Origin of the sequence: Methylobacterium sp. NEAU K (assembly GCF_030700285.1) — a bacterium.
Lineage (GTDB): Bacteria > Pseudomonadota > Alphaproteobacteria > Rhizobiales > Beijerinckiaceae > Methylobacterium.
The window spans coordinates 435-95,364 of sequence record NZ_JAUYZJ010000022.1 but is presented as its reverse complement, the minus strand read 5'-3'; the positions used below and the strand labels follow the sequence as shown (position 1 = coordinate 95,364).

The window sequence follows — 94,930 nt, the reverse complement described above, 5'->3', positions numbered from 1 at the left end:
TCACGCCGCAGACGAGCGATCTCGGCTGCTTGGTCGGAGGGGGAAGCCACCGGGCTCGCAGGCACGGCTCCCGGGGACCCTGCTGTCCGCGGTGGTGGGGAGCCTCCCATCAGTGCCGAGCGCCACTACCTCAGCATCGAGGGTTGGATCCCAAGTTCGGCCGCGATCTGCATCTGCGGCCGGCCGCTGCTTTCCAGCAGGGCCACCGCCTCGCGTTTGAACTCGGGCGTGAACTCGCGTCTCGTCTTGGCCATCAAACACCTTCCCCGCCCGTAACGAGCGTATCAGAGGCGTCCGTCAAACCGGGGGAGGATCAGCGGCTGCGGCCTGCTGAGACGGTCGAGGATAACTCGCCGTGGGAGAGTGGGTATTGCGAGAGCTTAAAAGGAAAGCTTCGTGACGAGTGCCTGAGGCAGGAGTTCTTCTACTCCCTTAAGGAAGCCCAAACCGTGATCGGCCTCTGGCAGAACACCTACACCCGCGTGCGGCCGCACTCATCGCTCGGCTACCGGCCACCCGCGCCTGTCACCTTCCCAGACCTGGCCTTCCGGCTACCGCTGGCCGCCGCCATGTAGTAACCCCTCAATCGGCCCGGTCCAAAATACTGGTCCGGTCAGACCCAGCACAACAGCTTCAAGGTGGACATCACCGGCAGCCAAGCGCCGCGAGAGCACGCAGAGGCCTTCACTAGGTCGGCGGAAGGCCTGTACGCGCTGGCGCTCCGGAACGCGCAGACGGCGGTGGTTTCGGCGCTCCTGTCCGGCGGCGGCGAACTACGGGCAGGCGTCAGGTCCTATCAGGGCATCATCGAAGCGGCTGTCAAAGCGGGGCGCACTTCTCTGGTGGTTTGCCGCGCTGATCGTCTGGAAGAGCCCGCCACACCTCACAGGTCGCATCCTCTTCTGGCTGAGCGGTCCTGTAGGGTGGGGAGGCCGGTTCCTGAGAGAGTACGACGAGGCCGTAGATCAGACCCGCTCCAGCGACGAGGAGCATGAGAGCCAGCGCCATGGCAAGCCAGCGGGACATCTCCTGATCTTAGCACGCCGCCGACATGGCGCCATCTGCTTTTAGGCAGGATAGCCGCCGGAGCGCGGCTGTCGAGATCCTGAAGCCTGCCGGGCCTACGCGATGGCAGCCAACAGCGGGCAGGCTTGAATCAGTGTGCGGGGCTGAACTTGGCCCCGTTCCAGTACAGGGTAGCGCCGCACGCCTCGGACCCGGCTTTGCCGCACGAACTGCCATGCAGGCCGAGCAGCATCGCCGGACGGCGCTTAATGGTGCGGAAGCGGACTTCCTGAACGTTTTCGTCAAGCACCTTGGTGTATCCGGCGCCGGTTGAGGCAAACACCTGGGTAAGGCACCCCGCCGAGCCGCAGTTCAGGTGTCCGGTATCCGGGCAGGATACCGCCTCATAGCTCAGCACGTAGTCGGGAATGCCATCGCCATTCACGTCCTGGCGACGGATGAAGCCGCTTCCGATCCTCGTGGGCTCAGGCTGGCACGAAGCTCTCGCCTCCGCGACGGCAGCCTGCACCGGAGCGGGCAAGGCCTCGGAATGCGCACCGGTAGCGGCAGCGAGAATCACGGCGGCGAGGGCGTAGCGCATGACTTCAGGATAGCCGCCGGGGCGCCGCTGTCGAGGCACGAGCTGGCCCTGAAGTACGCATAGATGGCGACGGTGTACCAGCCCCTTCGCGGTGGCGGCGAATTACGGGCAGACAGGAAGAGGTCACGTTCGGCGGATGCGGGAATGTGGCAGAAGCTTGACCATTGCAGGCGAATCAGATTTAAACTTGACTGTTGCCGATCGGATACAGCTTCCGATTGCCGCGAGGGCCTCTCAATGTGCGCTCGTAAAGTCTACTACATATTTTCGAATGTCGATGATCCGACGGCGTTTTGCGCGGTGCGGCAGGATCAGCCGATCCCGAGCTTCCTAGATGGACTGCGCTGGCAATTCGCAAGGACTATCCAAGTGCCGCTGGATAAGCCGCTAGGCTTTGATCTCGATGATGCTGAAAGCGCTACGCGCCGCGGCAGTATCTATTTCTTCCACCGCGAGTTCACCTTCGTCGCGGGCTGGCGAGAACTGGAGGCAGCGTAGATCGCGTCGTATGGCCCCTCGCATCCCGGAAAGTTGGCCGCCGGGATGGGGGGCGAGGCGGCGGGAAAGATCAGTGTAGCGTTTTGCCCGCAGCGACACAGAATGGCGCGAGACCATGCTCTTCGACCGCCGCGCAGAAGGCCTTGTAGGCGTCCTCCTCTATCGCGAAGCGATCCGGCCATTCGGTGCAGCCGCCTGACAAGTGTACAACCTCCAACCGCCACGAACCCCGCGTCCCCACGAACCGATAGATCTCCACCTCAACCGTCTCGCCTTCGCGTGTGATCGGGCCGGAGAACGGGGAGTGCTCGAAGTCAGGATCCTCGTCGTTCACGAATAGCTCCGTCAGGATCGCTTCTCAGTGTTGAGAGTGTGCGTCGGTTTCCCCACGGTCTCGTCGGCCTCGGATCCGGTCTCGCCGTCCGCCGTGGCCGCCTCAGCTTGCTCGACCCGCTTGGCGACCGCCAGCACGACGTGCTCCACGGACGGCGGCCACGGCACGCCGTTGTCCTGCAATATCCGGGCGGCGCTGACGAGCATCCTAAATTGCTCGGGCGGAATCATGGTGCCTGAGACCTGATGATCGATGATGCTGTCGGCGATCGCTGCCGCCAGTCCGGCGACCTCGGCCAGCTTATTGGGCTGTTCGCCGGCCGCTGTCATTTCAGATAGCCCTTCGCCTTCAGGTGCTCGGTGAGGAGTTTCTCGACGTAGGCGGCCATCGTCCGCGCATCCTCGGCGGCAGCCTGCTCTAGTGCCTTCTTCACGGATGGCAGGATCCGGAGGCCCAACGGGGCGGTTCGCGTCTCGCGGGCTTCGGGCATTGTTAGCAGATGCTAGTTTATGGCTCGGATGCCAGCAACTATAAGCAATCTGCTAGCAATCTGCTAGCAATAGCAAACGGCTCAGCGAAGGACTGGTACTCCCGCGCCGGGCCTGACCCTGCAACGCCTTGAGACCCGTCACATGGCTATCCACCATCCTACACCGCCCGTCGGCGGAGGTGAACGCCCGCGCTTGCCTACAGCACAGGTAGGACCGGTCACACAGGCCATCCGCGCGATGCGGGCGGCCGAGCAAACTATTCCATCCGGGAATAGTTACAGCGCTCTGCCTCATGGCGTCCGCGCCCTGTCCCGCACCGAGGTTGAGACCCTGGTCGAGAGCCTGATCGACATCCTTGACGCCATGGACGGCGACACGGACCACGAACCAGATTTGGATCGTGAGCCGGAGGCTCTGGACGCCCCCGCTGCCGAATGGACCGGGCGCGGCGCTCACCGCTTCAACGTCGGGAGGGCAGCATGAAAGAGCATCTCGCTTTCTCGACCCTCCTTGAGATCGAAGACGACGTGGCGAATATCGCTCGCTGGGCCGAGCTGATCAGCCTGTTGGGGTCGTCGCCCCATATGATCGAGCCGGGTGTGCTGCACGCTATCAGCCATCCGCTGACAGAACTCGGCCGGCGCGTGGATCAGCGCTGGAAGGAAGCCGTCAAGGCAACCTGGGGGCAGGCAGACGGCCCGTACAACCGCCGCGCCGCCCTCGGCGCCATCTCGCAGCCCCGATGACAGGCGGGGCCGTCACGGCCCATCCTTCCAGTTCGCCCCGGTCTGTGGCGCCTACCGTCTCTCCGAAGCTTGTTCGCCTTGTGGAGGCGAGTGAACGAGCGGAACGTGCCCTCTACGCCTATACCGATGAGGAGGAACGCGACGAAGGCTTCGGCTCGATAGAGGAGTGGAAGGCCGTCGTCGGGGCCGCCGGGCAGGCACACGCTGCCGTAGCCCTGTACCCCGCTTGGACCGGGGACGAGGTGCTGGTGAAGCTCCGGGCGATCCAGGCCAACACCACGGCTGACTCCGAGGCCGAGGATCTGCGCGACGACATCAGACGGAATGGCGGCCACGGCTACACTGTCGATCTGCTGCGCGGGCTGGCCATCGACCTGCTGCGCCTGACGGAGGGCACGCCATGCGCCTGATCTACGGCTTCCTCGCCATCCGCATGATCCGGCTCGCCCGGTACGACCTAGCCCGATCCGACATGCTGTACCGGAACGGTGATGAGGCCTTCGAGAGGTCGCGGGATCGGGTGCGGCAGGCCAAAGCTCCGGCCGATCGTGCCGACCTGCCGTCGCTGGCCTCAATGCGCTGAGGCCGACGAACGCAGCTTTGCGTCGGTTCAAGCGGCGAAGTCTGCCACTTGGTCGGCCGAGGGTTATTCGGGGGAACCAACTTTTGCTCATCCGTGAGCGAAAGCAGGCGCAGCGTCCACGCCCGTCCCTCAGCTAGCTGGGGGGCATTAAGCTTCGGGGCGAGCGTGGAGGTCGAGAGGAGACCTCGACCCGGCACTGGACGCAAGAATTATGCATCCACGCCCGCCCTCGTCGCTGAGGGGCGAGGCGGGGGCGGACTTGGATGACCAGCTAATTGCCGGCGGCGCCGCGTGAATGCGTGAAGGTGGACGTTTCAACGCAGAAAGAGGTGCCCGCACGAACGCCGCTCGCGCATCCCGTGCGAGCCTACCCCTTGGCCACGCACACCGTGATCGCGGAAGCGCCGGCAAAGGGACGGCCGGAGTCAGCGATCGCCTTCGCCGCCGCTTCGCACGCCTGCTTACTATTGAACTCGACGGATCCGACCGACGCGCCTGATCCGGCCAGCATGATGATGAGCACGTAAACCAAGGCATCCTCCCCGCTTCGAGGATGTCACCTACGCCAACGAACGTCGCTCGCGCATCCGGTGCGGGCGTCAGCTGTCACCGAGTGGGTTCGCTGTTACCCGCAGCGTTACCCCGGTCGGTTCGGCAGATTTTGAAAAGCTAGCTAAGTGATGGCGCGCCCGAAAGGATTCGAACCTCTGACCCCCAGATTCGTAGTCTGGTGCTCTATCCAGCTGAGCTACGGGCGCCTGGCACGTCGGCGGCGTCTTGGACCGCCGGTGCGAAGGGGCTTCTAGAGGCTCGGATCGGGCTTGGCAAGACGCGATCGGCAAGACGCGATCGACATGTCGGGATCGGCCCGAACCGGCCCGGCGCTACGGGGCCCGGGCGCTAGCCCGCACGCGCTCCTCGGCGGCGCGGATCGCGTCCGGGGTGCCGACATGGAGCCATTGACCGTCGAGGCGCATGCCGAACAGACGCCCGGCTCCGATCGCCCGGTCGAACAGCAGGTTGAGCGAGAAAGCCCCGTCCGGCGTCGCGGCGAAGAGGTCCGGCGTCAGGATCGCCACGCCCGCGTAGATGAAGGGCGCCAACTCACGCTCGCCGCGGCGCTCCAGGCGGCCGTCCGTGTCCATCACGAAATCCCCCGCGCCCTCGTAGCCGAGGCTGGTGGCGGTGGGCGCCACCAGCAGCAGGGCGTCCATGCGGCGCGCGTCCCAGGCGGCGATCAGCCGACGGAGATTGGGGGACGACCCCTCAAGCCAGAATGAATCCGAGTTGAGAACCACGAAGGGGCGCTCGCCGAGCAGCGGCAGCGCCTTGCGGATGCCGCCTCCGGTCTCCAGCAGCGCCGCACGCTCGTCGGAGACCAGGGTGGCGGGCCCCTCGGTCCGGCGGGCGAGGTGGCCCTCGATCAGGTCGGCGAGGTAGTGGACGTTGACGACGGCAGTGTCGATCCCGGCCTCCGCGGCCCGGTCGAGGGCGTGGTCGAGGAGCGCCTTGCCGGCCACCTCGACCAGGGGCTTGGGCACCGTGGCGGTCACCGGGCGCATGCGCTTGCCCAGGCCCGCGGCCAACACGAAGGCGTGGGTGACGGCGGGGGCGGGCTCGCTCATGCGGGAATCCGGTGGTTAGAGCACGATGCGGACACGGGGGGTCCGACTTTCCGAGATCATCCTGCGATCACACACGGTCGGAGATGCCGTCCTCGTGACGAGGCAGCCTCTCTAGGCCTCGGAAGCGGGGGCGACGAGGCCCGGCAGGTGCGCAGCATGCCAGGCCCGCAGGCCGGCGAGCGCCGGATGGGCGAGGTTGCGGGCGAGGTAGCCCTCGATCCGTGGCAGGTGGGCGAGGTAGCCGGGCTTGCCGTCGCGCCGGTCGAGCCGGGCGAAGATGCCGAGGATCTTGGTGGCGCGCTGGGCGGCCAGCAGGGCGTAGGCGGTGGCGAAGGCGCCGACATCGAAGGCCGGGTCCCGGCCGCGGCGCTCGCGGGCGTAGAGGCCGAGCAGCCGCAGCTCGAACTCTGCGCTGGCGTCGACCCGGGCATCCTGCAGCAGCGAGGCGACGTCGTAGGCCGGATGACCCATTACGGCGTCCTGGAAGTCGATCAGACCGACCCGCTCCAGCCCGTCGCGCTCGGGCAGCCAGATCAGGTTCGGCGAGTGGTAGTCGCGCAGGGTCCAGGTGGCCCGGTCCGGGACCGCGCCCTGCAGGGCAGCCCGCCACAGCTCCACGAACTCCGCCCGCGCGGCCTCGGACAGGGTGACGTTCCGGATCGCCGGGGCGTACCACTCGGGCATCAGCTCCGCCTCGAACAGCAGGGCCGCCGCGTCGTAGGGAGGCAGGACGTGCTCGATCCCGTCCGCCACCGGCAGCACCGCGGGCAGCGGGGTCGCGTGGAGCTTGGCGAGCAGGCGCACCGCCTCGGCATAGCGCTCGGGCCGGGGGCCGCCCGCGTCGACCACGGGCTCGCTGCCGAGATCCTCCAGGATCAGCAGGCCTTCGGCGAGGTCCTCGCCGTAGATCCGCGGCGCCGAGAAGCCCAGCGCCCGCAGGCCGCGGTCGAGCGCCACGAAGGCGTGGACGCTCTCGGCGAGATGCACGATCGCGCTGTAGGGCTTGCCGTCGCGGACCGCCGGTCCATCGGGGCGGGGCGGGGCGATCATCAGCACCGCGGTGGTGCCGTCGGGCTTCGTCAGGCGCTCGTAGGCGCGGGACGAGGCATCCCCCTGCATCAGGGTGCGCTCGGCGATATCCCAGCCGCTGCGGTCGAGGAGCCGGCGCACCGCGCGGGCCCTGTCCAGGCGGGGGCGCATGCCGCCGGAGCCGTCGATCCGGGCGAAGCGCGCCCCGTCGCCGAACTCGGCCCGCAGCGATAGGTCCACGGTGAGCACGGGGCCGTCGCGGGGCGGCATCCGGTCGGGCCACTCGACCAGGGTGATCGCCTCCTCGGCCATCTCCTCGAAGCCGAGTTCCACCAATTCGTCGGGGTCGCGCAGCCGGTAGAGGTCGGCGTGGATGATCGCGCGGCCGTCGCGGGCCGTGTAGGGCTGGATCAGCGTGAAGGTCGGGCTCGGCACCTCCAGCAGCGGGTCACCGGCGAGTTCGCGGATCACCGCGCGCGCCAGCGTCGTCTTGCCGCCGCCCAGGCCGCCCGAGAGCGCCACGACGTCGCCCGGGAGAAGGAACTCGGAGAGGAACAGGCCGAGATCCTCGGTGGCCGTCTCCTCCGGAAGCACGAATTCCCAGGGGATCGGCGGCGCGGATGTGCCCGCCTCCTCGACCGCCGTCTGTCCGTCCCGATCGTCCCCGTCCAAAGCCCGCCTCCGAGACCCGAAGGTGCATGGTCCGAAAACACGCCGCGGATGCAAGCGTTTCCGGCCGTGGATACGCGCTTCCCGCCTGCCCGGTGCATCGAAACCACGCTTCGCGACCCGGATCCCGGTCAACCGCGCGGGATGCCGTGGGCCCGGATCCGCGAGGCGAGGGTCGTCGGGCGAAGGCCGAGGAGTTCGGCCGCTCCGCCGGGGCCGGAGACCCGCCCCCCCGCCAACGCCAGGGCCGCGACGATCTCGGCGCGGTCGCGGGCGCGGCGCTCGGCCTCCGTGGGCGGGCGTCCGCCCGGTTCGGCGGTGGTCCGCGCGGAAGGGTCGGCCCGGCGGCCCGGCTCCGCGTCGGGCAGGTCGAGGCGCAGCCGCCCGCCCGCGCTGAGGATCGCCGCCCGCTCGATCACGTTCTCCAGCTCGCGCACGTTGCCGGGCCAGGCGTAGCGGCAGAGGCGGCGGACATCCCCCTCCGTGAGCCGCGGCTCCGGGATGTTGAGGCGGCGGGCGGCCGCCGTGAGGACGTGCTGGGCGATCGGCGGGATGTCCTCGGGCCGCTCGCGCAGGGGCCGCGCCTGGATCGGGAACACGTTGAGCCGGAAGTAGAGATCCTCCCGGAAGCGTCCGTTCCGGACCTCCGCGCGCAGGTCCCGGTTGGTGGCCGCCACCAGCCGCACGTCGACCGCGCGGGTGCGCGACTCGCCGACCCGCTCGAACGCGCGCTCCTGCAGCACGCGCAGCAGCTTGCCCTGCAGGTCGAGGGGGATCTCGCCGACCTCGTCGAGGAACAGCGTGCCGCCATCGGCGAGTTCGAACCGCCCGACCCGGTCGCGCAGGGCGCCGGTGAAGCTGCCCTTGGCGTGGCCGAAGAACTCGCTCTCGAACAGCTCCCGCGGGATCGCGGCGCAGTTCACCCGGATCAGCGGGCGCGCGCTGCGCCGGCTCGCCTCGTGGATCGCCCGGGCGATCAGCTCCTTGCCGGTGCCGGATTCGCCGGTGATCAGCACCGTCGCGTCGGTCCCGGCCACGAGGTCGACCTGCCGCAGGGTCGCCTCGATGGCTGCCGAGCGGCCGATGATCCCCTGGTGGTGGCTCTCGGCCCGGATTTCCTCCTTGAGATAGGCGTTCTCCAGCTCCAGGCGCTCGCGCAGGCTGTCGACCTCCGCGAGGGCGCTCCGGAGGCGTTCCTCGGAGTCCCGACGCTGGCTGATGTCGCGGAACACGATCACGGCGCCGAGCAGGCGCCCCCGGTCGCGGATCGGCGTCGAGGTGTATTCCACCGGGAAGGACGTCCCGTCGGCCCGCCAGAACACCTCGTCGTCGACCTGGTGCACCGCTCCGTCCCGGAAGGCCGCGTAGATCGGGCAATCCCTGTGGCGATAATGGCTGCCGTCGGGGCGGGTGTGGTGGACGGCCGCGTGCATGTCCTTGCCGACGAGGTCGGCGGCCTCCCAGCCGAGCATGCGCGCGGCGGCCGGGTTGACGAAGGTTGTCACCCCCTCCGCGTTGACGCCGTAGATCCCCTCGCCCGCCGCCCGCAGGATCAGCTGGTTGCCCCGCTCGATGTCGCGGAAGATGCGCTCCATCCGCTGCCACTCGGAGAGGCCGGCGCGCATGTAGGCGTCGGCCTCGCCGTCGACCTGCCGGCGGCGGAGCGCGTCGGGATCGGCGAGGGTCACGAGGAGGCGCGTCGGCGCGCCCGCGAGCGGGAAGGCGGCGACCTCCACCCGCAGGTTCCGGCCGGAGGCGTGGCGCGGGGTCAGGGCCTGCGTCCACCAGTGCCCCTTCGCCAGGGCGGCCTGCGTGAATACGGTCAGCGCCGGGAGCTGGCCGGGATGCAGGGCGCTGGCCCGTGCTCCGCGCAATGCGGTGCGGGGGTAGCCGAGCATCCGCGCCGCCGCCGGGTTTGCGTCTACGATCCGATCCGCCTTCGGCTCGACAACCAGCATCGCGTCCGGATTGGCCTCGAAGACCGGACCGAACTCGCCGGGCGCGGACCCGGCCGCTTCGAGGCTACGAGATTTCGTCATATGCTGACGATATCTCGTTTCCGACGAGATGTCGTGACTGGCAGTCCTTCGCGTAAAGTCCTTCGAAGACAGGGGTTTCTTCGGACAAACCGGCTGGCATACGGTTTGCCACTTCGAAGACGACCGCATGGACGGTCTTCCGCACCCGGCTCCGACCGATTCCCCCCTCCCGGTCGCCAGCGGGGTGCGCGCCCCGCGACGGGGCGGGGTGGGGCTGCAGCGCGTCCGCGGCCCCACCCGAACCATCCGGACGATCGAGCACGGGAGCCGACCATGAAACGCGAGGATCTGACCGAGAAGCTTCTCGACATCAAGCGCGAGAACGGCTGGACCTGGAAGCACATCCAGGAGCAGATCGGCGGCCTCTCGCCGATCCTGATCACCGCCGCCTGCATGGGACAGATGAAGCTGCCCAAGGCCCAGGCCAAGAAGGCCGCCGCGCTGTTCGGGCTCACGGCGGCCGAGGAGCGCATGCTCAACGAGCCGCCCTATCGCGGCTCGATCCCGGCGCTGCCGCCCACCGACCCGCTGATCTACCGGTTCTACGAGCTGGTTATGGTCTACGGCACGACCTTCAAAGAGCTGATCCAGGAGGAGTTCGGCGACGGCATCATGTCGGCGATCGACTTCAACATGGACATGGCCCGCGAGGCCAACAACAAGGGCGACCGCGTGAAGCTGACCATGTCGGGCAAGTTCCTGCCCTACAAGTACTACGGCAACGACGACGACACGCCCGAGTACGGCTTCAAGGAGGGCTGAGGGGCGGCGTCTTGGAAGCCAGCCGGTTTCGGCAGCAAGCTTCTGAGAAACAATGTTTTCCCTCCCCCGTACGGGGCGGCCCATCGCATGTGGAGATCGTGTTCCCCAGGGATCCGGGGTCGGCACGAGCGCCCGAACACCCGCCTAGTGATCCCGGGGCCGCGGAGCGGAGCCCGGGATCCAGAAACGCAGGTGGATCAAGGTTCCGCACTGTCGGCGGCCCCTCCGGAGCCGGGCTCGCCTGCGGCGCTCCGGAACGACACGGTGGTTGACCCCTGCCACCGGTACATCGCCGATCAAGGAGCGAGGGGTGGAGAAGCGGCCGCGCCTCGCCTCAGGCCGCCGCCTCACCGCCATCCGCCACCAGATAATCCTCCACCGGCTGGGCCGGGCCGCCGCGCATCAGCACGTAGAGGAACGGCACCAGCAGCAGGGTCGCCGGAGTGGCGAAGGCGATGCCGCCCATCACGGCGCGAGCCAGCGCGGCGTTCTGCTCGCCGCCTTCGCCGGTGCCCAGCGCCATCGGGATCAGCCCGAGGAACATCGCCAAGGCGGTCATCAGCACCGGCCGCAGGCGGGTCTCGCCCGCGGTGATCGCCGCCTCCAGGGCGCTGCAGCCCGTGGCCTCCCGGTGCTCCTTGGCGAAGGTGACGAGCAGGATCGAGTTCGCCGAAGCGATGCCCACCGACATGATCGCCCCGAAGATCGACGGGATCGAGAAACTGGTCCCGGTGATGAACAGCGCGAAGGTGATGCCGCAGAACGCCATCGGCAGGGCCGCGATCACCACGAACGGGTCGCCCCAGCTCTGGTAGTTGACCGCCATCAGCAGGTAGACGGCGATCAGCGCGATCCCGAGCCCGACCTCCAGCCGGAAGAAGGCGGCGCGCATGCTCTCGATCTGGCCGCGCACCGCGATCTTGTCGGGCGCCTCCAGGTTCTGCTGCTCGTCCTGGACGATGGCGTCGATGTCGCGGGCCACCGAATCGAGGTCCCTGTCCTGGACCGAGGCGAAGATGTCGAAGGTCGGCTGGATGTTGACGTGGTTGATCACCGTCTGGGTCGGCACCCGGCGCAGGTCGGCCAGGCTCGAGAGCAGCGTCAGCACGCCGGGGCCCGAGCCCGAGGTCGCAGCCGCACGCACGAACATCGGCGTGTTGCGCAGGTCGGTGAGCGAGCTGTTGCGGTATTCGGGCGTCTGCACCCAGAGCTGATAGGGGATGCCGGTCTTCGGGTCGGGCCAGAAGTTCGGCGTCACCTGGTAGCTGCCCGACAGCGAGATGTTCATGTTCTGCGCCACCTGCTGCTCCGTGAGTCCCTGTTCGGAGGCGAGGCGCCGGTCGACGTCGACGTAGAATTGCGGTTCGTTGACGATCTGCTGCAGGTGCACGTCGACCAGGCCCTTGGTCAGCTTCAGCCGCTGGACGATGCGCTGGGCGACCTCCAGGTCCTTCTCCTTGTGCCGGCCGGAGACCTGCACGTCGATCGGGGTGATGACACCGAAGTTCAGGATCTGGGTGATCATGTCGGCGGGCTGAAAGTAGACGATCAGGTCGGGGAAGCGCTTCATCAGCACCGCGCGCAGGCGCTTCATGTAGCCCGCCACCGAGCCGTGGCCTTCCTTGAGGCTGATGAGCATCTGGCCGTCGTTGTAAGAGACGAACGAGCCGTCCGAGAACGCGAAATTGTAGTTGGTCGACGGCAGGCCGATATTATCGAGGATCTGCTCGATCTCGCCCGGCGGGATCACCTCGCGGACCGTGTCCTCGACCTCGGCGAAGACCTGCTCGGCGGTCTCGATGCGCATGCCCGGCCGCGTGCGCAGGTGCATGGTCATCTGGCTCGCCTCGATCTGCGGGAAGTAATCCGCGCCGACGAAGACGAACAGCACGCCGGTCATCCCGAGCACGAGGCCGACCACCGCCAGGGTGGCGATCCGGTGCCCGAGCACCGCGTGGAGCAGCCCGACATAGGCCCGGTGGAACCGCGCGAACCCGCGCTCGAACGCGCCATGGGCGCGCCCGGCGAGCCTTAACAGGGGCGCGCCGACGAGGCCGAGCGCCCGGGCGATGCGGCCCCGGCGCGGCGGCGCGGGCTCAGACCGATCCTTGGCGTGCTTCTGCCGGTATTCCGGCGCCACGATCACGTCGATCAGGAGCGGCACCAGGGTGCGGGAGAGGAGGTAGGAGGTCAGCATCGCGAACACGACCGCGAGCGCCTGCGGGGTGAACAGGAATTTCGGCGTGTCGGTGAGCGCGAACACGGCCGTGAAGGCCGCGCAGATCGAGAGCGTCGAGATCAGCGCGGGCTTGGCGATGCCGGCCGCGCCGTGGACCACGCTCTCGCGGAACTCCTCGCCCTCCTCGAACAGCCGGTAGGTGTTCTCGATCGCCACCGTCGCGTCGTCGACGAGAATGCCCACCGCCAGGGCGAGGCCGCCCAGCGTCATCACGTTGATGGTCTCGCCCAGCGCCGCCAGCACCGCCAGCGAGGTCATCACACAGAGCGGAATCGAGATCAGCACGATCAGCGTCGACCGCCACGAGCCGAGGAACAGCAGGATCGCGAGACCGGTCAGGGCGGCCGCGATGGCGGCCTCGTGCAGGACGCCCTCGATGGCGTTCGAGACGAACACCGACTGGTCGAACAGCGGCCGGATCGTGAGACCCTCGGGGGCGGCGGCGCGGATCGTCGGCATCGCCGCCTTGACGTTGTTGACGACGTTGAGGGTCGAGGCGTTGCCGTTCTTGATCACCTGCATCAGCACGGCCTGACCGCCCTCGGCGCGGACCACGTTGATCTGCGGCGGGCCGCCGTCGCGGACATAGGCCACGTCGCGCATCAGCACGGGCTGGCCGGCCACCACCTTGATCGGCGCGAGGTTGAGGGTCTCGATCGAGGGCGGCGTGGCGTTGAGCTGGATCGGGTATTGCTGCTCGCCGATCTTCGAGAGGCCCGATGGCACCGTGAGGTTCTGGGCCGTCATGGCATTGGTGACGTCGAGCGGCGTCAGCCCGAGCGCCTGGAGCGCGTTGAGATCGAGGTCGACCATGATCTGCCGGGGCGCACCGCCGAACGGGGCCGGCAGGGTCGAGCCGGGCACCTGCGCCAGCGTCTGCCGGATGCGGTACTGAGCGTAGTCGTAGACCTGGTTCAGGCTGTCCTTGGCGGAGGTCAGCGCCAGCTGAATGACCGGGACCGAGGAGGCGGAGTAACGCACGATGATCGGCGGCTGCGTGCCGGCCGGCATCGCCGCGCGGATCGAGTTGGTGGAGGACACCACCTGGGCGATGGCCAGATCGATGCTGACCGTCGGAGCGAAGTAGATCCGCTGCACCGCCGTGCCCTGGAGCGTGGTCGACTCCATGCGGCGGATGTTGTTGACGTTGTTGGAGATGCCGTACTCGGCATAGGTCGTGATGCGCTGCTCCATCTCCGGCGTGGACAGGCCCGTATAGGTCCAGACCACGACGACGACGGGGATATCGACGACCGGCAGCACGTCCTTCGGCATGACGATGATCGCGCCGATGCCGCCGAGCATCATCAGCACGGCGAGCACGTAGGTCGTGATCCGGAACTTGAGGGCGTAAAGGACGAGGCCCATGCGGTCTCCGCCGGCCAGCACCGGGCCGGCTTCTTCGCGTCAGGTGCCGGCGCATTGGACGCCCGGATTGATTCGCTATCATGTCCGGACAGGCAAGGGACGGGCCGCGAGGCCGCAGGGCTGCGGCGGAGGTCTCGCTTCCGAGCCGGGCATCATCCGACCCGCCCCCTCGTCCCGAGGTGCGGCGGAGCCGCCTCGAAGGCGGGCTCCCGATAGCGGTGTGATCCCGGGAAATCTCCTTCGAGGCCTCCGCTGCGCTCCGGCATCTCGGGATAAGGGCGGGGATTGGAGAAGCCGACGCGGGGTTGTCACGCCTGTCTGGAGAGGGGCGCCCCTCCGCGGATCAGCGCAGCAGCGCGGACTTGTCGACCTGCAGCGCCGCGGCGATTTCATCGAGCGCCTTGTGCTCGACCTCGCTGATGCCGTCGAAATCGGCCACGTCGGCACCGATCAGGAACACGTCCTGGCGCTGGTCGATCGGGCGCTCCGCGATGGCCCCCACGAGGCGCAGGTTCTCCAGGCGCCCCGCGCGGGTCTTGGCCCGGGCGATGGCCTCGTACAGTTCCTGCTCGACGCGCAGCGTGTCGTACGACTTCTCGAGGATCGGGTTGGCGCGGATGCCGGTGATCGCAGATTCGATCTCCTCCTCGGCCACGTCCCCGTCCGCCACGATGACGTTCGCCGCGGCCGAGACCGCGGCCTGGAGGAAGACCGCGTCGCCCGCATACGACATGATCGTGCGGCCGAACCGAAGGATCGCGTCCTGGAAAATGCTCATGCCGACCTCCCCTGGGGTCGGAGATGGCGGATATTGTGGCCGCCGAGTCAAGATGCGGTCGAGCTCGCGCCGGGGACCGCGGGTCCGGCGCTCAGGTTATGGTTTCGTGGCCCGGCCAGTCCCGCCCGAGATGGGCCGCCACGCGGGCCGGCTGGTCGCCGACCGCCGCCACTGCGGCCTCGACCTGCTCCACCGGCACCATGAAGCGGCGCGCCCAGTAGGCCCGTTCCCAGGCATGGGCGACGTTCACGGCCTTCGGCTCGGTCCGGTCCTGCGCGCGCTCGTCGGTCATCGGCTCTCGGCGTCTGGCGAGGGCCGGGAGAACGCCCGCCGGCCGGATCGGGTCCCGATCGGCCGTTTCAGATCAACGCGCCGTCATCCCGGGGGTCGCCGCAGGCGAGAGCCCGGAATCCGGATGCGCAGGTGGAGCCACGTGAAACGGGCCGCATGAAACAGGCCGTCTTGCGAGATCGGTTGGCGCGGCGGCTCTGGAGTCCGGGCTCCGCGGCGCGGCCTCGTCAGCAGCAGCGAAACCCCGACGTGTTGCCGACCCCGAAGCGGGCGTTCTCCCGGTTGCGGAAGAACTCCACCTCGGTCATCGGCACCTGGTCGGGATGGGTCCGGCGGACATGCGCGGCATAGGCCGCGTAGTCCCCCTGCCCCACCATCAACCGGGCACCGTCGCAGACGCATTTGGACAGCGTCCGGAGGCGATGGCGCAGGCTCTGCGGCTGCATGGCGCGCTCCCTACTCGGCCGCGGCCAGGCGCGGCTCGGTCTCCAGGGCGGTCCAGCGGTCGGCCCGCAGGGCCTTCAGGCAGGCGGCGATGCCGAAGCCCGCGATGGCCACGACGAGGCCGATGAACAGGGCCGCCAGCACGGCATCGATCCGGTCGTTGAGGATGATCTGCGCCATCTGCTCGGCGTTCTTGGCCGGGGCCAGGATCTTGCCCTCGGCGGCCGCGGACGCGTAGCGCTCGGCATGGGCCAGGAACCCGATCTTCGGGTCCGCGGAGAAGATCTTCTGCCAGCCGGCCGTGAGGGTGCAGAGGCACAGCCACGCGGTCGGGATGATGGTCACGAACGCGTAGCGCTCGCGCTTCATCTTGAAGATCACCACGGTGCAGAGCGTCAGCGCCACCGCGGCCAACATCTGGTTGGAGATGCCGAACAGCGGCCACAGGGTGTTGATGCCGCCGAGCGGGTCGGTCACGCCCTGGTACAGGAAGTAGCCCCAGGCCCCCACCGCGATCGCGGTGGCGGCGATGCTCGGGCCCCAGGACGTGGTTCTCTTGAACGACGGCACCGCCAGCCCGACGAGGTCCTGGACCATGAACCGGCAGGCGCGGGTGCCGGCATCCACCGCGGTGAGGATGAACAGGGCCTCGAACAGGATCGCGAAATGGTACCAGAAGGCCATCATCGCCTTGCCGCCCACGGCGGAGGAGATGATGTGGGCCATGCCGACCGCCAGCGTCGGCGCGCCGCCGGCGCGGGAGATGATCGTGCGCTCGCCGACATCCGCGGCGGTCTGGGTGATCACCTCCGGGGTGGTGGCGAAGCCGAGCTTGGTCACCGCGGCGGCGGCGGTCTCGGGCGTCGTGCCGAGCAGGGCGGCGGGCGAGTTCATGGTGAAGTACACGCCCGGGTCGATCACGCAGGCCGAGACCAGCGCCATGATCGCCACGAACGATTCCATCAGCATGCCGCCGTAGCCGATGAAGCGGGCATCCGCCTCGCTGGCGATCAGCTTCGGGGTCGTGCCCGACGAGATCAGGGCGTGGAAGCCCGAGACCGAGCCGCACGCGATGGTGATGAACAGGAACGGGAACAGGCTGCCCGCCCAGACCGGGCCGGTGCCGTCCACGAACTTCGTCACCGCGGGCATCTGCACGTGCGGCGCGACGACGGCGATGCCGAGCGCCAGCCCGACGATGGTGCCGATCTTGAGGAAGGTCGAGAGGTAGTCCCGCGGCGCCAGCAGCAGCCAGACCGGCAGGATCGACGCCACGAAGCCGTAGCCGATCAGCATCCAGCAGAGCTGCGGACCGGTGAAGGTGAAGGCCGGGCCCCAGACCGGGCTCGCCGCCACGGAGCCGCCGCCGACGATGGCCAGCATGAGCAGGACGAAGCCGAGGACCGAGACCTCGCCGATCCGGCCGGGGCGGATGTAGCGGGCATAGACCCCCATCAGCATGGCGATCGGGATCGTCGCCATCACGGTGAACGTGCCCCAGGGGCTCTCGGCCAGCGCCTTGACCACGATGAGCGCCAGCACGGCCAGCAGGATCACCATGATCAGGAAGGTGCCGAACAGGGCGATGATGCCCGGCACGGTGCCGAGCTCGGCCCGGATCAGCTCGCCCAGCGAGCGCCCGTCCCGGCGCATGGACACGAACAGGACCATGAAGTCCTGCACCGCCCCCGCCAGCACCACGCCGGCCAGGATCCAGAGCATGCCGGGCAGGTAGCCCATCTGCGCGGCGAGCACCGGGCCGACCAGCGGGCCCGCGCCCGCGATCGCCGCGAAATGGTGCCCGAACAGGACACCGCGGTTGGTGGGGACGTAGTCGAGCCCGTCGTTGTGGCGCACCGCCGGCGTCACGCGCTTCGGATCGAGGTGCATCACCTTGTCGGCGATGAACTTGGCATAGTAGCGATAGGCGATCAGGTAGACGCAGACCGCCGCGACCACGATCCAGAGGGCGTTGATGGTCTCGCCCCGCTGGCTCGCCACGATCGCGAGCGCCGCGGCGCCGAGCGCCCCCACGAGGGCCCAGGGCCCATGCCTGCCGATCGCCGTGCCCATCGTCCCGCTCCCTCAGAACCGCCTCGGGCTCGGGCGACCTCGGGGCCCCGGCTGGGACTCGTGGGTCCCGGGCGACAGTTGCGATTTATCCTATCGCCTTGCCGTTGACGCAAGCGATCTGAGCTGTGATGCAGCGCGCCGGGCCACGCGACGACCGATCTGTAACATTGGGCCGTCAGCGAAGACCTGTTCTCCTTCACGGGCCGGATCATGGAAACCCGACGCCGCTCGCCGCTGATGTGGCTCCTGCTTCTGCCCTTCCTGGGTCTCCTGTGGGTGCCGTTCTACAACCAGCACGATCCGGTGCTGTTCGGCTTCCCGTTCTTCTACTGGTACCAGCTCGCGTGGGTGCCGCTGACCTCCCTGATTCTCTACATCGTCTACCGGACCGTGCGCGATGACCGCTGATCTCGACATCCCGGCCCTGTCGGTCTTCGTCTTCTTCTTCCTGCTCGTGACCGTGATGGGCTTCGTCGCCGCCCGCTGGCGACGGCCCGAGACCCTCGCCCACCTCGACGAGTGGGGCCTGGGCGGGCGCAAGTTCGGCACCTGGATCACGTGGTTCCTGATCGGCGGCGACTTCTACACCGCCTACACGGTCATCGCGGTCCCGGCGCTGGTCTACGCGGTGGGCGCCTACGGCTTCTTCGCCCTGCCCTACACGATCATCGTCTACCCGTTCGTGTTCGCGGTGATGCCGGTGCTGTGGCAGGCGGCCAAGGACAAAGGCTACGTCACGGCGGGCGACGTCGTGTACGGCACCTATGGGTCGCGGCCCCTGGAACTCGCGGTCGCCATCACCGGCGTGATCGCCACGATGCCCTACATCGCGCTCCAGCTCATCGGCATGGAGGTGGCGATCAAGGCGCTGGGTCTGCACGGCGAGATCCCGCTGATCCTCGCCTTCCTGGTTCTGGCCTTCTACACCTACTCCTCGGGCCTGCGCGCCCCGGCGCTGATCGCCTTCGTCAAGGACATCATGATCTACGTCGTGGTGCTGGTGGCGGTGGCGATCGTGCCGTCGAAGCTCGGCGGCTACGGCGCGGTGTTCGATGCGGCCGACGCCGCGTTCAAGGCCAAGGGCTCCGGCGGCATCCTGCTGAGCCCGGCGCAGATCCTGCCCTACGCGTCGCTGGCTCTGGGCTCGGCGCTCGCGGCCTTCATGTACCCGCACACGCTCACCGGCATCTTCGCATCGTCGGGGGGCAACACGATCCGCAAGAACGCGGTGCTGCTGCCGGCCTACACGCTGCTGCTCGGGCTGCTGGCGCTGCTGGGCTACATGGGCCACGCCGCCGGCATCAAGGTGGCGAGCAACAACGACGTGGTGCCGGCCCTGTTCAAGACCCTGTTCCCGGGCTGGTTCGCGGGCTTCGCCTTCGCGGCCATCGCCATCGGCGCCCTGGTGCCGGCGGCGGTGATGTCGATCGGCGCGGCCAACCTGTTCTCGCGCAACGTCTGGAAGGCCTACGTCAACCCGAACGTGACCTCCGCCGGCGAGGCGCAGGTCGCCAAGATCACCTCGATGCTGGTCAAGATCGGCGCCCTGGTGGCGATCCTGGTGCTGCCGACGCAGTTCGCCCTCGACCTGCAGCTGCTCGGCGGCCTGTGGATCCTGCAGACCCTGCCGGCCCTGATCTTCGGGCTCTACGTCTCGTGGTTCCGGGCGCCGGCGCTGCTGGCGGGCTGGGCGGCCGGCTTCGTCGCCGGCAGCGCGATCGCCTGGTCGGACGGGCTGAAGCCGCTGCACGCCATCGCGTTCGGTGACGTCAAGTTTTCGCTCTATACCGGGCTCCTGGCGCTCGCCCTGAACATCGTCGTGGCCGTGGTGGTCAACGCGCTGCTCACGCTGACGCGGCCGGTCACCGCCACTGCGGCCGGCCGCTGAGTTGCGCCGGGGGGCCGCCCCCCGGCACGACGGGCGTGATCGAAGGAGCGTCGCCGGCGCGATCCGGCGCTCGTTGAGGAGCAGAGTACCATGGCGAAGGTCGCATTCCTGGGTCTCGGCGTGATGGGCGGCCCGATGGCCGGTCACCTCGCCAAGAAGGGCCACGACGTCACCGTCTACAACCGGACGGCGGCCAAGGCCGAGGCCTGGGTGAAGGCCAACGGCGGCGCCTTCGCGGCCACGCCCCGGCAGGCAGCCGAGGGCGCCGAGATCGTGTTCGCCTGCGTTGGCAACGACGACGACCTGCGCGGCGTCGTGCTGGGCGACGACGGGGCGCTGGCCGGCATGAAGGCCGGCGCGGTCTTCGTCGACCACACCACCGCGTCGGCCGAGGTCGCCCGGGAACTCGCCGCGGCGGCCGAGGCCAAGGGTCTCGGCTTCATCGACGCGCCGGTCTCCGGCGGCCAGGCGGGCGCCGAGAACGGCGTGCTCACCGTGATGTGCGGCGGCGAGGCGGCGACCTACGCCAAGGTCGAGGCGGCGATCGGGTCCTTCGCCCGCGCCTGCCGGCTGATGGGTCCGGTGGGCTCGGGCCAGCTCACCAAGATGGTCAACCAGATCTGCATCGCCGGGCTGGTGCAGGGCCTGTCCGAGGGTGTCCACTTCGCCAAGCGGGCCGGGCTCGACGTGGAGGCGGTGCTCGACGTGATCTCCAAGGGGGCGGCCGGCTCCTGGCAGATGGAGAACCGCGGCAAGACCATGAACCAGGGCAAGTTCGATTTCGGCTTCGCGGTCGACTGGATGCGCAAGGATCTCGGCATCCTGCTCGACGAGGCCCGCCGCAACGGCGCCAAGCTGCCGGTCTCGGCCCTCGTCGACCAGTTCTACGCCGAGGTGCAGTCCATGGGCGGCAATCGCTGGGACACGTCGAGCCTGGTGGCCCGGCTGGAGCGCTGAGGGCGGCGTTCTCGGCCTGCCCTTCAGGCTGAAAAGGGTGCGCCCCTCTCCCCCCTCTGCGGGGGGAGGGAGAATCACGTCCTCCCCGTGACCATCACACCTCCGCCGTGGCCACGTCCGGGTCGAGCCAGCGCCAGTCCGGCCCCATCTGGTGGCGGAACCACGTGAACTGGCGCTTGGCGTAGGCCCGGGTATCCGCCTGGCCGCGCAGGATCGCATCCTCCAGGCCGAGCGCGCCGTCGAGATGGGCGATCAGGCCCGGCACGCCGTGGGCGCGCATCACCGGCAACATCGGATCGAGGTTTCGCGCGCGCAGGCGAGACACCTCGTCCAGGGCACCTTGGGCGATCATGGCGCGGAACCGGGCGTCGATGCGCGCGCGCAGCACCGCGCGGTCGGGGGCGAGGAAGATTTTTTGCAGGTCCCAACCGGCCAGGGGGCCGGGCACGGGATCGCCGTAGAAGCTCGCGATCGGCCGGCCGGTGGCGCAATAGACCTCCAGGGCCCGCATCACCCGCATGCGGTCGCTCGGGCGCAGGCGTGCGGCCCCGTCCGGGTCGTGCCGGGCGAGATCGGCGTGCAGCGCCTCGGTCGGGCGACCCTCGGCCTCGTCCCGCACCCGCGCGCGGACCGCGTCCGGGACCGGCGGCAAGTCCGAAAATCCCTGCTCCAAAGCCCGGAAATACAGGCCGGTGCCGCCGACGAAGATCGGCAGCCGGCCGTCGCGGGTGGCCAGGAGGGCGGTCGCGTCCCGGGAGAACTGTCCCACGGAGTAGTTCACGGCGCCGTCGACATGGCCGTAGAGCCGATGCGGGACACGAGCCTCCTCGTCCGGGTCCGGCCGGGCGGTCAGGCAGCGCAGGTCCGCGTAGACCTGCATCGAATCGGTGTTGATCACCACGCCGCCGCGGCGCAGGGCCAGCCGGGCCGCGAGCGCCGACTTGCCCGACGCGGTGGGCCCTGCGATGAGGATCGCCGCCGGGCGCCCCCCGGCCTCCTCCCGATCTGGCAAGGCGAACCTCCACGATGCTGGTCGCGGTCCTGATAGCAAACCCGGATCGGCCGTCCATCACCGACGCCGTGCTGGCCGAGACGCGCGCCGTGCTGCGGACGGAGCACCAGCCCCGGATCCTGCACGGGGAGGTCGCGGCCGAGGTGCTGGTGGCGGGCGATTCCGGCGCCGCCCAGGCCCTCACCGAGCGGCTGCGGACCGCGCTCTCCGGGGAGCCGATCGACCTCGCCGTGCTGCCTGCCGACGCGCACCGGCGCAAGCGCCTGTTCCTGGCCGACATGGATTCCACCATGATCGAGCAGGAATGCATCGACGAACTCGCCGGGACGCTCGGCCTCAAGGACCACGTCGCGGCGATCACCGAGCGGGCGATGCGCGGCGAGATCGCGTTCGAGCCGGCTTTGCGCGAGCGCGTGGCGCTCCTGAAGGATATCCCGGTCGGCGCGGTCGACACGTTGATCGCCGAGCGCCTCAGCCTCACCCGGGGCGGGCCCGCGCTGGTGCGGACGATGCGCGCGCACGGCGCCCGGACCTGCCTGGTCTCGGGGGGCTTCACCCTGTTCACCGGGCCGATAGCCGGGATGATCGGCTTCCACGAGCACCGGGCCAACGTGCTGGGCATCGCGGGCGAGCGTCTCACCGGCACCGTCGAGGAGCCGATCGTCGGCAAGGCCGAGAAGCGCGCGACGCTCATCGCGCTGCGGGGGACGCTGGGCCTGGGCCACGCGGACACGCTCGCGGTCGGCGACGGCGCCAACGACCTCGACATGCTGGCCGAGGCCGGCCTCGGCGTGGCCTTCCGGGCCAAGCCCGCGGTCGCGGCTGCGGCCCGGGTCCGGATCGAGCACGGGGACCTCACCGCGCTCCTGTACCTGCAGGGTTACGCGGCGGCGGAGTTCGTGAGATGACCGACGGTCTTCAGTGCAGGGTCCGGGTCAGGGCGACGACCGCTCCGAGGACGGCCAGCGTCTGAAAGCCGATCGCGCCGACCAGCCAGCGCACCGTCTCGACCTTCGCGGAAGCGATGGCGCCTTTCACGGCTTCGATGTCGGCCTTGGTCGTGAGCCGCAGCGCCTCGATGTCGGCGCGGGTCTGGACCTTCAGGATCTCCACCGCACCTCGGACGACTTGGATATCCGCCTGCACGTCGCGGATGTCGCCTACGGCCGTCATGGTGTTCGGGATTGTCCGACCCGCACCGACTCGCAGCGCCAGTCTGCTGCACAGAACGGCCACGTCAATAAGGCTCTCGTAAAAGCAAAGGCCGCCGCTCCTCGCGAAGCGACGGCCTTCGATCGTCTCTTACGGGCCGCTCAATCCAGCCCGATCGCCACGAAGCGCACGTCGCCGGTGGCGCTGGCCACCAGCAGAAGCACCGACTTGCGCCCGTCCTTCTTCAAGGCATCGACGCGCTTGGTCACCTCGGCCGGCGTGCTCACCGCCTCCTGGCCGACCTCGACGATCACCTCGCCCGGCTGGATGCGCTTGTCGGCGGCGGTCGAATTCGGGTCGACCCGAGTGACGACCACGCCCTTCACGGTGTCCTTGATGGAGTACTTCCGGCGCAGCTCGTCGGTCATGCCGGAGAGGTTGAGGCCGAGCGCCTGGCGGGTGGCGCTCTCGGGCTCCGGCTGACGCAGGTTGGCGAGCTGCGGCTTGTCGCCGTCCTCCAGGCGGCCGAGGGTGACGGGCTTCGTCACCTCCTCGCCCTTGCGCACGACGATCACGTCGACCTTCTGGCCGACCGGCGTCGAGGCGACGATCCGCGGCAGGTCGCCGGAGGCCTTCACGGGAGCACCGTTGAACTTCACGATCACGTCGCCGACATCGATCCCGGCGGCCTTGGCCGGCCCCTTCTCGTCGACGCCGGCCACCAGGGCGCCCCGCGCCCCACCCTTCAGGTTGAGGGCCTCCGCGGTGGCGTCATCGACGTTCTGGATGCGCACGCCGAGCCAGCCCCGCCGGACCTCGCCGAAGTCGCGCAGCTGGTCGATCACGGGCTTGGCCGTGTCGGAGGGCACCGCGAAGCCGATGCCCACCGAGCCGCCGGTGGGCGACAGGATCGCGGTGTTGATGCCGATCACCTCGCCGTCCATGTTGAACAGCGGCCCGCCCGAATTGCCCTTGTTGATGGCCGCGTCGGTCTGGATGTAGTTGTCGTAGGGACCGGACTCGATGTTCCGGCCACGGGCCGAGACGATGCCAGCCGAGACCGAGCCGCCGAGCCCGAACGGGTTGCCGATGGCGATGACCCAGTCGCCGGGCCGCATCGTGTCGGAATTGCCGAACGGCACCGCCTTGAGCGGATGGTCGGCCTGGGGTTTCACCCGCAGCACCGCGAGGTCGATCTTCGAATCCTTGCCGACGATCTCGGCCTTCAGCTTGGTGCCGTCGTGCAGGATGACCTGGATGTCGTTCGCGTCGCCGATGACGTGGTTGTTGGTGACCACGATCCCGGAGGCGTCGATGATGAAGCCGGAGCCGAGGGAGTTCGACTTGCGCTGCTGGCGCGGCATGTCGTTGTCGCCGCGCTCGCCGCCCCTCTCGCCGCCCTTGCCGCCGCGGCGGTTGAAGAATTCCTCGAACAGGTCCTCGAACGGCGTGCCCGGTGGCAGCTGCGGCATGGTGCGGGTGCCGCGCGCCTCGACCGTGGTGGAGGCGGAAATGTTCACCACCGCGTCGGTGACCTGCTCGGCGAGGTCGGCCAGCGAGGCCGGCCCCTTGGCGAAGGCCGGAGCCGGCAGGGCGGCGGTCACCACGGAGGCGCCGACCAGAAGCGCCGCCGCAAGGGAGCGGGCGCGGGAGCGGGCCTGCGCCTGCGCGCGGCCGAGGGACGCCCGGGGGGCGCTCGCGACGGGGTACATGGTCGACCTCTTCAAGAACGCGTTTCCTGCTCCGCGGGCCGCCGACCGGGATCGGCCGCCCGCGGGTTTTCCAGCAAGGTAATCCCCGGGCGCCGGGGCGCCAACATCGGCGCGATCAGCGGGCCGCTCCGGTGGTCGAACCGGTCGTTGCGCTCGGGTCCGCGGGCCCGCGCGGGCTGCGCGGCGCGGAGGCCGTCGCCCGGCCCTGCGGGTCGCTGAAGTAGCGGAAGAAGTCCGAACTGGGGCTGATCACCAGCCGCGTGTCGGAGCCCTTCAGGCTGGTCTCGTAGGCCTGCATCGAGCGGTAGAAGCTGAAGAAGTCCGGGTCCTTGCTGAACGCCTCGGCGAGGATCCGGTTCTTGTCGGCGTCGCCCTGGCCACGCAGCTGCTCGGATTTCTGCGTCGCCTCGGCGAGGATCACCGTAACCTCGCGGTCGGCCTTGGCGCGGATCGTGGCGGCGATCTGGTCGCCGTTGGCGCGGATATCGGCGGCCTCGCGCTCGCGCTCGGTCTTCATCCGCTTGTAGACGGCGGCCGAGTTCTGCGCGGGCAGGTCGACCCGGGTCATGCGCAGGTCGACGATCTCGATCCCGAGGGCCTTGGCCTGCCGGTTCACGTCCTCCTGGATCTGGTGCATCAGCTGGCCGCGCTCGGTCTTCACGATGGCGTCGCGGGTCGAGCGGGCGAGCACGTTGCGCAGGCCGGAATTGGTGAAGCTGTTCAGCCGCTGGTTGGCCAAGCCGATATTGCCCACCGCCTGGTAGAAGCGCAGCGGGTCGAGGATGCGGTATCGGGCGAAGGCGTCCACCTCCAGGTTCTGCCGGTCGGCGGTGAGCACCGTCTGGACCGGAAGGTCGAGGTCGAGCACGCGCTTGTCGAAGATCACGACGTTCTCGACGAACGGGATCTTGAAGTAGAGGCCGGGCCGGTCCTCGCCGGTGGCGTTGAGCACGGCGCGCACGCGGCCGAACTGCAGCACCAGCGCCTGCTGCATCTGGCCGACGGTGAAGATCGAGGCATAGAGCCCGATCGCGACGATCGCCGCGATGGCGATCAGGCCGGTGCGGAGAGCCTGCTTCATCGGCCGGCTCCCGTCTGGGCCGGGCCCCGGGCGCCGAACTCCGAGAGCGGCAGCACCGGCAGCACCGCACCCGCATTGGCCGTGCCCTGCTGCGCCCCGTTCTGATCGATGATCACCTTGTTCACGGAGCCCAGGACCTTCTCCATCGTCTCCAGGAAGAGCCGCTCGCGGCTGATCGCCGGGGCGGCCTTGTAGGACGCGTAGACTTCACTGAATCGCTCGGCCTGGCCGGTGGCGTCGGCGGTGGCCTTGGTCCGGTAGGCCTCGGCCTGCTGGACGATCTGCGACGCCTTGCCCCGGGCCTGCGGCACTTCGCGGCTGGCGTAGGTCTTGGCCTCGTTCTGCGCCGTGTCGGCGTCCTGCTGGGCGGCGTTCACGTCGATGAAGGCGGGACGCACCTCCGGCGGCGGGTTGACCGAGACGAGCTGCACCACCTCGATGCGCACGCCGGCGCCGTACTCGTCCAGCGCCTTCTGGACCATCTCCTTCACCTCCTGGGCGATGCTCGACTGCTCGTTGGTGAGGATCGCCTGGATGTTGCGGCGGCCGATCACCTCGCGCATCGCGCTTTCGGAGATCGCCTTGATGGTGCCCTCCGGATTCTGGAGGTTGAACACGAAGTCGGAGGCCTTGAGCGGGTTGACCCGCCACTGCACCTCGAAATCGAGGTCGACGATGTTCTCGTCGCCGGTGAGCATCAGGCTCTCATCCGGCACGTCGCGGCTGCGGCCCTGGCCGCCGGGACCGGAACGGAACCCGATCTGGACGGAGTTCTGCGAGCCGACATCCGGCTTGACCACGCCGCCGATCGGATAGGGGAAGTTGTAGCGCAGGCCCTCGCCCTTGGTGCCGACGTAGCGCCCGAAGATGGTCTCGATGCCGACCTGCCGCGGATAGACGGTGTAGAAGCCGGTGGCGAGCCAGACCGCCACCGCCAGGGCCGCGATCACCGCGGCGCTGCGGCCGCCGCCGAGCCCGGTCGAGCCGCCGCCGTAGCCGCCCCCCGTGCCGCCGCCGCCCGGGATCAGGCCGCGCAGGCGGTCCTGCCCGCGCCGGAGCAGATCCTCGAGGTTCGGAGGCGTCTTGCCGCCGCCGCCCCATGGACCGCCGCCGTTGCCGCCGGGCCGGCCCCAGGGGCCTCCACCGCCGCCGCCGCTCTGATTGCTCCAAGGCATCCTAGCCGTCGTCTCCTGCCTGCCCGCGCCCGGTCCGCACGCCGATCGTGCGCCCCGACCCGCGTCTCCCTGCCTGAACGGCCGCGCTCGCCCGCCTAGTCCCGGCCCTCCGGGCCGATCGCGGCGCGATCGGATCCGATTGGCGGCTAAGAGCCTGCGCGGGCGCATCTTCTCGCGAGGCGTAGAGGCCCCGCGAGATCGCGCACCTGACAGGCACCTGCGGGCGTGTGCCCCATGCTGTCAAGGCTGGCAGGTGGGCACGCACCGACCGGAAGGCAACCGCGGCGGCGCGCCTCAGCGGACGCGCTCCCAGTCGACGAACGCGAAGGCGTGCTCGTCGCGCGGGCCGGCCGGGTGCGCTTCCCGGAACGTCTCCCGGAAGTCGCCGCGCGCGAAGCTGGGGAATCGCACGTCGCCCTCCGGCTCGGCCGCGACCTCGGTGAGGTGGAGCCGGTCGGCATGCGGAAGGGCGAGCGCGTAGATCTCCGCGCCGCCCACCACCATCAGCTCCGATCCGGACGCGGCCGCGAGCGCGCCCGCCCAGTCGTGGACGGTCTCGGCGCCCTCCGCGCGGAAGCCGGGATCGCGGGTGAGCACCAGGGTGCGGCGGCCCGGGAGCGGCCGGCCGATCGAATCCCAGGTCCTGCGGCCCATCAGCATCGGCTTGCCCATGGTCAGGGCCTTGAACCGCTTCAGGTCGCTGGACAGGTGCCAGGCCAGCCCGTTGTCGCGGCCGATCACGCCGTTGCGGGCGATTGCGGCGACGAGCGAGACCATCGTGCTCATACCGCCACCGGCGCGGCGATGGCCGGATGCGGATCGTAGCCCTCGACCGTGAAATCCTCGTACCGGAAGGCGAACAGGTCGCGGACCTCCGGGTTGAGACGCAGCCGCGGCAGCGGGCGCGGGGCGCGGGCCAGCAGGGTCCGCGTCTGCTCCAGGTGATTGCGGTAGAGATGCGCGTCGCCGAAGGTGTGGACGAAGTCGCCGACCCCGAGGCCGCTCACCTGCGCGATCATGTGGGTCAGGAGGGCGTAGCTCGCGATGTTGAAGGGCACGCCCAGGAACGCGTCGGCCGAGCGCTGGTAGAGCTGGCAGGAGAGGCGTCCCTCGCTCACGTAGAACTGGAACAGGCAATGGCAGGGCGCCAGCGCCATCCGGTCCAGGTCCGCCGGGTTCCAGGCCGAGACGATCAGGCGGCGGGAATCCGGGTTGCGCCGGATCTCGTCGAGCACCCAGGCGATCTGGTCGACGCTGCCGCCCCCGGGCTTGGCCCAGGAGCGCCACTGCCGGCCGTAGACCGGGCCGAGATCGCCGTGCTCGTCGGCCCATTCGTCCCAGATCGTCACCCCGTTCGCCCGCAGGGCGGCCACGTTGGTGTCGCCGGCGAGGAACCAGAGCAGCTCGTGGATGATCGAGCGCAGGTGCAGCCGCTTCGTGGTGACCAGCGGGAAGCCCGCGGCGAGGTCGAAGCGCATCTGGTGGCCGAACACCGAGAGCGTGCCGGTGCCGGTGCGGTCGTCCTTGGCCGCGCCCTCATCGAGGATGCGCCGCAGCAGGTTCTGATAGGCGTCCATGGGGCATTCCTGCGCGCCGGAGCGGCGTCCGGCAAGTTCGCAGCCGGCATATGTCCACCGCCATCGCCCGAATCGAAGCGGGGCGCCGCTGGCCCGGCGCCCGATCGCATTGGGCGTCGCCGAGCCCTGCCGTTTCCCCGCGCCCCCTTCCCGGGCGCATGGAGCATCCGCGCGCGACGCGCCTTCGCCCCGGGTCCCGGAACGCCTTCCGTTCCAGGCGTCAGGGAGGGAGATGCGTCGCATCCGCCGGGGACGGGACAGACGCCGCCGGCGGCTCAAGGCGGCCAGAGCAGGTAGGTCACGAGGGCGAGGTTCGACCAGCCGTGCAGGGCGATGCCGGGCCAGAGCCGCCCGGTGCGCCAGCGCAGCCAGCCGAGCGCCAGCGCCAGGGGCAGCAGCGAGACCGGCCGCGCGAGCCCCCAGGTCGAGATATGGGCGGCCGCGAAGATCACGGCCGTGACCAGGATCGCGCCGGCCGGTCCCAGCGCCACCCGGGCGCGGGCGAAGGCCTCGCCGCGCAGCAGCAGCTCCTCGGCCATGGGCGCCATCACCGAGAGGTAGACCAGCCAGGCCGCCACCGCGGCCTGACTCATGAACGGCGACAGCCGCACGTGCTGGCCGAAGCTCGCACCGAACAATTCGGCCGTGCCGGTTACCCAGGCGATGTGCAGCAGGGGCCAGACGAGGAGGATCGCCAGCAGCGCCACGGGCCGCATCCCGTTCGGGCGCTCGCGCTCGAGGGCGAGGCGCCGGCGCCACCCGACCCGGTCGCGCCACCACGCTCCGCCGAGTACCAGGGCGGCGAGGAAGAGCTGGCGCAGGGCGTCGACCGCGAAGGCCCGGTGGGCGAGCTCCACGGCACCGAGGAACGGGCGTCGATCGGGCGGCAGGAACGGGTCGATCCCGTCCCACAGATCGAAGCCGACGCGCACGCTCACGAGGGAGAGGAGGCTCGCAGCGCCGAGATAGAGCACCACGAGGCCGACCAGGACGCAGAGATGCCACGTGATTCGCCAGGCTCCGTCCACCCGGCCACGGTCCGGCAGGACCCGGGCGACGGGCGCGTCGGGGCAGGACTGCGCGCTTCCGGCAACAGCGTCGCCAAGACACTCACCCTGAGACAGCGGCGCGACACGATCGGGCTTCAAAACCGGGCCGATCCCCTCTATATCTCGATAGCCGGTCGCAAGGCCGGCTATGGCGATAAACGGTCTTCGAAATAAACCTATCGGACCCGGGGGCGGTACCCGGCGCCTCCACCCGAGCCCAGGACATGCTGCCGCAAGGCGCATGATCACAGCCTGGGCTTTGGCGGGGGCGAAATAGGATCGACGAGGGCGTAAAGGTTGAGCTTTCGCTCGGCATGGTTCCGCCGTTATCGGGCCTTTGCAATAGTTGCCAACGACAACTTTGCTCCGGTGGCGGTGGCCGCGTAAGCGGTCCCCAATACCGACCTGAAGTCCTAGCGGTTAGCATCGTTTAGGCGGGGTTCGGAGGCACCTGGCAACAGAAGCCTCCATTCAATTCCTCGGTCCGGCCATCCGCGGCGGGGCGCCGGGCGCAGACCGGGCTAGAGCGCGACCGCACGATGGCAGACGACCTGATCCGCTACGATCTTCTGGTGCAGGATGCCCTGCGCGGCGTGGTCCGCAAGGTGCTGACCGACGCCGCCCGCGACGGGCTGATGGGCGAGCACCATTTCTACGTCTCGTTCCGCACCGAGGCGCCCGGCGTGCGGATGTCGCAGGCCCTGCGCGAGAAGTACCCGCAGGACATGACCATCGTCCTGCAGCACCAGTTCTGGGACCTCTCCGTCACCGAGCACGCGTTCGAGGTCGGCCTGTCCTTCTCAGGGGTGCCGGAGCGGCTGCTGGTGCCGTTCGACGCCCTGTCGGGCTTCTTCGACCCGTCCGTGCAGTTCGGCCTGAAGTTCGACCTCAGCGAGGCCGGCGAGACGCCCCAGGAGGCGAATGCAGCCCCGGCCAAGGCCGGCCCCCGCGGTGCCGGCTCCGAGCCGGGCGAGGTCCGGCCCCGGAGTCCCGGGCTCGCCACGATCGGCTCGAGCGCCCCGAAGGTGCTGCCGGCTCCCGCCGCGCAAAGCGACAAGCCCGGCGGCAAGCCCGGCGGCAAGCCGGACGAGAAGGCCCCACGCCCCGCCGCCAAGAAGGAGGGCGAGGAGGGCAGCGCCGAGGTCGTGAGCCTGGACGCGTTCCGGAAGAAGAGCTGACGACGGACGGGGCCGTCAGCCCCGCGCCTCGGCCTCCATGCGCAAGCCGTGCTCCGGGCGCAGCGTCACCCGGTGAAGCGGCGTGACCGGCGGGTGATCAGCCGGCAGCCGGAAGCGCACCGCCCGGACCACGTGGGCTAGCACGATCACCGCCTCCTGGATCGAGAAGCTCTGGCCGATGCAGACCCGGGGCCCGGCCCCGAACGGCAGATAGGCGAAGCGCTGAATCCGGTCCCGGTTCTCGGGCAGGAAGCGCTCCGGCACGAAGGCCTCTGGATCTTCCCAGAGCAGGTGGTGACGGTGGAGCACCCAGGGCGCCACCATCACCAGCGAGCCGCGCGGCACCTTGATCCGGCCGAGCCGGTCGTCCCGGACCGCCTGCCGGCTGAGGAACGGCACCGGCGGGAACAGGCGCATCGCCTCCTCGATCACCGCCCGGGTGAAGGGCAGGTCCTCCACGGCGAAATCCCCCTCGCCCGCTTCATCCACCTCGGCCTCGATCCGCGCCTGCGCGGCGGGATCCTGTGACAGGCAGTAAAGCGCCCAGGTCAGGGAATTGGCCGTGGTCTCGTGTCCGGCCGCGATGAAGGTGACGATGTTGGCCTTCACGGCGAGGTCAGAGAGGCCATTGCCGGTCTCGGGGTCCTGGGCCGCGAGCAGCAGCGTGAGCAGGTCCCGCGGCGCCTCGCCGCGCGCCATCACGGCCTTGCGGCGGGCGATCAGCTCGTCGACCACCTCGGCGAAGAAGCGCCCCGCAGGCCGGGCGCGCAGCCGGCCGATCCGCGGCACGAAGTCGGGCACGCCGAACACGTCGAGCGGGTCGATCGGCCCCACCGCCTCCAGGAACCGGGTGATGGCGCGGCCCAGCGCATCCGGGTCGCCCGGCAACCCTTGCGTGAAGATCGTCCGCTCCAGAACGTCGAGGGTGACGCGGGTCATCTCCAGCGCCACGTCGACCGGCTTGCCGCCCCGCCGCCCCAGGCGCCGGCCCAGGCGCGCGCCGGCCGCGTTCATCGCCGCGGTGAAGCCCTGGACGGTGCGCGCGTTGAAGATCGGCGCCAGGGTCCGGCGCTGGAGACGCCACTCGTCGCCCTCGGCGCTGAGCAGGCCGTTGCCCAGCCCCGGCGCCAGCACCCGGCGCTGGAGGTCGTCCTTGCGGTAGCCGTCGACGTTCTCGACCAGCAGGTAGCGGATCAGCGCCGGATCGCTGACCACGGTGATCCGGCCCATCGCCCCCTCGGCCGCCACGACCGGCAGCCGGAAATGCACGTCCATCCAGGTGGTGATCGGGTTCTTCCGCGCGGCGCGGAGGAAGTCGAACAGGCCGAGCGGCTCGCGCAGCGGGCGCGGCACGGGCGGCCGGAAACGCGTGGCGGGCTCGCGTTCGGCACGGTCGATCGTCGCGTTCATCGGCTCCTTGTCCGGCGGGAACAGAGCCCCGCTCTTGTCGGTGCGCCGGGGAAAACCGGCATCGCGCTTCGCCGGCGGCTCATTTAAGTAGGCACCGCACTGCACCAGACGTAGAGGCCACGATGTCGCCCACCGAGACCGGAACCGCCACCCGCACCGAGTCCGACACCTTCGGGCCGATCGAGGTCCCGGCGCACCGGTACTGGGGCGCGCAGACCCAGCGCTCGATCCAGAACTTCAAGATCGGGACGGAGCGGATGCCGGCGCCGCTGGTTCACGCGCTCGGCCTCGTGAAGCAGGCCGCAGCCCTGGTGAACAAGGATCTCGGGGCCCTGGAGCCGAAGCTCGCCGACGCCATCGCGGCCGCCGCCGCCGAGGTCGTGGCCGGCAAGTACGACGACGAATTCCCCCTCGTGGTCTGGCAGACGGGCTCGGGCACCCAGTCGAACATGAACGCCAACGAGGTGATCGCCAGCCTCGCCAACGAGGCGCTGGGCGGGAAGCGCGGCGGCAAGGCGCCGGTCCACCCGAACGACCACGTCAATCGCGGCCAATCCTCGAACGACACCTTCCCGACCGCCATGCACATCGCGGTGGCGCGGGAGATCAGCGGCCGGCTGATGCCGGCGCTCACGCACCTGCACACGGCGCTGGACGCCAAGGCCCGGGCGTTCGGCTCGATCGTCAAGATCGGCCGGACCCACCTGCAGGACGCGACCCCGGTCTCGCTCGGCCAGGAATTCTCCGGCTACGCCGCGCAGGTTGCGCTCGGCGGATCGCGGGTCGCCGCGACGCTGCCCGGCGTGCTGGCGCTGGCCCAGGGCGGCACGGCGGTCGGTACCGGCCTCAACGCGCATCCGGCCTTCGCGGAACAATTCGCCGCCAAGGTCGCCGGCCTGACCGGCCTGCCCTTCACCTCGGCCGACAACAAGTTCGAGGCGCTGGCCAGCCACGACGCGCTGGTGTTCACGCAGGGTGCCCTGTCGGCGCTGGCCGCCGGCCTGTTCAAGATCGCCCAGGACATCCGCCTGCTGGGCTCCGGCCCGCGCTCGGGCCTCGGCGAGCTGTCGCTGCCCGAGAACGAGCCCGGCTCCTCGATCATGCCCGGCAAGGTCAACCCGACCCAGTGCGAGGCGCTGACGATGGTCTGCACCCAGGTGGTCGGCAATGGCACCACGGTGAGCTTCGCCGGCTCGCAGGGCAATTTCGAGCTGAACGTGTTCAAGCCGGTCATCGCCAACGCGGTGCTGCAATCGGTGCGGCTGCTCGCCGACGCCGCGGTGAGCTTCACCGACAATTGCGTGGTTGGCATCAAGGCCAACGAGGACAAGATCGCCGACCTGATGAGCCGCTCGCTGATGCTGGTGACGGCGCTCGCCCCCTCGATCGGCTACGACAAGGCCGCCGAGATCGCCAAGACCGCCCACAAGAACGGCACCACCCTCAAGGAGGAGGCTCTGCGCCTCGGCTACGTCACCGAGGCGGAGTTCGAGCGCGTCGTCCGGCCGGAGACGATGCTGGCCCCCAGCGCCGACTGATTCTCCTGGGGCTTGCCTTTTGACGACTTGGCCGGCGCGGGTGTCCCGCGCCGGCGGCCAAAGCCGGGAGGCGATCCATGGCCGAGATCATCAACCTGCGCCAGGTCCGCAAGGCGAAGGCCCGCGCGGCCGAGGACGCCAGGGCCGAGGAGAACCGGATCGCCTTCGGGCGTCCGAAGAAGGCCAAGACGCTGCAGCAGCGGCGCAAGGCTCTGGAGGCCGAGCGCCACGAGGGCCACCGGCTCGAGCGCGGCGACCCGGATGCCGATCCGCAGGCATGACCCGCGTGTCATGATCCTTCCGCCATGAGCATGGGCGTCACCAAGCGCTCGGTGATGATCGCGGGCCACCGCACCAGCGTGTCCCTGGAGGATCCGTTCTGGGCGGCGCTCCGCGAGGTCGCGGAGGCGCGCGGCCGGTCGATCCAGGCGCTGATCGGCGCGATCGATGCCGGGCGCGGCGGCCAGAACCTGTCCTCGGCGATCCGGGTGTTCGTGCTGGAGGCGGTGCGCGCCGGGCCGATCCGCGAAACGTGACCGCCTCCGGCCAGCGCCGCCCTTCCGGTCCGCGACCCGTTGTGACAAGGGCGTGGCATAAGTGCGCAGGAGATCCGACCCGATGGCCAACCGCGAACCGCTGCTCAAGCCGATCCCGATCGCCGAGTTGCGGCCGACCCAGATGACAGTGGGCTACCGGGAGGTCGCCGAGAAGCGCCGCCGCTGGCGGGAATACGACGGCGAGAAGAAGAAGGCGTTTCTCGGGGCGCACATGATCCCGACCGTGCTCGGGCCGAAGAAGCACCACTACGCCATCGATCACCACCACCTCTCGCGGGCCCTGCAGGAAGAGGGTGTCGAGCACGTGCTGGTCACGGTGGTCGCCGACCTGCATCACCTGGAAAAGGACGCATTCTGGACGGTGTGCGATCACAAGTCCTGGGTCTATCCCTACGATGCCGAAGGCGTACGCCGGGATTTCAAGGACCTCCCGAAGGCGATCGCCGACCTCGCCGACGACCCCTTCCGCAGCCTCGCGGGCGAGCTGCGCCGCGCCGGCGGCTTCGCCAAGGACACGACGCCCTTCAGCGAGTTCCTGTGGGCGGATTTCCTTCGCCGCAACATCAAGGAGAAGCGCGTCGAGAACGATTTCTCGGACGCGCTGGAGAAGGCGATGGCCCTCGCGAAGTCCAAGGATGCCGGCTACCTGCCGGGCTGGTGTGGTCCTTCGGAGGGCTGACCGATGAAGGCCGGGTCGATTTCCAGGGCCTGGGGCGGGGATCGACGCGGTGCGGAATCAGGCTGCCGCGCACGGGCGGCGCGTTAGATCCCCCAGTAGGGCGCCGCGTCGTAATAGCGGTGGATCTGCTCCTCCCAGGCGCCGTCCTCGGCGGGGTCGGTGCCCTCGGGGGTGCGGGCGGGGGCGGCGCGCAGCTGCGCCTCGGTGATGTCGACCACGTAGGCGTCCTGATGCGGCGCGAAGCGCAGCATCGACCAGGGCAGCGTGTAGAAGTCCTCGCCGAGCCCCAGGAAGCCGCCGAAGCTCATCACCGCGTAGGCGACCCGGCCGGAGGCCTTGTCGAGCATGAGCCGCTCGATCCGGCCGACCCGGGTCCCGTCCGGCCGGCGAACGTCCGTGCCGATCACCCGGTCGCTGGCGATCAGGCTGCGGGGCTGTCTGGCCGCGGGTTGGCCGGTCGCCGTCATCGTCGTCTCCCGGATCGTGGTCGCTTCGCGTTTCGGTCGCTGCCTGAAAAACGCCCCGGCGATGGGCGACGTTCCGGAGCGGGCCTGCGCCCGCCCTCTCCAGCAGGACGAACAGCTTCCCGCATGCCGATCCCGCGTACCGCCCCGAGTCGCGCGCCAATCCTCGCGCTCGCCGCCCTGCTCCTATCCGTCGCCGGGGCGCATGCCCAGGACCGCGGCAGCGTCACCCCGAAGCCGTTGCCGCCTCTGGAGCATCCGGACGCGCCCTCGACCCCGGCCAAGGCTCTGTTCGGCCGGATCACGCGCCCGGCCGCGGGGCCGGCCCACATCTACGGCTTCTACGCCAAGGGCTGCTTCGCCGGGGGCGAGGCGCTGCCCCTCGACGGGCCGAACTGGCAGGTCATGCGCCCGTCCCGCAACCGGATGTGGGGCACGCCCTACCTCGTCGATTTCCTCGAGCGCCTGTCGCAGAAGGCCGCCCGCGTGGGCTGGCCGGGGCTGCTCGTCGGTGACATGGCCCAGCCCCGCGGCGGCCCGATGATCACCGGCCACGCCTCGCACCAGATCGGCATCGACGCCGACGTCTGGCTGACGCCGATGCCCGACCATCGCATGAGCCGGGCGGAGCGCGAGGAGACCTCGGCCACCGACATGGTCCGGTCGGACCGCCGCGACATCGACCCGGAGGTTTGGACGCCGACGCATCTGCACCTGATCAAGCTCACGGCCGAGCAGCCGGAGGTGGAGCGGATCTTCGTCAACGCGGCGATCAAGAAGGCCCTCTGCCGGGAGGCCGCGGGCAGCCGCTGGATGTCCAAGGTGCGCCCGATGTACGGGCACAACTACCACTACCATATCCGGCTTTCCTGCCCGGCCGGGCAGGACGATTGCCAGCCCCAGGGTCCGCCCGCCGCGACGGACGGCTGCGACGACCTCGACTACTGGTTCTCGGACGCGGTGCTGCACCCGAAGCCGCCCAAGGTGCCGCCGAAGCCGAAGCCCGCCATGACCATGGCGGCTCTGCCAGCCGCCTGCCGCATGGTGCTGAAGGCGCAATAGCCGGTTCCGGCCCGGGCCGTTCGCCGAACCCGCTTCGACGTGCTAACGCCCCGGGATGCCCCGCTGGCTCTTCCTCATCCTGGTCACCGCCCTCGCCCTCTCGGTGGTGGGCGGCGTGCTCATCGTCCTGCGCAGCCCGAAGAGTACGCCGCCGCCCGAAGCCGCGGGCACCGTGAGCGCCCCCGCGCCCGCCCCTAGGCCGGGGGGAGGCAACCCGTAGGGTCAGGCGGCAACGCCGGTCCCCACGGGGCAGCTGACGCCGGTGCCGCCCAGTCCGCAATAGCCCGCCGGGTTCTTGGCGAGGTATTGCTGGTGGTAGGCCTCCGCGAAGTAGAAGTGCTCCAGCGGCTTGATCTCGGTGGTGATGTCCGGGAAGCCGCGCGCGCGCAACGCCTCAGCATAGGCCGCGCGCACCGCCCGGGCGGTCGCCTCCTGCTCGGGACCGCTCGTGTAGATCCCCGAGCGGTACTGCGTGCCGACGTCGTTGCCCTGGCGCATGCCCTGGGTCGGGTCGTGGCTCTCGAAGAAGGTCCTCAGCAAGGCCTCCAGCGGCAGAACGGCGGGATCGAAGGCCACCAGCACCACCTCGTTGTGGCCGGTCTGGCCGGTGCAGACCTCCTCGTAGGTCGGGTTCGGGGTATGGCCCCCGGCATAGCCCACCGCCGTGACGAACACGCCCTCCGGCAGCTGCCAGAACCGGCGCTCCGCCCCCCAGAAGCAGCCCAGTCCGAGCACCACGGTCTCGGTCCCCGGGGGATAGGGCCCCTTCAGGGGGTTGCCGTTGACGAAGTGCGTCTCGGCGGTCGGGAGCGGCGTCGGGCGCCCCGGCAGGGCTTCGGAGGGAGTCGGCATCTCGGGGCGCTTGCGGAACAGGAACATCGTGTCTCGCCTTCCGGTCTCTGGGCTCGCGACGGATATGGGAACCGGACGGCCGCCGAGAAAGCTTCCGGCAGCGGTCAGACCGTTCAAGCCGCAGTGAAAAGCCCCGTACGCGCGGCGAAAGCTTGATGCGGGGCTGGACCGCACGCGCAGTTTCCGGCTTGTACCTGCACAGGGCCGCGGCCTGGGTGTCGCGGGGTGAAGGGCTGAGCCGGATGGATACGGGCTGGACTGCCACGAGCCATGTGCTGGACAATCTGAAGGCGGAATCGAACCGGGGCGATCCGTTCGCCGCGGCCGTGCGCGCGACGCGGATGCCGATGATCATCACCGACCCGCGCCAGTTCGACAACCCGATCGTCTTCGCGAACGACGCCTTCCTGAAGCTCACAGGCTACACGCGCCTGGAGGTGACCGGCCGCAACTGCCGCTTCCTCCAGGGGCCGGATACGGACTCGGCCGCCGTCGACCGCCTCCGCGAGGCGGTCCGGCAAGAGGTCGACATCAGGATCGATCTCCTCAACTACCGCAAGGACGGCTCGACCTTCCACAACGCCCTCTTCGTCGGGCCGGTGCGGGATGCGGAAGGCAAGATCGTCTACTTCTTCGCGTCGCAGCTCGACGTCAGCGAGCACTACGCGCTGCGGGCCGAGATCGCGCGGCTGAACGGCGCACTGGCCGAAGCCAAGGCCCAGCGCGCGGACCGGTAGCGCCGGACCTTTGGCCGCGGCGGCGAAGCCTGGGATCCCGCGCCTTCAGGGCTTCGTCAGAAAGCCGATCGGCTCCCGGCCCGGCTGGCCGAGCCAGAGCAGCACCGCGCCGAGACCGAGACCGATCAGCGAAGCCGGCGCCAGGGTGAGCGGCAGGCCCAGGATGTGCCAGAGCCAGGGCGCCGCTCCCTCCACGCTGCCCTGCAGGGCGCCGGCCTTGTCCTTGAACAGGGTTGCGATCACGTCCGAGAGCGGCGTCACCCGCAGGCCGTTGTTGGCGATCGAGCGGGCGCCGTCATAGACCAGCGCGACGAAGCCGCCGGCCATCAGCAGGAAGCCCAGGACGCGGGCCAGGAAGCGGAACATCGCGGGGTCTTCTGAGCCATGCCAGAGCGCACCGGAAGGCGCCCGCCCCGGGAGTATGGGTCCGGGCCGCCGGGTGCAAGCGCCGGCACGCATGCGGTTGCCGGTCCCCGGAGCCCGTGCCACAGGAGCGCCCGGCGGCGGCGGGCCGCCGGAGGGACCGGTCGATCTTGGACGCGCGCGCGAAACTCGGCCTCGTGATCTTCGATTGCGACGGCGTCCTGGTCGACAGCGAGCCCCTGAGCCTCGCCTGCCTCACGGCCGGCCTCAACCGCATCGGCGTCGCCATCGACTTCGCGACGGTACGGGCGCGCTTCACCGGCACCTCCATGGTGTCGATCATGGCGCATATCGCGCGCGACTACGGCGTCACGGCGCCCCCGGGCTTCGTGGAGGCGGTCAAGGCGGAGACGCTGGCGCTGTTCGATGCCGAGCTGACGGCGATGCGCGGCGTCACCGAGGCGGTCGCCGCACTGGGCCTGCCGGTCTGCGTGGCGTCGAGCAGCGACCCGGTGCGGCTGCGCCATTCCTTGAGCCTCACCGGGCTCCTGCCACTGTTCGACGACTGCGTCTTCTCATCGGCCCAGGTGGCGCGGGGCAAGCCCTTCCCGGACCTGTTCCTGTTCGCCGCCGACCGCATGGGCGCGGCCCCCGCCGCATGCCTGGTGATCGAGGACAGCGTGCCCGGCGTCACGGCGGCCCGGAGCGCCGGCATGCGGGTCGCCGGCTTCACCGGCGGCGGCCATTGGGACCACGATCCCGCGGGGGCCGACCTCGTGCGCGCCGGCGCCGGCCGGATCTTCTCCGAATTCTCCGACCTCGCCGCGGTGATCGCGGAAGCCTGAACGATCGCGTCTCCCGGGCGGGCGGACGGGACCGACTTTCTGCCAAGCGCGGCCCGAAAATCGGAAGCCCGTTCCGTTGACGGGCCGGCGGCCAACATCCATCTTCGGGACGTCGAAGCGGACGCCCTGGCGCATCGCCTTCGGCCGCGGTGATTTGAGAAGCGTAGCTTGCGCCGCGTCATCAAACGCTAAAGCACTGCGACGGCGCCTGCGCCGCGCGGTCCTTCGGTCTGGAGGACATCCGATGTCGACCCGCCTACGCTCCCTTCGACGGTCGCTCCGTCACGCGCCCTGCCTCCCCGCCGATCGGCGGCGCTGTCGACGCTAGCCGCGCCGACCCTCCGAAGCAGTCACCGCGATCCGGCCCGGCCCTTGCGCCGGCCAAGGGAGTCCTTCGTCCGATGCACAGTCTCCATACAGAGTTAACGCCCGCAGACCACCTCGATCCGGCCCGCTTCGTGCCCGGCGAGCGCCCTTCGGCGGTCCGGACCGAGCCGGCCCGGGTGATCGAGATCGGTGAGGTCACAGCCGGTATCGCCGTGCCCGAGGGACGCGGCGTCCGGTTCTTCTCGTCGTCCCGCGACTTCGACGGCCTCGACGGTACCGTGTTCCGCAACGCCGAGCACGCGGCCCGCGCCGCCCGCGAGCGGGCCAACGTCCGGGCCCGATCGGCCGCCCGGCAGGGTGGGGCCGTCAGGCTCCGCCGCCGCAGCGCCTGAATCGGGCGCGCGGCCGAGGCGCCCGCCGCGGAAGCCGCAGCCGGTTCGGCGGCGGGCGCATCACGACAAGGCGTGAGAGCCGGGCTACCGGCTGCACTCGTCGCGGGTGCGCTTCATCGCCTCCGAGAAGCCGGCGAGCGCGTATTCGTCGCTCGTCGGGTTGCCCCGCAGCGAGGTGGTCTTGATGATCAGCTTCGGATTGCGCGTGCTCATCTCGGAGACCACCCGGGCCTCCTCGGCCGGGTTCTGCAGCCACGCATTCCCGTCCTTCACGACGAGGCCGTATCGGCTGGCGCCGAGGGTCAGGCTCGGGTCGGTGGGCGTGGCGGCGGAGCCCGGCTTGACCTGGGAGGCCGCGGGCTTCGACGGGAAACCCAGCATCACCGCTACCTCGTTCTGCACGTTCTCGCCCTTGCGCACGCTGACGAACAGGTAGGCGGTGTCGCGCTTCAGGGTCTTGGGCGAGCGCGTCTGCGGCTGGGCGATGGCGTAGCAGAGCTTGGCGCGCCCATCGCCGTTCACGAACACGTTCCAGTCGCCGAAGATCGCCACGGGGGTGGCCTGCTGCATCCCCGGAGGCGTCGCCGCCTTCTCGGCCTGCCTCGTCCGCTGCCGGCCGTGCCGGCGGCCGCGCGTCGCCGGCGCGTCACCGGAGGCCGCCTCGGGTGCCGCCTCCTGGGCCAGGGCAACGGTCGCGGACAGGCACGCTCCGCCCACGAGGGCCCCGAAGAGGCCGGTGCCGAGACCGGAGGCGAGCAGGACGAGGGCTCCGACCGGGAGCAGGCGAGGGACGCGGACCATCTTCACTTCCTGACGACGGGCGGCCCCATCTGGGGCCCGACCGGGGATCGGGATTAGTGAAGCCCGCGCAAGAAGTCGGCAAGATGGCGACGCGGATCCGGGACGAAGTCCCGGCGGTTCAGACCGCGCGTGCCTCGGCGGACAGGGCGGCCATCACCGCCGCCGGAACCGAGACGGGATCGGACTCAGCGGCCGTGGAGGCGACCGCGTTCGGCTGGGCCGGCACCGCGCGCGTCCGGGGCGGGTCGTTGTAGGGGGTGTTGTAGCCCTTGCGGACCGCGGACCAGTATGTGTCCCGCGTCAGTCCCGAACCGACCAGAGCAGCATCGATCATGGCCGTGGCCCGTGCCGCGAGGTCGGGTACCTCGTCCGGCTTCAGCCAACTCTCGACAGGCATCATGCGATCTCCGATCCACACGGCCGAGCTTCTAACAGGCCAGACTTAGCCAGATGGTGAACGCGCGGCGCGAAGGAAGGTTGCGATGCACAATTCCGTAGCCTCACGGAGCGAGCCGCACGCGATCCCCAGGACCGGTCCACGGGATCGGGGACGGCTCTCGACCGCTCAGGCGAGCTTCTCGATCCACCCCTGCGCCTGCGCCCGGACGTTCTCCGGCGCGGTGCCGCCGTAGCTGGTACGGCTCGCCACCGAGTTCCCGACCCCCAATACGGCGTAGACCGCGTCGGTGATGCGCGGCTCGGCCTCCTGCATCTCGGCGAGCGACAGCTCTTCGAGCCCGACCCCCTTGGCCGAGGCGGCGCCGACGAGGCGGCCGGTGACATGGTGCGCCTGACGGAACGGCAGGCCGAGCTCGCGCACCAGCCAGTCGGCGAGGTCCGTGGCGGTGGCGTAGCCGGAGCCGGCGGCCCGGGCGAGCACCTCGGCGTTGGGCTCCAGGTCCTTCACCATGCCGGTCATGGCGGCGAGGCACAGGGACAGCGCCTGGAGCGCGTCGAAGGTGCCCTCCTTGTCCTCCTGCATGTCCTTGGAATAGGCGAGCGGCAGGCCCTTCATGACGATGAGCAGGCCGGTGAGCGCACCGATGATCCGGCCGGACTTGGCGCGCACCAGCTCGGCGGCGTCGGGATTGCGCTTCTGAGGCATGATCGACGAGCCGGTGGTGTACCCGTCCGACAGCCTGACGAAGTTGAACTGCGCCGAGGTCCAGACCACCAATTCCTCGGCGAAGCGCGAGAGATGGACCGCGCAGATCGAGGCCGCGGCGAGCGATTCCAGGGCGAAGTCCCGGTCGGCGACCGAATCCAGGGAATTCGCGGTCGGCCGGTCGAAGCCCAGCGCCGCCGCGGTGGCGTGCCGGTCGATCGGGAAGGAGGTGCCGGCGAGCGCGGCGGCGCCGAGGGGGCATTCGTTGAGGCGCGCCCGCGCGTCGCGGAACCGGCCGCGGTCCCGGGCCAGCATCTCGACATAGGCCAGGCAATGGTGGCCGAAGGTGACCGGCTGGGCCGACTGGAGATGGGTGAAGCCCGGCATCACGGTGCCGGCGTGCTTCAGGGCCGCCGCGGCCAGGGCGCGCTGCAGGTCGGCGGCCTGCTGGTCGAGGGAGTCCAGGGTGTCGCGCACCCACAGCTTCATGTCGGTGGCGACCTGGTCGTTGCGCGAACGCGCGGTGTGCAGGCGCCCGGCAGCGGGCCCCACGATCTCGGTCAGGCGGCTCTCGACGGACATGTGGATGTCCTCGAGCTCGCGCTTGAATTCGAACGTACCGGCCTCGATCTCGTCGCGCACGGCCTTGAGCCCGGCCTCGATCGCGGCCACATCCTGCGCCGGCAGGATGCCGGCCTGGCCCAGCATCGCCACATGCGCCAGCGAGCCGCGGATGTCCTGGGGCGCGAGGCGCTTGTCGAATCCGATGGAGGCGTTGATTTCCTCCATGATCTCCGCCGGGCCGCTCGCGAAGCGGCCGCCCCACATCCGGTTGCTCATGTCGATCCTTCCGCGCCCTGAACGTCCCGGCAGGCAAGCCTGATGCCCGGCCGCACGACCATCCTGGCCGGCGCCGGCCTCGCCGCGCTCGCCGCCCTCGGGCTCGCCCTATACGGGAGCGGTCTCCTGCCCGGCAACACGGGCTTGGGGCTCGGGCCCTGCGCCGGCTCCGCGCCGGCGCTCGCCCGGGTCGATACGGCCGCGAAGGGCGAGGTCGCGGCCATGCAGGCACTGCCGCAGGCGCGCCCGGCGCCCGAGATCCGGTTCAAGGGCCCGGACGGGGCCGAGACCGCGCTCGCCGACCTCAAGGGCCGGCTGCTGCTGGTGAATCTCTGGGCGACATGGTGCGCGCCCTGCAAGGCCGAGATGCCGGCGCTCGACCGCCTCCAGGCGCAGCTCGGCGGACCCGATTTCGCCGTGGTGGCGATCAACGTCGACACCCGCAATCTCGACAAGCCGCCGGAATGGCTCAAGCAGGCCGGCATCCGCGCCCTCGCCTCCTATGCCGATCCCGGCGGGCGCGTCCTCCCGATGATCCAGCGCGACACGCAATCGCCCGGCCTGCCGACCACGATGCTGATCGACGCGCGGGGCTGCACCCTCGGGGTGATGAAGGGGCCGGCCGCCTGGTCGAGCCCGGACGGGCTGGCGCTGATCCGCGCGGCCCTGGGGCGGACCTCTTAAGGTCAGGTCCCGGCGGCCGTCCCTTGCCCCCGCTCGCGATGCGCGGCAAGGCCTGCCCGATGAAGCCGCCTCCCGCCCCCGTCCGCGCGCTGCCGAAGCGGATCCGTCGCCCCCTTTCGGCCATCCGCACGATGCTGACCAGCGAGGCGGCGGGCGGTCTGATCCTGATGGCGGCGGCGGCACTGGCGCTGCTGGTGGCCAACGGGCCGTGGGCCGAAGCCTACGCGCACGGGCTCCACGCCGCGCTCGGGCCGATGAGCGTGCAGCATTGGATCAACGACGGCCTGATGGCCGGCTTCTTCCTGCTGGTCGGGCTGGAGATCAAGCGCGAGGCGCTGGACGGGCGGCTGCGCACATGGCCGGACCGGATGCTGCCCGGCTTCGCGGCGCTCGGCGGCATGGCGGCGCCGGCGCTGGTCTACACGCTCTTCAATCTCGGCGCCGGCACCCTGCGCGGCTGGGCGATTCCGACGGCGACCGACATCGCCTTCGCCCTCGGGGTCCTGGCGCTCCTCGGTTCGCGGGCACCCGTCTCCCTGAAGATCTTCCTCAGCGCCGTGGCGATCGTCGACGACCTCGGCGCCGTGGTGGTGATCGCGCTGTTCTACAGTTCCGGGCTGGACGCGTCGATGCTGGCTCTGGCGGCGCTGGCCCTGGCCAGCCTCTACGGCCTCAACCGGGCCGGATTCACGTGGCTTCCGGCCTATCTCCTGCTCGGCCTCGTGCTGTGGGTGCTGGTGCTGCGCTCCGGGATCCACGCGACCGTGGCGGGCGTGCTCCTGGCGCTCACGGTCCCGATCCGGGTCAGCCCCGGCCGGCCCGAGGACGTGTCCTCGCCGCTCCATCGCCTGGAGCACGCCCTGGCGCCCTGGATCACCTACCTCGTCATTCCGGTGTTCGGCTTCGCGAATGCCGGCGTGGACCTGAGCGGCCTGACCGGCGACGCGCTGATCCAGCCGGTGACGCTGGGCATCGCGGCCGGGCTGTTCCTGGGCAAGCAGGCCGGGGTCTTCGCGAGCCTGCGGCTCGCTGTCGCGCTCGGGCTCGGGCAGCGTCCCGCCCGCGCCACCTGGGCGCAGGTCTACGGCGTCGCGGTCCTGTGCGGGATCGGCTTCACGATGAGCCTGTTCATCGGCGGCCTCGCCTTCGCCGACCCGGAACACGAGACCGCCGTGAAGCTCGGGGTGCTGGCAGGCTCCGCCCTGTCGGGGCTGGCTGGCGCGGCGATCCTTCTCATCGCGCGGCGCCCGAGCGCCGGATAGGCCTCGCCGGGATCCGTTGCGCGCGAAAATGCGCTACCCCGCATCGCCATGCGCTTCTATCTCGGCCTCGCCACGACCTTCCACGACCCGGCCCTCGCCCTGGTCGGACCCGACGGCAGCCTGCTGTTCGCCGAGGCCGCGGAGCGCTTCCTCCAGTACAAGCGCGCCCCGAACTGCGAGCCGGACGCCCCGGCCCGAATGGCCTCCGTGCTCCGGGACTACGTCCCGCGCGGTTCGGAGATCGTCGTCGCCTCGACCTGGGGGCCTCAGTTCACCGACTTCCTGCGCGGACAGGCCGGGGCCGGAACCTTCGACCTGATGGCCCTGGCCGCCCATGGCACGGCGCTCAACCGCTCCTTCGTGCCCGAGCAGGCCGAACGGGTATTCATCGCCGACCTCCACGCCGCGCAGGAGCGGGCCGGCCACGGCACCCTGCTCGCACTCAACCACGAGGCGCGGAGCACCGGCGCGGCACCGCGTGCGACGATCGCCGGCCAGCGGCGCTATCCGCACCACCTCTGCCACGCCGCCTACGGGCTCTGGGGCAGCCCGTTCGAGGAGGGCACCGCCCTGGTGGTCGACGGCATGGGCGAGACCGGCGCGGCGGCGATCTACCGGCTGCAGGACGGCCGGATCACGGAACTCCGCCGCCACCGCGGGCGCGGCTCGCTGGGATTCCTGTACGGCCTGATCACGGATCTCGCCGGCTTCGACCAGGTGAAGGGCGAGGAGTGGAAGATCATGGGGCTCGCCCCCTATGGCCACCCCGATCCAGACCTCGCCGCCCTGCTGGCCCGGCTCTGCACGGTCGAGGCCGGCCGCCTGCACTTCGCCGAGGCGGAGACGATCCAGGCCGTAGCCGCGGAGATCCGCACGCGCCGCCCGGCGGATGCCCAGGAGAACGGCTGGGCCGACCTCGCCCGCTGCGGCCAGGACTTCTTTTGTACGTTGATGGACGTGCTGCTGGCGGAAGCCGCCGCGCTCTCGCCCTCCGCGAACCTCGTCCTGTGCGGCGGGTGCGGGCTCAATTCTTCCTATAACGGTCGAGCGCTCGGCCGTTCCGGGTTCGCCCGGCTGCACGTCCCCTCGGCGCCGGCCGACGACGGCAATGCGGTGGGGGCCGCCTGGCTCGCCTACGCGGAGGACAACCCCGGCTGGGCCGGCCCGCCCGCCGAGACGCGCCCGCTCACGCCCTATCTCGGCTCCCGGGTCTCGACCGCCCCGATGGAGCGGCTGGCCGAGCAGGAACCGCGGGCGAAGCGCCTCGGTCATGAGGCGGCGACCCGGGCGGCGGCGCGGATCCTGGCCGAGGGCGGCCTCGTCGGCTGGGTGCAGGGCCGGGCCGAGTTCGGGCCCCGGGCGCTGGGCAACCGCTCGATCCTGGCCGACCCGCGGCCGGCCGGCGCCAAGGACGCGCTCAACGCCAAGGTGAAGTACCGCGAGGGCTTCCGGCCCTTCGCGCCGTCGATCCTCGCCGAAGCCGGGCCGGACTGGTTCGAGGATTACGCGGACAGCCCCTATATGGAGCGCACGCTGGTCTGGCGCGAGGCGGTCCGCGATCGCGTGCCGGCGGTGGTCCACCAGGACGGGACCGGCCGGCTCCAGAGCGTCACGCCGGAGCGCAACCCGGCCTACGCAGCCCTGATCGGCGCCTTCGCGGAGATCACCGGCGTTCCGATCCTGCTCAACACCAGCTTCAACGTGATGGGCAAGCCGATCCTGCACGGCGCGGAGGACGCGATCCTGATGTTCTACACCACCGGCCTCGACGCCCTGGTGGTCGAGGATTGGCTGGTGGTGAAATGAGAGACGCCGCGCCCCCGGGGGACGCGGCGCCGGATCCTGTCCGCGCGGCCCCGGCGGCAGCGCCGCTGAGGCCGTTCCCGAACAATTACTCGCAGACCTCGACCCGGCGGTAGGTGAACTCGCCGTCACCGAGCCATTCCTTGCGGCGCTCGTAATGGCAGATCGGGCCGCGGCGCTCGCGCACCACCACGGTCTCGGGCTCCTCGACCAGGACGCGGCGCGGGCGGTACTCCGGCGGCGGGGGCGGCGGGTTCGCGCCGTTGACGAGGGCGCTCCCGACCACGCCGCCGACCACGCCGGCCGCCAGGCCGCCGACGATCGCCCCAGTCTGGTCGCGGGCGGAGACCGGGGCGGCGGCCCCGACCACCAGGGTCGCGGCGAGGGCGGCGGCCCCGGCGCGGATCATCGTGAAGGAACCGTTCGTGGCCACGCGCAACATCTCCCGTTCGTGTTGACGAGGATCCAACACCGGGAGAATTAAAAAACTCCGAAGCGGCGCAATTCGATCGTGGGCCGGGTATATCGTCGGGACGGCGTTCGGGCGGAGGCAGGGGCGGACGCGGGCCCGCCCCTGCCCCCTTGCCGGAAGTTTCCTATTTCGCCTTGTCGGCGATGCCCTTCAGGCCGGCATCGTAAACGCCCGCGATCGCCTCCTGCGCCTTGGCGTCGGGTGCACCCTTGGCCTTGAACGTACCCTTCCAGGTCACCTTGGAACCGCTGCCGGCCTTCGCGACCATGATCGTCGAGTGGTAGTCGGTGACGGGCAGCGGGCCTTCCAGGATCGTGTAGGTGTAGTCCATCTTCTTGTCGTCGCGGGACTCTTCCTCCTCGACGATCGTCCCGCCGCCCTTCAGGCTCAGCGTGCGGATCTCCTTGCCGCCCTTCTTGGACAGGGCGCATTTCTCGATGACCGGATGCCAGTCACCGATCCCGCAGAAACCGCCGATGGTCTTCCACACCGCATCGGGTGACGCGGCAACGTCGACCGACTTGGTGACTTCGAGGGCAAAGGCCGGTCCAGCCACGGCGACGCTGAACGCGGCAGCCGCCAATAACACGCACTTCATGAGACGCTCCCTGGCGCTCGACGCTCAATTTTCAGGCGTACGAGTCCGGGACGAACCACCAGTGCAGGTTGCACGTTGCAACCCCGACTTTAGTCCAAGCTCCGGCGTCGCATTCAGGGAATCAGACTGTCGTGGCCCGATCGGGGCGGCTGCGCGCCGGGTCCCCGGCACATCCGATGGACGCGGCTCCCGCGCACCGAAGCGGGTCTCAGATCAGCCCGTCCAGGGATTCGATGACGGCCGTTGGAGCCAGGTCCGCGTACTCGTCCGGGAGACCCTTGCGGTTCACCCAGGCGGTGCGGAAGCCGAAGGCGCAGGCCCCCGCGACGTCCCAGCGGTTCGAGGAGCAGAACAGCACGTTCGCCTCCCCGACCGCGAGCCGGGTCAGCGCAATCCGGTAGGCGTCGGGATGGGTCTTGAACACCTGCGCGTCATCCATGGAGAGCACCGCGTCCAGATGGTCGGCGAGACCCGCCGACGCGACGGCGCGGTCGACCATCGCGGCGTTGCCGTTCGTGAGGACGGCGGTGCGGATGCCGCGCTTGCGCAGGACCGCCAGCACGCCCGGCACCTCTGGATAGGCATCGAGGTCGCGATAGGCGTCGAGCAGCCTTTCCCGCAGTCCCGGATCCACACCCGGATGGATGGCCAGGGCATGGTCGAGGGCCCGCACGGTGAGGTCCCAGAAGGCGGCGTAGCGACCCATCAAGGACAGCGTCCAGCTGTATTCGAGCTGCTTGTTGCGCCAGACCTCGGAGAGGTGGCCGGCATCCGGCCCGACCACGTCGGCGTAGCGCTGGACCGCGGCGTTCACGTCGAACAGCGTGCCGTAGGCGTCGAACACCGCGGCCTTCACGCCCGCGAGCAGGTCCTTGGCATCGGTCATGGCGTTCCTCACTGGCCCTCTCGGGCGATCTGGGGCTCGCAGACGCGGCGGCGAGCCCGGCTTGATCGACGATACGGTGTTTCTCAGGCCCGGCGCAGGCGCAGGCCGAACAGGTGCAGGAGTCCTGCCAGCAGGCCGCCATAGACGGCGGCCCCGGCGAGGCCGAGGAGCGCCAGGACGACGATCTCGCGCCCGTGCGGCAGGGCCGGCACCAGCGCCTCGGCGAGCGTCTGGCCGTAGACGGCGACGCCCGCCAGCGCGATGCAGGCGAACCCCACCCCCGCCACCGTGAGGCCGAGGGTGCGGCCCGGCGCCGTCCAGCCGCGGCGCTTGGCGAGGGCGACGAGCAGCAGCAGGTTGACCCACTGGCTGACCGCGGTGGCGAGCGCCAGCCCCGTGACACCGTAGGGCCCGGTGAGCCAGAGCTTCAGGGCGACGTTGACCAGGATCGCCGTGAGCGAGGCCCAGAGCGGGGTCTTGGTGTCCTGGCGGGCGTAGAAGCTCGCCACCGCGCTGCGCACCAGCACGACGGCGGGCAGCGCGAACCCGTAGGCCGCCAGCACCGAGGCGGCCCGGGAGGCCTCTTCCGCGCTGAAGGCGCCGCGCTGGAACAGGGCCGCCATGATCAGCCCCGGGATGGTCAGGAACGCCACCGTGAACGGCGCCGACAGCGCCAGCGAGAAGCCCGCCGCCCGGTTCTGCGCCGCATGCGCCCCGGCGACGTCGCCCGCCACGATCCGCCGGCTCATTTCCGGCAGGAGCACGGTGCCGGCCGCGATGGCGATCACCCCGAACGGGAGCTGATAGAGCCGGTCGGCATAATACAGGGCCGAAACAGCGCCGGTGGGCAGCCAGCTCGCGATGATCGTGTCGGCGAAGGCCGCGATCTGGAACCCGGCCGACCCGATCACCGCGGGGCCGAGCACCGCGAAGAACCGATTCAGCGCCGGGTCGGGGCGCGGCACGGCGAGGTCCGGCATCACGCCAGCCCGGCGGCAGCCCCACCACAGCAGGCCGAACTGGAGCACGCCCGAGACGGCGACGCCCCAGGCGGCCGCGTAGGCCGCATTCGGGAACAGGAAGCTCAGCCCCAGCGCCGCCAGCATCGCGAGGTTGAGCAGGACCGGCGCCCCGGCCGCCACGGCGAACAGCCGGTGGGCGTTGAGGATGCCCGACAGCAGCGTCACCAGCGTCATGAACAGCAGGTACGGGAAGGTGATGCGGGTCAGCGCCACCGCGAGCCGGAAGCGCTCGCCGTCCTCCGCGAAGCCCGGCGCCAGGGCGTGCACGACCCAGGGCATCGCCGGCAGGGCGAGGTTCAGCAGCACGAGCTGCACGATCAGCATCAGGGTGAAGACGCGGTCGGCGAATCGGTGAGCCGCCTCGGGCGGGCCGGCCTCCGCGAGCCCGGCATAGGCGGGCACGAAGGCCGTGTTGAACGCGCCCTCGCCGAAGATCGCGCGGAAATGGTTCGGCAGCCGGAACGCGACCACGAAGGCATCGGCCATCGGCCCCGCGCCGATCACGGCGGCCATGACCACGTCGCGGGCGAAGCCGGTGACGCGCGAGACCAGGGTCCAGCCGCCGACCGAGAGGATGGAGCGGATCATGGACACGCCCGCTGCGCGTCCAATCCCTCGCCCCGCCGGGGGGGAAGGGCGCGCTGCAGGATCATGGCGTCGGGGGAATGGGATGGAATGGCGGCGTGCCCTGCTGGCCCCGGGTGAGCCCGGGGTCCGCATCAAGAGCCGCTTTTCGCAGGCATCTCAAGGGCGCCGCGGACACGATGGGCCCGCGACGCCGGCTCATGACCGGATCAGGCGGACGCCTCGCCGTACATCTTCTCCACGTGCTCCCAGTTCACGAGGTTCTCGATGAACGCCTTGAGGTAGTCGGGCCGGCGGTTGCGATAGTCGATGTAGTAGGAGTGCTCCCACACGTCGACGCCCAGGATCGGCTTGGCGCCGTGGACCAGCGGGTTCTCGCCGTTGGGGGTCTTCATGATCGCGAGCTTGCCGTCCTTGACGGCGAGCCACGCCCAGCCCGAGCCGAACTGGCCGACGCCCGCCTGGATGAAGTCCGCCTTGAACTTCTCGGCGCCGCCGAGATCCTCGTCGATCTTCTTGGCCAGCACGCCCGGAATGGCGCCGCCGCCATTGGGCTTCATCCACTGCCAGAAATGGATGTGGTTGTAGTGCTGGCCGGCGTTGTTGAAGAGCGGCTGATTCGTGTTGTAGGCGGCCTTGACGATCTCCTCGACGCTCTTGCCCTGGAGATCCGTGCCTTCGAGCAGCTTGTTGCCGGTATCGACATAGGCCTTGTGGTGCTTGTCGTGGTGGAACTCGAGAGTTTCCTTCGACATGTACGGCCCGAGCGCGTCGTAGGCGTAGGGCAGTTCCGGCAGGGTGAAGGTCATCGCGTCTGTCTCCGCTTAGCCGTGGGCGGCCTCGTCCCCCGCGGGGGCTCCCGGGTCAACCGCCCGCTAGGTAAGTCGGTGCCCGCGGGAGGGCAACGCCGTTCCGGACAAGCGGGGTGCGAAGTTGCGGGCAACGGCCCGGTTGATGCGCGCCCGCACGGCGAAACCGGCGCCACGCCGCGCAAGCGCGACGACAACTAAATTGAACCTGTATCCCGGACAATCTCACTGCCGGGTTTTGCAATATGGCGGCAAGGCCTTACTGTGCGGTTCGCGTTGAGCGTCGGCGGCTAGCCGGCCCGTGTCTAGAGAGTATCATGATCGCTGCGCTGTTCGCGCTCGCCGCCGCCATGGCCATCGGGGGCTGCGCCGCCGTGATCCAGGGCTTTCCCTACGTGCGTCTGGAGAGCGGGCTCGCGATGGTGATCGCGGGTTCGGTGGCGGCCTCCTCGGGCGCGGTTCTGTTCGGGATCGGCGTGCTCGCCCTCGTGTTCCGGCGGGTCGAGCGGGCGATCGAGACTGTCCCGGCCTTCGGGGCGTCCGGATCCGTGCCCGCCGAGGGTCGATCGCGGCTGCCGTCGGCTCTGCCCGCCGCCCCCGCCTTCATCGTGCCGCCGGTCGTCGAGCCGCCCTTCGATCCCGAGCGCCCGCGGATCGAGCCCGGCCCGGACCGCCGGGAGGCCACGCCGGTCGAGGCGCCGAAGGCGGCCGATGCGCGGAAGCCCGCCTTGGCCGAGGCGGACCTGCCGATCCCGCCCCCGACAGCCGCGCCGGAGCCGCCCCCCCGGCCAACGCCGGAGGTGGCCCCCGCAGCCGGGCCTGCGCCCGAGGACGACCTGTTCGCCGCGCCCGAAACGCCGCCGGAGACCAAGGAGGAGGCGCCGTCCCTGCGCCCGAGCCTCGACGCGGCGCCGGAGCCCGAGTCCGCCCCGAATCCGGTCGCGCGGACCGTGGTCGGGCGCTACGCGTCAGGCGGCAACACCTACGTGATGTTCGAGGACGGCTCGATCGAGGCCGACACGCCGCAGGGCCGGTTCACCTTCGAGTCGCTCGACGAGCTGAAGGCCTTCGTCGACGGTGGCGGCGAAGCCGGGAACCGGGGTGCGGCCTGAGCGATTCGATGCCCGATCCGCTGGATCCGCGAATCACACGAGCGGGTTGAGGCTGTCGTTGCGCGGCGGGATCGGGGCGCGCATCGTCAGGGAGAAGCCGCCGGGGTCGTAGTCGGTCACCACCTCGGCCTGGACCTGTGTGATGAGCACCCGCTGAAGCAGGCGCGACCCGAAGCCCTGCCGGCTCGGCGGCCGGACCGGCGGCCCTCCCGTCTCCCGCCAGGAGAAGCGCAGCATCGGGGCCGGCCCGCCGGGCTCCAACGACCACGTCACCGCGACCCGCCCGGTGCGGTTCGAGAGCGCTCCGTACTTGGCGGCGTTGGTGGTGAGCTCGTGGATCGCCATGCCGATCGGCACCGCGATCTCGGACGGAAGATCGATCGCCGGACCGTCGAGGCTGATGCGCCCGTCGGCCCCGCCCTGCACCGAGACCTCGGCGTAGGGCCGCAGCTCGCTGCGCAGCAGGTTCGAGAGCGAGGCCGTCTGCCACGTATCCTCGGTGAGCACCGCGTGGGTGTGGGCCAGCGATTTGATCCGCCCGACGAACGCCTCGTAGAAGCTCTCGATGCTGGAGGCCGTGCGCGCCGTGGAGCCCACGATGGCCTGCACGGTGGCCAGGGTGTTCTTCACCCGGTGGTGCAGCTCCCGGATCAGCAGGCTCTGCCGCTCCTCGGCGAGCCGCCGGTCGGTCACGTCGGCCACGACGCCGATCAGGCGCCGGGGCAGCCGGCCGGGGGCGTCGCGCTCGAAGCGGCCCGCCATGTCGATGGTCCGCCACGCCCCGTCGGACTTGCGCCGGATCCGGCCGCCGATGTGCAGGATCCCGTCCTCCCGCAAGGCCTTCGAGATCGCCTGTCGGACGGCGGCGCGGTCGTCCGGGTGGAGGATGCCGTTGAGGAACTCGTTCTTGCCGATGGTGCCGTCCTCGGGCATGTGCCCGAAGATCTCGTACATGTGCTCGTTCTCCCAGATCGCCTGGTCCTCGAGCATGTGCCATTCGAAGATGCCGAGCTTGGCGATCGTGGTCGCGACTCGCAGGCGCTGGTCGCGCGCCAGGATCTCGTCCCGGGCCTCGACCCGGGTAGTGATATCCTGGATGACGCCGACCATGCTCACGGGCTCGCCGCCCGGCCCCGGCACGCCCTGCCCCCGGACCCGAAGGATCACCGTGCGCCCGGCCACCGTGACGGGAGTGTCGAAATGATACGGCTCACCGGTGCGCCCCGCCCTGGCGACGATCGCGCTCAGGCGCGCGAGCTCGTGATCGGACAGGCTGGTCTTGAGTTCATCCCACGGCACGAAGCGGCCGGGCGGCCGCCCCAGGATCCGGGCGGCGCGGCGCGACAGGGTGAGGAGGCCCGTCGCCCGCTCCCAGCGCCACTCGCCGAGGCCGGCGGTCGCCAGCGCCTCGCGGTTCGCCTCGGAATGGGCGGCCGCGTCCACGTCCACCGCCTCGACCACCAGGGTGCGCCCGGAGCGACGCACCCGCACGTCGAGGGTGCTCCCGTCCGCGCGGCGCCAAACCTGGATACCGTCGCCGAGGCCTTCGGGCCGGCCGTCGAGGAGTTCGGCGGTCGCACGTCCGGGAAGCACGTCCGGCGGCCAGCCGAGCAAGTCGTGCAGAACCCGGTTGGCGGCGACGATGGACGTCTCGTCCGCCGACAGCACGACGAGGCCGATCGCGGCCTCGTCGAAGCCGGCGCGATACGGGTCGTCCGTCGCCAGGCGCTGAGCCACCCTCTCGTCCACTCGGAAAAATCCTCGAACGCGCTGCCGCGCGCTTCCGCACGAGATAGCAACCCTACCGCCGAGATCCGGGCCCCGACGGAAACCCAGGATGGCGTCCGAGCGTGACCGGGGCAAGGCGTTCCGCAGGAATGCGGCGACCGGTCCGTCCCGCGCTCAGCGCGGCAACCGCGCGAATTCCAGATAGGTCGGGCGCCGTCCGGCGGCCAGCGCCTTGGCCTCATAGCGGGTGCCGGGCCAGTCCGCGAAGGGCTGCGTCCAGTCGCGCGCGGCCGCCGCCGTCCAGGTCAGGACCGGGCAGCGGGCGGCCCGGACCAGGGTCCAGCCGGCATAATCGTCGATGTCGCTCGCGAAGCGGAACAGGCCGCCATCCTTCAGCACCCGGCCGATCTCGGCCAGCGAGGCGTCCGAGACGAAGCGGCGCTTGCGCTGGCGCCGCTTGGGCCACGGGTCGGGATAGAGCAGGTAGACCCGGTCCAGGCAGGCATCCGGCAGGCGCGACAGCAGGGCGGTCACGTCCTCGTCGCGGATGCGGATGTTGCGCAGCGACCGCTCTTCGACCGCGGCGAGCAGCTTGACCACGCCGTTGACGAAGGGCTCGGCCCCGATGAAGCCGATACCGGGATGTGCCTCGGCCTGGGCGGCAAGGTGCTCGCCGCCGCCGAAGCCGATCTCCATCCAGACGGCCTCCGGGACTTCGAGGCTCGGGAACAGCGTGCGCGGATCCAGGGGTCGGTCGTCCGGCGGCAGGTCGATCCGCAGGGCCGGCAGCAATTCGGCGCGCCGCCGCTCCTGCAGGCCGCGCAGCCGCTTTCCCTTGCGCCGCCCGAAGAAGGCGCGCTCGGGCTCCTCGGCCTCGCGACCGGGAGGTCCGCTCAGTTCAGACATGGGCACGGCATGAGATCGGCCATCAACGCGTCATCCTGGGCCGCGGCAGGCGAGCCCGGTCCGGGGCGGCCGACCCCCAGCGCAGGCGGGAGGACGCCCTGCGGCTGCGGACGCCCGGGCCCGCCACGCAGGCCCGGGGTGACGATGGGTTGCGCCTTCGCCCTCAGGCCAGGGCCGACTTCAGCTTGCCGGCGAGGTCGGTGCGCTCCCAGGAGAAGCCGCCATCCGCCTCCGGCGCCCGGCCGAAGTGACCGTACGCGGAGGTCCGCGCGTAGATCGGCTTGTTCAGGCCGAGCGCCGTACGGATGCCGCGGGGCGACAGGTCCATGACGTCCATCAGGACCGCCTCGAGCTTGGCCTCGTCGACCTGGCCGGTGCCGTGTAGGTCCACGTAGATCGAGAGCGGCTTCGAGACGCCGATAGCGTAGGCGAGCTGGATCGTCGCGCGGTGGGCGAGGCCGGCCGCGACGACGTTCTTGGCGAGATAGCGCGCCGCATAGGCGGCCGACCGGTCGACCTTGGTCGGATCCTTGCCGGAGAACGCGCCGCCGCCATGGGGGGCCGCGCCGCCGTAGGTGTCGACGATGATCTTGCGGCCGGTGAGGCCGCAATCGCCGTCGGGGCCGCCGATCACGAACTTGCCGGTCGGGTTGACGTGCCAGACGGTGCTCTCGTTGATCCAGCCCTGCGGCAGCGCCGCCCGGATGTAGGGCTCGACGATGGCGCGCACGTCCGCCGAGTCCAGGGACTCGTCGAGGTGCTGGGTCGAGAGCACGATCTGCGTCGCCTCGACGGGGCGGCCGTTCTCGTAGCGGACGGTCACCTGGCTCTTGGCGTCGGGGCCGAGCTTGGCCGCGTCACCCTCGCGCCGCTTCCGGGCGTCGGCGAGGTCCTTCAGGATCTTGTGCGCGTAGAACAGCGGCGCCGGCATCAGCTCCGGGGTCTCGTCGGCGGCATAGCCGAACATGATGCCCTGGTCGCCCGCGCCTTCATCCTTGTTGCCCGCCGCGTCCACGCCCTGCGCGATGTCGGCGGACTGGGCATGCAGGTAGATCGCGACGTCGTTGTTCTTCCAGTGGAAGCCGTCCTGCTCGTAGCCGATGTCCTTCACGGCCGCGCGGGTCAGCTCCTCGAGATCCTTGAAGGTCACCGAATCCGGGCCGCGCACCTCGCCGGCGATGACGACGCGGTTGGTGGTCGTCAGGGTCTCGACCCCGAGCCGCGCCTCCGGCATCGCCGCGATGTAGGCGTCCACCACCGTGTCGGAGATCCGGTCGCTGACCTTGTCGGGATGCCCCTCGGAAACGGACTCACTGGTGAACAGGTAGTTGGAACGCGGCATCGGACGGCCCCCGCTTCACAGGTACGCCGTCGCGATCGCGGCGTTTGACCCTTCATGGGGCCGGGGTTCTCGCACCGGGTCCGGCGACGGTCAAGACGAATCGACGAACGTATCCGCTTTAACGGACGAAACGGGCGGCAAAACGCTCGCCGGCCAAGGGCACCCGGCTTCAGCCGTTGAGCTTGCTGTCGAGCGCCCGGATCGCGGCGGCGACGTCCCGGCGCGCCTCCTCGGAGAAGTTCTCGGTGATGTGGCGGCCCACGATCTCGGCCAGCCCCCTCAGGCCGCCCTCGGCCAGGGAAGGCTGCTCCGGCTCGGCGAAGCCCGGCGCGGTGAAGTCGTCCGTGCGCGGCATGCCCTTGAAGAAGTAATCCATCGGCACCCCGGTCATCCGGGAGAAGATATCGAGATGGACGGCGCTTATCCGGTTGGTGCCCTTCTCGTACTTCTGCAGCTGCGCCGCCGACATCCCGAAGCTTTGCGCGACGCGCCGCTGCGTCAGCGACGCCTTTCGGCGCTGCTCGGCGATGCGTTGCCCGACATAGACGTCGCGCTGATCGGTTTTCTGACCCGCCATGAAGAAACTCGCCCACCCCCTGCCGCGTCTCCGGGCGGCAAAGCTTAACGCCGCCCCGAGTTCTTGTCACCGGCGGGCGACGATCGCGGTGAACGTTTTGCCGGGCCGCCCGGCGAGGCTCCGGCACCCTGGATTCTGGTGTCCCCGGCAGGGCTCGAACCTGCGACCCCAGGTTTCATACCACTTCGGCTTTCGCCGCCGCGGCCCGTGCGGGCCGCGTTCGTGGCCTGGACTATCCCTTCACCGTGGGCAGGGGCTCACGCCCGGCCGTTAGGTGCCGCCCGTCTAGTCTCTACACCTTCCCACGGGACGCGTCGGCGCCGCGCGGGCTTGGCTCGGGATCGGCAGGGCGTCGGACAGTCAAGCGCCGACGCCGGAAGCTTTCCCCGACTTTGAGCGGATCCGCCGCGCGGTTTCCCGATGCGACGCCCAATTGTTACCGTTTAGGAAACCTGTGCTCTGTCCAGCTGAGCTACGGAGACGACCGCCTCTCCCTTAGCATCATCGCCGCGTCAGGCCAACCGCGCGGTGCAAACGGCGCGGTTCCGCGGCATGATCCGCCCGGAGCATTCGATGACCAGGACAGCGGGATCGAAAGGATGGCGCACCCGGGCGGCACGGATCGCTGCGGCCCTGGCGCTGGGGGCGCCCGTCGGTGCCATGCCGGCCCGCGCCGGGCCGGCGGAATGCCGGCCGGGCGCGGCGCGCACCGACCTCCTCGACGGGATCGGGCTGCGCGGCGAGATCCGCCTGGCGTCGGGCGCCCGCGCCATGCTCGATTCCCTGCGGTGGCCGGACGCGCCGGAGGCCGCCGAGGCGGCGCGGGCCTGGCTCGATGCGCGGCGGGGTGACGGCCTCACCGTGATCCCCCGCGGGCAGCCCGACCGCTGGGGCCGGGAGCGGGCCGACATCGAGGTGACGGACAGCGACATCGACCTCGCAGGAGGGCTGATCGGGGCCGGCCTCGCCTTCGCGGACGCCGGCGAGGCCGATTCTCTCTGCCGGCCGGCCCTGCGCACGGTGGAGGAAGCCGCCCGGGCCCAACGGCTCGGCCTCTGGCGCGATCCGGTCCTGGCGGCCACCGACGGGCCCGGGCTCCGGGCGCTGGCGGGGCGCTTCGCCGTGGTGGAGGGCCGCATCCGCCACGTCGGCGAGCGCAGCGCCCGCGCATATCTCGATTTCGCGGCCCGCGGCGGGGACGGGCTCACGGTCACGGTATCGAAACGCACTTGGCGAATGATGCGCGCGCATGGTTTGAGTGCGGCCTCGCTCGAAGGCCGGCGCGTGCGGGTGCGCGGCATCCTGGAGGTCTGGCGCGGCCCGACCCTGGAAGCCGCCGCCGACGCACTCGAGGTCCTGAGCGAGCCGGACCGGCCCGAGGCCGGGCCGGACGGGGAACGGGGGCTGCGGCGCTGATCGCGATGGGCGGGATCACGGAGCGATTTCAGGTGGTGGGGCGGTCCTTGCGTGGCGCGGCGGCCGTTGGCGCGCTCGCGGCGCTTCTGGGCGCCTGCGTGGCCGACCAGACAGCCGGGACCGTCACGCCCGCGGTGGTCCGGGTGCCTGTCGAGGCCCCGCGCACCACCGGCCGTGAGCGCGCGGCGGATGCCGACCACCTCAAGCTCGTGGCCTCCTTCGGGGGCGAGGCGCGCGCGCCCAACGTGATGCGGATGCTCACGGAGGTCACCGACCGGCTCGTGAAGGCGAGCGAGCGTCCGGACCAGACCTACGCGGTGACGCTGCTCGATTCGCCCGTGGTCAACGCCTTCGCGCTGCCGAACGGGCGGCTCTACGTCACCCGCGGCCTGGTGGCGCTGGCCAGCGACACCTCCGAGGTGGCGGCCGTGCTCGCCCACGAGATGGCGCACGTGACGCTCAACCACGCCACGGCCCGGAGCGAGCTGGAGCTGCGCTCGGCGCTGGTCAGCCGGGTCGTGGCGGACGTGCTGAACGATCCCGATACCGGCGCGCAGCTGCAGCACCAGTCGCGCTTCGCCCTGGCCCGCTTCTCCCGCGAGCAGGAGCTGGAGGCGGACGCCACCGGCGTGCGCACCCTCGCCCGGGCCGGCTACGACCCGTTCGCGGCCGGCCGCTTCCTCACCGCGCTGAACCGCTCGACCGCCCTGAAGGCCGGCAGCGGCACCGCGGGCGAACCCGACATGCTGGCGACCCATCCGGGCACCGCGGAGCGCATCACCCTGGTCACCCGGGCGGCGCGCCGGATTGGCGCACCGGGAATCGGGGCCGATGACCGGGCCTCCTATCTCGCGGCCGTGGACGGGCTCGCCTACGGCGACAACCCCCGCGACGGCGCGGTGCGCGGCCGCCGCTTCATCCATCCCGGGCTGGGGATCGCCTTCGATGTCCCGGACGGCTTCACCCTCGAGAACACCCGCTCGGCCGTGCTCGGCACCACTCCGGACGGCAACCGGCGACTGCTGTTCGACCAGATCGACGCGAAGGACGGCCAGCCCCTCGACGCGGTGCTGAAGGCGAGCTGGAACGACCCCCTCGACCCGGCCGGTTTCGAGACCCGCGACCTCGGCGGCCGCCCGGCGGCCTTCGCGCTCTCGCGCGGCAAGGACTGGACCTTCCGGCTCGCGGCGGTCCGGATCGGGGATACGACCTACCGGATGATCATGGCGGCCAAGGGCGCGACCGATCCCGACCCGGCCTTCCGGCCCTGGACGGCGAGCCTGAGCGCGATCGCCCCCGAGGAGGCCGTCCTGCGGCCGCTGCGGCTGCAGGTGGTCCAGGCCAGCTCGGCCAGCGCCGAGGAACTCGCCCGTCGCATGGCGGTGCCGGACAGGCCGCTCGAACGGTTCCTCGTCCTCAACGGCCTCGAGCGGGGCGCCGTGCTGGTGCCGGGCCGCAGCTACAAGGTCGTGGTGGAATAGGCGCCCCGCGCCGCCGCGGCTTGTGCGCGGCCCCATCCCGGAGAACTCTCCGCGGGTCGTTCAGGGAGTGCCCCGTGATTCGATTCTATCATAATCTCAGCCCCAACCCGATGAAGGTCGCCCTCTGCCTGGAGGAGATGGGCCTCGCCTACGAGCCGGTGCCGGTCGATCCGCGCAAGGGCGAGCAGTTCGATCCCGCCTACACGGCGATCAACCCGAACGCGAAGGTGCCGGCGATCGTCGACGGCGACGTGACGGTGTTCGATTCCAACGCCATCCTGCTCTACCTCGCCGGAAAGACCGGCCGGTTCCTGCCCGAGGGCGAGCCGGCTCGGGGCGAGATGCTGTCCTGGCTGATGTTCGTGGCCACCGGCATCGGGCCGTTCTCGGGCCAGTGCGTGCATTTCCGCCACTTCGCGCCGGACGGCGGCGCCTACGCCACCGAGCGCTACATCTTCGAGGCGCGCCGACACTGGGGCATCCTCGACGGGCGGCTCGCCGATCGCGCCTACGTGGTGGGCGACACCTACACCATCGTCGACATGGCGGTGTGGGGCTGGGCCCGGATGGTGCCGTTCGTGCTCGGCGAGGGCGCCTTCGCGGAGTTGCCCCACGTCAAGCGCCACCTCGACACGCTCAACGCCCGCCCGGCCGCGCAGGCCGCCGAGGCGCTGAAGGGCCGCCACGCCTTCAAGACCGAGATGGACGCCGAGGCCCGCGGCTTCATGTTCCGCGCGGCTCAGAACGCCGCCTGACCGAGATCCGAGCGGCCTCCCGGTCCCCGCGTCAGGGCGCGGGGCTCGTGACGGTCAGCATCGGCAGGGTGACGGACAGCGTAGCGCTCGGCGCCGGCTCGGTGCCGAGCGACCAGCAAGCCGCGAGGCCGAGACCCAGGGCGAGCCCCAGAAGCGAGGTCTCGAAGCCGCGGTAGACCCAATCCATGGCGGTCCCTTTCGCGAGAGACCGTCAGGATGGGCGCGGGCGGTTAATGGATCGGTGCGCCAGCGCTCCCCGCTTCACCAGCCGGAGGCGACGAGGGCGGCCCCGGCGGCGATCAGCGCGACGCCGATCCAGGCCGCGAGGCTCAGGGTCTCGCCGAGGAGAGTCGCGCCGAAGATCGCGACCAGCACCACGCTCAGCTTGTCGATCGGCGCGACGCGGGCGGCGTCGCCCAGCGACAGCGCCCGGAAGTAGCAGAGCCAGGACGCCCCGGTGGCGAGACCCGAGAGGACCAGGAAGACGAGGCTGCGGCCGGAGATCTGCGCGAGGCCGCCGGCCTGCCCGGATCCGACCACGATCGCGCCCGCGAAGGCCACGATCACCAGGGTGCGCACGAAGGTCGCGACATCGGACTGCACGCCCGAGATGCCGACCTTGGCGAGGATCGCAGTCAGCGCCGCGAAGCCCGCCGAGGCGAGCGCCCAGAAGCGCCAGGATTGCAGAAGGTGGCTCAATCGCGCCTCAGGGTGAAAAGCCGCCGCGCGGTCGGCACGGCGGCTTTCCTGTAGCCTATCCCGCGTCCTCAGAGCAGCTTGTCGATGGTGATCGGCAGGTCCCGCACCCGCTTGCCCGTGGCGTGGAAGACCGCGTTGGCGATGGCCGCCGCGGTCCCGACGATGCCGATCTCGCCGACGCCCTTGACGCCCAGCGGGTTGGCCTTGTCCTCCTCGTCCACGAAGATCACGTCGAGGTCGTGGATGTCGGCGTTGGCCGGCACGTGGTACTCGCCGAGGTTGCGGTTCATGAACCGGCCGAGGCGATGGTCGAGCATCGATTCCTCGTGCAGCGCGGAGCCGATCCCCATCACCGTCGCGCCGATGATCTGGCTGCGCGCGGTCTTCGGGTTGAGGATCTTGCCCGCCGCGATCGCCGAGACGACGCGAGTGACGCGCACCTGGCCGAGGTCCTCGTCGACCTTCACCTCCACGAACACCGCCTGGTGGGTGTAGCACTCGAACTGCTTGGCGAAATCCGAGTCCGGGCCGGCCTTCTCGGTCACCTCGATCGTCTCGAAGCCGCCCGCGCGCATGGCGTCCTTGATCGAGACGCCGCGGGACGGGTCCCCGGCGACCTCAATCCGGCCGCCGGTGAAGACAACGCGCTCGAAATCGACGTTGGCCAGCGGCGAGTTCTCCATCTGGCGGGCCAGCACGAAGACCTGGGCGGCGATGTTGCGGCAGGCCTTCATCACCGCCGTGCCGGAGGACGCCGCCGTCCACGATCCGCCGGCCACCGGCGCCTCGGCGAGGTTGGTGTCACCGAGCTTGGTCGTCACGTCCTCCATCGGCAGGCCCAGCGCGTCGGCGCCGATCTGGGTGAGGATCGTGTAGGTGCCGGTGCCGATGTCGCCGGTGGAATTGCCGATCTCCAGCTTGCCGTCGGCACTCAGCACCGCGCGGGCGCTGGAGGGCATCATCAGCGCCTCCCAGATGCCCGACGCCATGCCCCAGCCGACGAGTTCGCGGCCCTCGCGCATGGAGCGGGGCTTCGGGTCGCGCTTCGCCCAGCCGAAGCGCGCCGCGCCCTGCTCGAAGCAGGATTTCAGCGCCTTCGAGCCGTAGGGCTTGCCCTCCACCGGATCCGAATCCGTGTAGTTGATCAGCCGCAGCTCGATCGGGTCCTTGCCGGTCTCCACGGCGAGTTCGTCCATCGCGCTCTCGATGGCGAACAGGCCCGACACCGCCCCGGGGGCACGCATGTCGCCGGGCGTCGCGGTGTCGAGCTTGGCGAGCCGGTAGGTCAGCTTGACGTTGTCGCACTTGTAGAGCGTGCCCGACCAGTTGACGATGTTCTCCTGGTAATCCTCGTAGCGCGAGGTGCCCTGCACGGCGTCGTGCCGCAGCGCCTGGAGCGCGCCGTCCGGGCTCGCGCCCAGAGAGACCGTCTGCACCGCCTCCGGCCGATAGGTGAAGCTCCACATCTGCTCGCGGGTCAGGACCACGCGGACCGAGCGGCCGAGATCCTTGGCGGCCAGCATCGCCAGGAACAGCTGGTATTGCGGGCGCAGGCCGGCGCCGAAGCCGCCGCCGAGATAGGGGTTCATGACCCGCACCTGCTCGGGCTTCAGCCCGAAGGCACCGGTCAGGTATTGCTGGCTGTTGGCCACGCCCTGGATCTTGTCGTAGGCGGTGTAGGTCCCGTCGGCCTCGACGATCACCGTGGAGGCGTGCGGCTCCATCGGGTTGTGGTGCTCGTTGGCCATCCGGTACTGCCGCTCGACCCGGATCGGTGCCTTGCCGAAGGCGGCGTCCGCATCGCCCCAGGGCTCGGGCGGCGGCTTGATGCCGTCGCGCTTGGTGGGCGGATCGTAGGCGGTGGGGACCAGGGCGTCGATGTCGGTCTCGGGCGTCTCGGCCGCATACGTGACCTTGACCAGCGAGGCGGCGTAGCGGGCGGTCTCGAAATCCTCCGCCAGCACCAAGGCCACCGGCTGGCCCGAGAACAGGATGTTGGCGTCGTAGAGCGGCCGCAGGGGCGTCCCGGGCGGGCCGACCATGTCCCGGTAGGAATCGGCCTTACCGGACACGTCCGGGCGGTTCGCGTGGGTCAGGACCTTGAGCACGCCCGGAACCGCCTCGGCGGCGGCGCAGTCGATCCCGGTGATCGTGCCGCGGGCGATCGTGCTGCCCACGACGTAGCCGTGGACGAGGTCGGCGGCGGTGAATTCACCGGCATACTTCGCGAGGCCCGTCACCTTGGCGGGGCCGTCGACGCGGCTCCTCGGGCTGCCGACGTGCCGATCGGTGCCGGCGGCGGTGCTGATCTGGGTTGCCATGGGGCTCCTCACTGGATGCGCTTGTCGCTGAGCGACTGGGGCGTGCCGGCGGCGGCCTGCTCGAGGCCGCGCACGATGGCGCGCCGGGCGAGTTCGATCTTGAAGACGTTCTCCGATTGCGGCTTGGCCTCGGCCACGATCAGGTCGGCCGCCTCCCTGAAGCTCTCGACCGTGGCGGGCTTGCCCTCGAGCAAGGCCTCGGCCTCGCGGTTGCGCCAGGGCTTGTGGGCGACGCCGCCCAGCGCCAGGCGGGCGGTCTTGATCGTGTCGCCGTCCAGTTCCAGCCCGGCCGCCACCGAGACCAGCGCGAAGGCGTAGGACAGCCGGTCGCGCAGCTTCAGGTAGGTGTAGGTCTGCGGGAACCGACTTTCCGGCAGGTCGACCGACACGACGATCTCGCCGGGGGCGAGGTTGGTGTCTTTCTCCGGGTTGTCGCCAGGCAGCCGGTGGAACTCCGAGAACGGGATCGCCCGGTCGCCTCCGGGTCCGCTCACCCGCACCACCGCCTCGAGCGCGGCCAGCGCCACGCACATGTCGGAGGGGTGCGTGGCGATGCACGCGTCGCTCGCCCCGAAGATCGCGTGGATGCGGTTCACGCCGCCGATCGCCGGGCAGCCGGAGCCGGGCTCGCGCTTGTTGCAGGGCGTACCGGCGTCGTAGAAATAGTAGCAGCGGGTCCGCTGGAGCAGGTTGCCGCCCGTGGAGGCGGCGTTGCGCAGCTGCGCCGAGGCGCCGGCCAGGATGGCGTTGCGCAGCAGCGGGTAGTGTGCGGCGACCCTGTCGTCGTAGGCGACCTTGGCGTTGGTCGCGAGCGCCCCGAGCCGCAGGCCGCCGCCCTGCTCCTCGATGCCGTCGAGCGGCAGGCGGGTGATGTCGATCAACCGGTCGGGCTTCTCGACCTCGTACTTCATCAGGTCGATCAGGTTGGTGCCGCCCGCGATGAAGCGCGCGCCCGCCCCATAGGCCTGCACCGCCTCCGCCACCGTGCCGGCGCGGACATAGTCGAAGCGGTTCATCGGGCGGCTCCCTGCATCACGTCCTCGATGGCGTCGACGATGTTGGTGTAGGCCCCGCAGCGACAGATGTTGCCGCTCATCGCCTCGCGGATCTCGTCGCGCGTGTGGGCATGGCCCTCGTTCATCAGCCCCACCGATGAGCAGAGCTGGCCGGGGGTGCAGTAGCCGCACTGGAAGGCGTCGTGCTCGATGAACGCCTCCTGGATCGGGTGGAGCGCGTTGCTGCCCTTCCGGTCGCCGAGGCCGGCGAGCCCCTCCACCGTGGTGATCTCGGCGCCGTCCTTCATCACCGCGAGGGTAAGGCAGGAATTCACCCGGGTGCCGTTGACCAGGACCGTGCAGGCGCCGCACTGGCCGTGGTCGCAGCCCTTCTTGGTGCCGGTGAGGTCGAGCTTCTCGCGCAGCAGGTCGAGAAGCGTCGTCCAGGGCGTGACCTGAAGTTCGCGCCTCTGTCCGTTGATCGTGAGCGTGATGCAGATGCGGGCATCCGCCGGCACCGGCGGAGTCTTCTCGAGGAGCATGGTGTCATCCAGGGAGGCGGCCGGGAGGCCGGGCATGAAACGGAGGCGGCCGAGCCGGCGACGGCAAGCGTCGCGGAGGCCGGACCGGCGATTCTCCCGATAACAATTCCAATCTGCCCCTGTTCCGGGACGGACCATCGCAGGGATTGCTACGAGGCGTGGGACGGTGCGGGCGTTGCCGCGCCTGTCCCGCCTCGGGTAACGCTCGTCCCCGCAGAGTCCCCGCCGCACCCCGGAGCCCCCGATGGCCGCGCTCGACGCGATCCTCAACGACATCGACACGGACCTGGAGAACGCCCTGGAGCGGCTGTTCGCCTTCCTGCGGATCCCCTCGATTTCCACCGACCCGGCCTATGCCGGCCAGTGCCGCGCGGCCGCCGCCTGGCTCGCCCAGGACCTGACCGCCTTGGGCTTCGAGACCTCCGTCGAGGAGACCTCGCTCCATCCGGTGGTGCTGGCCCACAGGCCGAAGCCCGGGGCGCCCCATGTCCTGTTCTACGGCCATTACGACGTGCAGCCGGTCGATCCGCTCGACCTGTGGACGACGCCGCCCTTCGAACCCCGCATCGCGTCGGGACCGGAGGGTGACAAAAGGATCGTCGGGCGTGGCGCCTCCGACGACAAGGGCCAGGTCATGACCTTCGTGGAGGCGTGCCGGGCGCATATCGCCATGAGCGGCGAACTGCCCTGCGGCGTCACGATCCTGATCGAAGGGGCGGAGGAGAGCGGATCGCAGGGGCTTCCCGAATGGGTCGCGGCCAATCGCGAGAGACTCGGCTGCGACGTGGTGCTGGTCTGCGACACCGGGATGTGGGACCGGACCACGCCGGCCATCACGTCGTCGCTGCGCGGGCTCGCGTATTTCGAGGTGAAGGTCACCTGCGCCGACCGCGACCTGCATTCGGGCTTCTTCGGCGGCGCGGCGCGCAACCCGATCCATGTGCTCGCCAAGATCATCGCCGACCTGCACGACGCGGACGGGCGGGTGACGATCCCGGGCTTCTACGACGGCGTGCGCGAGCGCCCGCCCGAGGTGCTGGAGCAGTGGCGCGGCCTGGGGCTGACCCCCGAGACGCTGCTCGGGCCGATCGGCCTGAAGGAGCCAGCGGGCGAGCGCGGGCGCATGCCGATCGAACTGGTGCAGTCGCGCCCCTCCTGCGACGCCAACGGCATCATCGGCGGCTATACCGGCGAGGGTACCAAGACGGTGATCGCCTCGACCGCCTCGGCCAAGATCTCGTTCCGCCTCGTGGACGATCAGGACCCGAAGGTGCTGGCCGAGCGCTTCAAGGCCTTCGTGCGGGAGCGGGTGCCGTCGGACTGCAAGGTCGAGGTCATCACCTACAAGGGCTCGCGGGCGATCAGCCTGCCCTTCGACATGCCGCAGCTCGGGGCCGCCAAGGCCGCGCTCGCCGCGGAATGGGGCGTGCCGGCGGTGACGGTGGGCGCCGGCGGCTCGATCCCGATCGTCGGGGACTTCAAGCGGATCCTCGGGCGCGACACGCTCCTGATCGGCTTCGGACTGGATGACGACCGAATCCACTCGCCCAATGAGAAATACGACCTGACGAGCTTCCACAAGGGCACGCGCTCCTGGGCGCGGATCCTGGCGGCGCTGGGTCAGGGCTGATCGTCGGATCCGGCGAGCCGGGAGTCACGTCCCGGCTCAGGCCGGATCCGACGCCCGCATCTTCGCGTCGATCCAGGCCCACAGAGCCCGGACCTCCTCGGCGGCCGGGCTCGCGGGCGCGTATTCCGTGACGCCCAGGCCCATCGCCAGGGCATCCTGGTGATCGACCCGGTGGATGATGCCCGGCTCGGCCAGCACCCCAAGCGCACGCAATTGCGCGGCATAGGTGCTGGTGCGCGGCGACGGCGGCGGCGGGCACTGGTTCAGCACCAGGGCGAACCGGTCCCGCAGGCCGAGGCCGACCAGCGTCTGGAGTGTCGGACGCGCCGCCACGATGTCCAGCCGGGAGGGCCGCACCGGCATCAGTACGAAATCGGCGTCCTTCAGCGCCGCCGCCAGGCCGGTCGAGCTGCCGGCCGTGTCGAGGACGACCAGGGTCACGCCCTCCTGGGCGAGGATGTCCAGGATCTCCGCGAGCTGGCCGACCTCCCAGGGCTGGACCCGGTCGACCGCGACGGCGTCGCCCGTGCGCAGTGCGCCCCAGCCGGCCAGCGAGCCCTGCGGATCGAGGTCGAGGGCGGTCACGCGCTCGCCGGCCTCCACTGCGGCGACGGCGAGCGAGGCCGCCAGCGTGGTCTTGCCGGTGCCCCCCTTCTGCACCGCGACCGCGAGGATCCGCAGCGGCTGGGCGGCCCGTCGAGGCGCGACCTCCGGCTCGTGTCCGGATCCTTGGGGATCCATGCGCCTTCTACCTGTCGATCTCGGGGCCGGTCCCCGCGATCTGTGCGGCGCCGGAAGGCGGCTGTCCGTGCCCGTGCTGAGCGTGAGGGCACGCGTCGAGCCCGGTGCTGCGGGCCCATACCTGTGAATCACCCACAAGCGGTCTCCGCATAGGCGATCTTAGCCCAGGGACCATGACGACAAAATCATGAACACCGGACGCTGGTACGCGGCTCATCCGGAAAGATCGCGACCAAGACGGAGAATCACCACAATCTTTCCGGCCGAAATCGGATCCCGGCGCCGCCTTGATCTGCCCGGAACGCCCTATGCGACGCCATGGAAGAATCAGCAACCGAATGGATGCGTTATTGATACTGCCTAGGCCATAGCGCAGGCAGCGCAAGCCCGTCAAGATGTTCTTCAATGAGCTAATATCTATATTACTTCTCAAATAATATACTGAATATTTTAACGAATACGAGTAAATACGCACAGATACATCCAGATCAGGAAATTTTGACTATCTCTCTATACTCTGTCTGACAAAATCTCTTTTCATCGGCGCTTGCCAGTTCGTGCTCGAGCACGCGGACCAGGGCCGACGTGACGAGCGTCCGGCGAGCTGCCCCGGCTGCCTCACGCGTGGCCCGCCCCGATGAAACAACGCCGATCCGGGGAGAAAGACAATATCTGTTCCAAATTGATCGGTATTTTTAGTCCCGAAGTGAATACGATATCTGATATTTGATAATGTAATGCCCTTGATGTGGTCGAGTTCGATTTACAACCGCGCCGAGAACAAACATTATTATTCGCAGATCTACCATAAAAATTAACAAACTTTATACTACAATAGCCCTAGCGGCTTCAAATCAAATTGATTTGGAATCGATCGGATACCCCACAGGCTTTGATCGAATTTTTCCGAGACACCGGCCATTCGAAATCGGCGCACGCATTCAATTTGAAATTGAAACAACAGGCGGCCGCTCCGAAATATATGGCGACAACATTTTCCATTTATCGCAATTCAAACGATCAGCTTCTGGCAATACGCCCAGACGAAGCGCAGATCATGACTTTCCAACAAGCGAATATGGTGTATGATATCACGAACGCGTGACGTCATGGGGATTGTTCTATGCGCAATCCTCAAATTCGCTGAAAATACCGGCATCTTCGCGCGCAGTATGACCGCTTTTTTCAAAATACACTATGTAATAGATCGTAATTCCATGACCAAATGAGAATATCTGCCATGAAATTGCACGTCAAACCGATGCCGACTTTGGCAATCATTGTAAATTGCTACAATTACGAAAATTTCGTCGGCCGCGCGATAACGAGCGTCGTATCGCAAGACCTTAGGCATTGCGAGTTTATAGTCGTCGACGATGGTTCGACGGACGATTCCTGGTCGACAATCTGCAGTACCGGAGCGCGAGCTGTCAGAAAGGAAAACGGCGGACAGATCAGCGCCTGTCTCTACGGCCTGGACAGAACATCCGCACCTTTTGTTCTATTTCTCGACGCTGATGATGAGCTTTTGCCTGGATCGATAGACACCATTATCAAACATCTTGATTGCTCCGTGGCAAAGCTACAATATCCGCTAGCAATAATCGATGAATCCGGCGCCGCAACCGGCCATACGTTCCCCAGTCTGTCGGCAGGGCGGGAGCGAGGCGCCTATGTAGACAAGGTGCAACAAACGGGCTTGTATATTTCGCCGCCCACGTCGGGCAACGTATTTCGCAGAGACGTTTGCGAAATACTTCGATCGGCCGACTATGACTCGGCCGTCGATGGAGCGATTTTGTTTATCGCTCCTTTCTTCGGTGACATCGTGACACTCGACAAGCCACAAGGCTATTACAGAGTTCACGGCAGCAACAAATCTGGAGTGAATGGTGCCGTCAATGCAAATTTGATTCTGAGACAACGCGACCGTTTCACGGGTCGCGTCAATCATATCAAGAATGTTTTGACCGGCATGGGTCTCGCGGACCTCATTAAAGATCCTAAAGAAATGTATTTCTATAGGAGATGCGAATTATATCTTGCTCTTCTCAGCAAACAGAGGCTTAATATCGGATTAATTATCGATATAATCTATAAATTTCCCGATGATTACAGTATCACGAGACGGATTGTGAGTGCCGTTATTCTTGGCATCGCTTATCTTCTTCCGAAGGAGGCAGGCTGTTTCATAGCAGAGACTCGATACAGTTCATCCCGACGGCCGATCTTTCGTCTAAAATCGATAAGACAAGCGTTTGATTTCAGGCGGCAATAAGACGGCTCAAGACCGCGAGATTTGCGATCGAACAAACTCGTATAGGATCGAATAAGGCGATCCTCTTGTCCGATCCGGCAGCAGACACCCTTATAGACCTGGAACCCTGTCTGCCGGAATATGTGCGATCGATCCTGGCCGTCCCGGAGGACGTGGCTGCCGTCGCCGCGCTTGGGTCCGAGCCGATTGAGCGGATCGACCAAGCCCGTGAAAACGGACACTTTGCGAGACAGGAAGGATGGGTTCGCGAGCATCGCCTTCCGACATCCTCTCAAATCGCCGATCTGGCCCGATAGGCCGATCGGAATGGCCTTTTTCCGGTTCGAGCGACATCGGCAGCTCGTCAGGCGGCCACAGGCGTTTGATCCGGTTGCGGCCTCGAGCCCCCGTGCGGTCGAGCGGGCGTGGCACGCTCCCTATGGCAATCGAAGGGAGAGGGGCGATGAAACGCGGCCCCTTCACCCCATCCCCCGAGCTCTGGAGCTCGTAGATCGTGTCGCGGTGCTTGGGCGGAACGCGGCCCAGGGCAGCGGAGCGGGCACGGAAGGCCCACGATCGAAGGTTCGGAAGCTGGGCTGCAGAGGATGGAGACGCCCGATCGCGGCAGGAACCGATCGCCGATACCCCACCTCCGCATCCGCCGGCGTTGGTTCAGCCAGCCCAGCGATCTTGATTCACGGCCGAGCTAGAAATAAGTATTTCTGAATTGTAACTGGGGCAACCAACGATTTAATATGGTCAAGCTCATGATTTCCGACATTAAGATTTGATGAATACGCAGTTCAGAACCGATTAAATCCTCACCGCCTACCAGCGCCGCCGGAAAGCGATGAACCGCGTTCCCGCCGCGGCCGGTCGCGAGACCTGTGCGGTGGGAGGCCGAGCCCCTACGGGCCGCATCGCCCAATGCATGGGGCGCGATCATGAGCCAGGACGAGGAAGGGCAGGCGATCACGGGCTCGGCCATAGCAGAGGACGGAGCCGAACCGGCTCTGTCGTTCCGCACCTCTTCAGGCGTTTCGGGAGCGGCGACCGGGCGCCGGCCGATCGATGCCGCGGGGCGGGCCCGGATCGGGCGCGGCCTGCGGCTGCACTACGCCGAAGTCCTGGCCCTGCCGATCCCGGAGCGGCTCCGGACGCTGATCGACGACCTCGCCGCATGCTCCGACACGGAGGCCCAGCGATGATGATGATGACGCAAGCCGCTCCAGCCGGAAGCGGATCCGGACCGAAGCCCACGGGGGCCGATGCCGAAATGCGCGACCTCCTGCTCGGGGCGATCCCGGCACTGCGGGCGTTCGCGTTCTCGCTGACCTACGACCTAGACCGCTCGGACGACCTCGTGCAGGACACGCTGGTGCGGGCCTGGGTCAATGCCGCCAGCTTCCGCCGCGGGACCAATCTCACCGCCTGGCTGTTCACGATCCTGCGCAACCTGTTCTACTCGGAGCAGCGCAAGCGCAAGCGCGAGGTGGAGGACGCCGACGGTGTACTCGCCGGCCGGCTGACCTCCCTGCCCGAGCAGGAGATCCGCATGGAGATGGCGCAGTTCCAGAGCGCCCTCAACCGGCTGCCCCATGCCCAGCGCGAGGCGCTGGTGCTGGTGGGTGCCCAGAGCTTCACCTACGAAGAGGCGGCCGCAATCTGCGGCGTCGCCGTCGGGACCATCAAGAGCCGGGTCAGCCGCGCCCGCATGCGCCTGATTGAGGTGCTGGGGATGGAGGGCACGGACGACATCGGCACCGATGCCCGCACCCGCGCTGCGCTGGACGGCGGCTGACCCGGGTCACTTGATCAGCTTGACGGCCTCGCGGAAGCGCGGGTGCCTGGCGGTGCCGATCCACTCGAACACCACCATCTCGGTGGTGACGATCTCGGCGCCGTGGGCCGCCATCCGGGCAAGAGCCGCGTCCCGGCTCTCGGGCCGGCGCGAGCCGACTGCGTCGGCCACCACGTAGGCGCGCCGCCCGCCCTCCAGCAGCCCGAGCACCGTCTGCAGCACGCAGATATGCGCCTCGCAGCCGGTCACCACGAGATCGCGATCATCGGGGAGCCGGTCGAGGAAGCCCGGCGCCTGCGTGGCGCCGAAGCTCATCTTGGGGAACGCCGCCCCGGGCTCGGGGACCAGCTCCGGCACGGTCGCCCCGAGGCCCCCGGCATTCTGCTCGGTGAACAGGGCGGCCACATCGAGGAGCCTCGCGGCCGCGGCGAGGCGGCCGGCGTTGGCGATCACCCCGGCCCCGTCGGCGATGGCCGGCATCAGCCGGATCTGCACGTCGATGACGAGGAGGAGCGCGCGGGTGGGATCGATCAGCGGCATCGGGTCTCAGTAGGTCGCGAACAGCCGTGCGATCGCCTCCGGCTCCGCGGTCACGGTCAGCGCCAGGGCGAGCAGGATCCGGGCCTTCTGCGGGGTGAGGTTGTCGGCGCTGAGGAGGCCGCGCGCGCGCAGGCGGCTGGTGAGCGGCACGACCCCGCTCCCGGCGCGGGTCGACATCACCACCACGATGCCGGCTGCAGCGGCTTCCTCCAGGGCCTCGGCCTCGGCCGGCGGCGTCATCCCGGGGGCGAGGCCCGCCGAGACGAGGCCGCGCGCCCCCGCCGCCCGGAACGCCCGGACCGCGGTGCCGTCGGCATCGGCGTAGCCGTAGGACACGTCGACCCGGGGCAGCGCCGGCAGCGCGCGGATATCGAAGGGCGTGCCCGGCGCATGCGCGCGCTCGGAGCGGCGGTAGTACCGGACGCTGTCGCCGTCGACCTGGCCGAGCACCCCGAAATCCGGGGTGCGGAAGGTCTGGAGCCGGGCCACCGAGGTCTTGGTCACCTCGCGCGCCGCCTGGATCTCGTCGTTGAGCACCACGAGCACGCCCCGCCCGCGGGAGGCCGGCGCGGCCGCGGTGCGCACCGCGGCGACGAGGTTGAGCTTGGCATCGGTGGAGAGCGCGCTCATCGGCCGCTGCGAACCGACCAGCACCACCGGCAGATCGACCGTCAGGGTGAGGCTGAGCGCGTAGGCGGTCTCTTCCAGGGTGGCGGTGCCGTGCCCGATGACGATACCGGCGAGATCCGGGTGCTCCGTCGCGAGGCGCTCGCAGAGCAGGACGAGGTCGCGCCACGCGGCGAAGCCGATCGCCGGGCTCGGAACAGCCCGGAACGGGACCGGGATTACGCTGGCGGCAGCGGACAGCTCAGGGACCGCATCCAGGATCGCCCCCGCGTCCAGGCGCCGGTCGGTGGCGGTGTAGTCGAGGATGTCGAGGGCGTCGCGCCCCAGGGAGGAAATCGTCCCGCCCGTGCCGATGAACGCGACCTTGGGCAACCGCGTCCCGTGTCCTGCCGCCATGCCGTGTCTCCCGACCGCCCTCTTGGGCGCCCTTGGCCGTATTCGGCCGCTCTTGGCCGTCCGCCGGCCACGCGAGGGCGCAGGGGGTTGATGCCGCCTCCCTCGGCCGCGGTCGACCCCGTTCCACGCAGGCGGGCGATGCGCCCGGCGACGGAGCGCGCCATCACGGTCCCGGCGGCGGCCGTGCACGGGCAGATGCGCCGGCATGGACGCGAAGCGCGGCAGGGCCCGGACCCCGCCGGCTGCCGCGGAGCGATCGTGCCGGCTCCGCGGCCCCGGTCTCAGCTCTGGAAATCGAACAGCAGGGCCGAGATGTTGGTGCTGCTGCCCGTGCCGTTCGCCCCGTAGCTCCCGCTGCTCGACTGGCTGCTCTGCAGCTGCTGGATGAATGTGGAGAGCAGGTCGATGGCGGACGCGCTGCTGGACGTGCCGGTGGACGACGTCCCGTCCGAGGCGCTGTCGGACGCGCTGCCGCCCGGCGGCGGGCCCGGGGGAGGCGCCGGAGGCGGCTCGCCGGCATCGGAGATGGCGCCGGCGCCCGAACCCGTGGCGTCGGCGGTCTGGGTCGACCGGCCGCCGCTGGAAAACAGGTACTTCAGCTCGGTGGCCTGGTCGCTGGTCAGGCTGCCGCTGCTGACCTGATCGGAGATCAGGCTGTCGATCCGGTCCTTCATGGACGACGGATCGAGCTTGGCATCCGTCGCGCTGCCGCTCGAGGTCGAGGCGGAACGGTCCGACGACAGGCTCGAATCGATCGAACTCAGGGCGCTCGTCAGGGCGGTGGCGTCGGTACCGCTGAGGGTGCCCGCCGACAGCTCGCTGCGGATCGTGGCGGTCATCCGGGTCTTACCGGAACCCTGGGGCGCAGGCGGCAGCCGCTGCGCGTAGAGCTGCGACGTGGTGGTGGACGAGACGGTACTCATGGGAACGCTCGGGGCACGGAGCTGCCGGGATCGCCCGGCCGCGGGTCCGTGTGCAAATTACCCACGCGGTTCTTAAGGGCAGGTTTCGGCAACAGGCGGTGCACCGCACCACGACGGCGCATCGTCCTGGATGCGCCAGGCAGGACGATGCGCGGGTCGGATCCGGCCGGGGGATGGGTCCACGGCGCTATCGCGCACGGTCCGACGGGCGCCGTCTCGGTGGCCCGCTGCTCAGACGCCGGCGGCGACGCGCAACGGTGGCACCATCTCGACCGGGCGCGCCACCGGATCGGCGTGGCCGTAGAGGCCGCGCTGTTTCGGGTTCGGGATGAGCCGGTCGGTCAGGCCGATCACCGTCTCGGCCGCCCCGAGCAGGAGGGCGCCACCCGGCGCGAGTTGGGCCGCGAGCCGGGCCAGCACGTCCGACTTCGTTGGCGCGTCGAAGTAGATCAGGACATTGCGACAGTAGATCACATCGAACTGGCCGAGCGACGCAAAGCTGTGCAGCAGGTTCAGCTGGCGGTAATCGACCATGCCGCGCAGGCTCTGGGCGATCTGCCACTGCTCGCCGACCTGGGTGAAGTACTTGATCAGCCACTGCACCGGCAGGCCGCGCTGGACCTCGAAGTGGCTGTACAGGCCGAGCTTGGCCTTCTCGATCACCTCGGTCGACAGGTCGGTGGCCACGATCTCGACCTGCCAGCCGGCGAGCCGGGGCGCGGCCTCCTGTAGCAGCATGGCCAGCGAGTAGGGCTCCTGGCCCGTGGATGCCGCCGCGCACCAGATCCGCAGCCGCCGCCGGCTGGCGTTGCGCACCAGGGCCTCGGGCAGGATCGTGTCGCGGAACAGGTCGAACGGGATGCGGTCGCGGAAGAAGAAGGTCTCGTTCGTGGTCATCGCCTCGACCACGGCCCGCTCGATCGCCCCGTCCTGGGCAAGCTTGAGGGCCCCGATGAGATCGCCGAGGCTCGCGAGCCCGAAGCGGCGGCAGACCGGGGTCAGCCGGCTCTCGACGAGGTAGCGCTTCTCGGCGGTGAGCGCGAGGCCGGAGCGCTGCTTTAGGAAGGCGCGCAGGTATTCGAATTCAAGCTCGGTCATGTCGGCTGGCCCGTGATCAGGGCGCGCAGCGCCGACGCGAGTTCGGGGAGCGGAAGCACGGCCTCGGCCAAGCCGGCCCGGGCGACGCTGCCAGGCATGCCCCAGACGGTGCTGGTGGCCTCGTCCTGGGCTAGGACCGGGCCGCCGGCCTCCGTGAGCGTGCGCGCGCCGTTGGTCCCATCCGAGCCCATGCCCGTGAGGATCACGGTCGCGGTCGCCGCCCCGAACACCGCGGCGGCGTCGTTGAACAGCACGTCGACGGCGGGGCGGCAGAAGTTCACCGGCGGCCCGTCGGTCAGACGGATCGTGGGGCCGTTCGGTCCCGTCACGAGCCCCATATGGCGCCCGCCCGGCGCGACGTAGATCCGGCCCGGCTCCAGGCGCTCGTCGGCCTTGCCCTCGGCCGCCCGCAGCCCGGTGCGGGTCGAGAGGTGCTCGGCGAACACGGCCGTGAAGATCGGTGGCATGTGCTGCACGATCAGGACCGGCAGGCGGCGCAGGGTGGCGGCGCCGATGCCCTCCAGCATCTCGCCCACCGCCCGCGGGCCGCCGGTCGAGGAGCCGATCAGCAGGGCCCGGGGCGGGGTGCGGTTGCGCGCCTTCGGGCGGAGGGTGAAGGGGGTTGCCGGGCGCGGCGGGGATGGAACCGAGGGCGACGGGACGGGCGCGGCCTGAGCGGGGGCCGGCGCGGCCCCCGGGGCGGGATGCAGACGCCGCGTCCGGGCGCGGGCCGCGCCGAACACGCGCACGCGCTCGATCAGCTCGGCCCGGAAGATGTCGGAGGTGGTGACGCCGCGGTTGCTCTCGGGCTTGGCGATGTAGTCCACCGCGCCGAGCGCCAGGCATTTCAGCGAGATGTCGGCGTTCCGCGTGGTCAGCGTCGACATCATCACGACTTGGAGGTTCGGGCTCATCGCCAGCATGCGCGGCAGCGCCGTCGTGCCGTCGAGCTCGGGCATCTCGATGTCGAGCAGCACGACATCCGGATCGTGCTTGGCCAACATCTCCAGGGCGATGCGGCCGTTGGAGGCGGTTCCGGCGACCTCGAATCCGGCCTCGGCGATCCAGCGGGCGACGAGGCCGCGCACGACGGCGGAATCATCGGCGACCAGGACCCGGATCGGGGACGCCGAGGACGGGGCGGTTTGCGCTGCTGGACTGCGAAGCGGTGCGACCGCGGGGCTCAGGGCCATGATCATTGCCTCGGGTGCTGGGTCGCGCGTGGTCGGCGCCGGTTCAGGCCGCGTCTGCGACGAGGCCGACCTGCTCGAGCTTGGCCGCCAGGATGTCGCGGTCAAACGGCTTCATGATGTACTCGTCCGCCCCCGCCCGGAGAGCACGGGCGATCGCGCCGACGTCGTTCTCGGTGGTGCAGAACAGGACCTTCGGAGCCTCGCCCCCCTCGCTCCGGCGCAGGGCCTGGAGGAAGGCGTAGCCGTCCATGTTCGGCATGTTCCAATCGAGCAGGATCGCGTCGGGCATGTGCGCCGCGCAAGCTTCGAGCGCGGCGTTGCCGTCCTCCGCCTCGCTCACGGTCATGCCCAGGGCCTCGATGATCCGCCGCGCGACCTTCCGGATCACCGCGGAATCGTCGACCACCAGGCAGGTGGTCTCGTGCGGAGCTTTCATAGCCCTTTTCCTCAAGCCGCCTGCGCGCCGGCAGCGCTGAAGCCCAGGAGCGCGTCCACGTCGAGGATCACCAAGAGGCGCCCGTCGAGGCGGTGGACGCAGGTGGCGAGGTTGCGCCAGCGCGGGTCCAGGTTGATCGGCACCGCCTCGCGGCTGTCGGCGCCGAGCTTCAGCACCTCGCCGACGCCGTCGACCACGAGCGCGAAGGTCTCGCCCCCCTGCTCCAGGCCGATCGCCATCTTGCGCTTGGCCTTGTCCCCGTCGGCCTCGGCGTCGGGCAGCCCCAGGCGTCGGCGCAGGCACAGGGCGGTGACAACGCGCCCGCGCAGGTTCAGCAAGCCGACGATCTCGGCCGGCGCCAGGGGCACCGGCGTCACGCCGGAGGGCACGAACACGTCGTGGACCCGCTCGATCGCCAGCCCGAACAGGGTCTCACCGACAAAAACCGTGACGAAGTCGTCGGTGGCGCCGGTCTCGGTGCCGTTGGCGTTGGCAGCCTGCATCAGAACTCTCCGGATTCGATCGTCGTATGGCGGGCGGCGCGGGGATCAGGCGGCTTTCGAGACCTTCGAGGTGCTGATCTCGGCCAGCGCCGCGATCAGCCCGCTGCGGTCGAACTTGGCCACAAGGTCGCTGATCGCCAGCGCCCGGGCCCGTTCCACCGACTCGGTGCCGACGGTGCCCGTGAGGCCGATCACCGGCAGGCCGGCGAGCCGCGGCTCCGCGCCGCGCATCGCGGCGACGAGGTCGAAGCCGTTCCGCCCCGGCATCTCCAGGTCGGTGACGACCACCTCGATCCGCGGATCGGCCTGGAGGGTCGTCATCGCGGCATCGGCGCTCGACGCCGTGATGACCTGATAGCCCGCAGCCTTCAGGACCGGGCTCAGCATGTCGCGGAAGAAGGCCGAGTCGTCGACGAGCAGGAGCGTGGAGATCTGCTCCGGCCGCTTCGGGCCACGCGCCCAGTCGTCGTAGGCCAGCGGCAGGAAATGGGCGATGTTGATGATGTCGGTGGCCCGGCCGCGCAGCACCGCCGACCCGATCAGGTCCGAGCGATCCGCCGCGATCTCGATGTCGAGGCGCTCCTCGACGATGTCGACGATTTCATCGACCACGAGGCCCATCGCGCGCTCCCCGTCGGAGAACACCACCAGCGCCTGCGTACCCTCCGAGCGGATCGTGATCGCCGGATCGGCCGGGACGAGCGGCATGAGGCGCCCGCGATACTGGATCAGCGGGCGGCCGCCGAGCCACTCGACCTTGTCGCACTCGATTTCCTCAAGGCGCGTCACGAGGGAGAGCGGGACCGCCTTGAAGCTGCCCTGGCCGCCCTTGAACACCAAGAGGGTGGTCTTGGTGTCGCCGATCTCCACCGTATCGGCCTCGGCCTCGGCGTGGCCGGCGCTGCCCTGGACGCCCTGGGCGACCTGCCGGGCCACGCCGTTGGGATCGACGATCAGCACCACGGCGCCGTCGCCCAGGATCGTGTTGCCGGCAAACATCGGGATGTGCCGAAGCTTGGCCGACATCGGCTTCACGACGATCTCCTCCGTGTGGAAGACCTCGTCGACCAGGATGCCGAAGCGCTGGCGCCCGACCTGGGCCACCACCACGAAGCCGGCCTGCTCGGTCTCCGCGCCCTCGGCGTGGCCGCTCGACTGCCCGAGCAGGCCGGTCAGCGAGACAATCGGGAGCAGCCGCTCGCGCAGGCGCAGAACCGGCGAGCCGTTGATGCGCTCCACCCGCTGCGCCCCGGCATCGACCCGCACGAGTTCGAGCACGGCCACCTGCGGCAGGGCGAAGCGATGCTCGCCGGCGCGCACGATCAGCGCTGCGACGATGGCCAGCGTGAGCGGGATCTTGATCGTGAAGGTCGTGCCCCGGCCCGCCGTGGTGGCGATGTCGATGATGCCGCCGATCGTCTCGATGTTGGTCTTGACCACGTCCATGCCGACGCCGCGGCCCGAGACCGAGGTGACCGCCGCCGCCGTCGAGAACCCGGCGTGGAAGATGAACTTTGCGACCTGCGCGTCGGTCATCCGATCGACGTCGGCCTGGGGCGCCAGCCCGCGCTCCACCGCCTTCCTGCGGATCGCCGCGAGGTCGAGGCCCTTGCCGTCGTCGGCGATCTCGATCGTGATCGTGCCGCCCTCGTGATAGGCGGCGAGCCGGATCGTGCCGCGGGCGGGCTTGCCCGCCGCCACGCGCCCGGCGGTCGATTCGAGCCCGTGATCGGCCGAATTGCGGACCATGTGGGTCAGCGGGTCCTTGATCACCTCGAGGACCTGCCGGTCCAGCTCGGTCTCCGCGCCGACCATCACCAGGTCGATCTGCTTGCCGAGTTCGGCCGAGAGGTCGCGCACGACGCGCGGCAGCTTCTGCCACGCGTTGCCGATCGGCTGCATGCGCGTCTTCATCACGCCTTCCTGCAGCTCGGCGGTGACGTGGGAGAGGCGCTGGAGCGGAACCTTGTAGCTCGAATCCTCGTGCCGGCGGGCGATCTCCAGGAGCTGGTTGCGCGTCAGCACCAGCTCCGAGACCATCGTCATGAGGTGCTCGAGGGTGTCCACGTTCACGCGGATCGTCTGGATCTTGCCGGTCGCCGTCGTCTCGACCTCGGCCCCCTCGACCCGAGCCGGCTCGGCCTTGGCCGAATCAGCTTCGGCGGCCTCCGTCCTGGAATGCTCGGCCTTGGGCGCCTCGGCCTTGGGCAGCGCGGGCTTGGGCGGCGCGGGCTTGGGCAACACGGGCTCGGGCGCCTCGACCGGGGCCGCGAAACCCGCTTCGTCCGGACCCGGCGCCGCCATGAAGGCGGCCTCCAGCTCGTCCAGGGTCACCTCACCGGGCTTCAGTTCGCGCGCGACAGGGTCCGGCAGCACCGGCTCGGGCGGGGGCGCCGCGACGGCCGCGGGCTCTGCCATGGCTTCCAGGGCGGAGATCAGATCGTCGTCCGAGCCCGCCGGCTCGCTGCCGGTGGCTTCCAGGTCGGCCAGGATCGCCTTGAGTCGGTCCAGGGTCGAGAGAATCAGCGTCACCGATTGGGAGGTGGCGGGCAGTCCGTCGCGGAAGCGGCCCATCAAGGTCTCGGCGGCGTGAGCCAAGGCTTCGAGGCGCGGCAAACCAAGAAACCCGCAAGTACCCTTGATCGTATGCACAAGTCGGAAGATGTTCCGCAGGATCGTCTCGTTATTCGGGTCCTGTTCGAACCGAACCAACTCGGCATCAACCGTGTCGAGGTGTTCCCCGCTCTCGGTCAGAAACTCACGAAGCAGGTCGTCCATAGCGATACTCGTTACACGGAGAGGCTCTCGCGTAACTTACTTACTCGCGCAGGGTTAGGGAAGCGTTTCGATTCCCGCCCCGCCGCGCGATTTTTGAGATTTTCAGGCGAGCGCCGTGTCGGAAGCTTCGTCGCCTGCTTCCGCGGGCATCTCGATCACTGTCGGCGTGGCCGTGATCGTCACTTCGTCGCCCTCGATGGCGAATCGCACCTCCATGGCGGCGGCCCGCGCCACGAGGCCGGCATAGAAGGGCAGGATGGCGTGGGCATCGACCGTGCCGCTCTCGGGGCTGCCGGCCATCAGCTCCTCGACATGGGGCGGGATGCGGGCATGCGAGCCCTTGGCCCGGAGCACGAGGGTCGGCGCTTCGCCCGCGCCGGAGACGGTGACGTCGATCACCCCGCCCCGCGGGATCGCCGAGGTGGCGATCATCACGAGGTTCAGGAGCAGCTTGACCTTGTTCTTGGGGAACAGGGCCTGCGGCGCGCTCCAGGTGAGCTTGGTCTTGTCGTCGACGAACATGCCCTTGGCCACGCCCTCGGCGTCGGCGAGATCGATCGAGGCGCCGGCGGACCCCGCCGCCCCGAAGGCGATCCGGGCGAATTTCAGCCGGGCCGAGGCCTGCCGGGCGCTCTTGCCGATCAGCTCGAGGGCGAAGGTGCGCATCGATTCGTCCTGGTCGTCCTCCAGGACCTCCAGCCCGTTCACGATCGCGCCGACGGGGCTGATCACGTCGTGGCAGACGCGGGAACAGAGCAGGGCGGCGAGGTCGAGGCCGTCGAGGTTCAGGATGGGCGAGGTCGGGGAGGACATGGTGCGCTCCGGGCGGGCGGGTCTGAAGGTCGAAACATCTGCGGGCCGGGCCCCGATCCGGGGCCGCCGATCCTCGGCCGCCCGGTGCGGCGGTCGAGTCCCCGCGAACAATCCCGCGCGGCCCGCGGGCCAGACCGGGCGCGATGGACCGGTCCGCACGGATAGACGCCACGGTCAGCTTTGCAAAGCGTTACCGGGACGCGCGGCCGGTTCGGGAGGCGCCGGGATCGGGCCGCGGCCCGGAGGCATCACGGCAGCACCGGACAGGGACGGGCCGGATCGTGTACGGTGCCGGCCATCGTCCAGAGCGCCCGCCGCCGAAGCGGCACCCGGTTCGGCGAAGGAGCGTGTTGACGAGAGGATTCGGATCCAGGGAGGAGCCCCCGTGAGACGCGAGACCGAAGTCCGGAGCAGGGCGGCCGTCGCCCGGTCGCCCGCGCCCGGCCGGGCCCACTGAGGCGGCAGGCCGGTCGCATGCTGCCCGGACCCACCCTGCGCGAGAGCCTGCGCCCCAGCCTGCGGCTCACCGATCCCGAGGCGGCGCGCGACCGTCTGGCCGCGATAGAACCGGCCTTCGCCGCCGGCTTCCTGACCCCGGCCTGCCGGGCGCTGCTGCTCGGGCTGGCAGACCATTCGCCGTTCCTCTGGCAGGCGGTCACCCGGTCGCCGGAGCGTCTCGCCGCCCTGATGGAGCAGCCGCCGGAGGCCGCCAGCCGGGCGATCATTGCGCGGCAGCGCGCGGTGGGCGGCGCGTGTGGCGCCAATCCCGACCTCTCCGAGGTCGGCCGCCGGCTGCGCCGGAACCGGGAGGCGCATGCCCTCCTGGTCGCCCTGGCAGATCTCGGCGGCTGCTGGGACCTCGACGCGGTCACCCGGGCCCTGTCCGATTTCGCCGACGCGTCGGTGAACGGGGCGACCGATGCGCTGCTCCGGCAGGGGATGGCGGCCGGGCGCTTCCGGCCGCCGGATCCGGAGGCGCCGCAGGTCGATTCCGGGCTGGTCATCCTGGGGCTCGGCAAGCACGGCGGCCGCGAGCTGAACTATTCCAGCGACATCGACCTGGTGGTCTTCTACGAGGCCGAGCGCGCCGCGGCCGTCGCGAGCGCGGATCCCAAGGCGTTTTTCGTCAAGCTCGCCCAGGGCCTGGTGAAGCTCCTGTCCGAGCGCACCGCGGACGGCTACGTCCACCGCATCGACTACCGGCTGCGCCCGGATCCGGGCTCCACCGCGGTCGCGCTCTCCACCGGGTTCGCCTTCGAATACTATCAGACGCTCGGGCAGAACTGGGAGCGCGCGGCCTTCATCAAGGCCCGGCCGGTCGCCGGCGACCTCCCGGCCGGCGCAGCGTTCCTGGCCGGCCTCGCGCCGTTCATCTGGCGCCGGCACTTCGACTTCGCGGCCATCGCCGAGATCCACGCCATGAAGCGGCAGATCCACCTGGTCCGCGGGCATGACACGATCACGGTGGCGGGCCACGACATCAAGATCGGCCGCGGAGGCATCCGGGAGATCGAGTTCTTCGTCCAGACGCAGCAGCTCGTCTTCGGCGGCCGCAAGCCGGAGCTTCGGGGGCGCGGAACCGTCGCGATGCTCGCGCGCCTCGTCGCTGAGGGCTGGATCGACGGGCAGGCCCGGGACGAGCTGACGGCGGCCTACGGGTTCCTGCGCACCCTCGAGCACCGGATCCAGATGGTCCGGGACGAGCAGACCCAGCGCCTACCCACCGGGGACGCGGCGCTGGACGCCCTGGCGGCCTTCGCGGGCTTTGCCAGCAGGGAGGCGTTCGAGGCGGCGCTGCTCCACCATGCCGGCCGCGTCCAGGCCCATTACGCCCTGCTGTTCGAGACGCGGCCGGGAGACGGATCGGGCGAGGATCGCCTGGTCTTCGGCGAGAGCGAGGCCGACCCCGCGACCCTGGCGGCCCTGGAGGCCTTCGGGTTCCGCGATCCCCGGCTGGCCTGGGAGACCGTGCAGGGCTGGCATGTCGGGCGCCGCCCGGCGCTCCGGGCCGGGCGGGCGCGGGAGATCCTGGCGGAGACGCTCCCGGGCCTGCTGCGGGCGCTGGGGGGAACCGCCGACCCGGACGCGGCGCTGCTCACCCTCGACCGGGCCTTCGCGCGGATGCCCGCAGTGGCGGAACTTCTCGCCATCCTGCGCTCGCACGAGCGCCTGCGCCTCCTGTTCGCCGATATCCTCGGGACCTCGCCCCACCTCGCCGACACCGTCAGCCTCAGTCCCCATGTCCTCGACACCGTGCTCGACCCGGATTTCGTCGCGCCGGCGCCGGATCCCGAACAGGTGGGCACCCAGTATCGGGCGTTGGTCGGCCAGCCGGCGAGCCACGAGGAATTCCTCGACCGGTGCCGGGACGCCACGCGCCAGCTGGTCTTCGTCACGGGGGCGCGCCTTCTGTCCGGCATCATCACGCCGCATCAGGCGGGCGAGGCCTATTCGGCCATCGCCGAAGCGACCATCGCGTTGAACCTGGAGACGGAGGGGCTCCGGTTCGCCCGGGATCACGGAGCCGTGCCGAAGGGGCGGTGCTGCGTCCTGGCACTGGGCCGGCTGGGATCCCGGCAGCTCAGCGCCGTCTCCGACCTCGATCTGGTGTTCCTCTACGACTTCGACCCGGAGAACCGGATGAGCGACGGCCCGCGCCCGGTCGACGCCGTGGTGGCCTACAATCGCCTGGCGCAGCGCCTCTACGCGGCGCTCACCACCGCCACGCGGCGCGGCCGGCTCTACGCGGTCGATCTGCGCCTGCGGCCCTACGGAAGCCACAGCCCGCCCGCCGTGCAGCTCGACGGCTTCACCGCCTACCAGCGCGACGCCGCGGAGCCGTGGGAGCATATGGCCCTGACCCGGGCCCGGGTCGTGGCGGGCGATCCGGAACTCGGTGCGATCGTCACGGCCCGGATCGCCGCCGTGATCGCGCAGCCGCGGGATCCCGCCCAGGTCTGCGCCGCGGCCGGGGCGATGCGGGCCCTGGTCGCGCGCGAGCGCGGCCATGCCGGGCCGCACGACCTGAAGCTCGCGCCCGGCGGCCTGTTCGACCTCGATTTCCTCGCCCAGTCCATCGTGCTGGGCCACGCTTGGCGCGACGGCATCGGCCTCTCCGGCGCGGAGGTCCTGCGGCGGGCCGGCGCGTGCGGCCTGATGCCGGCCGCCCAGGCGGAACCCCTCGCGGAGACCTACGATTTCCTCGATGCGGTCTACCAGTGGCAGCGGCTCGTGCTGGCGGATCCCGGCTCCGACCCCTCAGCGAGCGCGGCCCGGCAGATCGCGAAGGCCGTGGGCCTGCCGGATGCGCGCAGCCTCGCGGCGGAGCTGCACCGCCACCGGCGCAGGACCTGCGCGCTGCTGGCGCGGATCAAGCGCTCGGTGGCGGCGACCTCCGGAGCCTGAGACACGCGAACTCTGCACCGGCCCGAGGCGCGAAGCGGCTGGTCGACAATCCGTCCCCGCTCGGGCATGCAGTCCGACCCAGGGAGGAGTCATGACGGGCGCGGCGACGATGTCGGAGCCGGAGCGCGAGCGGATCGCCGCAGCGCTCGCCGAGATCGCCTGCGCGGCGGGCGACGTGCTGCGCCGCTATCACCGGGCGCCCTGCCCCCATACCCTGAAGCCGGACGGTTCGCCGTCGAGCGCCGCGGATGTCGAGGCCGAGGCGCTGATCGTCGCGGCCCTGGCTGCGCGGTTTCCCGGGATCGCCGTCGTCGCCGAGGAGAGCGCCCGGGCGCCGGACCTCGCAGCGCCCCCGCCCGAGCGGTTCTTCCTGGTCGACCCGCTGGACGGCACCCGCGATTTCCTGGCCGGGACGCCGGACTACTCGGTCAACATCGCGCTCGTGGCGGGCGAGCGCCCGGTGGCGGCCGCCCTCGCCGCCCCCGGCCTCGGCCGGGTCTGGTGGGCCGGAGCCGCCGCCTCCGAGGCGCCCGTGGTCGCGGGGCGGCCGGGTACGGGCCGGGCGGTTCACGCCCGCCCGGCGCCACAGGCCGGCCTCGTGGCCCTCGGTAGCCGGCGCCACGGTGATCCCGAGACCGCCTCCTGCCTCGCGGCGCTGCCCGTGCTGGAGATCCGCCAAGTCGGCTCCGCCCTGAAGTTCGGGCTGATCGCCGCCGGGGAGGCGGACATCTACGTCCGCTGCGGACCGACCATGGAATGGGACACCGCGGCGGGCGACCATCTCGTCACGGTGGCGGGCGGCTGCGTGGTGATCCCGGGTGGCGGTCCGGTCCTGTACGGACGTTACGGAGCCGGCTACCGAAACGGTCCGTTCGCGGCCCTGGGCGACCCGGCCCTGGCCGCGGTCCTCACCCTGCCCGCGTCGTGCGGGACCGGCCGGCCGCCGGAGCGGCGGCTCACCGCGGCGAATCCCTAGGGGGGATGTCCAGCTGATCGTGCAGGCCCGGCCAAGCCGCCTCCGCCTGCCCGGCCAGCCCGGGCTCCCCCAGGAACCGGGCGCGCCGCCCCGCGTCCCGGAACAGGTAGAGGCGTTCGCCGATCACCGCGAAGACCAGGGGGTCGGCGTCGACGAGGCGCCCGTCCAGGACCCCGAGACCGTCGTAGCCTCCGAGCCGCGGGGCGTAGACCTCGGGATTGTCGCGGAAGGCCGCGCGGTCGGCGCCGCTGGCGAAGCGCCAGACCCGGCCGCCCCAGGACAGCTCGAATCGCGCGGTGCCCGCCACCGGCCCTCCCTTCAGAAAGTAGCTGACCGGGTCGAACCCGTTGAGTGCCAGCAGCTCGATCGGCGACTCCGCCGGCTCGGCCGCGGCGGGGACGGAACGCCCGAAGGCCACCGTCAGGAGCGCCGACAGCACCAGGGCCGGGATGCGGGCCGGAGCCGGGACCGGGTGAGGGCGCGTTAACCACATCTTGCGATTTTCCCCAGAAGCTGGTCCGACTCAGCGGCCCGCGCCGGCCCGGCGGACAGGTCCGGCCCGGCGACGACAGTCCCGAGGCCGCACCCGGCCGCAGGTGCGGGCTCGCGGGGTGTGCGGCGGCACGCGTCCGGCGCACGCGAACCGTTAGTCGAACCGGGCGAGGAGGCAACGATGACGGCACGAGACGATCGCGGCACCCACCGGCGCCAACTGCTCCGCGCAGGCCTCGCCCTGGCGCTCGGCGCGCCCCTCGGCACCGCGGGCGCGGCCTGGGCACGGGGCGAAGATCTGGATACACCCGAGACGTTCCGCCCCGGCGAGATCGTCGAATCGGGCCATCGCTTCTTCGGCACGGTCTCGCGCGGGCTCGCGCTCACCGTCGAGGAGGCCGGGCGACGCTGGGGCGAGCCGAACGGCTATATCCTCGGCCAGGAGGGCTCGGGGGCGGTGGTGGCCGGCGTCCGCTACGGCGAGGGCACGCTCTACACCCGCAATGCCGGCCAGCGACGCGTCTACTGGCAGGGCCCCTCCCTAGGATTCGACGTGGGTGGCGACGGCGCGCGCACCATGATGCTGGTCTACAATCTGCCGAACGTGCGCGACCTCTTCCGGCGCTTCGGTGGCGTCGACGGTTCGGCCTACCTGGTCGGCGGCTTCGGCATGACCGCGGTGGTGAACGACCGCATCATCGTGGTGCCGATCCGCAGCGGTGTCGGCGCCCGCCTGGGCATCAATGTCGGCTATCTCAAATTCACCCGGGAGCCGACCTGGAACCCGTTCTGATTGATGAGCGCGGCCGAATTTCACCTTGGCGACCGACCTGGGTTAGACTGGAGACGGGCCGGGTCTTCCGGCCGAATGCGCGGGCTGCTCCCTCGTGATCGAAACGGCACTGATCTTCGCGCTGGGTTTCCTGGTGGCCAGCCTGTGCGGCCTCCTGCTGCTTCCCGCGCTGAATGCGCGCGCCGCGCGCCTCGCACGTCGGCGGGCCGAGGCGCGCCTGCCGCTGTCACCGGCCGAGATCGCCGCCGAGCGCGATTTCCTGCGCGCACAGTTCGCCGTGCAGCAGCGCCGGCTGGAGCGCAGGGTCGAGACCGTGCAGGCCAAGCGCCACGCCGACCTGGCGGCGATCGGAGCCGGCACGATGCGGGCCGCGGCGCTGGCGCGCGACGTGGCCGCCCGGGAGGCCGAGATCGCGCAGGCGCAGGCCAAGACCTGGGAACTTGAGGCCGAGCTTGGCGGCGCGCGCGAGGACGGCACAGCGAGCCTCGCCACGCTCCAGGCGCTCGAGGAGGCCCATGCCGACCTGCTCGACAGCCTGCTGGCGGTGCGGCGGGGCCCGGGTACCGGCCTGCCGCCGGACGGGGATGCCGCGCGCGGAGCCCTGACGGCCGAGCGCGACGATCTGCGCGCCAGCCTGAAGGCGGCCGAGGAAGCGCTGGCCCGGATGCTGGCGGATCGCCAGGGGGGGGTCGAGCGGGAGAACGCGGATCTGCGCCGGCGGATCACGGAGGTCGCCGACGCCCTGACGGGGCAGGAGCGACTACCCAAGGCAGCCTTCCCGGCCCCGGAGCCCGAGCGCGTCTGAGCCGTTGCCGAAGTCCAATCCCGGCTCGGAAACGTTCGATGACCGCCTTGTTTCGACCATGCAAAGGCATCATCGCAACCCGGACTTGTCCCGAAATTCCTGATTCCGACAGATGGTACGTATCCCCATGCGCTTGAAGCCGATCGTTCTCGCCGTCGCGGCGGCCCTTGCCCTGACGCTGCCGGCAACGGCGCAGCAGTCGAAGCGCGGCAACGAAACCCTGAAGAAATACTGCACCGGCGATTACCTGACCTATTGTGGCAACTTGGCTCCTGACGATCCTGCTACCGACGCGTGCTTCCAGAAGAACTGGAAGAAACTCAGCGAGAACTGCCGCCGCGCCATCGATGCCTACGAGGCCCAGCAGGGGCAGGATGCGCCGGCGAAAGGCAAGCAGGGCGCACAGGGCAGCAAGGAACGGCGGGGCTGAGGGCGAAGAGCGGGGACGCTTGGACCGAAGCAGGAACCCCTGTGGCGGGTCCACGCTCGCGCCGGCGCGCGGCAACGGCTAAGGTAGCGCTCCCGCCGGCCCTCGATCGCCGGTGCCGAGCCCGCCGGATCCTCGCGCGATGTCGTCGTCCCCCGCCCTGAAGCTCCTTGCCACGGCCGGCCTCGTCGCCTTGGCGGTCTCCGCCTGCGGGCGGCGGGGCGCCCTCGAGCCGCCCCAGGCCTCGGCCCCGGTTGCGCCGGCGAGAGCCGATTCGGTCAACGGCCGCAGATCCCTTCCGGTCTCCGTCGGCCTCGGCGGCGGCGTGGCCGAGCCGGAGGCGGCCGCGGTGCGGGCCGGAGACGAGCTCTCCGGGGCTGCCGTTCCGCCGGGCGGCACGGGGGCGCCGGTCGAGACCAGCCGCGGGGCGAAGCGCGGCTACAGGATCCCCAAGGAGCCTTTCATTCTGGATCCGCTACTGTAGAGGGCGGTGGCCGGAGCGCCGCTCCGCGCCCAAGTCGTGTCGCGCGCGCTCGATGGACCGGCCCCCGCCGACGGAGAGCGCCCGCGCCGACGGGCGGCCGGGATGTTTCACGGGAAACAGCCCGCGTTCCGGCGTGCTGGAGAGACACGGCCGAGATGCACCATTTCCACTACCGCGATGGGCGCCTGCATGCCGAGGACGTCGACCTGACGAGCCTCGCCGCGGACGTGGGCACCCCGTTCTACTGCTACAGCACCGCCACCCTGGAGCGGCATTACCGCGTGTTCGCGCAGGCTTTCGCGGGCGACGACGCGCTGGTCTGCTTCGCCATGAAGGCGAACTCGAATCAGGCCGTGCTGCGGACCCTGGCGGCCCAGGGCGCCGGCATGGACATCGTCTCCGGGGGCGAGTTGCATCGGGCCCTCGCGGCCGGGGTCGATCCGGCCAAGGTCGTGTTCTCCGGCGTCGGCAAGACCCGCGCCGAGATGGAGGCGGCACTCAAGGCCGGCATCTACTGCTTCAACGTCGAGAGCGAGCCGGAACTCGCCCTCCTCTCCGAGACGGCCTTGGACCTCGGCCTGAAGGCACCGGTCTCGATCCGGGTGAATCCGGACGTCGATGCCGGCACCCACGCCAAGATCTCCACCGGCAAATACGAGAACAAGTTCGGCATCCCGATCACCCGGGCGCCTGCGGTCTATGCCGCGGCGGCCGCCCTGCCGGGACTCGCCGTCCACGGCGTCGACATGCATATCGGCAGCCAGATCACCGATCTGGCGCCGTTCGCCGACGCGGCGCGGCTGCTCGCTGACCTCGCCCGGGAGCTGATGGCGGCGGGGCATCCCCTGCGCCACATCGATTTCGGCGGTGGCCTCGGCATCCCGTACCGCGACGACAATGCCCCGCCCCCCGATCCCGCTGCCCTGGCGGCGACCCTGCGGCCCCACTTCGCCCCCCTGGGCCTGCGGCCGGTCTTCGAGATCGGCCGGATGATCGCCGGCAATGCCGGGATCCTGCTGACCCGGGTGCTGTTCGTGAAGCACGCGGAGGGGCGCACCTTCGTGATCGTCGACGCGGCGATGAACGACCTGATCCGCCCGACCCTGTACGAGGCCTATCACGGCCTGCGCCCGGTCGCCGAGCCGGCGGCAGAGACACCCCGGATGGTCGCCGACGTGGTCGGCCCGGTCTGCGAGAGCGGCGACTACCTCGCGCTCAACCGCGAGATGCCGGTGGTACAGGCCGGCGACCTCATCGCCGTGATGAGCGCGGGCGCCTACGGGGCGGTCCAGGCCTGCACCTACAACACGCGCCCCCTGGTGCCGGAGGTGCTGGTGCGCGCCGACCGGGCGGCCGTCGTGCGCCCGCGGGTGGATGTCGAAGCGCTGATCGCCCTCGACCGGGTGCCGGACTGGCTGGATTGAGCGGGGCTCCGGTGGGTTCATCCCCGTCCGACCCGACCGGCAGTGAAAGCCTGCCGCTGTCGATCTTCATCATCGCCCAGAACGAGGCGGACAGGATCGGCGCGACGATCCGCGCGGTGCGCGGCCTGACCGACGACCTCGTGGTGGTCGATTCGGGCTCCACCGACGGCACCCAGGCGCTGGCGGCTTCGCTCGGCGCCCGGGTGATCCACAACCCTTGGCCGGGCTATGGCCCGCAGAAGCGCTTCGCCGAGGAGCAATGCTGCCACGTGTGGCTGCTGAACCTCGACGCCGACGAGGTGGTACCGGATGATCTCGCCCGGGAGGTCCGTTCCCTGTTCGCGGCGGGTGAGCCGCGCCGGCCGGCTTGGCGGATCGGCATCGCCGAGATCTTCCCGGGCGAGGGCCGTCCGCATCCCCTCGCCTACACGCTCACCCCGGTGCGGCTCTATCGCAAAGACCGGGGGCGCTATTCCGCCTCCCCGGTCCACGACCGCGTCGCCCTGGAACCCGGGGTCAAGCCCGGGCGCCTCAGGGGCGTGATCCACCATTTCTCGGTGCGCTCGCTCGGCGACCAGCTCGACAAGCTCAACCGCTATTCCGACCAGCAGGCGGACGACCTCGAGGCGCGAGGTGTGGTGATCCCGAGTTGGCGTGTCTTCGTCGAATTGCCGGGCAATTTCCTTAAAGCCTATCTCGGCCGCCGCCATTTCGTGCGCGGAACCTACGGCTTCCTGACGGCCATGAACTACGCGATCTCGCGGCATCTGCGCATCGCCAAGCATTACGAACGCCGCCGCCGCGCAGCAACCCACGCCGATCGGGTTGACCCGTCCGATCCGACCTTCTAGAGCCAAGGTGCCGGAGACGTGGCCGAGCGGCTGAAGGCACTCGTTTGCTAAATGAGCATACCCCGAAAGGGGTATCGAGGGTTCGAATCCCTCCGTCTCCGCCACTGATGTGGCCCAAGCACCTGTTATAGCTTGCAAAAACCAAACAGCTGGTACGCCCCACCCACGTTTCGCCCCACATTTTAAAGCGGCTTGTACCAGCTCGTACCGGACACAAATGGACGATGTGGCTTCGCGCGCGCGAGGGTGAAACTCGTCGCTCGCTTCATCATGTCCGATATCGCTGAGAGCTACTTTTGCAGCTCAGCCGGGGTGGGGACCCATGCGGCGGCGGTCATGCTCAATTGCGAACACATGACTGTAGAGGTTGGCCACCCAGCTCCGCCCCTCCACCGTGAGATCGAGAAAGCGAACCGCGTCGCCGATGACCGGCTCGATCTTGCCCCAGAAGAACGCCGGATACTGCTCCGCGAGGTCGGCTGGGCTGGCATAGCCAAGCTGGTCGTCGAGGCCGACCTCGGCGAACTCGTGGAACAGCGCGTTCAGTTTGCGCGGGTAGAGTGGATCACCGAGTTGCCCGATCAGGTCCGCCGCACGCATCAAGCCGGCTTCGGTCCCAGTCTCTTGGTGCTCATCGTCCGCGGGCACGGGGAAACGGGTCAACTCGATGGCCCGCATCACCCGCTGCGCATCGACGAGGTCATGCGTGCCGAAGCGCTCCTGCACCGCCAACTTCGAGCGTTCTATGTGGTAGGGTGCCATCGCCGCATCCGAGGCGCCGCGCGGCAAACCGATGGTCGTGCCCTGCGCGTCGATAACGAAGGCGTTCGCCCGGTCACCTGAGCAGACGCCACGCACGTAGCCGATGTCGTGGTACAGAGCGGCCAGGATCATGTGCAGCCAATCCTCCGGCGTGATGCCCTTGTCGAGGAACCGGCCGCGCAGGATGTCCTGAGCCACGAGCGTGACGAGGGCGGTGTGGTCGCCGTCGTGATAGAGCGCGTCGCTGCCGACGATGCGCTCGATGGTCAGACGTGCGGACGCCTCGATCACCTCGGCGAAACGTGGTTCACGACTGCCGAAGGTGCGCTGGTAGGTGAGTGCGAGGTGCTCGCCCAGCGCGTCGGCCAGCATCTTCGTCACGTCGAACATGACTTGTCTCTCGTAAATCGAGCAAACGCCCACACGGCGTGCTGTGTCGATCAGCATCATGACATCAAGTGAGCGGCGGCCCATATTGGGCAAAGCGCCTTGCGGAATGTTGGGTGTCAGACTCCGGGGCAGGCTCGTAGGATCTCATAGCCGTCGTGGCTGCGCGCGCATTTCCCGGCTCGGCCGGTCCCGAGATCGAGGCGCTGGCCGGTACCATCGAGCGCGTCACCTTCCACAGCCCCGAGACCGGCTTCTGCGTGCTCAAGGTCCAGGCTCGGGGCAAGCGCGACCTCGTCCCGGTGATCGGCCACGCCCCTGCCATCGCGGCCGGCGAGTGGATCACCGCCACCGGCATCTGGCACACGGATCGCCAGCACGGCGTGCAGTTCAAGGCCGACACTCTCAAGGTTACGCCGCCCACCGGGGTGGAGGGCATCGAGAAGTACCTCGCCTCCGGCCACATGCGCGGCATCGGTCCGGCCATGGCCAAGCGCATCGTCGCGGCGTTCGGCGAAGGCACGTTTGAGATCATCGAGGCCGAGCCGCAGCGGCTGCCCGAGGTCGCCGGCATCGGCCCGAAGCGCGCCGCCCGCATCATCGCCGGCTGGGCCGAGCAGAAGGCCGTGCGCGAGATCATGCTGTTCCTGCACGCCCACGGCGTCGGTACAGCGCGGGCGGTGCGGATCTTCAAGACCTACGGGCACGACGCCATAGCGGTCATGACCGAAGACCCGTATCGGCTGGCCAAGGACATCCGCGGCATCGGTTTCAAGACCGCCGACGCCATCGCGATGAAGCTCGGGCTGACCCCGGACGCGCCGCAGCGGCTGCGTGCGGGCATCTCGTTTGCCCTGCAGACGGCGACCGACGGCGGACACTGTGCCCTACCGGTTGCGGAGCTGATCAAGCTCGCGGGCGACCTGCTCGGCGTCGAGGCGGCGCTGATCCGCTCGGCGCTGCTCGACGTGCTGGAGACCGGCGAGGTCGTGCAGGACATCCTCGGCGATAAGGCGTGCATCTTCCTGGCTGGGCTGCACGCCGCCGAGCGGATGATCGCCGAGCGGCTGCTCCGCCGAACGCAGGGTCCACCGCCCTGGGCGGACATCGACCTCGCCCGGGCGCTGCCCTGGGTCCAGGACAAAACCGGCAAGACGCTCTCGCCCTCGCAAGGGGAAGCCGTCCGCCGGGTGCTCGGCGCCAAGCTCGCAGTGATCACCGGCGGTCCGGGCGTGGGCAAGACCTCGACCCTCGACACGATCCTGCGGATCCTGCGGGCGAAGGGCGTGCAGGTCCTGCTTGCCGCCCCGACCGGCCGGGCGGCCAAGCGCATGACCGAGCAGACCGGGCTCGAGGCCAAGACGATCCACCGTCTGCTGGAGATCGACCCGAAGCACGGCGGCTTCTCACGCAACGAGGACAACCCGCTCGCCTGCGACCTGCTGGTGATCGACGAGACCTCGATGGTCGATGTGCCGCTGATGAACGCCCTGACCAAGGCGGTGCCGGAGCACGCCGCGCTGCTCCTCGTCGGCGACGTTGACCAGCTGCCCTCGGTCGGGCCCGGGCAGGTCTTGGCCGACGTCATCGCCTCGAGGACGATCCCGGTGGCGCGGCTGACCGAGGTGTTCCGGCAGGCGGCTGAGAGCCGGATCGTCGTGAACGCGCACCGGATCAACGCCGGCAAGATGCCTGAACCGGCTGCGCGGGGCGCGGACAGCGACTTCCACTTGATCGAGATCGACGAGCCCGAGCCCGCCGTGGCGACGCTGATCGAGGTGGTGACACGGCGCATCCCCGCTCGCTTCGGTCTTGACCCGGTGCGCGACGTGCAGGTGCTCACCCCGATGCAGCGCGGCGTGCTCGGCGCGCGCAACCTCAATCATGAACTCCAGGCGGTGCTGAACCCGAACCCCTCTATCTCGGTGGAGCGATTCGGCTGGCGCTTCTCGCCGGGGGATCGGGTGATGGAGAGCCAGAACGACTACGACCGGGAGGTGTTCAATGGCGATCTCGGCACGGTGGCGCGCATCGATGAGGACGAGGGGGCGGTGATCGTCGATTTCGACGGGCGCGAGGTGGTCTACCCCTACGGCGAGCTCGACACGCTGGTACCGGCCTACGCGACGACCATCCACAAGTCGCAGGGCTCGGAGTACCCGGCGGTGGTGATTCCACTGGCCATGCAGCACTGGACGATGCTGGCGCGGAACCTCCTGTACACGGGCGTGACGCGCGGCAAGCGACTCGTTGTGCTGCTCGCGCAGCGCAAGGCGCTCGGTATCGCGGTTCGCGGCGCCAACATGCGGCCCCGCTGGACCAAGCTTCGGGAATGGCTCAGTGCAACGGCTCAGCTTCAGTAACGGCTGTTACGAACAGCAATGCAATCGAAGGCTTGGCGAATGACCGACCTGCCGCCGCTCGACGCTGCCGTTCTGCCCGCGGACATCCGCGCGCTTTTCGTTGAGGACATTAACGGCCTGCGGATGCACCTGCTGGAAGCCGGGCACGAGGATCCCGGCCGGCCCTGCCTCCTGCTGCTGCATGGCTTCCCCGAACTGGCCTATTCTTGGCGCAAGGTGATGCCTGCCCTCGCGAAGGCCGGCTACCACGTCGTCGCCCCGGATCTGCGCGGCTACGGGCGCACCGCGGCGGGGCCTGTCGCCTACGAAGCTGACCTCGCCCCCTTCCGCATGCACAACCTGCTTCTCGACCTGCTCTGCCTGCTCGCGGCGCTGGACCACGAGCGGGTCGCGGCGGTGATCGGGCACGATTTCGGTTCGTGGGTCGCGGGCTTCTGTGCCCTGGCCCGGCCCGACGTCTTCGGATCGGTCGTCCTGATGAGCGCGCCGTTTGCGGGGGCCCCCACCCTCGACGCCCTGGCGGACAGCCTGTGTCCGCCCGCGCAGGATCCGATCCACGCCGCTTTGGCCGGTCTGCCGCGCCCGCGCGAGCACTACCACCGCTACTTCGCCTCCCCGGCTGCGGCGCCCGACATGGACGGCAGCCCGGCGCAGGTCGCCGCGTTCCTGCGCGCCTACTTCCATTACAAGAGCGCCGACTGGCCGGGCAACGCGCCGCATCAGCTGGCGGGCTGGACAGCCGAGGCGCTCGCGCAGATGCCGACCTACTACGTGATGGACCTCGGCCGGAGCATGCCCGAGACCGTGGCGCTCGAAGGGCCGGAGGACGGGGGCGCCGGCTGCGCGTGGCTCACCGACCGGGACCTCGGCGTCTACGCGACCGAGTACGCGCGCACTGGCTTCCAGGGGCCGTTACAGGGCTATCGCTGCCGCATGGACGGGAGCCTCGCACGCGACCTTGGGCGATTCGCCGGTCGGCAAATCGAGGTTCCAGCGCTCTTCGTAGCTGGACGCAGCGATTGGGGTCCGTTTCAGGCACCCGGCGCGCTGGAGCGGATGCGCGCGCGGACTTGCGTCCATTTTCACGGCTGTCAATTCGTGGAGGGTGCCGGCCATTGGGTGCAGCAGGAGCAGGCGCAGGCTGTTTCCGACCTGCTTCTCGCATTCCTCCGTCGCTCCGCAGCCGGCACGGTCCTCCGGGCTTGATCGGAACGTCAAACGCCCGCCTTGTCGCTCTTGAGATAGGTCTGCCAGAGATAGGCCCGCCAAGCGTTCGCCACCTCGGTCGCACTCAGCGGCGAGCTGAGGCTCCGAATGGGCCTAGGCATCGATGCGATTCCCCCGCATGTCTCGCGCCCGTCCCCAAAAGGTCCGTCGCGAGCTTCTTTCCTGGACCGATGTCACCAACCAAAAAGGATTCCCCATGGCCGGCCTCAAGGACAAGCGTGGCTTCATCGATAAGGACCGACTCGATCTGTCGGAACGCAAGGCGGTCGAGTTCTGGATGAAGCGCTGGGGCGTCACGCAGGACCAGCTGACGGTGGCGCATCGGAAGGTCGGCCGAATGACGAAGGACATCGCCGTCGAGTTGGGCAAGAAGCGGTAGGGGTGACCTGACCGGCTGGCTTTGGACCGAGCTGATTGAGAGGATCAGCTGGGACCAGAGGAGTTGGGGATGAAGCGAGGACAGAGGCCGAGCGCG

The 94,930-nt window shown here is 69.8% G+C and carries 94 protein-coding genes, 2 tRNA genes, 1 other RNA gene and 2 pseudogenes; 44 read left to right on the top strand and 55 right to left on the bottom strand.

Features of this window, described 5'->3' with window-relative positions; all coding sequences use genetic code 11:
- Positions 1 to 254, bottom strand: a pseudogene (locus tag Q8W67_RS17990) (transposase); the annotation flags it as partial.
- Between the two features lie 84 nt (positions 255 to 338).
- Between Q8W67_RS17990 and Q8W67_RS17985 the strand changes: the two are divergent.
- Positions 339 to 575 (top strand): annotated as a pseudogene (locus Q8W67_RS17985) (transposase); the annotation flags it as partial.
- 581 nt (positions 576 to 1,156) lie between these two features.
- Here the strand turns inward: Q8W67_RS17985 and Q8W67_RS17980 are convergent.
- On the bottom strand, positions 1,157 to 1,606 hold the full coding sequence (locus Q8W67_RS17980) for a hypothetical protein (protein ID WP_305548051.1): 450 nt from the start codon (positions 1,604 to 1,606) through the stop codon (positions 1,157 to 1,159).
- A 237-nt stretch (positions 1,607 to 1,843) separates the two neighbouring features.
- Here Q8W67_RS17980 and Q8W67_RS17975 point away from each other — a divergent pair, with 237 nt between their 5' ends.
- Complete coding sequence (locus Q8W67_RS17975) at positions 1,844 to 2,104, top strand: hypothetical protein (RefSeq protein ID WP_305548049.1); 261 nt, start codon at positions 1,844 to 1,846, stop codon at positions 2,102 to 2,104.
- A 70-nt stretch (positions 2,105 to 2,174) separates the two neighbouring features.
- Here the strand turns inward: Q8W67_RS17975 and Q8W67_RS17970 are convergent, their stop codons facing one another.
- Positions 2,175 to 2,438, bottom strand: a complete 264-nt coding sequence (locus Q8W67_RS17970) for a hypothetical protein (RefSeq protein WP_305548047.1) — start codon at positions 2,436 to 2,438, stop codon at positions 2,175 to 2,177.
- 11 nt (positions 2,439 to 2,449) lie between these two features.
- Positions 2,450 to 2,767, bottom strand: coding sequence for a hypothetical protein (locus Q8W67_RS17965; protein WP_305548045.1), 318 nt, complete (start codon positions 2,765 to 2,767; stop codon positions 2,450 to 2,452).
- Positions 2,768 to 3,408: 641 nt separating this feature from the next.
- Here Q8W67_RS17965 and Q8W67_RS17960 point away from each other — a divergent pair.
- The 3 genes from Q8W67_RS17960 (at position 3,409) to Q8W67_RS17950 (ending at position 4,258) form a co-directional block, all read left to right on the top strand.
- A complete protein-coding gene (locus tag Q8W67_RS17960) occupies positions 3,409 to 3,675 on the top strand; it encodes a hypothetical protein (protein ID WP_305548043.1) in 267 nt (88 codons plus the stop codon).
- Between the two features lie 80 nt (positions 3,676 to 3,755).
- Positions 3,756 to 4,085, top strand: a complete 330-nt coding sequence (locus Q8W67_RS17955; RefSeq protein WP_305548041.1) for a hypothetical protein — start codon at positions 3,756 to 3,758, stop codon at positions 4,083 to 4,085.
- Positions 4,076 to 4,258, top strand: coding sequence for a hypothetical protein (locus Q8W67_RS17950; RefSeq protein WP_305548039.1), 183 nt, complete (start codon positions 4,076 to 4,078; stop codon positions 4,256 to 4,258). Before Q8W67_RS17955 ends, Q8W67_RS17950 begins: the two co-directional genes overlap by 10 nt.
- Positions 4,259 to 4,625: 367 nt before the next feature.
- Here the strand turns inward: Q8W67_RS17950 and Q8W67_RS17945 are convergent, their stop codons facing one another.
- The 5 genes from Q8W67_RS17945 to Q8W67_RS17925 all read right to left on the bottom strand — a co-directional run bounded on the left by Q8W67_RS17945 (position 4,626) and on the right by Q8W67_RS17925 (position 9,620).
- Positions 4,626 to 4,790 (bottom strand): hypothetical protein, encoded by a 165-nt coding sequence (locus Q8W67_RS17945; protein ID WP_305548059.1) that lies wholly within the window; start codon positions 4,788 to 4,790, stop codon positions 4,626 to 4,628.
- 149 nt (positions 4,791 to 4,939) lie between these two features.
- A tRNA-Arg gene (locus Q8W67_RS17940) sits at positions 4,940 to 5,016 on the bottom strand.
- 126 nt (positions 5,017 to 5,142) lie between these two features.
- A complete protein-coding gene (locus Q8W67_RS17935) occupies positions 5,143 to 5,883 on the bottom strand; it encodes a nucleotidyltransferase family protein (RefSeq protein ID WP_305548036.1) in 741 nt (246 codons plus the stop codon).
- 111 nt (positions 5,884 to 5,994) lie between these two features.
- Positions 5,995 to 7,584 (bottom strand): tRNA (adenosine(37)-N6)-threonylcarbamoyltransferase complex ATPase subunit type 1 TsaE, encoded by a 1,590-nt coding sequence (gene tsaE / locus Q8W67_RS17930; RefSeq protein WP_305548034.1) that lies wholly within the window; start codon positions 7,582 to 7,584, stop codon positions 5,995 to 5,997.
- Positions 7,585 to 7,712: 128 nt separating this feature from the next.
- A complete protein-coding gene (locus Q8W67_RS17925; protein WP_305548032.1) occupies positions 7,713 to 9,620 on the bottom strand; it encodes a sigma 54-interacting transcriptional regulator in 1,908 nt (635 codons plus the stop codon).
- Positions 9,621 to 9,893: 273 nt separating this feature from the next.
- Between Q8W67_RS17925 and cynS the strand changes: the two genes are divergently transcribed.
- Positions 9,894 to 10,382 (top strand): cyanase, encoded by a 489-nt coding sequence (gene cynS, locus Q8W67_RS17920; protein ID WP_305548030.1) that lies wholly within the window; start codon positions 9,894 to 9,896, stop codon positions 10,380 to 10,382.
- 334 nt (positions 10,383 to 10,716) lie between these two features.
- On the opposite strand, the gene Q8W67_RS17915 is transcribed toward cynS, so the two are convergent.
- The 5 genes from Q8W67_RS17915 to Q8W67_RS17895 all read right to left on the bottom strand — a co-directional run bounded on the left by Q8W67_RS17915 (position 10,717) and on the right by Q8W67_RS17895 (position 17,575).
- Positions 10,717 to 13,989: an efflux RND transporter permease subunit gene (locus tag Q8W67_RS17915; RefSeq protein ID WP_305548028.1), complete on the bottom strand. Its 3,273-nt coding sequence runs from the start codon at positions 13,987 to 13,989 to the stop codon at positions 10,717 to 10,719.
- Between the two features lie 343 nt (positions 13,990 to 14,332).
- The gene (locus Q8W67_RS17910; protein ID WP_305548026.1) at positions 14,333 to 14,767 is read right to left on the bottom strand and encodes a tellurite resistance TerB family protein; all 435 of its coding nucleotides are present in this window, start codon (positions 14,765 to 14,767) and stop codon (positions 14,333 to 14,335) included.
- 91 nt (positions 14,768 to 14,858) lie between these two features.
- Positions 14,859 to 15,059 (bottom strand): DUF3606 domain-containing protein, encoded by a 201-nt coding sequence (locus Q8W67_RS17905; RefSeq protein ID WP_305548024.1) that lies wholly within the window; start codon positions 15,057 to 15,059, stop codon positions 14,859 to 14,861.
- 226 nt (positions 15,060 to 15,285) lie between these two features.
- Positions 15,286 to 15,504, bottom strand: a complete 219-nt coding sequence (locus Q8W67_RS17900) for a YbdD/YjiX family protein (protein WP_305548021.1) — start codon at positions 15,502 to 15,504, stop codon at positions 15,286 to 15,288.
- Between the two features lie 10 nt (positions 15,505 to 15,514).
- Positions 15,515 to 17,575 carry a carbon starvation CstA family protein gene (locus Q8W67_RS17895; RefSeq protein ID WP_305548019.1) on the bottom strand — a complete coding sequence of 687 codons (2,061 nt, stop codon included), beginning with the start codon at positions 17,573 to 17,575 and terminating at the stop codon, positions 15,515 to 15,517.
- 210 nt (positions 17,576 to 17,785) lie between these two features.
- On the opposite strand from Q8W67_RS17895, the gene Q8W67_RS17890 reads away from it, so the two are divergent.
- The 3 genes from Q8W67_RS17890 (at position 17,786) to Q8W67_RS17880 (ending at position 20,420) form a co-directional block, all read left to right on the top strand.
- On the top strand, positions 17,786 to 17,983 hold the full coding sequence (locus tag Q8W67_RS17890) for a DUF3311 domain-containing protein (protein WP_305548017.1): 198 nt from the start codon (positions 17,786 to 17,788) through the stop codon (positions 17,981 to 17,983).
- Positions 17,973 to 19,463 (top strand): monocarboxylate uptake permease MctP, encoded by a 1,491-nt coding sequence (mctP, locus tag Q8W67_RS17885; RefSeq protein ID WP_305548015.1) that lies wholly within the window; start codon positions 17,973 to 17,975, stop codon positions 19,461 to 19,463. Before Q8W67_RS17890 ends, mctP begins: the two co-directional genes overlap by 11 nt.
- 90 nt (positions 19,464 to 19,553) lie before the next feature.
- Positions 19,554 to 20,420, top strand: coding sequence for an NAD(P)-dependent oxidoreductase (locus Q8W67_RS17880; RefSeq protein ID WP_305548013.1), 867 nt, complete (start codon positions 19,554 to 19,556; stop codon positions 20,418 to 20,420).
- A gap of 94 nt (positions 20,421 to 20,514) precedes the next feature.
- On the opposite strand, the gene miaA is transcribed toward Q8W67_RS17880, so the two are convergent.
- Complete coding sequence (gene miaA, locus Q8W67_RS17875; RefSeq protein ID WP_305548010.1) at positions 20,515 to 21,432, bottom strand: tRNA (adenosine(37)-N6)-dimethylallyltransferase MiaA; 918 nt, start codon at positions 21,430 to 21,432, stop codon at positions 20,515 to 20,517.
- Between the two features lie 14 nt (positions 21,433 to 21,446).
- Between miaA and serB the strand changes: the two genes are divergently transcribed.
- Entirely contained in the window at positions 21,447 to 22,340 is an 894-nt protein-coding gene (serB, locus tag Q8W67_RS17870; RefSeq protein WP_305548008.1) for a phosphoserine phosphatase SerB, read from the top strand.
- 10 nt (positions 22,341 to 22,350) lie between these two features.
- Here serB and Q8W67_RS17865 read toward each other — a convergent pair whose 3' ends face one another.
- From Q8W67_RS17865 to Q8W67_RS17835, 7 genes are all read right to left on the bottom strand, one after another.
- Positions 22,351 to 22,605, bottom strand: coding sequence for a hypothetical protein (locus Q8W67_RS17865; protein ID WP_305548006.1), 255 nt, complete (start codon positions 22,603 to 22,605; stop codon positions 22,351 to 22,353).
- 140 nt (positions 22,606 to 22,745) lie between these two features.
- The gene (locus Q8W67_RS17860; RefSeq protein WP_305548000.1) at positions 22,746 to 24,296 is read right to left on the bottom strand and encodes a DegQ family serine endoprotease; all 1,551 of its coding nucleotides are present in this window, start codon (positions 24,294 to 24,296) and stop codon (positions 22,746 to 22,748) included.
- A 115-nt stretch (positions 24,297 to 24,411) separates the two neighbouring features.
- Positions 24,412 to 25,377, bottom strand: a complete 966-nt coding sequence (hflC, locus tag Q8W67_RS17855) for a protease modulator HflC (protein ID WP_305547994.1) — start codon at positions 25,375 to 25,377, stop codon at positions 24,412 to 24,414.
- Entirely contained in the window at positions 25,374 to 26,552 is a 1,179-nt protein-coding gene (gene hflK, locus Q8W67_RS17850; protein ID WP_305547991.1) for an FtsH protease activity modulator HflK, read from the bottom strand. Before hflK ends, hflC begins: the two co-directional genes overlap by 4 nt.
- A 294-nt stretch (positions 26,553 to 26,846) precedes the next feature.
- The gene (locus Q8W67_RS17845; protein WP_305547989.1) at positions 26,847 to 27,338 is read right to left on the bottom strand and encodes a dihydrofolate reductase; all 492 of its coding nucleotides are present in this window, start codon (positions 27,336 to 27,338) and stop codon (positions 26,847 to 26,849) included.
- Positions 27,335 to 28,129 (bottom strand): thymidylate synthase, encoded by a 795-nt coding sequence (locus Q8W67_RS17840; RefSeq protein WP_305547987.1) that lies wholly within the window; start codon positions 28,127 to 28,129, stop codon positions 27,335 to 27,337. Before Q8W67_RS17840 ends, Q8W67_RS17845 begins: the two co-directional genes overlap by 4 nt.
- A 275-nt stretch (positions 28,130 to 28,404) precedes the next feature.
- A complete protein-coding gene (locus tag Q8W67_RS17835) occupies positions 28,405 to 29,277 on the bottom strand; it encodes a CPBP family intramembrane glutamic endopeptidase (protein WP_305547985.1) in 873 nt (290 codons plus the stop codon).
- Here Q8W67_RS17835 and ssrA point away from each other — a divergent pair.
- Positions 29,269 to 29,650: a transfer-messenger RNA gene (gene ssrA / locus Q8W67_RS17830) on the top strand. The two genes, Q8W67_RS17835 and ssrA, sit on opposite strands and share 9 nt — an antisense overlap.
- A 67-nt stretch (positions 29,651 to 29,717) precedes the next feature.
- A complete protein-coding gene (locus tag Q8W67_RS17825) occupies positions 29,718 to 30,356 on the top strand; it encodes an SspB family protein (RefSeq protein WP_305547983.1) in 639 nt (212 codons plus the stop codon).
- Between the two features lie 15 nt (positions 30,357 to 30,371).
- Here the strand turns inward: Q8W67_RS17825 and Q8W67_RS17820 are convergent, their stop codons facing one another.
- Positions 30,372 to 31,766, bottom strand: a complete 1,395-nt coding sequence (locus tag Q8W67_RS17820) for a cytochrome P450 (protein WP_305547980.1) — start codon at positions 31,764 to 31,766, stop codon at positions 30,372 to 30,374.
- 122 nt (positions 31,767 to 31,888) lie between these two features.
- Here Q8W67_RS17820 and fumC point away from each other — a divergent pair, with 122 nt between their 5' ends.
- The 4 genes from fumC (at position 31,889) to Q8W67_RS17800 (ending at position 34,540) form a co-directional block, all read left to right on the top strand.
- Positions 31,889 to 33,304 (top strand): class II fumarate hydratase, encoded by a 1,416-nt coding sequence (gene fumC / locus Q8W67_RS17815; protein ID WP_305547978.1) that lies wholly within the window; start codon positions 31,889 to 31,891, stop codon positions 33,302 to 33,304.
- 77 nt (positions 33,305 to 33,381) lie between these two features.
- The gene (locus Q8W67_RS17810; RefSeq protein ID WP_305547976.1) at positions 33,382 to 33,585 is read left to right on the top strand and encodes a DUF4169 family protein; all 204 of its coding nucleotides are present in this window, start codon (positions 33,382 to 33,384) and stop codon (positions 33,583 to 33,585) included.
- Between the two features lie 24 nt (positions 33,586 to 33,609).
- Entirely contained in the window at positions 33,610 to 33,840 is a 231-nt protein-coding gene (locus Q8W67_RS17805; protein WP_305547974.1) for a ribbon-helix-helix domain-containing protein, read from the top strand.
- A gap of 82 nt (positions 33,841 to 33,922) precedes the next feature.
- Entirely contained in the window at positions 33,923 to 34,540 is a 618-nt protein-coding gene (locus tag Q8W67_RS17800; RefSeq protein WP_305547972.1) for a ParB-like protein, read from the top strand.
- 83 nt (positions 34,541 to 34,623) lie between these two features.
- On the opposite strand, the gene Q8W67_RS17795 is transcribed toward Q8W67_RS17800, so the two are convergent.
- Entirely contained in the window at positions 34,624 to 35,007 is a 384-nt protein-coding gene (locus tag Q8W67_RS17795) for a PRC-barrel domain-containing protein (protein ID WP_305547970.1), read from the bottom strand.
- 123 nt (positions 35,008 to 35,130) lie between these two features.
- On the opposite strand from Q8W67_RS17795, the gene mepA reads away from it, so the two are divergent.
- A complete protein-coding gene (gene mepA, locus Q8W67_RS17790) occupies positions 35,131 to 36,066 on the top strand; it encodes a penicillin-insensitive murein endopeptidase (protein ID WP_305547968.1) in 936 nt (311 codons plus the stop codon).
- Positions 36,067 to 36,121: 55 nt separating this feature from the next.
- Positions 36,122 to 36,286, top strand: coding sequence for a hypothetical protein (locus Q8W67_RS17785; RefSeq protein ID WP_305547966.1), 165 nt, complete (start codon positions 36,122 to 36,124; stop codon positions 36,284 to 36,286).
- Positions 36,287 to 36,288: 2 nt separating this feature from the next.
- On the opposite strand, the gene msrA is transcribed toward Q8W67_RS17785, so the two are convergent.
- Positions 36,289 to 36,945 carry a peptide-methionine (S)-S-oxide reductase MsrA gene (gene msrA / locus Q8W67_RS17780; protein WP_305547964.1) on the bottom strand — a complete coding sequence of 219 codons (657 nt, stop codon included), beginning with the start codon at positions 36,943 to 36,945 and terminating at the stop codon, positions 36,289 to 36,291.
- A 128-nt stretch (positions 36,946 to 37,073) separates the two neighbouring features.
- Here msrA and Q8W67_RS17775 point away from each other — a divergent pair, with 128 nt between their 5' ends.
- The gene (locus tag Q8W67_RS17775) at positions 37,074 to 37,655 is read left to right on the top strand and encodes a PAS domain-containing protein (RefSeq protein ID WP_305547962.1); all 582 of its coding nucleotides are present in this window, start codon (positions 37,074 to 37,076) and stop codon (positions 37,653 to 37,655) included.
- 45 nt (positions 37,656 to 37,700) lie between these two features.
- On the opposite strand, the gene Q8W67_RS17770 is transcribed toward Q8W67_RS17775, so the two are convergent.
- On the bottom strand, positions 37,701 to 38,021 hold the full coding sequence (locus tag Q8W67_RS17770) for a PetM family of cytochrome b6f complex subunit 7 (RefSeq protein ID WP_210031819.1): 321 nt from the start codon (positions 38,019 to 38,021) through the stop codon (positions 37,701 to 37,703).
- A 167-nt stretch (positions 38,022 to 38,188) separates the two neighbouring features.
- Between Q8W67_RS17770 and Q8W67_RS17765 the strand changes: the two genes are divergently transcribed.
- Together Q8W67_RS17765 and Q8W67_RS17760 are read left to right on the top strand one after the other, a co-directional pair.
- Positions 38,189 to 38,863, top strand: a complete 675-nt coding sequence (locus tag Q8W67_RS17765; protein WP_305547957.1) for an HAD family phosphatase — start codon at positions 38,189 to 38,191, stop codon at positions 38,861 to 38,863.
- A 401-nt stretch (positions 38,864 to 39,264) separates the two neighbouring features.
- Positions 39,265 to 39,582: a hypothetical protein gene (locus tag Q8W67_RS17760; protein WP_305547955.1), complete on the top strand. Its 318-nt coding sequence runs from the start codon at positions 39,265 to 39,267 to the stop codon at positions 39,580 to 39,582.
- Positions 39,583 to 39,666: 84 nt separating this feature from the next.
- Here the strand turns inward: Q8W67_RS17760 and Q8W67_RS17755 are convergent, their stop codons facing one another.
- The 3 genes from Q8W67_RS17755 to argH form a co-directional block, all read right to left on the bottom strand.
- A complete protein-coding gene (locus Q8W67_RS17755) occupies positions 39,667 to 40,383 on the bottom strand; it encodes an invasion associated locus b family protein (RefSeq protein ID WP_305547953.1) in 717 nt (238 codons plus the stop codon).
- 118 nt (positions 40,384 to 40,501) lie between these two features.
- Positions 40,502 to 40,783: a hypothetical protein gene (locus tag Q8W67_RS17750; protein WP_305547951.1), complete on the bottom strand. Its 282-nt coding sequence runs from the start codon at positions 40,781 to 40,783 to the stop codon at positions 40,502 to 40,504.
- Between the two features lie 165 nt (positions 40,784 to 40,948).
- Positions 40,949 to 42,328, bottom strand: coding sequence for an argininosuccinate lyase (gene argH / locus Q8W67_RS17745; protein WP_305547949.1), 1,380 nt, complete (start codon positions 42,326 to 42,328; stop codon positions 40,949 to 40,951).
- 42 nt (positions 42,329 to 42,370) lie between these two features.
- Here argH and Q8W67_RS17740 point away from each other — a divergent pair, with 42 nt between their 5' ends.
- From Q8W67_RS17740 to Q8W67_RS17730, 3 genes are read left to right on the top strand one after another with little or no spacing between them, the layout of a single operon-like run.
- The gene (locus Q8W67_RS17740) at positions 42,371 to 43,012 is read left to right on the top strand and encodes a TlpA disulfide reductase family protein (RefSeq protein WP_305547948.1); all 642 of its coding nucleotides are present in this window, start codon (positions 42,371 to 42,373) and stop codon (positions 43,010 to 43,012) included.
- A gap of 59 nt (positions 43,013 to 43,071) precedes the next feature.
- Positions 43,072 to 44,274, top strand: coding sequence for a Na+/H+ antiporter NhaA (nhaA, locus tag Q8W67_RS17735; protein WP_305548057.1), 1,203 nt, complete (start codon positions 43,072 to 43,074; stop codon positions 44,272 to 44,274).
- Between the two features lie 48 nt (positions 44,275 to 44,322).
- Positions 44,323 to 46,080, top strand: a complete 1,758-nt coding sequence (locus Q8W67_RS17730) for a carbamoyltransferase C-terminal domain-containing protein (RefSeq protein ID WP_305547947.1) — start codon at positions 44,323 to 44,325, stop codon at positions 46,078 to 46,080.
- Positions 46,081 to 46,165: 85 nt separating this feature from the next.
- Here the strand turns inward: Q8W67_RS17730 and Q8W67_RS17725 are convergent, their stop codons facing one another.
- From Q8W67_RS17725 to Q8W67_RS17705, 5 genes are all read right to left on the bottom strand, one after another.
- Entirely contained in the window at positions 46,166 to 46,519 is a 354-nt protein-coding gene (locus Q8W67_RS17725) for a hypothetical protein (protein ID WP_305547944.1), read from the bottom strand.
- 154 nt (positions 46,520 to 46,673) lie between these two features.
- Positions 46,674 to 47,147 (bottom strand): SRPBCC family protein, encoded by a 474-nt coding sequence (locus Q8W67_RS17720; RefSeq protein ID WP_305547942.1) that lies wholly within the window; start codon positions 47,145 to 47,147, stop codon positions 46,674 to 46,676.
- 208 nt (positions 47,148 to 47,355) lie between these two features.
- Positions 47,356 to 48,033: a haloacid dehalogenase type II gene (locus Q8W67_RS17715; RefSeq protein ID WP_305547937.1), complete on the bottom strand. Its 678-nt coding sequence runs from the start codon at positions 48,031 to 48,033 to the stop codon at positions 47,356 to 47,358.
- 83 nt (positions 48,034 to 48,116) lie between these two features.
- Positions 48,117 to 49,643, bottom strand: a complete 1,527-nt coding sequence (gene murJ / locus Q8W67_RS17710; protein ID WP_305547935.1) for a murein biosynthesis integral membrane protein MurJ — start codon at positions 49,641 to 49,643, stop codon at positions 48,117 to 48,119.
- Positions 49,644 to 49,849: 206 nt separating this feature from the next.
- Positions 49,850 to 50,449 carry a superoxide dismutase gene (locus tag Q8W67_RS17705; protein ID WP_305547933.1) on the bottom strand — a complete coding sequence of 200 codons (600 nt, stop codon included), beginning with the start codon at positions 50,447 to 50,449 and terminating at the stop codon, positions 49,850 to 49,852.
- 317 nt (positions 50,450 to 50,766) lie between these two features.
- Here Q8W67_RS17705 and Q8W67_RS17700 point away from each other — a divergent pair, with 317 nt between their 5' ends.
- Positions 50,767 to 51,561, top strand: coding sequence for a hypothetical protein (locus Q8W67_RS17700; protein WP_305547931.1), 795 nt, complete (start codon positions 50,767 to 50,769; stop codon positions 51,559 to 51,561).
- Between the two features lie 33 nt (positions 51,562 to 51,594).
- On the opposite strand, the gene Q8W67_RS17695 is transcribed toward Q8W67_RS17700, so the two are convergent.
- The 4 genes from Q8W67_RS17695 to Q8W67_RS17680 form a co-directional block, all read right to left on the bottom strand.
- Positions 51,595 to 53,310 (bottom strand): sensor histidine kinase, encoded by a 1,716-nt coding sequence (locus tag Q8W67_RS17695; protein WP_305547929.1) that lies wholly within the window; start codon positions 53,308 to 53,310, stop codon positions 51,595 to 51,597.
- Positions 53,311 to 53,463: 153 nt separating this feature from the next.
- Positions 53,464 to 54,195 carry a tRNA (guanosine(46)-N(7))-methyltransferase TrmB gene (locus tag Q8W67_RS17690; protein WP_305548055.1) on the bottom strand — a complete coding sequence of 244 codons (732 nt, stop codon included), beginning with the start codon at positions 54,193 to 54,195 and terminating at the stop codon, positions 53,464 to 53,466.
- Between the two features lie 163 nt (positions 54,196 to 54,358).
- On the bottom strand, positions 54,359 to 55,537 hold the full coding sequence (metK, locus tag Q8W67_RS17685; protein ID WP_305547927.1) for a methionine adenosyltransferase: 1,179 nt from the start codon (positions 55,535 to 55,537) through the stop codon (positions 54,359 to 54,361).
- A gap of 169 nt (positions 55,538 to 55,706) precedes the next feature.
- Positions 55,707 to 56,114 (bottom strand): helix-turn-helix domain-containing protein, encoded by a 408-nt coding sequence (locus tag Q8W67_RS17680; RefSeq protein WP_305547925.1) that lies wholly within the window; start codon positions 56,112 to 56,114, stop codon positions 55,707 to 55,709.
- Between the two features lie 573 nt (positions 56,115 to 56,687).
- Between Q8W67_RS17680 and Q8W67_RS17675 the strand changes: the two genes are divergently transcribed.
- The 3 genes from Q8W67_RS17675 to Q8W67_RS17665 all read left to right on the top strand — a co-directional run bounded on the left by Q8W67_RS17675 (position 56,688) and on the right by Q8W67_RS17665 (position 59,766).
- Positions 56,688 to 57,530, top strand: coding sequence for a thermonuclease family protein (locus Q8W67_RS17675; RefSeq protein WP_305547923.1), 843 nt, complete (start codon positions 56,688 to 56,690; stop codon positions 57,528 to 57,530).
- Positions 57,531 to 57,535: 5 nt separating this feature from the next.
- A complete protein-coding gene (locus Q8W67_RS17670) occupies positions 57,536 to 59,011 on the top strand; it encodes a M48 family metalloprotease (RefSeq protein WP_305547921.1) in 1,476 nt (491 codons plus the stop codon).
- 74 nt (positions 59,012 to 59,085) lie between these two features.
- Entirely contained in the window at positions 59,086 to 59,766 is a 681-nt protein-coding gene (locus tag Q8W67_RS17665; RefSeq protein ID WP_305547918.1) for a glutathione S-transferase family protein, read from the top strand.
- 31 nt (positions 59,767 to 59,797) lie between these two features.
- Here the strand turns inward: Q8W67_RS17665 and Q8W67_RS17660 are convergent, their stop codons facing one another.
- From Q8W67_RS17660 to Q8W67_RS17640, 5 genes are all read right to left on the bottom strand, one after another.
- Entirely contained in the window at positions 59,798 to 59,953 is a 156-nt protein-coding gene (locus tag Q8W67_RS17660) for a hypothetical protein (RefSeq protein ID WP_305547915.1), read from the bottom strand.
- 74 nt (positions 59,954 to 60,027) lie between these two features.
- Positions 60,028 to 60,465: an EamA family transporter gene (locus Q8W67_RS17655; RefSeq protein ID WP_305547913.1), complete on the bottom strand. Its 438-nt coding sequence runs from the start codon at positions 60,463 to 60,465 to the stop codon at positions 60,028 to 60,030.
- 68 nt (positions 60,466 to 60,533) lie between these two features.
- The gene (locus tag Q8W67_RS17650) at positions 60,534 to 62,786 is read right to left on the bottom strand and encodes a xanthine dehydrogenase family protein molybdopterin-binding subunit (RefSeq protein WP_305547911.1); all 2,253 of its coding nucleotides are present in this window, start codon (positions 62,784 to 62,786) and stop codon (positions 60,534 to 60,536) included.
- Between the two features lie 8 nt (positions 62,787 to 62,794).
- Positions 62,795 to 63,802: a xanthine dehydrogenase family protein subunit M gene (locus tag Q8W67_RS17645; protein WP_305547908.1), complete on the bottom strand. Its 1,008-nt coding sequence runs from the start codon at positions 63,800 to 63,802 to the stop codon at positions 62,795 to 62,797.
- The gene (locus tag Q8W67_RS17640; RefSeq protein WP_305547906.1) at positions 63,799 to 64,323 is read right to left on the bottom strand and encodes a (2Fe-2S)-binding protein; all 525 of its coding nucleotides are present in this window, start codon (positions 64,321 to 64,323) and stop codon (positions 63,799 to 63,801) included. The genes Q8W67_RS17645 and Q8W67_RS17640 overlap by 4 nt, the downstream gene beginning before the upstream one ends.
- 244 nt (positions 64,324 to 64,567) lie before the next feature.
- Between Q8W67_RS17640 and Q8W67_RS17635 the strand changes: the two genes are divergently transcribed.
- Positions 64,568 to 65,953, top strand: a complete 1,386-nt coding sequence (locus tag Q8W67_RS17635) for a M20/M25/M40 family metallo-hydrolase (protein WP_305547905.1) — start codon at positions 64,568 to 64,570, stop codon at positions 65,951 to 65,953.
- A gap of 36 nt (positions 65,954 to 65,989) precedes the next feature.
- On the opposite strand, the gene Q8W67_RS17630 is transcribed toward Q8W67_RS17635, so the two are convergent.
- Complete coding sequence (locus Q8W67_RS17630; protein WP_305547903.1) at positions 65,990 to 66,694, bottom strand: ParA family protein; 705 nt, start codon at positions 66,692 to 66,694, stop codon at positions 65,990 to 65,992.
- 1,240 nt (positions 66,695 to 67,934) lie between these two features.
- Here Q8W67_RS17630 and Q8W67_RS17625 point away from each other — a divergent pair.
- The 3 genes from Q8W67_RS17625 (at position 67,935) to Q8W67_RS17615 (ending at position 70,752) form a co-directional block, all read left to right on the top strand.
- Complete coding sequence (locus Q8W67_RS17625) at positions 67,935 to 68,972, top strand: glycosyltransferase family 2 protein (RefSeq protein ID WP_305547901.1); 1,038 nt, start codon at positions 67,935 to 67,937, stop codon at positions 68,970 to 68,972.
- Positions 68,973 to 69,895: 923 nt separating this feature from the next.
- Positions 69,896 to 70,159, top strand: a complete 264-nt coding sequence (locus Q8W67_RS17620; RefSeq protein WP_305547899.1) for a NepR family anti-sigma factor — start codon at positions 69,896 to 69,898, stop codon at positions 70,157 to 70,159.
- Complete coding sequence (locus Q8W67_RS17615) at positions 70,156 to 70,752, top strand: sigma-70 family RNA polymerase sigma factor (protein WP_305547898.1); 597 nt, start codon at positions 70,156 to 70,158, stop codon at positions 70,750 to 70,752. The genes Q8W67_RS17620 and Q8W67_RS17615 overlap by 4 nt, the downstream gene beginning before the upstream one ends.
- Positions 70,753 to 70,758: 6 nt before the next feature.
- Here Q8W67_RS17615 and Q8W67_RS17610 read toward each other — a convergent pair whose 3' ends face one another.
- The 9 genes from Q8W67_RS17610 to chpT form a co-directional block, all read right to left on the bottom strand.
- A complete protein-coding gene (locus Q8W67_RS17610; protein ID WP_305547896.1) occupies positions 70,759 to 71,292 on the bottom strand; it encodes an isochorismatase family protein in 534 nt (177 codons plus the stop codon).
- A gap of 6 nt (positions 71,293 to 71,298) precedes the next feature.
- The gene (locus tag Q8W67_RS17605; protein WP_305547894.1) at positions 71,299 to 72,315 is read right to left on the bottom strand and encodes an asparaginase; all 1,017 of its coding nucleotides are present in this window, start codon (positions 72,313 to 72,315) and stop codon (positions 71,299 to 71,301) included.
- 281 nt (positions 72,316 to 72,596) lie between these two features.
- Positions 72,597 to 73,238, bottom strand: a complete 642-nt coding sequence (locus Q8W67_RS17600; RefSeq protein WP_305547892.1) for a hypothetical protein — start codon at positions 73,236 to 73,238, stop codon at positions 72,597 to 72,599.
- Positions 73,239 to 73,469: 231 nt separating this feature from the next.
- Positions 73,470 to 74,336: a protein-glutamate O-methyltransferase CheR gene (locus tag Q8W67_RS17595; protein WP_305547890.1), complete on the bottom strand. Its 867-nt coding sequence runs from the start codon at positions 74,334 to 74,336 to the stop codon at positions 73,470 to 73,472.
- Entirely contained in the window at positions 74,333 to 75,529 is a 1,197-nt protein-coding gene (cheB, locus tag Q8W67_RS17590; protein WP_305547888.1) for a chemotaxis-specific protein-glutamate methyltransferase CheB, read from the bottom strand. Before cheB ends, Q8W67_RS17595 begins: the two co-directional genes overlap by 4 nt.
- Before the next feature lie 43 nt (positions 75,530 to 75,572).
- Complete coding sequence (locus Q8W67_RS17585; RefSeq protein ID WP_305547886.1) at positions 75,573 to 75,965, bottom strand: response regulator; 393 nt, start codon at positions 75,963 to 75,965, stop codon at positions 75,573 to 75,575.
- A gap of 11 nt (positions 75,966 to 75,976) precedes the next feature.
- Complete coding sequence (locus tag Q8W67_RS17580; RefSeq protein WP_305547884.1) at positions 75,977 to 76,468, bottom strand: chemotaxis protein CheW; 492 nt, start codon at positions 76,466 to 76,468, stop codon at positions 75,977 to 75,979.
- Between the two features lie 45 nt (positions 76,469 to 76,513).
- Positions 76,514 to 79,246 carry a hybrid sensor histidine kinase/response regulator gene (locus Q8W67_RS17575; RefSeq protein ID WP_305547883.1) on the bottom strand — a complete coding sequence of 911 codons (2,733 nt, stop codon included), beginning with the start codon at positions 79,244 to 79,246 and terminating at the stop codon, positions 76,514 to 76,516.
- Between the two features lie 102 nt (positions 79,247 to 79,348).
- A complete protein-coding gene (gene chpT / locus Q8W67_RS17570; protein ID WP_305547882.1) occupies positions 79,349 to 80,059 on the bottom strand; it encodes a histidine phosphotransferase ChpT in 711 nt (236 codons plus the stop codon).
- A 474-nt stretch (positions 80,060 to 80,533) separates the two neighbouring features.
- Here chpT and Q8W67_RS17565 point away from each other — a divergent pair, with 474 nt between their 5' ends.
- Together Q8W67_RS17565 and Q8W67_RS17560 are read left to right on the top strand one after the other, a co-directional pair.
- Positions 80,534 to 83,464, top strand: coding sequence for a bifunctional [glutamine synthetase] adenylyltransferase/[glutamine synthetase]-adenylyl-L-tyrosine phosphorylase (locus Q8W67_RS17565; protein ID WP_305547880.1), 2,931 nt, complete (start codon positions 80,534 to 80,536; stop codon positions 83,462 to 83,464).
- Between the two features lie 91 nt (positions 83,465 to 83,555).
- The gene (locus tag Q8W67_RS17560) at positions 83,556 to 84,440 is read left to right on the top strand and encodes a 3'(2'),5'-bisphosphate nucleotidase CysQ (protein WP_305547878.1); all 885 of its coding nucleotides are present in this window, start codon (positions 83,556 to 83,558) and stop codon (positions 84,438 to 84,440) included.
- Here Q8W67_RS17560 and Q8W67_RS17555 read toward each other — a convergent pair.
- Positions 84,421 to 84,933, bottom strand: a complete 513-nt coding sequence (locus Q8W67_RS17555; RefSeq protein WP_305547876.1) for a YHS domain-containing (seleno)protein — start codon at positions 84,931 to 84,933, stop codon at positions 84,421 to 84,423. The genes Q8W67_RS17560 and Q8W67_RS17555 overlap by 20 nt on opposite strands.
- 180 nt (positions 84,934 to 85,113) lie before the next feature.
- Between Q8W67_RS17555 and Q8W67_RS17550 the strand changes: the two genes are divergently transcribed.
- From Q8W67_RS17550 to Q8W67_RS17520, 7 genes are all read left to right on the top strand, one after another.
- Positions 85,114 to 85,725, top strand: a complete 612-nt coding sequence (locus Q8W67_RS17550) for a DUF1134 domain-containing protein (RefSeq protein WP_305547873.1) — start codon at positions 85,114 to 85,116, stop codon at positions 85,723 to 85,725.
- 94 nt (positions 85,726 to 85,819) lie between these two features.
- Entirely contained in the window at positions 85,820 to 86,530 is a 711-nt protein-coding gene (locus Q8W67_RS17545; RefSeq protein ID WP_305547871.1) for a hypothetical protein, read from the top strand.
- Between the two features lie 127 nt (positions 86,531 to 86,657).
- Entirely contained in the window at positions 86,658 to 86,960 is a 303-nt protein-coding gene (locus tag Q8W67_RS17540; protein WP_305548053.1) for a 3',5'-cyclic-nucleotide phosphodiesterase, read from the top strand.
- Between the two features lie 139 nt (positions 86,961 to 87,099).
- A complete protein-coding gene (locus Q8W67_RS17535; protein ID WP_305547869.1) occupies positions 87,100 to 87,441 on the top strand; it encodes a lipoprotein in 342 nt (113 codons plus the stop codon).
- A 155-nt stretch (positions 87,442 to 87,596) separates the two neighbouring features.
- Positions 87,597 to 88,865 (top strand): diaminopimelate decarboxylase, encoded by a 1,269-nt coding sequence (gene lysA / locus Q8W67_RS17530; RefSeq protein ID WP_305547867.1) that lies wholly within the window; start codon positions 87,597 to 87,599, stop codon positions 88,863 to 88,865.
- Positions 88,862 to 89,716, top strand: a complete 855-nt coding sequence (locus Q8W67_RS17525; protein ID WP_305547865.1) for a glycosyltransferase family 2 protein — start codon at positions 88,862 to 88,864, stop codon at positions 89,714 to 89,716. The genes lysA and Q8W67_RS17525 overlap by 4 nt, the downstream gene beginning before the upstream one ends.
- 12 nt (positions 89,717 to 89,728) lie before the next feature.
- A tRNA-Ser gene (locus tag Q8W67_RS17520) sits at positions 89,729 to 89,820 on the top strand.
- A gap of 199 nt (positions 89,821 to 90,019) precedes the next feature.
- Here Q8W67_RS17520 and Q8W67_RS17515 read toward each other — a convergent pair.
- Positions 90,020 to 90,868, bottom strand: a complete 849-nt coding sequence (locus Q8W67_RS17515; protein WP_305547863.1) for a metal-dependent phosphohydrolase — start codon at positions 90,866 to 90,868, stop codon at positions 90,020 to 90,022.
- Positions 90,869 to 91,023: 155 nt separating this feature from the next.
- Between Q8W67_RS17515 and Q8W67_RS17510 the strand changes: the two genes are divergently transcribed.
- The 3 genes from Q8W67_RS17510 to Q8W67_RS17500 all read left to right on the top strand — a co-directional run bounded on the left by Q8W67_RS17510 (position 91,024) and on the right by Q8W67_RS17500 (position 94,834).
- Positions 91,024 to 93,228: an ATP-dependent RecD-like DNA helicase gene (locus tag Q8W67_RS17510; RefSeq protein WP_305547860.1), complete on the top strand. Its 2,205-nt coding sequence runs from the start codon at positions 91,024 to 91,026 to the stop codon at positions 93,226 to 93,228.
- A 39-nt stretch (positions 93,229 to 93,267) separates the two neighbouring features.
- Positions 93,268 to 94,434 carry an alpha/beta fold hydrolase gene (locus tag Q8W67_RS17505; RefSeq protein ID WP_305547858.1) on the top strand — a complete coding sequence of 389 codons (1,167 nt, stop codon included), beginning with the start codon at positions 93,268 to 93,270 and terminating at the stop codon, positions 94,432 to 94,434.
- A 217-nt stretch (positions 94,435 to 94,651) separates the two neighbouring features.
- Complete coding sequence (locus Q8W67_RS17500) at positions 94,652 to 94,834, top strand: DUF3606 domain-containing protein (RefSeq protein WP_305547856.1); 183 nt, start codon at positions 94,652 to 94,654, stop codon at positions 94,832 to 94,834.
- The last annotated feature ends 96 nt before the right edge of the window (positions 94,835 to 94,930 follow it).

What these genes read in the sequence shown, in the direction of transcription:
- Q8W67_RS17715 (WP_305547937.1), bottom strand. Translation starts at nt 48,033, where the DNA reads ATGACCGATGCCAAGGACCTGCTCGCGGGCGTGAAGGCCGCGGTGTTC.
- hflK (WP_305547991.1), bottom strand. Translation starts at nt 26,552, where the DNA reads ATGCCTTGGAGCAATCAGAGCGGCGGCGGCGGTGGAGGCCCCTGGGGC.
- Q8W67_RS17605 (WP_305547894.1), bottom strand. Translation starts at nt 72,315, where the DNA reads ATGGCGGCAGGACACGGGACGCGGTTGCCCAAGGTCGCGTTCATCGGC.
- Q8W67_RS17935 (WP_305548036.1), bottom strand. Translation starts at nt 5,883, where the DNA reads ATGAGCGAGCCCGCCCCCGCCGTCACCCACGCCTTCGTGTTGGCCGCG.
- Q8W67_RS17635 (WP_305547905.1), top strand. Translation starts at nt 64,568, where the DNA reads ATGGCCGCGCTCGACGCGATCCTCAACGACATCGACACGGACCTGGAG.
- Q8W67_RS17950 (WP_305548039.1), top strand. Translation starts at nt 4,076, where the DNA reads ATGCGCCTGATCTACGGCTTCCTCGCCATCCGCATGATCCGGCTCGCC.
- Q8W67_RS17705 (WP_305547933.1), bottom strand. Translation starts at nt 50,449, where the DNA reads ATGACCTTCACCCTGCCGGAACTGCCCTACGCCTACGACGCGCTCGGG.
- Q8W67_RS17670 (WP_305547921.1), top strand. Translation starts at nt 57,536, where the DNA reads ATGGGCGGGATCACGGAGCGATTTCAGGTGGTGGGGCGGTCCTTGCGT.
- Q8W67_RS17895 (WP_305548019.1), bottom strand. Translation starts at nt 17,575, where the DNA reads ATGGGCACGGCGATCGGCAGGCATGGGCCCTGGGCCCTCGTGGGGGCG.
- chpT (WP_305547882.1), bottom strand. Translation starts at nt 80,059, where the DNA reads ATGTCCTCCCCGACCTCGCCCATCCTGAACCTCGACGGCCTCGACCTC.
- Q8W67_RS17975 (WP_305548049.1), top strand. Translation starts at nt 1,844, where the DNA reads ATGTGCGCTCGTAAAGTCTACTACATATTTTCGAATGTCGATGATCCG.
- Q8W67_RS17700 (WP_305547931.1), top strand. Translation starts at nt 50,767, where the DNA reads ATGATCGCTGCGCTGTTCGCGCTCGCCGCCGCCATGGCCATCGGGGGC.
- Q8W67_RS17925 (WP_305548032.1), bottom strand. Translation starts at nt 9,620, where the DNA reads ATGACGAAATCTCGTAGCCTCGAAGCGGCCGGGTCCGCGCCCGGCGAG.
- msrA (WP_305547964.1), bottom strand. Translation starts at nt 36,945, where the DNA reads ATGTTCCTGTTCCGCAAGCGCCCCGAGATGCCGACTCCCTCCGAAGCC.
- Q8W67_RS17960 (WP_305548043.1), top strand. Translation starts at nt 3,409, where the DNA reads ATGAAAGAGCATCTCGCTTTCTCGACCCTCCTTGAGATCGAAGACGAC.
- Q8W67_RS17560 (WP_305547878.1), top strand. Translation starts at nt 83,556, where the DNA reads ATGACGGGCGCGGCGACGATGTCGGAGCCGGAGCGCGAGCGGATCGCC.
- Q8W67_RS17805 (WP_305547974.1), top strand. Translation starts at nt 33,610, where the DNA reads ATGAGCATGGGCGTCACCAAGCGCTCGGTGATGATCGCGGGCCACCGC.
- Q8W67_RS17760 (WP_305547955.1), top strand. Translation starts at nt 39,265, where the DNA reads ATGCACAGTCTCCATACAGAGTTAACGCCCGCAGACCACCTCGATCCG.
- metK (WP_305547927.1), bottom strand. Translation starts at nt 55,537, where the DNA reads ATGCCGCGTTCCAACTACCTGTTCACCAGTGAGTCCGTTTCCGAGGGG.
- Q8W67_RS17915 (WP_305548028.1), bottom strand. Translation starts at nt 13,989, where the DNA reads ATGGGCCTCGTCCTTTACGCCCTCAAGTTCCGGATCACGACCTACGTG.
- Q8W67_RS17865 (WP_305548006.1), bottom strand. Translation starts at nt 22,605, where the DNA reads ATGACGGCCGTAGGCGACATCCGCGACGTGCAGGCGGATATCCAAGTC.
- Q8W67_RS17880 (WP_305548013.1), top strand. Translation starts at nt 19,554, where the DNA reads ATGGCGAAGGTCGCATTCCTGGGTCTCGGCGTGATGGGCGGCCCGATG.
- Q8W67_RS17540 (WP_305548053.1), top strand. Translation starts at nt 86,658, where the DNA reads ATGCGCTTGAAGCCGATCGTTCTCGCCGTCGCGGCGGCCCTTGCCCTG.
- Q8W67_RS17965 (WP_305548045.1), bottom strand. Translation starts at nt 2,767, where the DNA reads ATGACAGCGGCCGGCGAACAGCCCAATAAGCTGGCCGAGGTCGCCGGA.
- Q8W67_RS17690 (WP_305548055.1), bottom strand. Translation starts at nt 54,195, where the DNA reads ATGTCTGAACTGAGCGGACCTCCCGGTCGCGAGGCCGAGGAGCCCGAG.
- Q8W67_RS17680 (WP_305547925.1), bottom strand. Translation starts at nt 56,114, where the DNA reads ATGGCGGGTCAGAAAACCGATCAGCGCGACGTCTATGTCGGGCAACGC.
- Q8W67_RS17505 (WP_305547858.1), top strand. Translation starts at nt 93,268, where the DNA reads ATGACCGACCTGCCGCCGCTCGACGCTGCCGTTCTGCCCGCGGACATC.
- fumC (WP_305547978.1), top strand. Translation starts at nt 31,889, where the DNA reads ATGTCGCCCACCGAGACCGGAACCGCCACCCGCACCGAGTCCGACACC.
- mepA (WP_305547968.1), top strand. Translation starts at nt 35,131, where the DNA reads ATGCCGATCCCGCGTACCGCCCCGAGTCGCGCGCCAATCCTCGCGCTC.
- Q8W67_RS17980 (WP_305548051.1), bottom strand. Translation starts at nt 1,606, where the DNA reads ATGCGCTACGCCCTCGCCGCCGTGATTCTCGCTGCCGCTACCGGTGCG.
- Q8W67_RS17845 (WP_305547989.1), bottom strand. Translation starts at nt 27,338, where the DNA reads ATGAGCACGATGGTCTCGCTCGTCGCCGCAATCGCCCGCAACGGCGTG.
- Q8W67_RS17615 (WP_305547898.1), top strand. Translation starts at nt 70,156, where the DNA reads ATGATGATGATGACGCAAGCCGCTCCAGCCGGAAGCGGATCCGGACCG.
- Q8W67_RS17625 (WP_305547901.1), top strand. Translation starts at nt 67,935, where the DNA reads ATGAAATTGCACGTCAAACCGATGCCGACTTTGGCAATCATTGTAAAT.
- Q8W67_RS17640 (WP_305547906.1), bottom strand. Translation starts at nt 64,323, where the DNA reads ATGCTCCTCGAGAAGACTCCGCCGGTGCCGGCGGATGCCCGCATCTGC.
- serB (WP_305548008.1), top strand. Translation starts at nt 21,447, where the DNA reads ATGCTGGTCGCGGTCCTGATAGCAAACCCGGATCGGCCGTCCATCACC.
- Q8W67_RS17515 (WP_305547863.1), bottom strand. Translation starts at nt 90,868, where the DNA reads ATGTTCGACGTGACGAAGATGCTGGCCGACGCGCTGGGCGAGCACCTC.
- Q8W67_RS17795 (WP_305547970.1), bottom strand. Translation starts at nt 35,007, where the DNA reads ATGACGGCGACCGGCCAACCCGCGGCCAGACAGCCCCGCAGCCTGATC.
- Q8W67_RS17535 (WP_305547869.1), top strand. Translation starts at nt 87,100, where the DNA reads ATGTCGTCGTCCCCCGCCCTGAAGCTCCTTGCCACGGCCGGCCTCGTC.
- Q8W67_RS17650 (WP_305547911.1), bottom strand. Translation starts at nt 62,786, where the DNA reads ATGGCAACCCAGATCAGCACCGCCGCCGGCACCGATCGGCACGTCGGC.
- Q8W67_RS17580 (WP_305547884.1), bottom strand. Translation starts at nt 76,468, where the DNA reads ATGCAGGCTGCCAACGCCAACGGCACCGAGACCGGCGCCACCGACGAC.
- Q8W67_RS17500 (WP_305547856.1), top strand. Translation starts at nt 94,652, where the DNA reads ATGGCCGGCCTCAAGGACAAGCGTGGCTTCATCGATAAGGACCGACTC.
- Q8W67_RS17550 (WP_305547873.1), top strand. Translation starts at nt 85,114, where the DNA reads ATGACGGCACGAGACGATCGCGGCACCCACCGGCGCCAACTGCTCCGC.
- Q8W67_RS17720 (WP_305547942.1), bottom strand. Translation starts at nt 47,147, where the DNA reads ATGAAGTGCGTGTTATTGGCGGCTGCCGCGTTCAGCGTCGCCGTGGCT.
- Q8W67_RS17820 (WP_305547980.1), bottom strand. Translation starts at nt 31,766, where the DNA reads ATGAACGCGACGATCGACCGTGCCGAACGCGAGCCCGCCACGCGTTTC.
- mctP (WP_305548015.1), top strand. Translation starts at nt 17,973, where the DNA reads ATGACCGCTGATCTCGACATCCCGGCCCTGTCGGTCTTCGTCTTCTTC.
- Q8W67_RS17725 (WP_305547944.1), bottom strand. Translation starts at nt 46,519, where the DNA reads ATGTTGCGCGTGGCCACGAACGGTTCCTTCACGATGATCCGCGCCGGG.
- Q8W67_RS17740 (WP_305547948.1), top strand. Translation starts at nt 42,371, where the DNA reads ATGCCCGGCCGCACGACCATCCTGGCCGGCGCCGGCCTCGCCGCGCTC.
- Q8W67_RS17860 (WP_305548000.1), bottom strand. Translation starts at nt 24,296, where the DNA reads ATGTACCCCGTCGCGAGCGCCCCCCGGGCGTCCCTCGGCCGCGCGCAG.
- Q8W67_RS17620 (WP_305547899.1), top strand. Translation starts at nt 69,896, where the DNA reads ATGAGCCAGGACGAGGAAGGGCAGGCGATCACGGGCTCGGCCATAGCA.
- Q8W67_RS17630 (WP_305547903.1), bottom strand. Translation starts at nt 66,694, where the DNA reads ATGGATCCCCAAGGATCCGGACACGAGCCGGAGGTCGCGCCTCGACGG.
- Q8W67_RS17660 (WP_305547915.1), bottom strand. Translation starts at nt 59,953, where the DNA reads ATGGATTGGGTCTACCGCGGCTTCGAGACCTCGCTTCTGGGGCTCGCC.
- cheB (WP_305547888.1), bottom strand. Translation starts at nt 75,529, where the DNA reads ATGGCCCTGAGCCCCGCGGTCGCACCGCTTCGCAGTCCAGCAGCGCAA.
- Q8W67_RS17910 (WP_305548026.1), bottom strand. Translation starts at nt 14,767, where the DNA reads ATGAGCATTTTCCAGGACGCGATCCTTCGGTTCGGCCGCACGATCATG.
- murJ (WP_305547935.1), bottom strand. Translation starts at nt 49,643, where the DNA reads ATGATCCGCTCCATCCTCTCGGTCGGCGGCTGGACCCTGGTCTCGCGC.
- Q8W67_RS17775 (WP_305547962.1), top strand. Translation starts at nt 37,074, where the DNA reads ATGCGGGGCTGGACCGCACGCGCAGTTTCCGGCTTGTACCTGCACAGG.
- Q8W67_RS17890 (WP_305548017.1), top strand. Translation starts at nt 17,786, where the DNA reads ATGGAAACCCGACGCCGCTCGCCGCTGATGTGGCTCCTGCTTCTGCCC.
- Q8W67_RS17675 (WP_305547923.1), top strand. Translation starts at nt 56,688, where the DNA reads ATGACCAGGACAGCGGGATCGAAAGGATGGCGCACCCGGGCGGCACGG.
- Q8W67_RS17755 (WP_305547953.1), bottom strand. Translation starts at nt 40,383, where the DNA reads ATGGTCCGCGTCCCTCGCCTGCTCCCGGTCGGAGCCCTCGTCCTGCTC.
- Q8W67_RS17730 (WP_305547947.1), top strand. Translation starts at nt 44,323, where the DNA reads ATGCGCTTCTATCTCGGCCTCGCCACGACCTTCCACGACCCGGCCCTC.
- Q8W67_RS17565 (WP_305547880.1), top strand. Translation starts at nt 80,534, where the DNA reads ATGCTGCCCGGACCCACCCTGCGCGAGAGCCTGCGCCCCAGCCTGCGG.
- Q8W67_RS17595 (WP_305547890.1), bottom strand. Translation starts at nt 74,336, where the DNA reads ATGACCGAGCTTGAATTCGAATACCTGCGCGCCTTCCTAAAGCAGCGC.
- Q8W67_RS17840 (WP_305547987.1), bottom strand. Translation starts at nt 28,129, where the DNA reads ATGGACGCCTATCAGAACCTGCTGCGGCGCATCCTCGATGAGGGCGCG.
- lysA (WP_305547867.1), top strand. Translation starts at nt 87,597, where the DNA reads ATGCACCATTTCCACTACCGCGATGGGCGCCTGCATGCCGAGGACGTC.
- Q8W67_RS17645 (WP_305547908.1), bottom strand. Translation starts at nt 63,802, where the DNA reads ATGAACCGCTTCGACTATGTCCGCGCCGGCACGGTGGCGGAGGCGGTG.
- Q8W67_RS17905 (WP_305548024.1), bottom strand. Translation starts at nt 15,059, where the DNA reads ATGACCGACGAGCGCGCGCAGGACCGGACCGAGCCGAAGGCCGTGAAC.
- Q8W67_RS17800 (WP_305547972.1), top strand. Translation starts at nt 33,923, where the DNA reads ATGGCCAACCGCGAACCGCTGCTCAAGCCGATCCCGATCGCCGAGTTG.
- Q8W67_RS17900 (WP_305548021.1), bottom strand. Translation starts at nt 15,504, where the DNA reads ATGCAGCCGCAGAGCCTGCGCCATCGCCTCCGGACGCTGTCCAAATGC.
- Q8W67_RS17810 (WP_305547976.1), top strand. Translation starts at nt 33,382, where the DNA reads ATGGCCGAGATCATCAACCTGCGCCAGGTCCGCAAGGCGAAGGCCCGC.
- Q8W67_RS17555 (WP_305547876.1), bottom strand. Translation starts at nt 84,933, where the DNA reads ATGTGGTTAACGCGCCCTCACCCGGTCCCGGCTCCGGCCCGCATCCCG.
- Q8W67_RS17825 (WP_305547983.1), top strand. Translation starts at nt 29,718, where the DNA reads ATGGCAGACGACCTGATCCGCTACGATCTTCTGGTGCAGGATGCCCTG.
- Q8W67_RS17785 (WP_305547966.1), top strand. Translation starts at nt 36,122, where the DNA reads ATGCCCCGCTGGCTCTTCCTCATCCTGGTCACCGCCCTCGCCCTCTCG.
- Q8W67_RS17585 (WP_305547886.1), bottom strand. Translation starts at nt 75,965, where the DNA reads ATGAAAGCTCCGCACGAGACCACCTGCCTGGTGGTCGACGATTCCGCG.
- Q8W67_RS17750 (WP_305547951.1), bottom strand. Translation starts at nt 40,783, where the DNA reads ATGATGCCTGTCGAGAGTTGGCTGAAGCCGGACGAGGTACCCGACCTC.
- hflC (WP_305547994.1), bottom strand. Translation starts at nt 25,377, where the DNA reads ATGAAGCAGGCTCTCCGCACCGGCCTGATCGCCATCGCGGCGATCGTC.
- argH (WP_305547949.1), bottom strand. Translation starts at nt 42,328, where the DNA reads ATGAGCAACCGGATGTGGGGCGGCCGCTTCGCGAGCGGCCCGGCGGAG.
- Q8W67_RS17575 (WP_305547883.1), bottom strand. Translation starts at nt 79,246, where the DNA reads ATGGACGACCTGCTTCGTGAGTTTCTGACCGAGAGCGGGGAACACCTC.
- Q8W67_RS17600 (WP_305547892.1), bottom strand. Translation starts at nt 73,238, where the DNA reads ATGAGTACCGTCTCGTCCACCACCACGTCGCAGCTCTACGCGCAGCGG.
- nhaA (WP_305548057.1), top strand. Translation starts at nt 43,072, where the DNA reads ATGAAGCCGCCTCCCGCCCCCGTCCGCGCGCTGCCGAAGCGGATCCGT.
- Q8W67_RS17610 (WP_305547896.1), bottom strand. Translation starts at nt 71,292, where the DNA reads ATGCCGCTGATCGATCCCACCCGCGCGCTCCTCCTCGTCATCGACGTG.
- Q8W67_RS17770 (WP_210031819.1), bottom strand. Translation starts at nt 38,021, where the DNA reads ATGTTCCGCTTCCTGGCCCGCGTCCTGGGCTTCCTGCTGATGGCCGGC.
- cynS (WP_305548030.1), top strand. Translation starts at nt 9,894, where the DNA reads ATGAAACGCGAGGATCTGACCGAGAAGCTTCTCGACATCAAGCGCGAG.